Origin of the sequence: Mesorhizobium album, from assembly GCF_033977205.1 — a bacterium.
In the GTDB taxonomy this organism is placed as follows: domain Bacteria; phylum Pseudomonadota; class Alphaproteobacteria; order Rhizobiales; family Rhizobiaceae; genus Mesorhizobium; species Mesorhizobium album.
The window spans coordinates 172,820-286,605 of record NZ_JAVIIW010000003.1; the positions used below are offsets into that span (position 1 = coordinate 172,820).

Sequence of the window (113,786 nt, forward strand, 5' to 3'; positions counted from 1 at the left end):
AGCAGGGTATCCGCAAGCTCGCCATGGCCGCCGCCATGGTCAGCACTCTGTTCACCGGCAACATCAGTCAGGCCGGCCAGAGCACCATCGTCAGCCGGGCGCAGGCGCTGGTCGGCGAAGCCATCGGCGGCCTCGTCCAAGTGCGGTCCGAGACGGGCCTTGCCCAGAAGCGCGTGTCCGACGCCAGCGACCGCATGAAGACGCAGGTCGATCTCTTCGAGAAGCATATCCTCGACCTCGAAGGCGTCGACCCTGCCGAGGCCGCGACCCGCGTTGCGGACCTGACGCAGCACATCGAAACGTCCTTCGCCTTGACCGCGCGTCTGCAGCAACTCAGCCTGCTGAACTACCTCACCTGAACACTCTCACCGGAACGCCAGAGCTCCGACGATGTATCAATTCTCCTACGCCGACATCCAGACCGACTCCGTTGCCGACGCCAAGGACCGGGAGCGGCAGCTGCTCAGCCGCTCGATCGACATGCTGTCGGCGGCCGCGGCCGTCGGGCCAGATTCGATGGAAGCCGTCGAAGCGCTCCACTTCACCAACCGCATCTGGACCACCTTCGTCGAGGATCTCGGCTCCAGCGACAACGCCCTGCCGAAGGAGCTGCGCGCCAACCTGATCTCCATCGGCCTGTGGCTGCTGCGTGAAACGGAAGACATTCGCCAAGGCCGCGCCAACAATTTCGAGGGATTGATCGAAGTCTCCCAGATCATCCGAGACGGCATCCAATGACCAACACGCTGAAGATCTCGCTGAAGCCTAACGAGAAGATCTACATCAACGGCGCCGTCATCCGCGTGGACCGTAAGGTCACCATCGAGCTGATGAACGACGTCCAGTTCCTTCTGGAAGGCCATGTCATGCAGGCCGAGCAGGCCTCGACGCCGCTCCGGCAGCTCTACTTCATCGTGCAGATCATGCTGATAAACCCGTTGGGCGCGTCCGAGGCCCGCGACATGTTCCGCCGCTCGCTGCCGATGCTGATTGCAAGCTTCGACAATCCGGAAATCTGCAACGGGTTGAAGCAGATCGACCGCATGGTCGGCGAGGACCACATCTACGAGGCGCTGAAGGCGATCCGCGCGCTCTACCCGCTCGAGCGCCAGGCGCTTGGCGGCAATGACGACATTCCGGAGGCGCCGCGCGCGCTGGCTATGGGAGCATAGAGACCGATGACCGTGGACATGACGACGACCATCCCGGTAGGCGCCAACTCGAACACCACGGCGACCTCGAAGACTGCGGTCGATTATCAGTCGTTCCTGAAGCTTCTGATCGCCGAGATGAAGAACCAGGATCCGACCAAGCCGATGGACTCGACGCAGTATGTCGCGCAGCTTGCGACCTTCTCGCAGGTCGAGCAATCGGTTCAGACCAACAGCAAGCTCGACCAGATCATGCAGTCTTCGGCGCTGTCGCAGGCCGACGCGCTGATCGGCCGTTCGATCACCTCCGCCGATGGCAAGACCACGGGAACCGTGGCTTCGGTGAAGCTTGCCAGCAGCGGCCTGATCGCGGTGCTGCAGGACGGCACCGAAGTCCCCGTCGGCGCAGGCGTCTCGATCAAGCCGGCCGCCTAAAGCATGTCTCCCGAAAGTGGATCCCGGTTTCGGGACAAAGACATGCTTACAATCAAAAAACCTAAAGCAAGTCGCGTGAATCCTTTTTCACGCGACCTGCTTTAGCCGCTTTCGTAAGGGTCTGCCATGAACGAGGCCGACGCCCTCGATATCGTGCAATACGCGGTGTGGACGGTGCTTACCGCCTCCGCGCCGGTGGTGCTGGTGGCGATGGCAGTCGGCATCGGCATCGCGCTCATCCAGGCGCTGACCCAGATCCAGGAAATCACACTCACCTTCGTGCCAAAGATCGTCGCCATCATGCTCGTGGTGGCGCTGACCGGACCGTTCATCGGCAGCCAGATCTCGGCCTTCACCAACGTCATCTTCGAACGCATCGAACACGGCTTCTGACCAACGGCTGCGGGCAGCCTGCCCCCCGCGAACCAGCAAACGTTTGGTCCAGACCGGCAAGACGCTTGGCTTAAAGCTTCGCCGACGCATTTTCGCCTTTGCCTTCCTGTTGTTGGACCGCGATCCTTAGCGAGTCGCCGCCGTGCCCCCCGGCGCGCGGCGAGCGCTAGAGCAATTCCAGGAAAAGTGTGAAGCGGTTTTCCGTCCGGAATTGCGTGAAAACAAAGAGATAGAGTGGTTCGCCGTTTCCGTGAAACGGTGAACCACTCTAGACAGCACGGTAAAGGCGGGACAGCGACCATGATCGACGACGAGCCGGAAAGCGAACGCGTTTCGGCGCTGGCGCCGTTCCGGCACGGCATCTTTCGCGCCGTCTGGTCGGCCAGCCTGGTCTCCAACTTCGGCGGCCTGATCCAGGGTGTGGGCGCGGCCTGGATGATGACAACGATCGCCACCTCTTCCTACCAGGTGGCGCTGGTCCAGGCCTCGACCACCTTGCCGATCATGCTGTTTGCGCTCATTGCCGGCGCCATCGCCGACAGCTTCAACCGCCGCAAGGTCATGCTGGTGGCGCAGAGCTTCATGCTGCTCGTCTCGGCGCTGCTGACACTGTTCACCTGGTTCGGCTGGATGACGCCCTGGACGCTGCTTGCCTTCACCTTCCTGATCGACAGCGGCACGGCGCTGAACAGCCCGTCATGGCAGGCGTCGGTCGGCGACATGGTGCCGCGCGCCAAGGTGCCGGCGGCCGTCGCGCTGAACTCGATGGGCTTCAACATCACACGCAGCGTCGGCCCGGCGATCGGCGGCGTCATCGTCGCCGCCGCGGGCGCTGCCGCCGCCTTCGCCGCCAACGCAATCAGCTACATCGGCCTGATCGTGGTGCTGTTCCGCTGGAAGCCGGAAGTGCCGGCACCGACGCTGCCGCGCGAGGCGCTCGGCGCGGCGATGGGCGCCGGCCTGCGCTATGTCGCAATGTCGCCCAACATCGGCAAGGTGCTGGCGAGAGGCTCGGCCTTCGGCTTCAGCGCCGGCGCGGTGTTGGCGCTGCTGCCGCTGGTGGCGCGTGACGTGGTCAAGGGCGATGCCTTGACCTACGGCATCATGCTCGGCGCCTTCGGCATCGGCGCGGTCGGCGGCGCGCTGATCAGCGTGCGGCTGCGGCAGTTGCTCTCCAGCGAAACGATGGTGCGCGCCGCCTTCGCCGGTTTCGCGCTTTGTGCCTTCAATGCCGCCGTCAGCCACAATGCCTGGCAGACCTCCGCGGGCCTGCTCATCGGCGGCGCCTGCTGGGTGATCGCGCTTTCGCATTTCAACGTCACGGTGCAGATGTCGACGCCGCGCTGGGTTGTCGGCCGCGTGCTGTCGATCTACCAGACGGCGACCTTCGGCGGCATTGCCCTGGGCAGCTGGATCTGGGGCGTCGTCGCCGATGCGCATGGCGCGGAGACCGCATTGATGGTTGCCGCTGTCGCCATGCTCGCCGGCGGCGCCATCGGCTTAATCCTGCCGCTGCCGCAGCAGACGACTCTCAACCTCGATCCGCTCAACCGCTTCAAGGAGCCGATGCTGGCGCTCGATTTGAAGCCGCGCAGCGGCCCGATCGCCATCATGATCGAATATCTCATCCGCGAGGAGGACGTGCCGGAGTTCCTCGCCACCATGGCCGAGCGCGGCCGCATCCGCAGCCGCGACGGCGCCCGCAACTGGACGCTTGCGCGGGACCTCGAGAACCCGTCGGTGTGGATCGAGCACTACCACACGCCGACCTGGGTCGAGTACATCCGCCACAATAGGCGCGCCACCCATGCCGACGCGGTTGTCGGCGAGCGCATCCGCGCGCTGCACAGCGGCGAGAACCCGCCGCGCGTGCGCCGCATGATCGAGCGCCCGACGACTGCGGGCACAGCCCTCGTTTCACCGAGGGGGCCGATCGAGCATTGAGCTTTCAGATCAACCGGCGCTTTGGATCATGTAGAGCTTGCGCGTCGTCTCGTGGATCAGCCATTCGCCCTTCCAGCCTTGCGGCAGGACAAGAAGGTCGCCCGGACCCAGTTCGCGCATCTCCCCGTCGGCGCGGCTCACTTCGGCGCGGCCCGAAATGATATGGCAGATTTCCGATGAGCCTGAACGATCGGCGGTGAAACGGCCAGGCGTGCATTCCCAGATGCCGATGTCGACGCTCCCGTCCGGCGACTGGAAGAACGAGCGCGCAGCTTCGACCTGATTGCCTTCAATAGAGGTCGGCTTGGGCGAGAACGCACCGATGTCGGCCTTGGCGAGGTCGTGGAAAGTCGAGAGGTCGATCAAGTCAGGCTCCATAATCAGTGGCCGGTAATGCTATCCGCCAATGCGGCGAGCTTCGAGGTGCGTGCCAGCCCGGCGGCCTCGCGTTGGTCGGCGATGCGGTAGAGTTGGTACATCGAGTGGACGCCGAGCCAACGGAAGGGCTCCGGCTCCCAGCGTCTTACCTTGCGGTTGACCCAAGGCAGGCGCGTAAGCTCGGTGTCTTGGCCGAGGATCAGATCGGCAAGCGTGCGGCCCGAAAGATTGGAGCTCGAGACGCCGAGCCCGACATAGCCGCCGGCCCAGCCGATGCGGGTTTTGGGGTCGAGGCCGACCGTCGTGCACCAGTCGCGCGGCACGCCGAGCACGCCGCACCAGGCATGGTCGATGCGGCATCCCGCCGTCTGCGGCAACAGCGTCGTCAGGATCGTGTGCAGCTGGTCGATCGTCGCCTGCTGCGTCTGGCCGTTCACGTCGGTGCGCGAGCCGTAGCGATACGGTACGCCCCGCCCGCCCATGGTGATGCGGCCTTCGCGTGTGCGCTGCGCATAGCAATAGGCATGCGCCGCATTGCCGAGCAGCTCATGCCCCTCCCAGCCGATCTCGCGCCAAAGTTTTTCCGATAGCGGCTCTGTGACGATCTGTGCGCTGTTCAACGCCAGCCAGGTCCGCTCCTCTCCGGGGATGCCGGCGGTGAACCCTTCCGTGGCGCGGATGATGGTTTCGGCACGCACCGTGCCGCGATCCGTGGTCACGCCGCCCTTGGCAATCGCCGTCACCGTTGTCTTTTCGTAGATCGGCACGCCGAGCCGCTCGACCGCGGCGGCCAGTCCGCGCACCAGTTTGGCCGGCTGCACCCGCGCCTGGCCATGCACGACGAAGCCGCCCATGACATCCTTGATGTTGATGCGGGCGCGCGTCGCAGCTGCGTCCAGCAGTTCCACGCGGCCGGGTTCGGCGTCCCAGGAGCGGATGGTCTCGCATTCGTCGCGCACGCGTTCGAGCTGTGCCGGATTGGTGGCGACGGTCAGATTGTCGACGCGGCGGATATCGGCATCGATGCCTTCCGCCATCGCCACCCGGATCACCTCGTCCACGCAGCCCGCCATCGCCTTCTGCATGGCAGTCACGCCCTGCCGGGTCGAGGTCTTGAGATATTTCTCGCGCGACCAGCCGAAGCCGCCCGACAGCCAGCCGCCATTGCGGCCCGAGGCGCCGAAGCCGGCGAACTCGCGTTCGAGGAGTACGATGCGGAGCGAGGGTTTCGCCTTCTTGAGATAATAGGCGGTCCAAAGCCCCGTGTAGCCGGCGCCGACGATCGAGACATCCGCTTCGGTGTCGCCGGGCAAGGGCGGGCGCGGCGCTGGAACCGCGCCGAGATCCGCATACCAGAATGAGATGTCGCCGTTGCGCTTGACTTGCATGGGATGGCTTCCGGGAGAAGTGTCGATCAGGTCTGCGTCGCGTCTCTGCCACAAGCCTAGCGTCGTCGCCAGCGAAGCAGAATTCCACTCGCTCGTCGAACTGGCTTGAGAAAAAGTGAGACTACCCCTCGCCGGAGAGATCCCGGCGCGCCTTGTCGAGTTCTTCGGCGTAGCGCCGCATAAGATGGCTTTCGGTGAGCAGGCCGAGGACGATGCGATCGTCGAAATCCTCCACGACCGCCAGTTCTTCCGCGCCGGCGCGTTGAAAGGTCTCGGCAGCGGATTGGACGTTCATCGACGGCACCAGAACCGCGTCCTTGAACTGGGCGAGCGCCTTGACCGGCGTCTCACCATCGGAGAGATCGCTGTGGAGTTCGGCGACGAGCAGCACGCCGGTATAATGCTCGCCCTGCTCGACCGCGATGACGCGCTGAGCGGAGCCGAGCGGGATTTCCTTGCGGAATTCGGCCAGCGTCGTCGAGGCATCGATGGTGCGGACATCCTTGCGCATCATCGAGCCGACAGTGAGGCTGCGCATCCAGCCGACATCGTGGGCGCTGCGGATCGTCTCGCCGCGCAGATGGAAGCGCCAGGTCGAGAAGGAATAGCCGAAGGTCTCGCGCACCAGGATCGCCGACATGATCGAAGCCGCGAGCACCACGCCGGTGAGCGTCAGGTCGCGGGTCGATTCCAGCGCCAGGAACGTCATGGTCAGCGGTCCGCCGACGACGCCGACGGCAAGCGAGGTCATGCCGACGACGGCGGCGACCGCGGGGTCAAACCCCGTCGACGGCGCGGCCATCGCCATGACGCCGGCAAAGACCTTGCCGAGCAGCGCTCCCAGGAACAGCGAGGCAAAGAACAGGCCGCCGCGGAAACCGGAGCCGAGCGAGATGGCGGAAGCGGCGAGCTTCATCACGAAGACGCTCGCTACCACGGCGAGGCCGTAGTTCATGGCGAACTCGCGATGCAGCGCTCCATGGCCGCTGGACAGAACCTGCGGCGTGACCAGCCCCAGCAGGCCGACGAGGATGCCGCCAATGAACGGCCGCACGGAAGCGTCGATCGCCAGCCGTGCGAAGAGGCGCTCGATGATGCTCACCAGATTCATGATTGCGATCGAGGCGGCGCCGCCAAGCAGCCCGAGCAGCAGGAACGGCACATACTGGCTGGCGGTCAGCGTCGGCAGGCCGGAAAGTTCCAGTGGAAATGGCACGCCGCCGAACACTTCCGCCGTCAGCGAGGCCGAGATCGCCGCCGTCATGACCGGCGCGACATTGGCGACAGAGTAGATGCCTATGACCAGCTCGAAGCCGTAGAAGGCGCCGGTGAGCGGCGCGTCGAAGGCCGCCGCTATGGCGCCGGCGGCACCGCAGCCGACCAGGATGCGGCCATCGTTGCGGCGCAATCTGAACGCACGCGCCAGCCGCGAGGCGATGCCGGAGCCGATCTGCGTGTAGCCGGCTTCCAAGCCGACCGAGGCGCCGAAGCCGCTGGAGACCATCGTCTGGGCGACGATGATGAACGTATCGGTGAGCGACATGCGCCCGCCATAGAGCGCGTTGGCCTCGATCGGGTCGACCGGCGTCCGGAACTTCCGCTTTCTGAGCCAGATCACCGATAGGCCGAGCAGCAGCCCGCCGATCGCCGGAAACATCGCCTGCACCGGATTGGCGAGCGAAAACATCGCCGAAAGCCGGCCGCCCGGCTGCACATCGAAGAGCAGCCAATGCATGCTCTGCACCAGGTCGCTCATGCCAGTGACCAGCGCGCCTGAGATCACGCCGACCAGACCCGCAAGGATGACGATGACGATGCCGCGTGCCTCGAGCACGGGGATCGAATTGATTAGCACCGCCCGAAGCCGGCGGGCGTAAACTTGCGGTTCGTTTCTGGCAGGCAACGGAGCGGCTCGCCGGGTATGCGGAGGATGGGACGCCGCCGAGCGTGATACGCGCGGCGGCATTGCGAGGCAACCGCAATGCCGACCGCTTATGGCGCCATTTTGGCGCTGCGCCGATTAGTGATGCGCCGAAACCGTCGCCTGTCGCGGCGAGGTTGAAGGTTCCTTCACACAGCCATACGGAAGTCGGCGCGCCAGCCGAGCTCGCTGACGGCCTTCCCGGTCGTGAGGTAAGTGCCCGGTTCCGCGAGGTTGACGGCGCCCTGCGAACCGCGTTCGACGGCAAGCAGCGCCGCGTAGGCTGCGGCATCGACATGCACGGCCGGATCGGCGGCGGTCTCCGCTCCCGTACCGGGCCCGTAGAGATGCCCGTAGTGCAGCACGATGCCGGTCATCGGCGCTTCAAGAACCTGCCGTTCGAGCGCGATGACGCCGCCGACGCTGATGCCGCGGCCGCCTTCGGCGCCGCTGTCGAGCGGATCGGTTTCGGCATGCGGCTTGGGTCCGGGTGCGTAGACCCAGGCAATGCTCTGCGCGATCAGGCGCCTGGCACCGGCCGCCTTCGCCGCCTCGACCAGATTGCGGGTTCCCTCGTCGCGAACGCGCGCATTTGCCATGATCGCCTCGCCCATTAAGGCGGGGTCGAGCCCAGGCGGCAGGTCGGTGAGCTGATGGACGACGATCTCAGGCTTCGCCGCGGTGACGGCAGCGCGCAAACCGGCGGCGTCGAAAACATCGACCACCACCGCATCCGCGCCGAGTGCTCGCAGCTCCGCGGCCTTTGCGGCACGGCGCGTGGTCGCCGTCACCTGATGGCCGGCTTCCAGCAGCTGCGGAACCAGTCGGCGGCCGATCGCGCCGGAACCACCGGCAAGAAAGATTCGATAGCCCATCGTCTTCCGCTCCATCCTGCGATAATATCAGAGTTCGAACAACATATAAGAGCTCTGACATTATGCGCAAGCAGGAAGCGTCACCCGCAATCCCCGCTCCCGGCGAAGGCAAGCGCGGCAAGGAAGGCTATATCGGCTATCTGCTGCGGCAGGCGGCGGGCGCCTACAGGCTGCGGGTCGAGCGGGCGCTGGACGAATTCGCCGTGACGCAGCCGCAATTCGCGACGCTGACCATGCTGTCGGCCTATCCCGGCATCTCCAATGCCGACCTCGCCCGGCTCGCGGTGCTGACCCCGCAGACGGTGAGCGTGATCGTCGGCAACCTGGAGAAGGCAGGCTCGCTCGTGCGCAAGCCGCACGCGGTGCACGGGCGGATCCAGCACCTCGATCTCAGCGACAGCGGCCGCGCCTTGCTGAAGAAATGCCGCGAACGGGTGCAGCGGCTTGAACGCGAGCTGACGGCTGGACTATCGGCGGACGAGGAACGCGCCGTCCGGCGCTGGCTGGTCGCCGTCGCCACCGCGGACGCGGCTCAGCTGTAGCCTAACGCCAGTCTCCCACCTTCGCGCAAGCTTGGCCGATTACGGTCGCGGGCCTGCCCCTGTGCGCGCGGCTGTGGAATTGAGGACGACATGGCGATCAGCGAAACAATCCCGTCCGGCCTGGTGGCCAAGAACGGCCGCGACGTCTTCTTCGCGCTCGGCATCGTCGTCATCCTGGCGGTGCTGTTCCTGCCGATCCCCGCCTTCCTCATCGATATCGGCCTTGCCTTCTCGATCGCGCTGTCGGTGCTGATCCTGATGGTGGCGCTGTGGATCCAGCGGCCGCTGGATTTCTCCTCCTTCCCGACCGTGCTGCTGATTGCCACGATGCTCAGGCTCTCGCTCAACATCGCCACCACGCGCATGATCCTGTCGCACGGCAACGAGGGTACGCACGCCGCGGGCTATGTCATCTCAGGCTTCTCGAAGCTGGTGATGTCGAGCGACTTCGTCATCGGCCTCATCGTCTTCATGATCCTGATCGTGGTGAACTTCATCGTCATCACCAAGGGCGCCACTCGCATCGCCGAGGTCGGCGCGCGCTTCACCCTCGACGCTATTCCCGGCAAGCAGATGTCGATCGACGCCGACCTTTCCGCCGGCATGATCGACGACAAGACGGCGCAGCTCCGTCGCCGCGAGCTGGAGGAGGAATCCTCCTTCTTCGGCTCGATGGACGGCGCCTCGAAATTCGTGCGCGGCGATGCGATCGCCGGCCTCATTATCACCGCCATCAACATCGTCGGCGGCATCGCCATCGGCTATCTGCGCCATAGCATGGGCCTCGGCCAGGCGGCCGACGTCTTCATCAAGCTATCGGTCGGCGACGGCCTCGTCACCCAGATCCCGGCGCTCATCGTCTCGCTCGCCGCCGGCATGCTGGTCTCCAAGGGCGGCACGCGCGGCTCCACCAACCAGGCGGTGTTCGGCCAGCTCGGCGCCCATCCGCGCGCGCTCTATGTCGCGGCCTCGCTGCTGGTGATTCTCGGCCTGATGCCCGGCCTGCCGCTGTTTCCGTTCTTCGCGCTGGCCGGTGCCATGGCCGGCCTCGGCTACGTCATCCCGCTGCGCCACAATCGGGCGCTGGCCGCGGCCGAAGCACTGAAGAACCAGGAGAAGGCGAACAAGGCCGAAGAGGAAAAGAACTCCGTCAAGGCCTCTTTGGCCACCGCCGAGATCGAGCTGCTGATCGGCAAGCAGCTCTCGACCAGGCTGCTGGTCGCGCATCAGGAACTGGTGTTCCGCATGTCGAAGATGCGCAAGAAGTTCGCCCAGCAATATGGCTTCGTGGTGCCGGAAGTGCGCGTCGCCGACGACTTCGCCATCCCGCCGAAGAGCTACCAGATCAAGGTCCACGGCACCGTCGTCGCCGAATACCAGATGCGCGTCGGCGAGATCATGGTCCTGCTCGGCACGCGCGGCGTGCCCGACATCCCCGGCGAGGAGATCCGCGAGCCGGCTTTCGGCATGCGCGCCTATTCGGTGCTGGAAACCTTCGCCGAGGACCTGAAGCGCGAGAACTACACCTTCGCCGACAACATGTCGGTGCTGCTCACCCACCTCTCCGAGGTCATCCGCAACAACCTGCCGCAGCTTCTGTCCTACAAGGACATGAAGGCGCTGCTCGAGCGGCTGGACCCCGAATATCGCAAGCTCGCCGACGAGATCTGCACCTCGCACATCTCCTATCCCGGCCTGCAGGCGGTGCTGAAGCTTCTGCTCGCCGAGCGCGTCTCGATCCGCAACCTGCATTTGATCATCGAGGCTATCGCCGAGATCGCGCCGCATGTTCGCCGCACCGAGCAGATCGTCGAACATGTGCGCATCCGCATGGCGCAGCAGATCTGCGGCGATCTTTCGGAAGGCGGCATGCTCAAGGTGCTGCGCCTCGGCAACCGCTGGGACCTCGCCTTCCACCAGAGCCTCAAGCGCGACGCCAAGGGCGAGGTGCGCGAGTTCGACATCGACCCGCGCCAGCTTGAGGAATTCGGCCAGGACGCGACCAAGGCGATCCGCAAGCATCTCGAAGCCGGCGAGCGCTTCGTGCTGGTCACAGCACCCGACGCGCGCCCCTATGTGCGCATGATCATCGAGCGGCTCTTTACCACGCTTCCCGTTCTCTCCCATGTCGAGATCGCCAAGGGCGTCGAGATCAAGGTGCTTGGAACCATCTCGTGAACGCGCTCTCGCAAGGCGTCGTCATCGCCGCCTTCCTCGCCTTCTGCCGCATCGGCGCCTGCTTCATGCTGATGCCGGGCATCTCGAGCGCCCGGGTGCCGATCCAGGTCCGCCTGTTCGTGTCGGTGGCCGCCACCGGCGGCCTGCTCGCCTTCCTGTGGGACCGCATCTACCCTTATGTCGATCCGCGCCCGCAGGTCCTGGCGCCGATGATCGTCTCCGAGCTTCTGGTCGGCGGGCTGATCGGCGCCATGACCAGGCTCTACATGGAAGCGCTGCGTTTCATGGGCTCGGCCATCGCCATGCTGATCGGCTATGGCGGCTCGGGCGGACCGGCGATCGAGGAGCCCGAGCCGCAGGCGGCACTCGCCGCCATCATCTCGTTCTCGGCGCTGCTTCTGCTTTTCGTCTTCGACTTCGACCACGAGATCGTGCGCGCGCTCGTCGCCTCCTACACGGTCGCCCCGGTCAATATCTTCTTCAACCCGCAGGCCGCCCTCGTCGACGTCACCGACACGGTGTCGGATGCCTTCTTCCTGGTCCTACGCCTCGGCAGCCCGTTCGTCGCCTATGCCATCCTGGTCAACCTGACGATCGGCTTCGTCAACAAGCTGACGCCGCAGATCCCGGTCTATTTCATCTCGCTGCCCTTCGTCATCGCCGGCGGGATGATCATCTTTTATTTCGCCGTCGGCACCCTGCTGTCGCTGTTTGTCGACGGCTTTGTCGACCTCACGCTTGCGAGGTAGCGCAATGACCTCGCGCAAGGACCGCCTGAAGAAGCTGGTCAAGGTGCAGGAGCAGCTGAAGGCGCTGCACGAGACCCGGCATGCCGGCTTCCTCGCGGCGGCCGCCGCGGCGGTATCGGAAGCGAAGGAACTCATCGAACATTTCGACACCCGCAGCTCGCTGGCCGGCCTGTTCCCGGAGCTCTATCATCGCCGTATCGCCGATGCGTTCGGCCGGCAAAAGCAGAACCTTGAGAACGCTCGGCAGGAGGCGGCGTTGATCGCCACCGCAACCGCCCGCACCAACATGGTCGAGCGTGCCTACAAGGACGTCCGCCGCCGCGACGAACGCGAGCGCTCCGACCGCGAGCGCCTCGACCTGATCACACAGAAGCGGCGGGCCGAGTAGCGGCGAGAATTCCACCTTCGAACCGATGCTGACGTCTGCAGGCATTGCGCGCAGCGATCCGGCACGGATCACGACGGCAATCGATCTCAGGAACTTTTTGGCCCGCGCGGCGTCAATTCTGGGTCCGACACCTGGGATGGATTGTCGGCAAACGTTCAGAAGGAGAGCCACCAATGGCCACGCAGAAAAACTCTGATATGGGTCCCGACTTGGCAGCCGGAGTGCCGATTGCCGCATTTGGCGACAGGGGGCTGCTTGGGGGCCATGTCGGCGAGGAGCCGGTGCTTCTGGCGCGTGTCGGCGACGAAGTGCTGGCGGTCGCAGGCAAGTGCACGCACTATGGTGGCCCGCTGGCCGATGGGATCGTGGTCGAGGATACGGTTCGATGCCCATGGCACCACGCCTGCTTCAACCTCCGTACCGGCGAGGCACTCGCAGCGCCGGCCTTCGACCCTTTGCAGCGATGGAATGTGGAGCGCCGAGGCGATCGTATCTTCGTGACCGGCAAGGCTGACGCGGACAAGGAGGCCGCACCGTCGTCGCAGCCCGATGCGGCCGGCCAGCCGGGCCGCATCGTCATTGTGGGTGGTGGCGCTGCCGGGTTCGCGGCCGCGGAAATGCTGCGCCGCAGCCGGTTCGCCGGCGAAATCACTATGCTCAGTTCGGACAATGACGCACCTTACGATCGCCCCAACCTGTCCAAGGACTATCTTGCCGGGACGGCGCCGGAGGCGTGGATTCCGCTGCGCGGTCCCAAATTCTACGCGCGCAACAAGATCGATCTCCAGTTGCGGACGACGTGTGAGCGCATCGACATCGACGGGCGGGCGGTGATCACCGACGACGGGCGGGATTTTCCCTTCGACCGCCTTCTGCTGGCGACGGGAGCCGAGCCGGTTCGCCTGCCGCTTGCCGGCGCCGATGGCGACCACGTCTTCACATTGCGATCGCTGGCCGACAGCCGCGCCCTCATCGAGCGCGCCCAAGGTTCGAAGACGGCGGTGGTGCTCGGCGCGGGGTTCATCGGCCTGGAAGTCGCGGCCGCCCTCCGCAAGCGCGGCGTCGCGGTTCATGTTGTCGCGCCGGAGGCCTATCCGCTTGGAGCAGTCTTTGGTTCGGAACTCGGCAGCTTCATCCGCTCGCTGCACGAAGAGCACGGCGTCATCTTCCATCTGGGCACCACGGCCGAACGGATAACCGTGGACGCGGTCGCGTTGAGCGACGGCAGCGAGATCGATGCCGATCTTGTCGTCGTCGGCGCCGGCGTGAAGCCGCGCCTCTCGCTGGCCGCCGATGCCGGCATCGCCGTCGACCAGGGAGTGCTCGTGAACGAGTTCCTCGAGACAAGCGTGGCCGGCATCTTCGCCGCCGGCGACGTCGCTCAGTGGCTCGACTTGAACACGGCTGAATCGCGGCGCGTCGAGCATTGGGTGGTGGCGGAACGCCAGGGGCAGATCGCGGCGCAAAACATGCTCGGCCTTCGGCGACCCTTCTCGAGCGTTCCGTTCTTCTGGAGCGAGCACTACGACGTTTCGATCCGCTATGTCGGCTACGCCCGGACGTGGGACGCGATCGAGATCGACGGCAGCATTACCGATCGCGATTGTCTGGTCGGCTACAAGAAAGACGGCAAGATTGTCGCTGTTGCCGCCATCGGCCGTGACGTGCAGGCGCTGGCCTGCGAGGCTTCCATGGCTTGATTGCGCTCGAGCGCGCGGCATTCCGTCTACTAGAAAGCGCTTGCGTGGCCTGGCGCTCGGCGATGAACTTCGTCAATCCCTTCCCTGGCCAATCCCCTCGCAAGCCTGCCACAAGCTTGTTGAGCCATTGTGCAACTAACAAACTCCGGCAAAGAGGCGGACTTTCTTGGCGATCTCACCCCCCAGCGACATCGTGATGGATGTTGCCCGCGCGGCGGAGCCGGCCGACGTCGAGGCCGCGCGGGCAGCTCTCGCCAGAAGGGCAGGAGGTGCCCAAGGCACGTTTTCGATCGACCAGGCCGCCTCCGTCGATGCCGGCTCGGTCTTGTCGCGCGCGAGCGCGGACAAGGCCGAGGCGGCAAACCCGGCGAAGAAGTTCCAGCGCTTCGAGGCGATGGTGCTGACGACCTTCATCCAGAACATGATGCCCAAGGACACCGAGGGCGTTTACGGCAAGGGCCTGGCCGGCGACATGTGGAAGTCGCAGCTCGCCGAAAAGGTGGCCGATGTCATGGCCGCGCATGGCGGCATCGGCATCGCGAGATCGATGCTCGCCGACCACTATCTGGACGGCAAGCACAAGGTACCGGTCGGGCCTGTTGGGGGCGGACCGGAGAAAGCCGAGATCGACCAGCAGGCCAGGCTTTCGACCTCCTTGGTCGAGCAACTCGAGCGCAAGGCCGCCCGGTCGATGACCGGCGACGACACAACCATAAGAACGGATATCAAGATCTAGGGATTTACATGGCCGACCAAACGGACCTTTCCAATCTGCCCGCACGGACTACCGCCACGGAAGCGCCGATCGCGGCTGCGCGGCCCGGCAACCTCGCCGCCATCATCGGCCGTATCGAGGAGGCGGTGGACGAGGAGACGGCGGGTATCCGCAGCGGAACCGGCTATGACCTCAAGGCTTCCAATGCCCGCAAGAGCCGTTATCTCTACGAGCTGACCCGTGCCTTGAAGGGCGCCAATGAGATCGAGTTCCTCGAGCAGCATCGCGAGGGACTGGCGCGGCTGCGCCAGAAGCTGGCAAAGAACGAGGCGGCCATCCTTGCCCATCTCAACGCCGTCAACGAGGTCGCGACGCTGTTGAAGAACGCCATCCAGCGCGCCGATGCCGACGGCACCTATTCGGCCGGCGAATTCGGATACGCCCGGGCTTGAACGGGATGACGACGGCGCAAGGAAAGATCCGGTGATCAAGTTCATCGCCGCAGCGCTTTGGATCTGCGCCGTGACACTCGGCGCGGTGTTCTATTCCTTCCAGGCGGCGGGCCAGCGCGGCGTCGGCGAGCCGCCGAAGCCGATGCTGGGCGGGCTCGACTACGTCAAGACCGACATCATTTCGGTGCCACTCATCCGCGACGCCAGGATCGACGGCTATTTCCTGACGAAGCTCGTCTACACGGTGGAACCGGACCAGATAAAGAAACTGTCGGTCCCGGCGCCGGCGCTGATCACCGACCAGGTCTATTCCTACCTCTATTCCAATCCGCAGATCGATTTCACCAAGAAGGAGACGATCGATCTCGAAGCCTTCCGCAAGGCCATCCGCGACACCGTCAACGCCCGCGTCGGCGTCGAGCTGGTGCATGACGTGCTGATCGACCAGGTCAACTTCCTGTCCAAGGACGAAATCCGCGACAACGCCATCCGCCGCCGCAAGAATGCCGGCGAGACGGCCCAGGAAATGACCAAGGCCTTCAAGCAGCATTGATCGCGGGCTGGAGTTCTCTGAACGCGGTTTCCTCAGCCGACGTGATGCGACATGCCGCATGGCAACCACGTTGACGTAAACGTCAACCGGAAGCTATATGCGCTGGTGACCGTGGCCGCGCCTGGCGCGACACGGCGCCTCGCCCAGCGGCCACGGCCGGTGCGCGTCAAACGCAACCAAACGAGGAGAACCGCCATGGGCGTTCAGGAGATTGCCGACAAGATCAGGTCGCGCGTGGCAAGCGCCGGCTTCGAGCATTCGGTCAAGTTCGACACCGGCGGCGACGGCGTCATCGTCATCGACGGCGCGACCGTCTCGACCGCCGATGCCCCGACCGACTGCACGGTCAAGCTTTCGCTCGACGATCTCGACTCGCTGATTTCCGGCGACCTCAACCCGACCATGGCTTTCATGGCCGGCAAGCTGAAGGTCGAGGGCGACATGACGGTCGCCATGGCGCTCAGCCAGCTTCTCGGCTGATCGACGTCGAGAGATAGTCACCATGCGATGCGGCACCACGTTTTTTGAACGCGTGACGCCGCATCGGCGCCTCACAGCCTTCAGGCTACGAAATCCAGAGCCTTGACCTTCCGGCCGGCGGCCTTGATCGTGCCCTTGGCGCCGTCAAGCGCGCCCTCTTTCAGATCCAGCGCCAACAGCCGGTGCCGCTCATAGGGGCCAGGCATGGCGAGCGATCCCGTGCGGTCGGCCGAGAAGCCGAACCGCCCGTAATAAGGCGCATCGCCGACAAGCAGGATCGCGCCGTGGCCGAGCCGCGCCGCTTCGGCGATCGCGTGGAGCATCAGAGCCGAGCCGATGCCGGCGCTCTTCAGCGACGGCTCGACCGCCAGCGGCCCAAGCAGAAGTGCTGCCGCGCCGCCATCGCCGAGCCGCACGTCCCACAGCCGAACCGTGCCGACGATCGCGCCCGACGGATCGCGCGCGACGAAGGCCAGGCCTTCGGACGGCCGGCGGCCGCGCCGCAGCTTCTCGGACGACTTCTTCCTGCGCTTCGGGCCCATGGCACGGTCAAGCAATGCTTCGCGCGCCCGCATGTCACCGGCGCCTTCAGCATGGATGACGAAGGCCGGCGCCCGTGCGGCCCCCTCGTCCGGCGCGCCGCGCGAGCCAGCCTGTGCCCGGTGGGCAAGGGAGGGCGCCAGCGCTGCCGTCGAACTCTTCTCCGCGGCGGAGAAGAGTTCATCCGACGGTCCGGACGAGGGGGCAATTTCGGTGGCCGCAACGGCCGATTTGATCAGGTATTCCATTTCCGCGATCCTTCACGAGCGGAGATCTGTTCCACAAGCGAGCCCGGGCGGGCGATCGATATCGCCCGCGCCGGATGATCTGAAGGCTTGCGCCTTCAGATCACGTAGGATCGGAGAGGCTCGAAGCCGTTGAAGGCGACCGCCGAATAGGTGGTCGTGTAGGCGCCGGTGCCTTCGATCAGCACCTCGTCGCCGATGGTCAGCGACAGGGGCAGCGGATAAGGCGTCTTCTCGTACATCACGTCGGCCGAATCGCAGGTCGGGCCGGCGAGCACGCAGGGCGCGGTCTCCGAGCCATCACGCGGAGTGACGATCGGATAGCGGATCGACTCGTCCATGGTCTCGGCGAGGCCGCCGAACTTGCCGATGTCGAGGAACACCCAGCGCACATTGTCGTTGTCGGCCTTCTTCGAGATCAGGACGACTTCCGACTTGATGACGCCGGCATTGCCGACCATGCCGCGGCCCGGCTCGATGATCGTCTCGGGCAGCGCGTTGCCGAAATGCTTGCGCAGCGCCGAGAAGATCGCCTGGCCATAGGCCTGCGCGGCCGGCACGTCCTTCAGGTAACGGGTCGGGAAGCCGCCGCCCATATTGACCATCTTCAAGACGATGCCTTCCTCGGCGAGCGTGGCGAACACTCTCTTGGCGTCACCCAGCGCGCGGTCCCAGGCCGACAGGTCCGTCTGCTGCGAGCCGACATGGAACGATACGCCGTAGGCATCGAGGCCGAGGCTCTTGGCATGGCGCAGCACGTCGACGGCCATCGCCGGCACGCAGCCGAACTTGCGCGACAGCGGCCATTCGGCGCCCTCGCCGTCGGTGAGCACGCGGCAGAACACGCGCGAGCCAGGGGCGGCGCGGGCGATCTTCTCGACCTCCTCGACGCAGTCGACCGCGTAGAGGCGGATGCCGAGCTGGTAGGCGCGCTGGATGTCGCGCTCCTTCTTGATGGTGTTGCCGAAGGAGATGCGGTCCGCCGGCGCGCCGGCGTCCATCGCCATCTCGACCTCGGCAACGGATGCGGTGTCGAAGGACGAGCCCATCGCAGCAAGGAGGCGCAGGATCTCCGGCGCCGGGTTTGCTTTCACCGCATAGTAGATCTTGGAATCGGGCAACGCCTTCTCGAAGGCGCGGAAATTGTCGCGCACGACATCGAGGTCGACGACGAGGCAGGGGCCGTTCGGACGTCGGGTGGCGAGGAAGTCGAGGATGCGCTGGGTAGCCATCGAGGTCTCTCCATCTGCGCCTTTCGGCGCGCACAAAGCTGCGAGATGCGGGCGCTCAGCCTCGCGAACTCGCGGTGGACAAAGGCGGGACGAAAAATCCGTGGAACCAGCCGGTGGAGACCCCGGAACCACGAATCGCCGTCTCGCGGCGGTGAACCTGGCCTTGCCCGGCCTCGGTTCGCTTTGTCTGCCTTGGCTTGGATGGAGACCATCCGCACTGCCGGCAATGAAGGTGTGCCTCTTCAGTAACCCCGGTCTTTGGACGACCGGCAGACACCAGAAAGGCCCGCACCGTCGTTGCTTCAAGGTGTCCTCGGTCTGGCGGTTGGCCACTAGACCGACTGGAGGGGTTGGCTCCAGTTACCTTACCGATTGCCCTCACCATTCGAGGATCGGCGGACACCCACAGGCACGTGCGACTTTGGGCAAGCGCGATATAAGAGCGAAGGGTTTCACAATCAATAAAAATCGTAGGCGCAGGTTGTAAAAATTCCTGCATCGAACAATGTTTGTGGACCGTATCCGGAAATCGAACGATGCCAGGAACCCACGGCCCTCTCAACGCCTTCCTCGATCTGCGCCAAATGCCTGTGGCACATGCGGAAATGGGCCCGCTTGCCGGCCTGCGCCTCGCCGTCAAGGACATCTACGACGTCGCCGGCTACCGCACCGGCTGCGGCAACCCGCGCAAGTTCGAGGAAGCGCTCGCCGCTACGCAGACGGCCGAGGCCGTGCAGGCGATTCTCGACGCCGGCGCGCGATTCGTCGGCAAGACGCAGACCGACGAGCTTGCCTTCTCGCTGCTCGGCCAGAATTCGCATTTCCCGTTTCCGGTGAACCCGGCCGCCCCGGACCGCGTGACCGGCGGCTCTTCCTCGGGGTCGGCGGCCGCGGTCGCCGGCGGGCTTGCCGACATCGCCGTGGGCTCCGACACCGCCAGCTCGATCCGAGTTCCGGCAAGCTTCTGCGGCTTGATCGGGCTGCGCATCACGCATGGCCGCATCTCGCTCGACGGCGCGATGAAGCTGGCGCCGAGCTTCGACACCTTCGGCTGGTTCGCCGACAACATCGAGACCTATGAGGCGGTCGGCAAGCTTTTGCTCGGCCGCGATCCGCATCAGCATCCGCTCAACCGCCCGCTGTCGATCCGCTGGCTCGACGCTTTCGCCGCCGGCCTGGCTGAGGCTGCCGAGCTTGACCGGATGAAGAAGCTGGCCGCCACCGTCATCGGCGAGCCGACCGAGACCGAATATGCCTTCGCCTCATCCCCTGACGAGCTCTACCAGTGCTTCCGACGGCTTCAGGCCCATGAGGCCTGGCAGGTGCATGGCGGCTGGATCTCGGCCGGCGATCGCGGCCTTGGCCCCGATGTCGACGTGCGTTTCGGCTTCGGCCGAACCATCGATGCCAAGACGGCCGAGGCCGAAACGGCGCGCCGGACAGCCTTTCGTTCCGGGCTCAGCGCCCTGCTCGGCAACGACGGTTTCCTCGTTATGCCGACCGTCCCTGGCGCGGCGCCGCTTGTCGCTAGCACGCCGGAACAGTTCCAGGCCTATCGCGAAAGGGCGCTGCGTCTGTTGTGCCTGGCTGGCCTGTCGGGCTTCCCGCAGATCACGCTCCCATTGGGATGTGTCGACGGCGCGCCCTTCGGCCTGTCGCTGCTCGGCCCTTCCGGCAGCGATGTCGCCCTGATACGGCTCGGCCGCAAGATTCTCGACGCGGCACGAAAGGTCTGATCATGGATACGTTGACCCGCATGCGCGCCTTCATAGACGTGGTCGAGGCCGAAGGCTTCTCGGCCGCCGCGCGCAAAATCGGCCGCTCGAAGGCGCTGCTATCGAAATATGTGCGCGAGCTGGAGGACGAGCTCGGCGCGTTGCTTCTGAACCGCACCACGCGGCAGTTCTCGCTGACCGAAGCCGGCCACACCTACTACCAGCGCGCCTCCGAGATCGTGCGCGAGGTCGACAGCCTGGCGGATGCCGTGCGCGAATCCTCCGGCGACGTGCGCGGCCGCATCAAGCTTTCGGCGGCGCGCACCTTCGCCGACGCGCCGATCGGCCAGTCGCTGATCGACTTCGCCAAGCAGCACCCCGACATCGTGCTCGACATCCAACTCGACGACCGCTTCGTCGATCTGGTCGAGGAGGGCTTCGACCTTGCCGTACGCATCTCGCGGCTTGAGAGCTCCTCGCTGATCGCCAGGCGCCTGGCGCCGTTTTCGGTCAAGCTTTGCGCGTCGCCGGAGCTGATCACCAAGCACGGCATGCCGACGCGGCCGCAGGACCTTGCCAACATGCCGTGCATCGTCGACACCAACGGCCGCTCGCTCGGCAACTGGCGCTTCAAGGGCGACGGTGAAGATTCGGTGAGCGTCACGGTGTCGGGCCCGATCGAAGTGAACAGTCCGATGGCAGCGAGAGCAGCCGCCGCATCGGGCCTGGGCTTCGCCATGCTGCCGGATTTTATCGCCGCGCCCGACGTCGCAAGCGGCCGGCTGGTGAGCGTGCTCGACGACCGCATTCTCTCCGGCAGCGGCATCTTCGCCGTTTACCCGCACCGCCGCTACCTGCCCGCCAAGGTCCGCGTCTTCGTCGATTTCCTGGTGCACTGGTTCAGGACGCGCGACGCGGCTTGATGCATGTCGCCCGGAAGTGTCCAGCGTTCCGGACAACGACATGCATCAAAACGAATAAAGCGCGCGTCCCAATTTCGCCCGCTTTATGATAACTCTCGAAGCCACTCCCTAAGTCGATGGAATCGCAATCCGGAATGCACCTGAAACGGCAAGCAACCATGCTGGCTTCGGCCGCAGCAATGACATTTGCCGCGATCGAGCCGGCCGAGGTGCATCCGCACGTCTTTGCCGAGGCTCGTCTCGACGTGATCCTGAGCGAGGATCACCAAAGTGTGAAAGCGCTGCGGCATCTGTGGCGTTTCGACGATCTTTTTTCGAGCACGGTGATGATGGAGTTCGACAAGAACTCCGACCTGAAGCTTGACGACAACGAGCTCAAGGAAGTGGCCGACACGGTCCATTCCTCGCTGGCCGAGTTCAACTACTTCCAACTGGTCACGCAGGACGGCAAGGACGTGCCTATGGTGCCGCCGCCGCATCTGATGGCAAACTTCGACAACGACCAGTTGATCATCCTGTTCGAGTCCGAACCGAAGACGCCGATCAAGCTCGCCGGCAAGATCGACATCGGCGTCTACGATCCGACCTTCTACACCGCGATCGACTTCACCGACGACGCCAACCTCACCGTCGAGGGCCTGCCCTCGAACTGCACCAAGAAGGTGATCCGTCCCGATCCGGACGAAGCGATCAAGGAAAACCAGAAGACCCTGACGGACGCGTTCTTCAACGATCCGACCGGCACCGACATGAGCAAGATCTTCGCCACCAAGCTCGAACTGAACTGCCCGCCAGAAGGATAATCGGTGATGAAACCATCGCTGCGCTTGGCGCTCGGCCTTGCAGCTGCCACCCTGGTGATGACGCATCTGCCCGGCGCCACCCATGCCCAGAGCTCGCTCGGCATCGGCACCAATGACGGCATGGCCCCCAGCACCTCCGGCCCGTTCGCCCACATCCTGATGTGGATCAACATGCGCCAACAGGAATTCTACCATTCGCTGGCAGCCGCGATGAAGGCGATGCGTCAGGACGGCAGCAAGCTCTGGCTGTTGGTCGGCCTCTCCTTCGCCTACGGCATCTTCCACGCCGCCGGACCCGGCCACGGCAAGGCGGTGATCTCGTCCTACATGGTCGCCAACGAAGTGGCGCTGAGGCGCGGTATCATGCTCTCCTTCGTCTCGGCGCTGCTGCAGGGCCTGACCGCTATCGTCGTCATGATGCTTGCCTATTTCGTGCTGCGCGGCACCGCGGTGTCGATGACCGATGCGGCATGGTTCCTCGAAATCTCGAGCTATGTACTGGTGACCCTGTTCGGCGCCTGGCTGCTCTGGCGCAAAGCGGGCCCGGCCATCCTTCGGCTGTTCGGCGCCGGTCCAGCCTACAGCCTGTCGGCGGCGCATGCCGGCCATTCGCATGGCGGGCATTCACATGCGCACTCGCATGCGGGACATTCTCACGCCCACACACACTCCCATGCAGCGCACGTCCACGCGTCGCACGCGCAACACGACCATGATCATGCGGCGCATTCGCATGCGCACAGCCACGAGACGCATGATCACCACCATCATGATCACACGGCGCATCATCACCACGACCATGGTCCAGGCGAAGTCTGCGAGACCTGCGGCCATTCGCATGCGCCCGACCCGGCGCTGCTTTCGGGCGACCGCTTCGATTGGCGCACCGCCTGGTCGGCGGTGGCCGCTGTCGGCATCCGCCCCTGTTCGGGCGCGCTGATCGTACTGAGCTTCGCGCTGCTCAACGGGCTCTGGATGGGTGGCCTGCTGTCGGTGCTGGCGATGTCAATCGGCACCGCGATCACCGTCTCGGCGCTCGCGACGCTCGCAGTGACAGCCAAGAACTGGGCGGTTTATTTCGCCGGCGACGGGCGTCTCGGCAACCGCATCCACTCGATCGTCGAGATCGGCGGCGCGGCCTTCATCTTCCTGGTCGGGCTGCTGCTGCTCTCGGCCGGCCTGACGGCCGGCGGATGACCGACCGACAGCGCCGGTAGTGCGCTGGGCCGCAACAGGCCGGCCTCACCTGAATATCCCGCACATCTTAGGCGATCTTGCCGCCCAGCTCGTCTTCGATATGCGCGCGGATGATTTCGTCGAAACTCGTCTCGGCGGCAAAGCCGAGCTCGCGCGCCCTGCGAGATTCGAACCGCGTCGGCCAGCCTTTGACGATCGCCCAGATCGTCTCGTCGGGCTCCTCGCGGATCCGCTTCGCCACTTCGGGTCCGGCAGTGCGCTCCAGCGCCTCGATCTGCTCGCCGACCGTCACGGCGACGCCCGGCATGGTGAGGTTGCGGCGCGGCCCGACGGCATCGCCGTCGATCTCCGCCGCATGGATCAGGAAATTCACCGCCGAGCGCGGGCTGGCATGCGTGTGCAGCACCGAGCGCGGCACTGGCAGGATCGCTTCCTGCCCAACCAGCGGCTCACGGATGATGCCCGAGAAGAAGCTCGACGCCGCCTTGTTGGGCTTTCCCGGGCGCACGCAGATCGTCGGCAGCCGGATGCCGATGCCGTCGAAGAAGCCGCGCCGCGTGTAGTCGGCAAGCAGCACCTCGCTGATCAGCTTCTGCGTGCCATAGGAGGTGAGCGGCGTGGGGTGGAACTCGTCCGGGATGACATCCGGGAACGGCGCGCCAAAGACAGCGATCGATGAAGTGAAGACAAGGCGCGGCGCGAGAGCCGCCAGCCGCACGGCGTCGAACAAAGCGCGTGTGCCGTCGAGATTGACGCGGTAGCCGAGATCGAAATTGGCTTCCGCCTCGCCGGAGACGATGCCGGCCAGATGGAAGATGACATCGGGACGCGAGGCGACCAAGCTCGCCGCCGCGCCCGGCGTGGAAAGATCGCCGGTGTGGATCGAGACGTCGACGCCTGCGAGCGTCGGCGCCTGCGGCGGCACGATGTCATGCAGATCGAGCGCCGCGATTTTACGCCCGCGCAGCGCACCGTCCTTGGCCAGCCTTGCGATCAGCTTGCGGCCTACCATGCCGGCGGCGCCGGTGATCAGAATTCTCATTTCAGCGACCTTTCTTGCGCTGGCTGCGTCCGCGCAGCCAGAAGACGACGAACAGCGCCACCATGAAGATTGCGGCAACGATTGCCGCAAGCACCGTCGAAACGCTGCCGGCGGCCAGCATTATGGTGGGCAGGAAATAGGCGGCGAGCCCGAAGAGCAGCAGTATACAAGCCGCGGCGATCGCCGCGTTGCGTGTATCGCGATCCATCAGGCGCCGTCCCTCGATCCGAAGCTCTTCAAGCTCATCACCGGCTCAGTGATAGTGGCGGCGATCGCGAGGCGCATCATGCGCATGGTCATGATGATGGTCGTGCTCGTGATGGCCGTCGGCGCAGAGCCCGAATTCGGGCTCCACCGTGGCGTGATCGATGCCGTGCTTCATGGCGAGCCGCTTCTTGATGGCGCTTACCGCCACATGCGGGTCGACGCCGTCATTGAGGCAGGCATGCAGCGTCGCCATGTTGCTTGTGCCATCAAGCGACCAGACATGCATGTGATGCACCTCGCGCACGCCCTTGACCGCGGCTTCCAGATCCCTGGCGATGAGGTCGCGATCGAGGCTTGCCGGCACGCCTTCGAGCAGCACATGCGCGGCCTCGCGCATCAACGACCACGCCGTCGACAGGAGCAGCAGCGAGACCAGCACCGACAGGATCGGATCGATCGGCGTCCAGCCGGTCGCCAGGATGACGAGCGCCGCCGCGATTGCCGCGGCCGAGCCAAGCAAGTCACCCAGCACATGTAGGATGGCGCCGCGCATGTTGAGGCTCTCGCGGTCGCCGCCATGCAGCACGAAGAAGGCGGCGATGTTGACCAGCAGGCCGGCGACCGCCACCACCAGCATCGGTCCGCCCAGCACCGGCGCCGGGTGCATCAGCCGCCCCCAGGCTTCGTAGACGATCCAGAGCGCGATGACGAAAATGGCGATGCCATTGGTATAGGCGACCAGCGTCTTCACCCGGGCGAAGCCGTAGGTGAGACGCCCGGTCGCCGGGCGTCCGGTGAGATGGTAGGCGTACCAGGCGAGGCCAAGCGCGATCGCGTCCGCCAACATGTGGCCGGCATCCGCAAGCAGCGCCAGCGACCCGGTGATGAGGCCGCCCAGCACCTCCGCGACCATGAAGCCGGCTGTCAGGCAGGTGGCGATCAGCACCCGCTTCTTGTCGGTCGACCCATGCACGTGACCGGCGCCGTGGCTGTGCGCATCTGCGCCGTGCCCGTGATCATGCGCCATCGTCGAACTCCTGTTTACGCGCCGAACTCGGCGCGGAAATCCTCGAGCCGCCGCCTCTGGCGGCCTTCGCCATCGAAATTCGCCGGATCGAGCCAGGCCTCATAGGCCTTGCGCAAAGCCGGCCACTCCTTGTCGATGATCGAATACCACGCGGTATCGCGGTTTTCGCCTTTTACCACAAGATGCTGGCGGAAGATGCCTTCGAACTTGAAGCCGAAACGTTCCGCCGCGCGCTTCGACGGCTCGTTGCGGTTGTTGCATTTCCATTCGTAGCGACGATAGCCGAGCTCGTCGAAGGCATATTTGGTGAACAGGAACTGCGCTTCGGTGGCCTGCGGTTTGCGCGAGATCAGTGGCCCCCAATAGATGTTGCCGATCTCGATCACGCCGTTGGCGGCATCGATGCGCATCAGCGTCTGGCGCCCGGCGACCTTGCCGCTCGCCTTGTCGATGACGGCGAAAAACAGCGGATCCTCGCTCGCCTCGACCTTGTCCAGCCACGGCTGGAAGGCGGCGCGGGTTTCCGGCGGATAATCCGGCAGCCAGGCGAAGCGGCCGCCGGCATCGGGCACCGACGAGGCTTGATAAAGCCCGTCGCCATGCCTTGCTGCGCTCAACGGCTCGAGCCTGACGGTGCGGCCTTCAAGCACCTTTCGTTCCGGACGCGGGCGCGGCCGCCAGTCTTTGAGATTTTCCGACACCCCAATATTTTCCGACACGGAGAACTCCAATCCGTTTGACTTTTGGGAAGAGACGCTCACAAAAACGCTCGCCCACAGAAAGAACCACAGGGACGGGAAAAATGCTCCACACGATCGCGGCCTTCGACCGTCTTGGCGAGGAAAATGCCTTCGCAGTGCTCGCGCGCGCCACTGCACTTGCCCATCAGGGCCGCGACATCATCAACCTCGGCATCGGCCAGCCCGACTTCAAGACGCCGCAGCACATCGTCGAGGCGGCGATCAAGGCGCTGCGCGACGGTCATCATGGCTACACGCCTGCCAACGGCCTGCTCGCCACCCGCGAGGCGGTTGTGCGCCGCACGCTCACCACCACCGGCGTCGAGGTATCGCCCGAAAGCGTGATGATCCTGCCCGGCGGCAAGCCGACCATGTTCGCCGCGATCCTGATGTTCGGCGAACCGGGGGCGGAGATTCTTTATCCCGATCCCGGCTTTCCCATCTATCGCTCGATGATCGAGTTCACCGGCGCGGCGCCTATTCCGGTGCCGATCCGCGAGGCGAACGGTTTTGCCTTCTCGGCTGAGGAGACGCTGGCGCTGATCACGCCGAGGACGAGGCTCCTGATCCTGAACTCGCCGGCCAATCCGACCGGCGGCGTCACCCCGCGGGCCGAGATCGAGAAGCTGGTCAAGGGACTGGAGAAGCACCCTGAGGTCGCGATCCTCTCCGACGAGATCTACGACGTCATGACCTATGACGGCGAGAAGCACTGCTCGCTGCTCAATTTTCCGGAAATCCGCGACAGGCTGATCGTGCTCAACGGCTGGTCGAAGACCTGGGCGATGACCGGCTGGCGCATGGGTTGGTCGATCTGGCCGAACGGAGAAAAGGGCGCCTATCTCTACGACAAGGTGCGCAAGCTGGCCGTCAACTGCTGGTCATGCGTCAACGCGCCGAGCCAGTATGCCGGTATCGCCGCGATCGACGGCCCGCAGGACGACGTCGAAAAGATGATGCGCGCCTTCGACAACCGCAGGAAGATCGTGGTCGAAGGCCTGAACGCGCTTCCCGGCATTTCCTGCATCACGCCGAAGGGTGCCTTCTATGCCTTCCCCAACGTATCGAAGACGGGCTGGAAGGCCAAAAAGCTCGCCTCCGCGCTGCTGGAAGATGCCGGCGTGGCCTTGATCGGCGGCCCCGACTTCGGCGTGCTCGGCGAAGGCTATATCAGGCTCTCCTACGCCAATTCCGAGGAGAACATCCTGCGCGCGCTGGAACGTATCGAGGCGTTCTTGAAGAAGTAAACCTCAGCGCCTCACCCGCGGCCGACGAATGGCATCTTCGTCGCCATCACCGTCATGAACAGCACGTTGGCGTCAAGCGGCAGGCTTGCCATGTGGAGCACCGCATCCGCCACGCGCTGGACGTCCATCACCGCTTCGGCGGCGATGGAGCCGTTGGCCTGCGGCACGCCGACCGTCATCGGCTGTGCCATTTCGGTCAGTGCATTGCCGATGTCGATCTGGCCGCAGGCGATGTCATAAGGGCGGCCGTCGAGCGCCAGCGTCTTGGTGAGTCCGGTGATGGCGTGCTTGGTCGCCGTATACGGCACGGAGCCCGGGCGCGGCGCATAGGCCGATACGGAACCATTGTTGATGATGCGGCCGCCCATCGGCTTTTGCCGGCGCATGACGCCGAAGGCCGCGCGGGCGCACAGGAACGAGCCGGTGAGATTGACGCCCACGACATCGTTCCAGACCTCCACCGGGATCTCGTCGATCAGCGTCGACTTGTAGCCCATGCCGGCATTGTTGAAGAGCAGGTCGACGCGCCCGAACGCCTCGACCACGGTCTCGAACATGTCGTCGACTTCGTCGGCCTTGCTGATGTCGCAACCGACCGCGAGCGCATTGGCGCTCGTCTTCCCGGCCTCGGCGATCGCCTCCTCGAGCAGTGTCTTGCGGCGGCCGCAGAACACGGTGTTCCAGCCGGCCTGGAGCAGCGCCGTGGCGACACTCTTGCCGATGCCGGTGCCGGCGCCGGTAACGATGGCGGTTTTCTCTGTCATGGCGGTCATCGTCGTCCTCCCCAGCCCATTTCTGGAAGAAGATGTGGCATCGCAAATGATGAGGGTCGTGGCAAGCGGCTCTTGTCGACGAAAAGGGCTGGTCGACGAAAAGGGAGTGGCCGACAAAAAGGGCGGTCATTGGCGACCGCCCCGATCTGAACCGCGCTTGGGAGGAGGAAAGAAAGCCGGTCCGACTGTTAGAATCATGCGCTTGCTGGGTTAATGAAAGGTTAACGCCTTGACGCGGTCTTTTCGTCCACCCTGCCCTTATCGCCGCAATCCGGTTTAAGCTCCGGCCGGCGCCTTCGCCGCTGACACGGTCGCCTCGACATGGTCGACCAGCGCGTCCGGCAGGCCGAGGCGGCCGGCAAGCAGGTCGAGATAGCCGCGCTCGGTGCGGGTGTCGGGATCGATGGTGAGGCGCGACGCGGTGTAGAGTTCGAGCTTCTGCGCATCGGTCTTGGCGCTGGCGATCAGCGCGTCGAGGTCGAGCGGGCGCTCGAGCTCGGCCATCAGGAATTGTTCAGCTTCGGCGCCGATGCCGGCGAGCTTGAGCTTGTCGGCGATCTTCTGCCGCTCCTCGTCATCGACATGGCCGTCCGCCTTGGCCGCCGAGATCATCGCGCGCACTAGGGTAAGCGTGAACTCGGCCTCGCCTTGCGGCGCCTGGGAAGGGTGAAAGGCGGTGTCGGCCGGCGGCGGCAAAAGTTCCGGCTCGCCCGCGGCTGGCGTCTGCGCCGGCTCGGCGCCGTTCTTGTAGTTCTGGTAGGCCTTGTAGGCTAGGCCGCCGATGGCGGCCAGGCCGCCGAGCTTGATGGCGGCGCCCGTCACCTGCCGGCCGGTGCCGGTGCCGAGCAGCACCGCGGCCAGCGCGCCGGCGGCGAGCGGATTGTCCTTCGCCATCTGCACCGCCTGCCCGGCCTTGTCGCGAACGGTCGATCCCGTGCCAGGAATTTGCGATCCGAGAAGGTCGTCGAGCAGCTTCTTGGGGTCGAGCATCAATGCCTCCAGAATTGGCCCGGCCGAATGCGCCCGGGCGGGGTTTCGGATCGGCAAGACGTAGGCCCCGCGCCTTGACATTACAATGACGGGCGACCGTTTTGTGGAACCGGCGCCTCAGCTTCCGATATGGCGCCGGCCGCCGCGCGCCTGCGCCAGCTCGACCTGGCGATGCCGCTCGGCATAGCGGGCGCGGTCTTCGTCCGAGCGCGCTTCGAAACAGTGCGGGCATGAGACGCCGACCGTATATTTCGGCGACAGCCGGTCCTCGGCTGTCAGCGGATGCCGGCAGGCGCGGCAGAGTTCGGCGTCGCCTTCGGCCAGCCCATGCGACACCGACACGCGCTCGTCGAAGACGAAGCACTCGCCCTGCCACAGGCTCTCTTCGGCCGGCACCTCTTCGAGATATTTCAGGATGCCGCCCTTGAGATGGAAGACGTCCCTGAAGCCCAGCGACTTCACATAAGCCGTCGCCTTCTCGCAGCGTATGCCGCCGGTGCAGAACATCGCTACCTTGCGGCCTTCGAGCTCTTTGCGGTGCTCCTCGACCCAGGCCGGGAACTCGCGGAAGCTGGTGGTCTTGGGATCGATGGCGCCCTTGAAGGTGCCGATCGACACCTCGTAGGCGTTGCGCGTGTCAACCACCACCGTGTCGGCATCCGAGATCAGCGCATTCCAGTCGGCCGGCGCGACATAGGTGCCTGCGCTGGTCGCCGGGTCGATGTTCTCGACGCCCATGGTGACGATCTCGCGCTTCAGCCGCACTTTCATGCGGTGGAACGGCATGTCGGCGGCGTTGCAGTATTTGACTTCCAGGCCGGCAAGGCCTTGGATGGCCTGGAGGTGATCGATAAGCGCGGCGATTGCCTCCTCGCTGCCGGCGACCGTGCCGTTGATGCCTTCATGCGCCAGCAGCAGCGTGCCCTTGATGCCGCGTCCGCAGCAGAAGGCGGCGAGCGGCGCGCGCAGGGCTTCGTACCGGTCGAGCCGCGCAAACTTGTAGAGCGCGGCGACGCGGACCGGCTGAATTTCCCTGGCTGTTGTCATGGCTATGCCACTAGACCGTGCTGAAAGCCGTTTCAAGCCAGAGTGCACGAGTGGTTTGCGGCGTGACATCGCGACACGCCCGCCTTCGTGGACTTGGAATACCCCTTCTGCTAATCGGTTGAAATCGATCAAACGGAGAGACAAGCCAATGACCAGCAAGACCGAAAAGCTCCTGTCGCTCCTCAACGGCCAGCCGGTCATCCCGGTGCTCAAGATCGCCAATGTGGCCGACGCCGTGCCGCTCGCCCGCGCTTTGTCGCGCGGCGGCCTGAGGGCAATCGAGATCACGCTGCGGACTGCCGACGCGCTGGAGGCGATCCGCCACGTCGCGGCCGAGGTCGAGGATGCGGTTGTCGGAGCCGGCACAATTCTCGATGCCAAGCAGTTCGACGAGGCGGCACGCGCCGGCTCGAAATTCATCGTCAGCCCCGGCATCACCAGCCAGCTTCTCGATGCTGCGAAGGACAGCCCCGTGCCGCTGCTGCCCGGCGCCATCACGCCCGGCGAGATCATGGCCGCGCGCGAAGCCGGCTTGCGCTTCTTGAAATTCTTCCCTGCCGAGCAGTCGGGTGGCATCGCTTCTTTAAAGGCCTTCGCCTCGCCGCTCGCCGACGTGAAGTTCTGCCCGACCGGCGGCATAACGGCCAAGAATGCCGCCGACTATCTCAGCCTGCCCAATGTCATCTGCGTCGGCGGCTCGTGGGTCGCGCCCGACGACCTCATCAAGGCCGGCAAGTGGGATGAGATCGAAGCCCTCGCGCGCGAGGCGAGCAAGCTCGCCAAATAAAGCTCTCTGCGCTTACCAGGGCAGCGACCCGTTGTCGTCGAAATAGGCGCCGGTCGGGGCGTCGGCATCCGGCGTAGCAAGCCGCACGACGATCTCGGCTGCCTGCTGCACCGTGCCGTGACCTTTGTGTCCCGTTGAGGGTATCCGTTGAGATCCGTCGCAGTGTGGCCGGGAGCGGCGGTGTTGCCGATGACCCCTTCCGCACTACGACAGGTTTAGGCTTGTGTCATTGCGCGCTGTCGCCAACAGGAAGCGCGGCCGCCGACTGGTTCCCGCTCATGGATTCGAACCACGATTCACGCCTTCAAAGGGCGCTGTCCTACCATTAGACGAAGCGGGAGACCGGGCGGTCAAGGCAAGCACGCATGAAAAAACAAAAGCCGCGCCGTTGTCCAACGCGGCTTGCGGTACCTGCGGGCTCGCTATTTCGTCTGGAAGCGGGCGACCGAAAGGAACTTCACGGCGTTACCGGTGAAGCGGCTGGCATCGGGCGTCTGGGCATCCGTCTGGAAGCCCGCCGTGTAGACCTCGCTCGGCGGCGTGTGCACGATGTTATAGGCATAGCGCGGCGCGGTCGTCGGGTCGGAAACGGTGGCGATGTTCACTCCGCTGCCCAGCGCCCAGCGCGCTGCCTGCGGCGGCGTCGCCACCACCATCGCCTTCGGCCCGGGCTTCAGATCGTTGGCCGAAGCCCTCGCCTCTTTGCGGGTCGTCTTCACACCGGCGCCGATCGCCTGCGCAGGGTCCGTGCCGGCCGGGCGGGCGGCTATGGCTTGGCGCGGCGAGGCCGCGTCGAGCCCCGACGGATCGTTGAATGCCGAGCGAGGCTGCGGCTCCGACAGCGAGGCGACCTCATATTCGGCTCCGCTCGCACCGGCGGTTGCGTTGGCCTGTTCAAGCACAGCCTTGATCTCGTCCGGCTTGTTCGCGTCGGGACGCGCGGTCGGCAGCACCGAGAAGGCATCGGTCGCGCTCTTGTCCTGCGAGGCCGTCTCGGCCAGCGCCAAAAGTACGTTCTTGTCCTTGGGCGCGAGTTCCGTCGGTAAATCGGGCCGCCAGGTCGGCAACGGAACATTGTTGACCGCGAGTTGCGCAGGATCGGCCCCAACCTTTGCCGCGCCAGCATCAGCCATGCCGAATGGTACATTGACCGGCGGCTGCGCGGTCGCCACCGCCTGCTCGGTCGTGGCCGAGGCGTCCGCCGTGGCGAACGGCACGTTCTCAGGCGTCTGCTGGCCGACATCCGCCTTCGGCCTCGGCGCGAAGGCAGGCAGCGGAATCTCCTTCGGCGGCAGCGCGGCGATAATGGTCTCGGGCGTATCCTGCTGCGGCTGCGAATCGTCGGCGCTGTCATTCGCGATCTGCGGGATGTTGGCGCGCTTGGCGTCCTGCGGCGCGACAACCGCGATGCTCGGAAGGTTGCTGCTCTTGGCCGGCGCAACCTGCTTCACAGCCTTCGGCTGGGGCGCGGGTTCGGCGCTCGCGACATCGGCGCTGTCGTCGGCCTCGTCCTCGCCGCCGCCGCCAAAGAGAGCAGCAAGCAGACCGCCGGACCGCTTGGTCGAGCCGCCGGCGCTAGCCAGTTCGATGTTGGGGGTGCCGGCGCCCTTGCGCGCCTTGTAGGAGGCCAAAGCCTGTTCATAGCCCGGCAGCGGCCGGCCATCGCTCGGCACGTGCAGCGTCTTGCCGTTGGGGAACAGGCTGACCAGCTCCTGACGGCTGATGCCCGGCCAGTGGCGGACATTGCCGACGTCCATATGGACGAAAGGCGAGCCAGAAGTCGGATAGTAGCCGACGCCGCCGCCCTGCATCTTGAGCCCGATGTTGCGCAGTTTTTTCAGCGGCACGCCGGGAATGTAGAAGTCCATCGCCTTGCCGAGCATGTGCTGGCTTTTCTCGGCGACGCCGCGGCTGCGGCTGCGCAGCATAGCGTTGGTGGACGGCGAGCGATAGCCGCAGACGACTTGGATATAGTCCGTCGCGCCGCTCTCGCGGTAGGCTTCCCACACCAGATCGAGGAGCCGCGGATCCATCTTGGTCGGCTCGTTGCGGCGCCAGTCGCGCAGGATGATGTTGATCTTGCGCAAACCTTCCGGATCGTAGCGGCCATTGCGCTTGTACACGATCTCGGCCTTCTCGTGCGTATGCAGGTGATAGAGCTTCAGCGTGCGGACTTCGGCCTTCGCGCCGGAAGCGGCTACCGAAAGGAACCCGACAGTCAAAATCACAAACGTCAGCCACCTCGGCCAGACGCTCATGTGAAAATGCCGCCCGTTTGTCTGTCGTTCGACTTGGTTCAAATCAAAAGGCCTTGCAGGCTGACCGTTTGTCCCCGGATTTGCCCAAACGGATGCGTGGTTCTCACATCCGAATATCGATCCTAATGGTTAATCATCGCTTATTGAAGCCGAAATGAGGTAACACAGTGGCGATATCCCGTCAAAAATGATGCACCGTGTTTCGTGGTAAATCACTGGTTTAGATCAATAATTCGGCTCACACTGGAACACGATCTGTTACCGTTTGCCTTAAATGCGTGATCAACGGCGCGCAAGATGCTGAAAAACAGCGGCTTGCGCGCCGGTAAGCGACAATTTGACTCGGATTTTAGGATGCCAAGCTGGACTCAGGCTTGCGTCTCAGGAGGCGAGCCGGTCGAGACGACCCGCTTCGGGATCAATGCCATATTCCTTCAACTTGCGGTAGAGCGTTGAGCGGCCGATGCCGAGGCGACGCGCCACTTCGCTCATCTGGCCGTTATAGTGGTCGATCGCAAGCTTGATCATCTCGAGTTCCACGTCGGCCAGCGCCCGCACGTTGCCGCGCTCGTCCAGGGCCCTGAGCGTGCCGAAGCGGGGCTGCAGCCGTGCCGGGGTCTCGCTCTCGGGCAAGGCGGCTCCAGCCCCGTTGGAGGCGGCTTGATCGATTGGCGGCGGCCCGGCTATGGCCGATGCCGGTTCGCCGCCGAGGTCGACCGTGCCTTCGACCTGCGCGCGGATTTGCGGAAATTCCTCTTCGGTCAGCAACTCGCCTTCGGCGAGCACGGACGCCCTGAACACCGCATTTTCGAGCTGGCGGATGTTGCCCGGCCAATCATAGGCCTGCAGCATTGCCAGCGCCTTGGGCGATATGCCGCTGAGACGGCGGCGCGGGTCGGCCGACGCGACCTTCTCCATGAAATGGCGGACAAGATAGGGGATATCGTCGCGCCGGTCGCGCAGCGGCGGCACGAAGATCGGATAGACGTTCAGCCGGTAGAACAGGTCCTCGCGGAATTTGCCGTCCTTGACCTGCTGCAAAAGGTTGCGGTGCGTCGCCGAGATCAGCCTGATATCGACCTTGACGGTCGAACGGCCGCCGACTGGATCGACCTCGCCCTCTTGGACGGCGCGCAGGAGCTTGACTTGGACGTCGAGCGGCAGGTCGCCGATCTCGTCCAGGAACAGCGTGCCCGAATGCGCCTCGACGAACTTGCCGGTGTGCTTGTCGGTCGCGCCGGTGAAGGAACCCTTCTCATGACCGAACAGGATCGATTCGACGAGATTGTCGGGAATGGCGCCGCAATTGACGGTGACGAAGGGTTTTGAGCGGCGGTCGCCGCTGCCCTGGATGGCGCGCGCCACCAGCTCCTTGCCGACGCCGGATTCGCCTTCGATGAGGATCGGGATGTTGGAGGCCGCCGCCTTCTGCCCGAGGCGGATCACCCGGTCCATCGCCGGGCTGCGCGTGATCAGGTCCTTGAAGGTGAGATGGCCGCCGCGACGCCGCGACGTGCGCTTCATCTCGTCCTCGACAGCCTCGACCTTCAACGCATTGGAAATCGACGTCTGCAGCCGATCGGGCGAGGCAGGCTTGACGACGAAATCGAAAGCGCCGTGGCGCATGGCCGACACTACGGTCTCGATACCGCCCTGCGCGGTCTGCACGATGACCGGAAGGCTGATCGCGCGCTCGCGCATCGCCTTCAGCACGCCGATGCCGTCGAGGCCGGGCATGACGAGGTCGAGGATGACGACCGACACCTCGCGCGCGTTCGGTCCGTCAAGCACATCCAGGCCCGCCTCGCCGCCGTCCGTGACGATGGCGCTGTGGCCGAATTTCGTCACTGCGGCCTCGAGCAGCCTGCGCTGCACGGGATCGTCATCGACTATGAGTACGGAACCTGTCATGACTGCACTGGCTGCCCGGCCCTAAGAAATCCCCATGGATCATCTTGGCACAGGGTTCTAAATAAGGTTTCAAAAAACCCGGTGAACGAATTCCTTAGGATTTGACCGGCTTCTCCTTTCCCTTTGATTTTGGAAGGTATTGTTGATGCGCATGATGTTTGGTCGGCGGCTTGCGGCGACAGCGTCCGGTCACGGCGCGATGGAGCTTGGCGATCTGCCGGAATGGAACCTCGCCGATCTCTATTCCGGCATGGAGGCGCCGGAGCTGAAGCGCGACATCGCCCGGGCGGCAGGCGATGCCATCGCCTTCGAGGCCCGCTGGAAGGGCACTTTGGCCGCCGAGGCCGGGCGCGGCGCCGCCGGCAGGCTCGGCGAGGCGCTGAAGACCTATGAGGCGCTGGAGGAACTGATCGGCCGCATCGTCTCCTATGCCGGGCTGGTCTATGCCGGCAATACCGCCGATCCGCAGCGCGCCAAGCTCTATGGCGACATCCAGGAGAAGATGACCGATGCCAGCGCGCATCTCTTGTTCTTCGCGCTGGAGCTCAACCTGATCGACGACGCTGCGATCGAAAGCGCGCTTGCGGCCGACGCGGCCTTCGCCCACTACCGGCCCTGGGTGCTCGACCTCAGGAAGGACAAGCCATACCAGCTCGAGGACCGCGTCGAGCAGTTGTTCCATGAAAAGTCCGTCACCGGACGCGGCGCCTGGAACCGCCTGTTCGACGAGACGATGACCGACCTGCGCTTTGATGTCGACGGCGAGGAACTGACGCTGGAGCCGGCGCTGAACCGGCTGCAGGACTCCGATGGCGAAGTGCGCCGCCGCGCCTCCGAGGCGCTCGCAGCGACCTTTCGCAAGAACCTGCGCACCTTCACGCTGATCACCAACACGCTGGCCAAGGACAAGGAGATCTCCGACCGCTGGCGCGGCTTCGAGGACATCGCCGATTCACGCCACCTCGCCAACCGTGTCGAGCGCGGCGTGGTCGACGCGCTGGCGGCGGCCGTGCGCGAGGCCTATCCGCGCCTCTCTCACCGCTACTACGCGATGAAGGCGCGCTGGCTCGGCATGGATGTGATGAACCATTGGGACCGCAACGCGCCGCTGCCCGAGACCCCGCAGGCGGTGATCCGCTGGGACGATGCAAGGGATACGGTGCTTTCGGCCTACCGGCGCTTCTCGCCGGAGATGGCGGAAATCGCGCGGACCTTCTTCGATCGCAAATGGATCGATGCGCCTGTGCGGCCAGGCAAGTCGCCTGGCGCCTTTGCCCATCCGACGGTGCCTTCGGCGCATCCTTACGTGCTGCTCAACTACATGGGCAAACCGCGCGATGTGATGACGCTGGCGCATGAGCTCGGCCACGGCGTGCACCAAGTGCTCGCCGCCGGCCAGGGCGCGCTGATGGCGTCCACCCCGCTGACGCTGGCCGAGACGGCCTCCGTCTTCGGCGAGATGCTGACCTTCCGTTCGCTGCTCGACCAGACCGCCGACCGCCGCGAGCGCAAGGCGATGCTGGCCCAGAAGGTCGAGGACATGATCAACACGGTCGTACGCCAGATCGCCTTCTACGAGTTCGAGCGCAAGGTGCATGCCGAGCGTCGCAACGGCGAGCTCACCTCGGACAGGCTCGGCGAGTTCTGGCTGGAAGTGCAGGCCGAGAGCCTCGGGCCGGCGATCAAGCTGCGCGACGGCTACGAGGTCTTCTGGACCTACATCCCGCACTTCATCCATTCGCCGTTCTATGTCTATGCCTATGCCTTCGGCGATTGCCTGGTGAACTCGCTCTATGCCGTCTACCAGAATGCCGAGCGCGGCTTTCAGGAGAAGTATTTTGAGATGCTGCGCGCCGGCGGCACCAAGCATCACTCGGAGCTTCTGGCGCCCTTCGGCCTAGACGCCACCGACCCTGCCTTCTGGCAGATCGGCCTTGGCGTGATCAGCACGCTGATCGACGAGCTGGAAGCGCTCGACAAATGACGGGCGTTCGCCCGGCGGCGTAGACCGGAGTAATTTAGCCGGAACGCATATTTATGGCGCTCTATTCTTGGCCTAAATACCTGTTCTTCAATAACTCTCGACCGCATTTTTCAATTAGCTTTCCGCAAGCCGTATGCTAGCGTCCGGCCCCAAGCTCAGCCGGACGCAACGCCAGGGCCAGAGACGGCCTTAGCTGCGCTTCGGCGAATGCGACGATCGCCGTCGGCCGTAGCCGGAGGAGAGCCAAGCGCCGACAGCTCGATTTGAAGCGGCTGTTCCGCCGACCGCGGAACGATTGACGATCCCCGCGGCGAGCCCGCCATTCCGGGCCGCGTCCGCCCGATCGGACTGGAGAGGGAAATGAGCACTTTCTTCTACATGCTCCTGGCGTTCGTTGTGGGTGTCCTGGTTGGCTGGTTCCTCTGGGGCCGCCTGCGCGGCGAGCTCGATAGCCTGCACGGCGATCTCGATCGCACGAAGAGCGAACGCGACAGGTTGCGCGCCGATGCCGACCGGCTGACCGGCGAACTCGACGCAGGTGGACGCGCCCGCGCCGATCTCGAGCGCAAGCTGCGCGAGGCGCCTTCCGCGCCCGCCAAGGCTGGCGCCAGCAAGGCCGCCGCGCCCGCGCCGGCGGCGCTGACGTCGGCCCCGGCAGCGGCTAAATCATCGCCGGCAAAATCGTCCGGAGCAAAATCGGCTGCGACCAAACCCGCTACGGCGAAGCCGGCAGCGGCCAAGACGGCGCCCGCGCCGAAGCCTGCGGCCAAAGCCGTTGCACCGAAGGCAAGCGCGACGCAGAAGAAGGCTGCCGCGCCGAAGGCAGCCGCCGGTAAGGCCGACAATCTGCGCCGGCTGATCGGCATCGGTCCGGTCAATGAAAAACTGCTCAAAGGCCAGGGCGTCACGACCTACGCCCAGATCGCCGCCTGGACCGAGGCCGACGTCAAGCGCATCGAGGAGGTGCTCAATTTCGACGGCCGCATCGCGCGCGAGAAATGGATCGAGCAGGCGAAATTGCTGGCCGCGGGCGACGAGGCGGAATTCGCCCGCCGCTTCCCAACGGCGGGCACCGCCAGCAACACCTAATCGCGGCAATCGGCCCAAAGAGGCGGCGTCCATGGCGGGCGCCGCCTTTGTTTGGGACCGATGTTGTACCAAGGGACGACTTTGCGCCGCCCGACGCCGTTCCCTCGATTGCGCCTGAACAAACCCCCATATAGAGCGGTCGACGGCGCCATTGACCTCCGAAGCCTATGTCCCTGCCCTCCGCAATCTTCCGCAATGACGAGACGGCCCGCCAGCTCGTCTTCGACAAGCCGCGCGAAATCATTGTCGCGCGCAACGCGGACGAATTCACGCCGGCATTGGAAGCCGCGCAGGCGGCGTCCGACGCCGGCAAATGGCTGGCCGGCTATTTCTCCTACGAGGCCGGCTACCTGCTCGAGCCGAAGCTGGTGCCGTTGTTGCCTGAGGGCCGCCGCGCGCCGCTGATCTGTCTCGGCGTCTTCGACGCGCCGCTCGAACAGGCCGTTCCGCAGAGTTCAAGCCCCGCCAGCAATGGGCCGATCTTCGACGCCAGGGCAGCCTGGTCTGCCAAGGACTACGCCGCCCGCTTCGCTCGCCTGCACAACCACATCCGCAAAGGCGACTGCTACCAGGGCAATTTGACCTTTCCTGTCCATGCGCAATGGTCGGGCGATCCGCTTTCCGCCTTCGACGCGCTGACCGGGCGCCAGCCGGTGAAATACGGCGCCCTGATTTCGCTCGGCGATCCGATCGTTCTGTCGCGCTCGCCGGAACTGTTCTTCGAGATCTGTGCGGACGGCATGATCGAGACGCATCCGATGAAGGGCACGGCGCCGCGCGGGGCAACCAAGGCCGAGGACGCGCGGCTGAAGGCGTTCCTGCGCAACGACGAGAAGAACCAGGCCGAGAATCGCATGATCGTAGACCTCCTGCGCAACGACATCTCGCTGATCAGCGAGGTCGGCACGCTGGAAGTGCCGGAGCTGTTCCGCATCGAAACCTATCCGACCGTGCATCAGATGGTGAGCCGGGTGCGGGCGAAGCTTCTGCCGGATGTCGGCATCCGCCAGGTGTTCGCCGCGCTCTTTCCCTGCGGCTCGATCACCGGCGCGCCGAAGATTCGCGCCATGGAGATCCTGCACGATCTCGAGGGCGTGCCGCGCGATGTCTATTGCGGCGCCATCGGCTGGGTCGCGCCCGGCGGCACGATGCGGTTCTCGGTGGCGATCCGCACCATCTCGCTCTTTGCCGATGGCGAGGCCGTCTACAATGTCGGCGGCGGCGTCGTCTTCGATTCGACGGCCGATGAGGAGTATCGGGAGTGTCTTCTGAAAGCGCGCTTCGCGGCGGGGACCGTGCCGATTTCGAGCTGATCGAGACCATGCGCTGGGAGCCGGGCTCCGGCTTCCTGCGCTTCGAGCGCCACCTTGCCAGGCTTTACGCTTCGGCGGCGGAGCTCGGCTTTGCCTGCGATCCGCAGCGGATCGGCGAAGTCCTTTCGAGCACCGTCGGCGGACAACAGATCGCTCTTCGTATACGCCTCGCTCTGCAGCGCAATGGCGAGGCGACGGCATCGGCGCAGCCTTACGAACCGCTCGCTGCGGACAAGGTCTGGCGGCTGCAGCTGGCGCGCGTCCGCCTCGATTCCGGCAACATGCTGCTGCGCCACAAGACCAGCCGCCGCGAAACCTACCAGCGAGCGCGCGCCGAATATCTGGTCACGCGGGCCGACGAGGTGCTTCTGGAGAACGAGCGCGGCGAACTCTGCGAAGGCACGATCACCAATGTCTTCGCCGACTTCGGCGACGGCGTGCTGGTGACGCCACGGCTTGATTGCGGCCTACTGCCTGGCGTATTGCGCGGCGAGCTTCTGGACGAAGGCCGCGCGGCGGAAGCGATCTACACTTTTGATGATCTGAAGTCGGCCAAGGCCATTTTCGTCGGCAACTCACTGCGCGGATTGATCCCTGCGCGACTTGGCTGACACTGAAGCCGCCCAGGATTTTCTGTTTGAAGCAAGAATGACCATTCGCCAGCCGACCCATACGCCCTATGACGGGTCCTCGAAACTCTTCACCATCGGCCTGAAGCCGCTCGATCTCGACCGCTGGATCGAGGTCGATCAATTCCTCTTGCCCCATCTCGCCGAGAAGCGTCGGCTTTACGCGGAGATCCCGGAAAAGATCTTTGTCGAGGAAGGCGATAGTCGCGACGCGCAGCAAGAAGTGCTGGACCTTCTCGCCGCCCACCTTCCAGCAAAATATCCGGAGACCCACCGCGGCGCAGGCTCGGGCGTCGAGGTCGTCGGCCTCCAAGGAGCGATCGATGCGCTGCCTCCCGAATTGAGCGGAGCGCCACTCGCCCAAGCGTCCCTGCTCGTCCAGGAGGATCTGATCCTGATGCGCCGCGACGAGCGCGGCTGGCGGCTCGCGGCCGGATCGCTCTGCTTTCCCTCGTCCTGGTCGCTCCTGGAAAAATTCGGCAAGCCGCTGCAGCAGATCCATGCACCGGTGCCGGGCTTCGGCCCCGGCTCGCGGCCCGCGGAGATCATCAACCGCATGTTCGACGGACTGCAGGGCCAGGCGGTCGAGCGCTTCAACTGGTCGATCCAGGCGGGCGATGCGCTCTATCACCCGCTCTCCAACATCCAGCGCATCGACCGCGCCACCAACCGCCCGACGCGCTTTCCCGATGGCGATATCAACGCCCACGCCTTCATGCGCGTCGAGCGCCAGACGCTGCGCAAGCTGCCGGTGTCGCGCGACATCCTCTTCACCATCCGCATCCATCTCGACCCACTCGCGGTGCTTGTCCGCCACCCCGACAGGGCCGCGCTCGCGGCCTCCTTCGCCGACCAGCTCAATGCCCTCGACCAGGCCCAACTCGACTACAAGGGCCTGACCGCCGACCGCGACCGGCTTGCCGCATACCTCGCCGGCATGGCCAGGGCGGCTTAACCAAACCGCCACGCCGGCTTAGCCGGCGGTTGGCGCTTTTTTACTGGTTTGTGACAATGATCTGTGGTGTAGGGCTACCGGCGAAATGCCGGGCTTTCCCAGAGTTTTGAAGGAGTGTGCGAAAAAATGGCGAATGAAAACTGGCCCGTTTACGGTGAAATCACCGGCCCTGTCGTGATGATCGGCTTCGGCTCGATCGGACGGGGAACGCTGCCGCTGATCGAACGCCATTTCAAGTTCGACAAGTCGCGCATGGTGGTCATCGACCCGGTCGACACTGACCGCAAGCTGCTCGACGAGCGCGGCATCACCTTCATGCAGGATGCGATCACCAAGAAGAACTACAAGAAGCTGCTGACCCCGCTTCTCACCCATGGCGGCGGCCAGGGGATGTGCGTCAACCTGTCGGTCGACACCTCCTCGCTCGAACTGATGAAGCTCTGCCGCAAGCTTGGCGTGCTCTACATCGACACCGTGGTCGAGCCCTGGCTCGGCTTCTATTTCGACGAAACGGCCGACAATGCCTCGCGCACCAACTATGCGCTGCGCGAGAGCGTGCGCCAGGAGAAAGAGAAGAACCCCGGCGGCACCACGGCGATCTCCTGCTGCGGCGCCAATCCCGGCATGGTCTCGTGGTTCGTCAAGCAGGCGCTGGTCAACCTCGCCACCGATCTCGGGCTCGAATTTGCCGTCCCGGCGGAGCACGACCGCGAGGGTTGGGCGAAGCTGATGCGGAAGGCCGGCGTCAAGGGCATCCACATCGCCGAGCGCGACACCCAGCGCACCAAGAAACCGAAACCGATGGACGTGTTCTGGAACACCTGGTCGGTCGAAGGCTTCATCTCCGAAGGCATGCAGCCGGCCGAGCTCGGCTGGGGCACGCATGAGAACTGGATGCCGAAGAACGGCAGGAAGCACAAGAACGGCTCGCAGGCGGCGATCTTTCTGGAGCAGCCCGGCGCCAACACGCGCGTGCACAGCTGGTGCCCGACGCCCGGCTCGCAATACGGCTTCCTGGTGACGCACAACGAGTCGATTTCGATCGCCGATTTCTTCACCGTGCGCGGCAAGAAGGGCAAGGTGCAGTATCGCCCGACCTGTCACTATGCCTACCATCCCTGCAATGACGCCGTACTGTCGCTGCACGAGATGTTCGGCGCCGCCGGCAAGGCGCAGCCCGTCCACCACGTGCTCGATGAGAACGAGCTGGTCGACGGCGTCGACGAGCTCGGCGTGCTGCTCTACGGCCACGACAAGAACGCCTACTGGTACGGCTCGCAGCTGTCGCTCGCCGAGGCGCGCAAGCTGGCTCCCTACCAGAACGCCACCGGCCTGCAGGTCACCTCAGCGGTGCTCGCCGGCATGGTCTGGGCGCTGGAAAATCCGGCTGCCGGCATCGTCGAGGCCGACGAGATGGATTTCAAGCGCTGCCTGGAAGTGCAACTGCCCTATCTTGGACCGGTCAGGGGCTATTACACCGACTGGACGCCGCTCGATAACCGCCCGGGCCTTTTCCCGGACGACCTCGACAGGGACGATCCGTGGCAGTTCCGCAACATCCTGGTGCGATAGCAGCTTGGGCAACAGCTCCCGCCGCCTTGCAATCGCCCGGAAATCGGGCGATTGAAGACGGGCGGCCTAGAGCGACGTGCGTCCCTTCGGACGCACAAAGTGCGCTCTAGCACTTTGAACGGACGCATCGTGCTTTCCGAAAATCGCAAAGCGATTTTCGGGCCGATGCGAGAGGAGAGGATTTTCAAATGACCATTGCGCGCAAATTGCTTTCGGCAGGCGCTGCGGCAAGCCTTTTGGCGGCTGCGGCCTGCACCACCGGCCCTTCGGAACCGCCGATGTCGGCGGCGCCCAAGGGCGTCGAGGGCAACTGGATCGATGCCAAGGGCACCGGCCTGTCGACCTTCTCGGCCGGCAACTTCACCACCGTCGCCACCGATACCGGGCAGAAACTGTCCGAAGGCAGCTACACCATGACCGGCCCGACCTCGGTCGAGATCCACGGCACCTCGCTGATCCGCCAGACGCCGGTCAGCTTCAACTGCCTGATGATCTCGACCAGTCAGCTCAACTGCACCAGCGCCAGCGGCCAGAATTTCGTGCTGACGCGCCGGGCCTGAGCCGGTAAAGATCGACCTCCTCAAGGACGACGGTGCAAGCCGCCGTCCTTTTTTGTGCCGGCAAACCTGTTCCCGATTTCCGCTTGCATCGGCCAAAACGCGATGTGAACATGACCCGAAGCTGACTGTTATCTTCCAGTCAAGCGAGGGCTTTAAGCACTTCAGGTCAGCTCATCCGGGAGACGAGAATGAAGAAATTTGCCGCCATTGCCGCCCTTTCCGCATCAGCACTTGGCCTGTCGGCGGGAACATCCTTTGCCGACTACACTCTGAACATCCTGCATTTCAACGATTGGCACAGCCGCATCGAAGGCAATAACAAATACGAGTCGACCTGTTCGGCCGAGGAGGAGACCAAGGGCGAATGCATCGGCGGCGCCGGCCGGCTGGTCACCGCGATTGCGCAGGAGCGAAAGAAGCTCGAGGGTCAGAACGTGCTCTTGCTCAATGCGGGCGACAGCTTCCAGGGATCGCTGTTCTACATCACCTACAAGGGTGCTGTGGAGGAGGAATTTCTCAATCAGATGAAGCCCAACGCGGTGACGCTCGGCAACCATGAATTCGACGACGGCGAGAGCGCGCTGGTGCCTTACCTCGACAAGGCGATGTTCCCGGTCGTCAGCGCCAATGTCGTGCCCAACGACAAGTCCGGCGCCAAGGGCAAGGTCAAGTCGTCGATCGTGGTTGAGGTCGGCGGCCAGAAGATCGGCATTGTCGGCGCCGTCACCAACGACACGCCGGAGCTCGCCTCGCCCGGCCCGAACATTGCCATTGCGGACGACGTCAAGTCGATCACCGCCGAGGTCGAGAAGCTGAAGGGAGAAGGCATCAACAAGATCATCGCGGTCACCCATATCGGCTACAACCGCGAGCGCGACGTGATCGCCAAGATCCCGGGCATCGACGTGGTGGTCGGCGGCCACAGCCACACGCTCCTGTCCAACACCGACCCGAAGGCGGCGGGCCCCTATCCGACGATGGTCGACAACCCCGACGGCTACAAGGTGCCGGTGGTGCAGGCGGCGTCCTATTCGAAATATCTCGGCGAGTTCAAGGTCGTCTTCGACGACAACGGCGTCGTCAAGCAAGCGAGCGGCGACCCGATCTTTCTCGACAAGTCGATCACGCCCGATCCTGCCGTGCTCGCCCGCATCAAGGAGCTCGGCGCGCCGATCGAGGCGCTGAAGAACAAGGAGGTCGCCGAGACCACCAAGCCGATCGACGGCAGCCGCGAGAATTGCCGCGCGCGCGAATGCGAAATGGGCAATCTGGTCTCGGATGCCATCCTCGATCGCGTGAAGAGCCAGGGCGTCGAAATCGTCATCTCGAATGGCGGCGGCCTGCGCGCCTCGATCGACCAGGGCACCGTCACCATGGGCGAGGTGCTGACGGTGCTGCCGTTCCAGAACACGCTCGCGACGTTCAAGATCTCCGGCAAGGATCTGGTCGCGGGCCTGGAAAACGGCCTCAGCCAGATCGAGGACGGCGCCGGCCGTTTCCCGCAGGTGGCAGGGCTCAAATATTCCTTCGACAAGTCGGTGGCGCCCAATGCCGGTCGCGTCAAATCGGTCGAGGTGATGGAGAACGGCGCCTGGGCGCCGATCAATCCGGACAAGCAGTATATCGTGGCCACCAACAACTACGTCCGCCAAGGCGGCGACGGCTACAAGGTCTTCGCCGAGAAGGCCACGGATGCCTATGACTACGGTCCGGGCCTGGAACAGGTGGTGGCCGACTATCTCGGCGCGCACCGGCCTTATACGCCGAAGCTCGACGGCCGCATCACCGAGATCGGCGCGACGGTCGCTGCTGCGGAGCCGGCAAAGCCTGCCGAGGCTGCCCCGGCCACGGCGGCACCAGCCAAACAGGCCGAGACGGCGACCGCGACCGCCGAGCCCGCAATGCCGGCTTTGCCATCCAATTCCGGCGACATCGCCGGCACGCCGCCGACCGTTCAGGCCGAGACGACACCGGCAACGTCGGAGGCGGCAAAACCCGCAGAGACCGCTCCGGCGACAGCTGCCCCTACGACCGAACCGGCCAAGCCGGCCGAGACAGCGCCGGCAGAAACCAGCCACGTCATCGCCGCCGGCGACACCTACTGGGACCTGGCCAAGAAAAACTATGGCGACGGCGCCAAATGGAAGCTGATCTCCGAGGCCAACAAGGATTACAGGCCGCGCCGTCTGCCGCTCGGCGCAACGCTCACCATTCCGCCGGCCGCGAAGTAAGCTCCCCGAAAATTCAGGGCACCCGTCCGGGCAACCGGGCGGGTGTTCCGTTTTCAGGTGGGAGCGGGATAAGGTGCGGCCAGACGCGGCATTGAAAAGCAATAGGGCGTCGCTAGTTTTACGGCGCCTGCCCGGAGACCGTTGATGACGCTTGCCAGCCCTGCCGATGCCAAAGCCGCCAAGACCGCAGGTCCGGCGGACGCCGCGCTGGTGAAGCAGGGCAAGATCGGTATCATGCTGATCAATCTCGGCACGCCGGACGGCACCGGCTTCACGCCGATGTGGCGTTATCTCAGGGAATTCCTCTCCGATCCGCGCGTCATCGAGCTCAACAAGGCGATCTGGTACCCGATCCTCTACGGGCTGGTTCTCACCACGCGGCCGAAAAGATCCGGCGCCAACTACGCCAGGATCTGGAACACCGAGAGGAACGAGTCGCCGCTGCGCACCTTCACCCGCTCGCAGGCCGAGAAGCTGGCCGGCGCGCTGGCCGACCTGCCGGACGTCGTGGTCGACTGGGCGATGCGCTACGGCAACCCCTCGACGGCAAGCGTCGCCCGCCGGCTGGTCGAGCAGGGCTGCGAGCGCATCCTTACCTTCCCGGTCTACCCGCAATATTCGGCGACGACTACGGCAACCGCCAACGACCAGTTGTTCCGCGCGCTGATGAAGCTCAGGCATGCGCCGGCGATCCGCAGCGTGCCGCCCTATTACGACGAGCCGGTCTATATCGAGGCGCTCGCCCGTTCGATCGAGAAACATCTGGCGACGCTCGACTTCGAGCCGGAGGTGGTGATCACCTCCTACCACGGCATCCCTAAACCCTATTCCGACAAGGGCGACCCTTATCGCGCGCATTGCCTCGAGACGACGCGGCTGCTGCGGGCAAGGCTGGGATGGGACGAGAAGAAGCTCATCACCGCCTTCCAGTCGCGCTTCGGCGCGCAGGAATGGCTGCAGCCCTACACCGATGTCACCGTCGAGAAGTTGGCGAAGGACGGCGTGAAGTCGATCGCCGTCGTCAATCCGGGCTTTTCCGTCGACTGCATCGAGACGCTGGACGAGATCGGCCGCGAGGCGGCAGAGACCTTCCACCACGCCGGCGGCAGGAACTTCGCCCACATCCCTTGCCTCAACGACAGCGCCGAGGGCATGGCGGTGATCGAGGCAATGGTGCGGCGCGAGCTTTCCGGCTGGGTGTGACCGGTTTCACCGACGCGGTTGAACCCGGTACGCAAAAGCCTTCGCTAACCGATATTCGTGATCACCTGATTGTAACGCTGCGGAAACACACTTAAGTGATTTCGCGAGGTCGCCGCCTTTTGAGGGAGAAACGAAATGGGCTTCAGCGGTTTCGACATTGCCATCATTGTTCTTGTCTTTCTCGTCATCATCCTTCTTTTCAAAGGCATCAAGACGGTGCCGCAAGGCTACAACTACACGGTGGAGCGCTTCGGACGGTACACCAAGACGCTGACGCCTGGCCTCAACATCATCAACCCGATCTTCGAGCGCGTCGGCGCCAAGATGAACATGATGGAGCAGGTGCTCGACGTCCCGACGCAGGAGATCATCACCCGCGACAACGCCATCGTCGGCGTCGACGGCGTCGCCTTCTACCAGGTGCTGAACGCCGCGCAGGCCGCCTACCAGGTGGCCGGGCTGCAGAACGCCATCCTCAACCTCACCATGACCAACATCCGCACCGTCATGGGCTCGATGGACCTCGACGAGTTGCTGTCCAACCGCGACGCGATCAATGAGCGCCTGCTGCGCGTCGTCGACGAGGCGGCGCATCCGTGGGGCATCAAGATCACCCGCGTCGAGATCAAGGACATCAACCCGCCGGCCAATCTGGTGGAATCGATGGGCCGCCAGATGATGGCCGAGCGCGACAAGCGCGCCCAGATCCTTGCCGCCGAAGGCCTGAAGCAGTCGCAGATCCTCGAGGCCGAGGGCCGCCGGGAAGCCGCCTTCAGGGACGCCGAGGCGCGCGAGCGCTCGGCCGAAGCGGAGGCCAAGGCGACGCAGGTGGTGTCGGAAGCCATCGCCAAGGGCGACGTGCAGGCGATCAACTACTTCATCGCTCAGAAATACACCGAGGCGCTGGCCAAGATAGGCTCGTCCAGCAACAACAAGATCGTGCTGATGCCGCTGGAGGCATCGTCGCTGATCGGCACGCTGGGCGGCATCGGCGAGATCGCCAGGGAAGTCTTCAAGAATGACGGCCCTTCGGGCGCGCAGCGTCAGGTTTCACGCCCGCCGCTGGTGCGGCCGAGCGATAACTGATGTGACCCTGTATCGAGCAATTCCAGGAGAAGTGTGAAACGGTTTTCCGTCCGGAATTGCGTCAAAACAAGGAGATAGAGCGGTTCTGCCTTTCCGTGAAACGGTGAACCGCTCTAGCTGGAGAACGTCAATGATCGAGCGCATCGTATCGGAACTCGGTCCCTGGAACTGGATGGTCCTCGGCTTCGTGCTGCTGGTGATGGAGGTCGTGGCGCCCGGCGTGTTCATGCTCTGGATCGGCATCGCGGCCCTCATCATCGGCGCGGTGTCGCTGCTCATCAGCTATGCCGCCATCTGGCCGTGGCAGGCCGAGTTGAATAGCGCCATCTGGACCTGGCAGGTTCAGGTCATCGCCTTCCTCGTCCTGTCCGTCATCTCGGCCTTCGTCGGCAAGAGGCTGACGGCCGCGCGCGCCGGGGAGGTCGACCAGCCACTGCTCAACCGCCGAGGCGCACAGATGGTCGGCCGCACGGCGACGCTCACCGAGCCGATCAAGGACGGCCGCGGCCGCATTAGGTTGGGCGACACGCTGTGGCGGGTTTCCGGCCCCGACCTTCCGGCCGGAACGCAAGTGCGTGTGACGGGGGCCGCCGACACCGATCTTGAGCTGACGGTGGAGGCTGTTTGATTGACCTGTGGCAGCCGGCCTCTGTTGAGATTCAGGTCAGGCCGGAATCACAGATCCTAAGCGGCGCCGATGCGCAGCAGATCATGCAGATGCACGAGCCCCACGGGGCGGCCGCCTTCCACCACCATCAGGCTGGTGATAGCGGAGGCGTTGATCGTTTGCAGCGCCGTCGCCACCAGCGTGTCGGGGGCAGCCGTTTTCGGCTTTCTCGTCATCACCTGATCGACGCTCATCGACAGGAGATCGCTGGCGATGTGGCGCCGGATATCGCCGTCGGTGATGATGCCAATCAGCGTGCCGTCGGCGCCTGTGATCGCCACGCAGCCAAAACCTTTTTGCGACAGCTCGACGATCGCTTCGCGCATGCTGGTGCCCGATGGCACCAGCGGCAGCCGCTCGCCGACATGCATGATCTCGCGCAGTTGCGTGAGATTGGCGCCGAGCTGGCCACCGGGATGGAAGGTGCGGAAGTGATCCGGCGTGAAGCCGCGCGCCTCGAGCAGCGCGATCGCCAGCGCATCGCCCATGACCAGTTGCAGCAGCGCTGACGTCGTCGGCGCCAGGCCATGCGGGCAGGCCTCCGGCGCCGGCGGCAGGAGCAGCACCACGTCGGCCGCCCGCGCCAGCGCCGAGCTCTCGCCGGAGGTGATGGCGATCAGCGGGATGGAGAAGCGCCTGGAATAGGCGACGATGCCCATCAGTTCCTTGCTCTCGCCCGACCACGACATGGCGATGATTGCGTCGTCCCTGGCGATCATGCCGAGATCGCCGTGATTGGCCTCGGCCGGATGGACGAAGAAGGCAGGCGTGCCGGTCGAGGCGAGCGTAGCGGCGATCTTGGAACCGATATGGCCGCTCTTGCCGACGCCGGTGACGATGACGCGGCCTTCGATCCGCGCAATGAGATCGATGGCGGCCGCGAACGGCCCGGCCAGGCCGTTGTCGAGCGCCGCGGCAAGCGCGGCTACGCCGGCCTGTTCCGTGGCCACCGTTCTCAGCGCCGATTCGATCGCAGCCTGACTGTCCGGCCGCTTTCTTTCTGGGGACCCCGCATGCATGGCAGATGCCATTAGCGCTATGTCGCCCGCCTGTCCAACGGAATTCCCGTTTGGCGTGCGTCGCAGGCAGTGGGAACGGCCCGTTTCAACCCTCCGTTAACCATCCCCATTTACGGTCCGGTAAGTATGGCGCGCCTGCGCCGCGCAAGCAGTGGTGACTATGTCGGGGCCCCAGCCTGAAACGAAAAGAGGTCGAAAGGGCATGGCCGTCGGCGCGCTGCTGATGGCGGCGAGCGTTCTTGCCTTGCTGCGCCCCGGGCCGGTCTTCGCGCAGGAAACCGAGCTGCGTGGCGAGGTCTCCGAATCGGCAATCCTGACCGACCAGCAGCGCAAGGCGAGACAATTGCGCGTGCAGGGATCGCAGGATCAGGGAACTCCGGCCACCCAGACGGCTGGAGACCAGACCCTCGCAAACCCCTACCAGCCGGAGAGCCCGGGCGCCGTTCCGGACGACGACCAGACAGCGGACGCGGCGGCGAGCATCTTCGACCAGCCGCAGGCAACCGACGACCCCTTTGCCGACAATCAGACCCCGGCCCGACCGCGCCGGCCCTCGACCGCCAGGCAGCGAACGGCCGATGCCAACACGAAAAGCGACACCAAGGTCGCGGACAAGAAAAAAGCCAAGAAGAAGCCCGGCCAGACGGCCGACAGCACAGTCAGCACGGCGAGCACGGCCGCTCCCACCGGCGACAAGGCCGATCCCGCGGCCACCGGCGACGACGGCACCAACCGCCGCGCCGTCACCATCGACAGCGTCGACCGGCAGAAGCTCGATCCCGGCGCCGAGCGCACCGGGTCGATCGAGGGCCAAAAAGCCAAGCCGGAAGACGATCCTTTCGCCGCCCCCGGCATCAAGGTCGGCACCTTTGTCTTCCGGCCGACGCTGGAGCAGGGCTTCACCGCCACATCCAACGCCGACGCCAGCAGCGGCGGCAGGCCGGCGGTTCTGTCCGAAACGGCGCTGCGTTTTTCCGCCACCTCGGACTGGCGCGAGAATTCGGCCGTCATCGACGGCTACGGTCTCTTCCGCAACACCCTTTCAGGCCAGAAGATCAACGACGCGCGGGGCCGGATCGAGGGCCAGCTCAATGTCGACCTCGATCATGAGCTGCGCGCCATCGCCAAGCTCGGCTATGAAGCGGTGCCGGAATCGGCCTCCTCGCCGGATGCGATCGCCGGCGTCACCTCGCAGCCTTTGCGGCAGACCGTGGACGGCAGCCTCGGCATCGAGAAGGATGTCGGCAAGATGCGCTATACGCTGACCGGCGCGGTGACGCACGATTTCTACGGCGACGCCAAGCTCTCGGACGGCACCGTGCTGTCGCAGAAGGATCGCGACGCCACGCTCTATTCCGCCACCCTGCGCACCGGCTACCAGGTCTCGCCGGCCATCACGCCTTTCGCCGAGGTGGAGGCCGGCCGGCGGGTCTATGACCTGCGTGTCGACAGCAATGGTTTCGCGCGCTCCTCGACGCGGCTCGGCGCGCGCGCCGGCCTCGAGCTCGACATGGACGAAAAGCTCTCCGGCGAGTTCTCCGTCGGCTGGCTGCGCGAAGCGATCGACGATGACCGCTTGCCGGCCAACGCGGGACCATACGTCAATGCCGATCTCAAATGGTCGCCGGAGCGCGGCACCATCATCGGGCTCACCGGAAGGACCACGATCGAAAGCACGACCACTGCCGGCCTGAGCGGCGACGTCCTCTACTCGGGCCGGCTCACCGGCGAGCGGCAGGTGCGCGCCAATCTGACGGCGAATTCGTCGCTTGGGCTCGATTGGCGGGACTACACCGGCTCCGACGGTCACGATCTGATCCTAAGTGCCGAAGCCGGGCTGACATGGTGGCTGAACCGCTATGCCGGCCTCACCACGCGGGTCAGGACGGAGAAGCTCACCAGCAATCTGGCGGGCCGCGACTATGTCGCCAACAGCGTCTATCTTGGCCTGAAGGTGCAGAGGTAGCACTTCGTCATCCTCGGGCGCAGCGGCAGCGAAGCGGACGCGCAGACCCGAGGATGACGAAGCACGGTTGGCCTTAGCCAACACCTAAGAGGCAGTGCCGCGCCGCTCCACCGGCCGCACTTCATCCAGCAGCGTGCGAATAACTCCGGCCATGCTCTCGTTCATGTCGTTGCGCCAGAGCGCGAAAGCGACATTGGCCTCGACGAATCCTTCCGGCGAGCCGCAGTCGAAGGTGCGTCCCTTGTAATGGTAGCCATAGAAGGGCTGCTGCTTTTCCAGCTTCAGCATCGCATCCGTCAGTTGGATCTCGTTGCCGGCGCCCCGCTCCTGGCTTTCGAGGATGCCGAAAATCTCCGGCTGCAGGATGTAGCGCCCGTTGATAAAGAGGTTGGACGGCGCCGTGCCCGGTTTCGGCTTCTCCACCATCCCGGTGATGCGGAAGCCGTGATGGGTGTCCTCGCCACGGCCGACAATGCCGTATTTATGCGCCTCGGCCGGGTCGCATTCCTGCACGGCGATGATGTTGTTGCCGGTCTCCGCGTAAAGGTCGACCATGTCCTTCATGCAGCTCTGTTCCGACTGCATGATCATGTCGGGCAGAAGCAGCGCGAACGGCTCGTCGCCGACCAGCTCGCGTGCGCACCAGACGGCGTGGCCAAGGCCGAGCGGCACCTGCTGGCGCGTGAAGCTGGTCTGCCCAGGCGCCGGCTGCAGCCGCTGCAGGCGGGCGAGCTGGTCATCCTTGCCGCGCTGGGCGAGCGTGTCGTAGAGCTCGAACTGGACGTCGAAGTGATCCTCGATGACCGCCTTGTTGCGTCCGGTCACGAAGATGAAATGCTCGATGCCGGCATCGCGCGCTTCATCGACCACATATTGGATGACCGGCCGGTCGACGACGGTCAGCATCTCCTTCGGTATGGCCTTGGTGGCCGGAAGAAACCGCGTGCCGAGGCCGGCGACCGGGAAAACTGCCTTGCGAACTCGTTTCATGCTGCGTCACCCACCTTTTTGGGGGCCAATTATCCGCTCGGCCACCGGCTCCGCAATCCCCCCGGTCATTTTCGCGCCGGAATGTTGAACTACCGAACGGCCGGGTTGAACATGCAGGCCAAAGCCGCGACCTTTCTTTTCGTTCCGCGCGGCGCCTATGGTAAACCAAATGCTAACCGGGTTCGGCGTTGAATGATCCTTCCTGATTTGACGACGGAGGAAAAGATGTCGGTTCGCAACAGCGCAAGGCGCCTGACGGCGCTGGCGACGGCCGCCGGCTTGACGCTTGCCTTGCTGATGCCGGCCGGACCAGCTTTCGCCGATGCCGGGTTCCGCCAGTGGGTTGCTGGCTTCCGCGCCACGGCCGTCGAAGGCGGCGTCTCGGGCGCTGTCTACGACCAGGCCTTGAGGGGCATCGAGCCCGACCCAGTGGTGCTGGAAAAGGCCCGCACCCAGCCGGAATTCACCGCTCCCGCTTGGGACTATTTTGACAACCGCGTGCATGACCAGGCGGTGGCCAACGGTCAGGCGATGGCCCGCAAATGGAAGCCGTGGCTCGATCGTATCGAGTCGAGGTTCGGTGTCGACCGCAACATCCTTCTCGCCATCTGGTCGATGGAATCGAATTATGGCGAGACCCTCAAGCGCGACGACATCATGCGCAACGTCATCCGCTCGCTGGCCACACTCGCCTATGGCGATCCGAAGCGGTCGCAATATGCCCGTACCCAGCTGATCGCCGCGTTGAAGATCCTGCAGACCGGCGACATCGACGAAAGCCACCTCATGGGCTCCTGGGCCGGCGCGATGGGTCAGACGCAATTCATCCCGACCAGCTATCAGCGCTACGCGGTCGACATGGACGGCAACGGCCGCCGCGACATCTGGAATTCGATTCCCGATGCGCTGGCGACTGCCGCCAACCTTCTGAAGAAGAATGGCTGGCAGGCCGCCAAGACCTGGGGCTACGAAGTGACCCTGCCGGCCGGCAAGCTGCCTGCCGGATCGAAGACGCTGGCGCAATGGCGGGCACTCGGTGTCGTTAGGGCCAATGGCAAGCCGTTCAGGAACCTCACCGACAAGGCGACACTGAAGGTGCCGGACGGCAGGGGCGGCCCGGCCTTCCTGATGATCAGGAATTTCTCGGTCATCAAGGCCTACAACAATGCCGACAAGTATGCTTTGGCCGTCGGCCTGCTCGCCGACGAGATCGGCGGCGGCACCGGCCTTGTGCAGGACTGGCAGCGGCCTTTCACCAAGCTCACCTTCGAGGAGCGGCAGGAATTGCAGAAGCGGCTTTCCGAGCACGGCTATTACGACGGCAAGTTCGACGGCAAGATCGGCGACGGATCGAAGGCCGCCATCATGGCTTATCAGGCAAAGGTCGGCCTGACGCAGGATGGCTATCCGAGCATGGAAGTGCTGAAATGGCTCCGCAAGCAGTAGAGCCGTCCATGGCGTGAAGCATCCTTTCAAATACGGAAAGGATGCTGTAGCGCTTCGGCTTGCGCATGATTTCCCGTGTTCGCAAGGTCATGCGCCAAGGGATGGAGACCTGATTGGTTACGGTTGCGCGTATCCGGCTGATCGTTCGCCGCCTGCCGCTCCTCGTTCTCGCCGCCGCCGTGCTTGCCGTCGCCGGCGCCGGTGCCCTCCACACGCCTGCTTTCGCGCAGGAGGAGGGCAGCGGCTGGTCGCTGCGTGAACTGCTTTTCCCGCGCCGCAGCGAGCGCATCGAGCCGCCGGCCGATATCCAGCCGGCAAGGCCGAAACCCAAGAAGAAACCGAAGCCGCGTCCCCCGGCCGAACCTGAGACGCCGATCGTCGAAAAGGCACCCGACGCTCGTGTCGTGCTTGTGGTCGGCGATTTCCTGGCGGGCGGACTTGCCGAGGGCCTCGACGCTGCCTTTGCCGACAATCCCGCCGTCAGGATTGTCGCGCGCAGCAACGGCTCTTCCGGCTTCGTGCGTGATGATTTCTACAACTGGCCTGTCGAGATCAAGTCGCTGATCGAGACGGAGAAGCCCTCCGTCGTGATCGTCATGCTCGGCTCCAACGACCGCCAGCAAATGCGGGTCGGCGACGTGCGCGAGCAGCCGCGTTCAGAGATCTGGACCAAGGAATATGAGCGTCGCACAGATGCGTTGGGCAAGGCCATTCAGGACGCCAAGGTGCCTTTCCTGTGGGTCGGCATGCCGGCGTTCCGGGTGGCCAAGATGAACTCGGACATGCTGGCCTTCAACGACATCTATCATTCGGCCGCCCAGAGCCACGGCGGCGAGTTCGTCGATGTCTGGGACGGCTTCGTCGACGAGAACGGCGCCTTCGTCACCTCCGGCCCCGACATCAACGGCCAGCCGGTGCGCCTGCGCTCCGACGACGGCATCAACGTGACCAAGGCAGGCAAGCGCAAGCTGGCCTTCTATACCGAAAAGCCGCTGGCGAAGATCCTTGGACTGGCGGCGCCCGGAAGCGTCACCACGGTCTCCGCGCCGGCCGGCGCGCCGGTCGAGGCGCCGAAGCCTGCCGCGGCGCCGGTCGTCGTCGACCGAACTCCGCCGATGCTGCTCAGCGACCCGGCGCTCGATGGCGGCACGGAACTGCTGGGTGCTGCCCAGCCCGCCAAGGCGGATCCGAACCTGCCCGGCGAAAAGCTGACCGTCGAGGGCAAGGCGCCAGCCGCCTCGCCCGGCCGCGCCGACGATTTTTCCTGGCCGCCGAAGACGCCAACTGCTTCCTCGGACGCGACGACGCCGATAAGTCGGTAGCCCGGCGGCGGCATGGAAACGCCTGCAATCGGCTGCAGGCGTGGACGTTTCGACGGTCTCAGCGGGGAAGTACCGTCGATCCCATCAGCGCCTCGTCGATCGAACGCGCCGCCTGGCGGCCCTCGCGGATCGCCCACACCACCAGCGACTGGCCGCGGCGCACGTCGCCCGCCGCATAGAGCTTGTCGATGCTGGTCTTGTAGTCGCGGTCGTTGGCCTCGACATTCTTCGAGCGCCGGCTGTCGGTGACGACCTTTACCTGGCCGTCCAGTTCCTTCATCACGCTGTCGCTCGCAGGTCCGGCAAAGCCGATGGCGATGAAGGCGAGATCGGCGCGAATGACGAATTCGGTACCGGAGATCGGCTTGCGCTTCTCATCGACCTCGCAGCAGCGCACGCCGGTCAGCTGGCCGTCCTCGCCGATGAACTCGAGCGTCGCGACCTGGAATTCGCGTTCCGCGCCTTCGGCCTGGGAAGAGGACGTGCGCATTTTCGTCGCCCAGTAGGGCCAGACGGCGAGCTTGTCCTCCTTCTCCGGCGGCTGCGGACGGATGTCGAGCTGCGTCACGCGCACCGCACCCTGCCGGAAGGCGGTGCCGATGCAGTCGGAAGCGGTGTCGCCGCCGCCGACCACGACGACATGCTGGCCGCCGGCGATGATCGGGTGCGAGGGCCAGGCCACCGACTGGATCGGCTCGCCGCCGACGCGTCGGTTCTGCTGCACCAGATAGGGCATGGCGTCATAGACGCCGCTGAGCTCGTCGCCCGGAATGTTGGCCGGGCGCGGTGTTTCGGAGCCGCCGCAGTAAAGCACCGCGTCATACTCGGCGAGCAGTTCCGAAACCTTCTTGTCGACGCCGACATTGACGCCGCAATGGAAGGTAACGCCCTCACTCTGCATCTGCTCGATGCGGCGATCGATGTAATGCTTCTCGATCTTGAAGTCGGGAATGCCGTAGCGCATCAGCCCGCCCGGCCGGCTCTCGCGCTCATAGACATGCACGTCATGGCCGGCGCGGCCGAGTTGCTGCGCCGCCGACATGCCGGCCGGCCCGGAGCCGATGATGGCGACGCGCTTGCCGGTCTTCTTCTCCGGCGGATAGGGCCGGATGTGGCCAGTCTCGTAGGCCTTGTCGGCGATCGCCTGCTCGACTGTCTTGATGGCGACCGGGATGTCCTCGAGGTTCAGCGTGCAGGCCTCCTCGCAAGGCGCCGGGCAGATGCGGCCGGTGAATTCCGGAAAATTGTTGGTCGAGTGCAGGTTGCGGATCGCGCTCTCCCAGTCGCCATTGTAGACGAGGTCGTTCCAGTCCGGGATCTGGTTGTGGATCGGACAGCCGGTCGGCCCATGGCAATAGGGAATGCCGCAATCCATGCAGCGCGCGGCCTGTTTCTCGACCTCCTTGTCCGACATCGGCAGCGTGAATTCGCGGAAATGCCGGATGCGGTCCGAGGCAGGTTGGTACTTGTGCACCTGCCGGTCGATCTCGAGAAACCCTGTTACCTTGCCCATAGTCCAGTCCCTGCTGTCCGAAGGCGCGCCTTTGCCGCGCACCCGTTAACCCCATAAGGCTGCCATGGCAACCTTCGTTCCGAGGTCAGGATTGTTGGTGAGGATGCCGGCCGGGGCATCGTCTCCCCGGCCATGCCCGAAGCCTATTCCGCCGCCACGCTCATGCGCATGCGTTCCATCTCGATCAGCGCGCGGCGATACTCGACCGGCATGATTTTCCGGAATTTCGGCCGGAAGCTCTGCCAGTTCTCGAGGATCTCGCGGCCGCGCACCGAGCCCGTGTAATGGACGTGGTTCGAGATCAGCTGATAGAGCCGCTCCTCATCGTGGCTGGTCATGTCGCCGGAGACGTCGACCCGCCCCTTGTGGTCGAGGTCGCCGCCGTGATGGAGCAGCTTCTCCATCAGGTCGTCCTCTTCCGGCACGGGCTCCAGTTCCACCATCGCCATGTTGCAGCGCTCGGCGAAATCGCCCTTCTCGTCGAGCACATAGGCGACGCCGCCAGACATGCCGGCGGCGAAGTTGCGCCCCGTTTTGCCGATGACGACGACAATGCCGCCGGTCATGTATTCGCAGCCGTGGTCGCCGACGCCTTCGACGACGGCGACGACGCCGGAATTGCGCACCGCGAAGCGCTCGCCGGCGACGCCGGCGAAATAGGCCTCGCCCTCGGTGGCCCCATAAAGCACCGTATTGCCGACGATGATCGATTCAGCAGCTATGATCTTGGCCTCTTCCGGTGGCCGGATGACGATGCGGCCGCCCGAGAGGCCCTTGCCGACATAGTCGTTGCCGGCACCGACCAGATCGAAAGAGACTCCGCGCGCGAGAAACGCACCGAAGGACTGGCCGGCGGTGCCGGTGAGCTTGACGGTGATCGTGTCCTCGCGCAGGCCCTTGTGCTTGAAGCGCCTGGCGACCTCGCCCGACAGCATCGCGCCCGTCGAACGGTCGACGTTGCGGATCGGCAGCTCGATGGTGACGGGCTGCTTGGCCTCCAGCGCCGGCTTCGCCAGCTCGATCAGCTTGCGGTCGAGCACGTCGTCGATCGGATGCTTCTGCCGCTCGGTCCAGTGCAGCGCCTCGTGCGGCGCGTCGGGCTTGAAGAACATCTTCGAGAAGTCGAGCCCGCGCGCCTTCCAGTGCTGGATCACGTCGCGCTTCTCCAAGAGGTCGGTGTCGCCGATGATCTGGTCGAGATGGGTGAAGCCCATTTCGGCGAGCAGCGCGCGCACCTCCTCCGCCACGTAGAAGAAGAAGTTGATGACGTGCTCGGGCGTGCCCTTGAAGCGCTTGCGCAGCACCGGGTCCTGCGTCGCGACGCCGACTGGGCAGGTGTTCAGGTGGCATTTGCGCATCATGATGCAGCCGGCCGCGATCAGCGGCGCGGTCGAGAAGCCGAACTCGTCGGCGCCGAGCAGCGCGCCGATGACGACGTCGCGGCCGGTGCGCAGGCCGCCGTCGACCTGCAGCGCCACGCGTGAGCGCAGGCCGTTGAGCACCAGCGTCTGATGCGTTTCGGCGAGGCCCATTTCCCACGGGCTGCCGGCATGCTTGAGCGAGGTCAGCGGCGAAGCGCCGGTGCCGCCGTCATAGCCGGAGATGGTGATGTGATCGGCGCGCGCCTTGGCGACGCCCGCGGCAACCGTGCCGACGCCGACCTCCGACACCAGCTTGACCGAGACGTCGGCGGCAGGATTGACGTTCTTCAGGTCGTAGATCAGCTGCGCCAGATCCTCGATCGAATAGATGTCGTGATGCGGCGGCGGCGAGATCAGGCCGACGCCGGGCGTCGAGTGCCTGACTTTGGCAATGGTTGCATCCACCTTGTGACCTGGCAGCTGGCCACCCTCGCCGGGCTTGGCGCCCTGCGCGACCTTGATCTGCATGACATCGGAATTGACCAGATACTCCGCCGTCACGCCGAACCGCCCAGAGGCGACTTGCTTGATCGACGAGCGTTCCGGGTTCCTGCCGCCGCCGGGCAGCGGCAGGTAGCGGTCGGCCTCTTCGCCGCCCTCGCCGGTGTTCGACTTGCCGCCGATGGCGTTCATGGCCCGCGCCAGTGTAGTGTGCGCTTCCCTTGAGATCGAACCGAAGGACATCGCCCCTGTCGAGAAGCGCTTGACGATCTCGGCCGCCGGCATGACGTCCTCGAGCGCAACCTTCTTGCGACCGGTTTCCTCGGCGAGCTTGATCTTGAACAGGCCGCGGATGGTCTGCGCCCGCGCGGTCGCGCTGTCGATCTGCGCCGAATATTCCTTGAAAGTATCCCAGGAACCTTGGCGTACGGCATGCTGCAAGGTGGCGACCGCATCAGGCGACCACATATGCGCCTCGCCGCGCATGCGGAACATGTATTCGCCGCCGACCTCAAGGCTGTTGCGCAGCACAGGGTCGTTGCCGAAGGCGTCCGTGTGGCGGCTGAGCGTCTCGGTCGCGATCTCGTCGAGCCCCACGCCTTCGATCAGCGTCGCGGTGCCGGTGAAATACTTCTCAACGAAATCCGACTTCAGGCCGATGGCGTCGAAGATCTGCGCGCCGCAATAGGACTGGTAGGTCGAAATGCCCATCTTGGACATCACCTTGAGGATGCCCTTGCCAATCGACTTGATGTAGCGGGAAACGACCTCGTATGCGTCGACTTCTTCCGGTAGCTCACCGCGCTTGTGCATGTCGAGCAGCGTGTCGAAGGCAAGATAGGGGTTGATCGCCTCGGCGCCGTAGCCGGCGAGGCAGCAGAAATGATGCACCTCGCGCGGCTCGCCGGATTCCACGACCAGCCCAACCGCCGTGCGCAGCCCCTTGCGGATCAGATGGTGGTGCACCGCCGCGGTGGCGAGAAGCACGGGAATGGCGATGCGGTCCGGCCCGACCTGGCGGTCGGACAGGATGATGATGTTGTAGCCACCGGCAACCGCCGCCTCGGCCCGCTCGCAAAGCCGGTCGATGGCGCCCTGCATGCCCGCCGCGCCCTCGTTCGAGGCATAGGTGATGTCGATCGTCTTGGTGTCGAAGCGGTCTTCGGTGTGGCCGATGGAGCGGATCTTCTCGAGATCGCCATTGGTCAGGATCGGCTGGCGCACCTCGAGCCGCTTGCGGCGCGACGTGCCGACGAGGTCGAAGATGTTCGGCCGCGGGCCGATGAAGGACACCAGGCTCATCACCAGCTCTTCGCGGATCGGGTCGATCGGCGGGTTGGTGACCTGGGCGAAGTTCTGCTTGAAATAGGTGTAGAGCAGCTTCGACTTGTCCGACATCGCCGAGATCGGGGTGTCGGTGCCCATCGAGCCGACCGCTTCCTGGCCGGTGGTGGCCATCGGCGCCATCAGAAGCTTGGTGTCTTCCTGGGTGTAGCCGAAGGCCTGCTGGCGATCGAGCAGGCTGACATCCTTGCGCAGCGCGCGCGGCTCGACCGGCTTCAGATCCTCGAGGATGAGCTGCGTGTTGGCGAGCCAGGTCCTGTAGGGGTGCCTGGTCGCGATCTCCGACTTGATCTCTTCGTCGGAAACGATGCGGCCCTTGGCAAGGTCGATCAGGAGCATGCGGCCGGGCTGCAGCCGCCACTTCTGCACGATCTTGTCCTCCGGCACCGGCAGCACGCCGGCTTCCGAAGCCATGATGACGCGGTCGTCATCGGTGACGATGTAGCGCGCCGGACGCAGGCCGTTGCGGTCGAGCGTCGCGCCGATCTGGCGTCCGTCGGTGAAGGCGACCGCCGCCGGCCCGTCCCACGGCTCCATCAGCGCCGCATGGTATTCGTAGAAAGCCTTGCGGTCGGCATCCATGAGCTTGTTGCCGGCCCAGGCTTCCGGGATCAGCATCATCATGGCGTGGCTGAGCGTATAGCCACCCTGGAACAGGAATTCGAGCGCGTTGTCGAAGCATGCGGTGTCGGACTGGCCTTCATAGGAGATCGGCCAGAGCTTCGAGATGTTGTTGCCGAACAGCTCCGAATCGACCGAGGCCTGGCGTGCCGCCATCCAGTTGTTGTTGCCGCGCACCGTGTTGATCTCGCCGTTATGCGCGACCATGCGGTAGGGATGCGCCAGCTTCCAAGACGGGAAGGTGTTGGTCGAGAAGCGCTGGTGGACGAGGATCAGCGCCGTTTCGAAGCGCGGGTCCTTGAGGTCCTTGTAATAGGCGCCGACCTGGTAGGCGAGGAACATGCCCTTGTAGACGATGGTGCGCGCCGACAGCGACACGCAATAGGCGCCGATGTCCTTGTTGTCGTTCTCGGCATAGATGCGGCCCGAGATCACCTTGCGCAGCAGATAGAGCCTGGCCTCATACTCCTCGTCGTCCGGAATGTCGGCCGTGCGGCCGATGAACACCTGGCGATGGAACGGCTCGGACGCGACGATCTCCGGCGCCTTCGACAGCGACGAATTGTCGACCGGCACATCGCGGAAGCCGATGAGCGGCAGTCCTTCGGACTGCGCCGATTCGGCGATGATGTCCTCGATATGGGCGCGCAGCGCTGCGTCCTGCGGCATGAACCAGTGCCCGACGCCGTATTGGCCGGCCGGGGGAAGCTCGATGCCCTGGGCCGCCATCTCCTCGCGGAAGAACTGGTCCGGGATCTGTACCAGCACGCCTGCGCCGTCGCCGACCAGCGGATCGGCGCCGACAGCGCCGCGATGGGTGAGGTTCTCCAGCATCGCCAGGCCGTCCTTGACGATCTGGTGCGACTTCACGGCCTTCATGTTGACGATGAAGCCGACGCCGCAGGCGTCATGCTCGTTGCGCGGATCGTAGAGGCCTCGCGCCGTCAAGCCTCCGGTCTGGCCATTGGTCGGGCGAATCGGATTTTTGACGGCTGCCGCTTTCGTCTGCGCGGCCTGGCCGTTGATCGCAGATGGCGTCAGTTCCGTCATCGTCCTATCCTCCGTTTCCGCCCGCTTGGCGTTGCTTTGCCTGGGGGCGCTGGTTTGCCTTGGGAAGCGCAATGCTTCCCCTTCATCCTTGCTGCACGTCTCGCGAAATTCTTGCCGAACCATACGGCTATACGCCCGGTTCGCATCCGGTATCGTACAGGCCAGAGCGGAGCCGTCTACCCGCCGCTCGCGACAATGGCCGGAATGGCAGCGATGATATGCCAATCCAGCCTGTTTTGCGCGACAAAATAAGACAGCACTACTGTCCTAAATTTTTTATGGCAGAATTCAGGCCCTCACACAAGACCGATTCACAAAAATCTTGGCCGCGGCGCGACACAAAATTTCGTGACACGCCCGCAAAACGTAAGCTTCGGTCTCCGCCCTTTTCGACTGTCCGCTGGCTTTACCGCTTTGGCGACATTTGGCCCTTGCGCTTGGAAGATCAAAGCGTTCAAGTCGCGCCCGCTTCCATAAACCAGCTGCGAGCCTTTCGATGTTTTTTGCATCCGACAACTGGGCGGGCGTCCATCCCGACATTTCGGCCAACCTGTCCCGGCACGCAGCCGGCATCGCCACCGCCTATGGCGATGGCGACCTCGACCGCGCCGTCTACCGGCGCTTCAGCGAGATCTTCGAGCGGGACGTTGAGGTGTTCTTCGTCGCGACCGGCACGGCAGCCAATGCGCTTTCGATGGCGTCGATGAACCGCATCGGCGGCATCGCGCTTTGCCATTCCGAAGCGCATATGAATGTCGATGAATTCGGCGCGATGGGTTTCTATAGCGGCGGCGCACGCATGGCGCCGGTTCCAGGTCCCTTGGGGCGCATGAGCCCGCAGGCCCTCGACAAGGCCATCAAGCGCTATTCGCAAGACCTTGCGCCTGCCGGCCAGCCGATGGCGGTGACCATCACCCAGGCGACGGAGGTCGGCACGGTCTATACCGTCGACGACATCAACGCGATCGCCGAGGTTAGCCGCAGGCATAAACTGCCGCTGCATATGGACGGCGCGCGCTTTGCCAACGCGATTGCTGCGACCGAAGTCACGCCGGCGGAAATGACCTGGAAAAGCGGCGTCGACCTCATCTCCTTCGGCGGCACCAAGAATGGCTGCTGGATGGCCGACGCGGTCGTGATCTTCAACCCGGAAGTCGGCCGCGATCTACGCCTGCTTCGCCAGCGCGCCGGACAGACTTTTTCCAAGGCTCGCTTCATCTCGGCCCAGTTCGAGGCCTATTTCACCGACGATCTGTGGCTGAGGATGGCGCGCCATGCCAATGCGACGGCGGCGCACCTGGCCGAGACGATCGAGGATGCGCCGGCGGGCAGGCTTGCCTGGCTACCGCAAGCCAACGAAGTGTTCGCGATCCTCGACCGCGCCGTTGCCGAGAAGCTGCAGGCCGCCGGCGCCAAATTCTATGAATGGGGCGTGCCGCTCGGTTTTGACGGCCATCTCGGCGACAATGAAGCGATCTATCGCTTCGTCGCCAGCTTCGCGACCACGACTGGGGAGGTCGACCGCCTCGGCGCCTTGCTCGCCGGATAGCTGGAGCTGAACCGCTTCTCGCAAAAAAGCGGCGCCTCTCGGCGCCGCTTTCGTCTCGGGAGGGAGACGTGTCTGTAATGGAGCGCGCGAGTTACGCGGCCGCCTTGGCCTCGATCTGCTTGGCCTTGTCCGAAGACGAGGTGATCGCGATCTTGCGCGGCTTGAGCTCCTCGGGGATGTTGCGCTTGAGGTCGACGAAGAGCAGGCCGTTCTTCAGCGTAGCGCCCTCGACCTCGACATGGTCGGCGAGCTGGAAACGGCGCTCAAAGGCGCGCGAGGCAATGCCGCGATAGAGCAGCTCGGAACCTTCGCCGTCGTTCTCTTGCTTGCGCTCACCCTTCACGGTCAGCACGTTGCGGTGCGCCTCGATCGCGATCTCGTCTTCCGAGAAGCCGGCAACCGCCATCGAGATGCGATAGGCGTTCTCGCCGGTGCGCTCGATGTTGTAGGGCGGATAGGTCTGCGCGCTCTCGGGCTGGCCGAGCGAGTCGAGCATGGTGAACAGCCGGTCGAAACCGACGGTTGAGCGATAAAGCGGGGAAAAATCAACGTGACGCATGATGTGTTCTCCTGTTGAGCAACATGGTTTGCGTGTGGCCGGTGCGAAACCCTCGAAAGGCGTCCCGGATGGGCCAGCGGCCCCGACAATCGGCGGCCACAACCCTCATTTGGGAAGCGGAAAAAGTCATTTCAAGGCTTTCGGCCGATGCATGTCGCCCAAAACCGCAGAACGGTTCCGGGAAAACGACATGCATCAAAACAAGGACTTATGGCGCACCACCGGATCCGGTCGCCGCGCGACGCTTTCGCAAAGCCGCCGCAAAAGCCGCGCCTTGATGAACGGCAGATGAACCGCGGCTTCGGCATCCGTTCAGCCACGGGTCGCTAAGCTGCAGCCAAGATGACAGACAAGCGGCGCCGCCATCCCGCGCCGCGACGAGGCCGAACCGGGTGCAACGTCCCTTCCTCCCGGATCGACAGAGGCCGGAAGCGCGCCGCAGGCACTTCCGGCCTCCCGTTCTCACGAAAGCGCGCAAATCCCCGGAACGCCTTTGCTTTTGGCGCATGGCCGTCTATCACCATGGCGACGCCTGGCCCGTTCGGGCAAAGAGCAATCAACGAAGCGCCGAATGACGGATCTTTTCTACCTGACTGAGGGCAATCCGCCGCCGCAGAACGCCGCCGGCGGCTTCTTTACCACCCGCGACGGCAAGAAGATCCGCTATGGCGTGTTCGCCGCGGCCGCGCGCCCGCTGCAGGGCACGGTGGTGCTGCTGACCGGCCGCAACGAGTGCATCGAGAAATATTTCGAGACCATCCGCAATCTTGCCGACCGCGGCTTCGGCGTCGCCATCCTCGACTGGCGCGGCCAGGGTGATTCCAGCCGCCTGCTGCGCGACCGGCAGCGCGGCTATGTCCGCAGCTTCCGCGACTATACCCGCGACCTCGAGCAGTTCTTCGAGGAGATCGTGCTGCCGGATTGCCGCGGCCCCTATTACATCCTTGCCCATTCCACCGGGGCGGTGATCGCGCTGCTTGCCTCGCCGTCGATGGTCAACCGGGTGCGGCGCATGGTGCTGATCGCGCCCTTCCTGGCCGTTCCCGACCTGTCGGTTTCGATAACCACGGTCCGGCGCGTCTGCGCGGTGTTCTGCGCGCTGGGCCTCGGCCGTCTCTATGCCGCCTGGGGACCGCGGCCGAAATTGCCGCCGCCCTTCGATGCCAACAAGGTGACCTCGGATCCGGAGCGCTACCGACGCAACACCGGCATCTATGAAGCCTGGCCGCAGTTGGGTCTCGGTGGTCCGACCATCCGCTGGCTGAAGGCCGCCGCCGAGGCCTCCGAGGCGGTCAGCGATCCCGACTTCATGGCCAGGATCCAGGTGCCGACGCTGATCGTCGCCGCCGGCGGCGATCAGGTCGTCTCGACCAAGGCGGTCGAATCCTACGCCCGGCGGCTGCGCGTCGGCTCGCTGTTGATGATCGATGGCGCGCATCACGAGATCCTGCAGGAAAAGGATCTATTCCGCGAGCAGCTGCTCGCGGCCTTCGACGCTTTCATTCCCGGAACCGGCGACTCTGTTTGACCGCTTCGCCAGCATACCGGTGATGCGGGCCGGGCCAGCCCCCGACTGGCGCGAACGTCACAACCCGGCCTGGCTCGGCTCCCTCGCCATGTCCGGGCGCGTTCGACCCCTTATTCCCGTTCAGGCGCCGAGCGCTAGGTTGCTGCCCAAAGAGGTCGGACGCCAGTCGACAAGAATCGGGAGACATGGATCGGGAGAAACGGCCATGAACGCATTGAACACGCTGTCGCGTCAGGGGCATCGCCTGCTGCAGATCGGCGTCGCCCTGCTGCTGTTTTCGTCATTCGAAGGCTTCGCGATACCGTATCTCGCCGCACCGCGGCTCGGACTGTCCGCGCACACGCTCAGTGCCCTGCAGGGCATTCTCCTGCTGGCGCTGGGTCTCACGTGGCCAAGGCTCAATCTCGGCGCGGCGATGTCGCGGGCTGCGTTCTGGCTCCTGATCTATTCGGCCTTGGCGATCCTCGCGGCCTACGTGATCGCCAGCGCTTCGGGGGCCGGCAACGAGACAATGCCGTTGGCGGCCGGAGCCTTCCACGGGAGCGCCCTTCAGGAAGCCGTGATCAAGGTCGTGGCGTATTCGTCCGCGCCGACCGGCCTCATTTCTTTCGCGCTCGTTTTGTGGGGCCTGCGTCTCACAGGCGCCCAGGCCGCCGACGGCTGAGAACAGCTATGTGCGCTGCGGTTTCCGCCGCGCACAGACATTGAGGCGTAGCGGATGCTTAGCCGCGCAGCGCCGCCATCGCCGCGGCGTGCAGTTCGGGCGTTGCCGCCGCCAGTATGTCACCACCCTTTTCCGCCGGCCCGCCCTCGAAGGTGGTGACGACACCGCCCGCCTTCTCGATGATCGGGATCAGCGCCACGATGTCGTAGGGCTTCAAGCCTGGATCAGCGACGATGTCGACGCTTCCCGCCGCGATCATGGCGAAGGCGTAGCAGTCCGTACCGTAGCGGGCGAGTTGCACCTGCTTCTCGAACTCATCGTAGCGGCTGCGCGCTTCGCCCTTGAACAGCGCCGGCGTGGTGGTGAACAGCGTCGCCTTGGCGAGCTCCGTCGTCTTGCGGGTCGCGAGCTTGCGCGGACCGCCCGGCCCTTCATAGTGCGCGCCGGAAGCGTTGGCATAGAACAGCTCGCCGGTGAAAGGCTGCGACATCAGGCCGGCGACGGCGTCGCCGTCGACCGTCAGCCCGACCAGCGTTCCCCAGACCGGCAGGCCGGAAATGAAGGCGCGTGTGCCGTCGATCGGGTCGATGACCCAGACATGCCGGCGCGAAATGTTTTCGCTGCCATGCTCCTCGCCGAGAATGCCATGATCGGGATACTCCGCCGCGATCAGCGCCCGGATCGCCCGCTCCGCCTCGCGATCGGCCTCCGTTACCGGATCGAAGCTCTCCGCCTCCTTGTTGGCGACCGCGCCCTGGCTGCGGAAGCGCGGCAAGGTCTCGGCGGCGGCGGCACGCGCGATGCGCCGAATGAAGTCGATGCTGATATCCAACTCATTCTCCCATTGCGGCAGCCGCTGTTCCTGCCGGATGAGAGGCGCGAAGCGGACCTAGCGCCCCTCTTCTGTTGCCCCGATGTCACACTTCAGCCGCCGAAACGGAATTTGCACATCATATTGAATTAAAAAAGCCCGAAGTCGATTGACATTTGTGCATCGCACAATAGTTTTGTCATCGGACAGCTTATCCTGTCCATGCCCTCCTTGGGCGTTTCCTCCCTAGACTTCGACCGTGTCGTGAAAACGATGCGGTCTTTTTTTCAGCCGCGAACCGCAACGCGGGCGTCATTCCGCGGCGAGCGGCAGATCGACGAAATGATGGTCGGGCATCGACATCAGGTCGGCCGAAAAACGCGTCAGGTCGTCGGCAAGCGCGTCGAAGCCGGCCGATTTCTGGAACGTCCGCTCGTTCATGTAAAGGCCGCGATTGACCTCGATCTGCAGCGCGTGCAGATGGCGCGCCGGCCGGCCGTAATGCTCGGTGATGAAGCCGCCGGCATAGGGCTTGTTGTGCGCGACCGCGTAGCCCATGCCGGCGAGCAGGCCGATCGCCCTCTCGGTCAGAGCCGCGCTGGCGGAAATGCCGAAGCGATCGCCGATGATGAAATCCGGCCGCACGCCGTTGTCGCCGACCCGAATGCTGGCCGGCATTGAATGGCAGTCGATGAGCACCGCATAGCCGAACCTAGCATGGGTCCTGGTCAATAGCCGCTTCAGCGTCTCGTGATACGGCTTGTAGACGGCTTCGATGCGTCCAACGGCCTCGGCCAGGGGCAGGCGCCCGGGATAGATGTCCAGCCCCTCCCCCACCAGCTTGGGCACCGTGCCCAGCCCGCCCGCGACGCGGGCCGAGCGGATGTTGCAGAAGGACGGCACGGGCTCCGCGAACATGCGCGGATCGAGTTCCCAGGGCTCGCGGTTGACGTCGAGATAGGCGCGCGGAAAATTCGCCGCCAGCATCGGCGCGCCGAGCGCGACGGCGCCGCCAAAGAGCTCCTCCACATAGCAATCCTCCGACCGGCGTATGGCGGTGCGGTCGAGCCGCGCCATGGCGAGGAAGCGCTCGGGATAATGGCGGCCGCTATGCGGCGAACTGAAGAGGAAAGGGACGCGTTGCTCGGCGCCCGATCGGATTTCGAAGGGTGGTACGACCGAAAAATCCTCGGCTGCCGTCTTCAATTTGAACGAACCAGGAAGAAGCACTGCATCATGACGCAAAACTGCCATCTTGCGCCCGGCATGTCCAGCATTTCAGCCGCACGAAACGGCTGGCTGAAGTGGCGCAGACGGGCCATTGTTCACTTGATGTTTACCGTCTCGTCCTCATATACAGGATGGTTAACGGCCTGCCGGGCGGCAGGCCTGGAGCGGGTGATTCGGACGGGACAAGATGGCACGCATACTGCTGGCGGAAGACGACGACGACATGCGCCGCTTCCTCGTCAAGGCGCTGGAACGAGCAGGTTACCAGGTAAGCGATTTCGACAACGGCGCCAGCGCCTATGAGCGGCTGCGCGAGGAGCCTTTCTCGCTGCTTCTGACCGATATCGTCATGCCCGAGATGGACGGGATCGAGCTCGCCCGCCGCGCCACTGAGATCGATCCGGACTTGAAGGTGATGTTCATCACCGGCTTCGCCGCCGTCGCGCTCAATCCGGATTCCAAGGCGCCCAAGGACGCCAAGGTGCTGTCGAAACCCTTCCATCTGCGTGACCTCGTTAACGAGGTCGAGAAGATGTTGCAGGCGGCCTGAGATATTTTCCGGCAACACATCGGCGGCCTTCCGCCGGTGCGGCAAAGCGAAGCCTTATTTTCGCATTTCTATTGACGCGCCGGACCAAAAATGGTGTATGCGCGGCTTCGGATGGGCGTGTAGCTCAGCGGGAGAGCACTGCATTGACATTGCAGGGGTCACAAGTTCAATCCTTGTCACGCCCACCATCCAGCCAAATCTAGGATCACGGCAATAGGCAATAGGGCTTGCCGCTGCGTAGCCGGGTTCCCCAACTGCCCTACTACTCCCTCATCGAATCATTGTGGCGTCAGATCGGGCGAATGACCGGTATTGCCGCCACCGCCGCCCCCTGCCTTCATGGCACGGCGCATCGCCAATGCCGCAATATTTGACGCTGTCGGTGAGGTGCGCTTGAGATTGCGGGAAGCGAAAAGGCGTATCAGACGCCCGCGACGGCGCAGAGGGCTTTCATCCTGGCGACGGCGCGCTCGGGATCGGCCAGCAAGCCGGCCTGATCGGCAAGGCGAAACACATCCGCGTAGTGGCAGATGCCGCGTGCCGACTGCATGCCGCCGACCATGGTGAAATGATCCTGGTGGCCGTTCAGCCAGGCCATGAAGACGATGCCCGCCTTGTAATATTCGGTCGGCGCCTCGAAGATCTTGCGCGACAACGGCACGGTCGGCGCCATCAGCGCCTCGTAGCCGGCCCGGTCGCCCGCGCCGAGCCTGGCCAGCGCGGCGTTCGCCACCGGGGCAATGGCATCGAAGATGCCGAGCAGCGCATGCGAATGCCGCTTGCCGTCACCCGCGATCAACTCGGGGTAGTTGAAATCGTCGCCGGTGAACATCACCACGCCCTCGGGCAGCCGGTTGCGCAGCAGCACCTCCTTGCCGGCGTCGAGCAGCGATATCTTTATGCCCTCGACCTTGCCGGCATGCCGCTCGATGATGGCAACGACCGTCTCCAGCGCGGACTCGAAATCCCGGCTGCCCCAATAGCCCTCGAGCGCCGGATCGAACATGTCGCCCAGCCAGTGCAGGATGACCTTGCCGGAGGCTTGGCTGAGGATGCGGTCGTAGACGCGGGCGTAGTCATCGGGGCCCTTGGCCACAGCGGCCAGCGCGCGGCTTGCCATCATGATCGCCTTGCCGCCCTCGCCTTCGATAAAGGCGAACTGCTCCTCATAGGCGCGGATCACGTCGTCCAGCGTCCCTGCCGCCGTTGGCGCCAGATGGTCGGTGCCGGCACCGGAAGCAAGATCGGCGCCCGTCACCGTGCGCGCCTCGGCGATCGAGCGGCGGATCAGTTCCTTCGCACTCGCCCAGTCGAAGCCCATTCCGCGCTGCGAGGTGTCCATCGCCTCGGCGATGCGGAAACCGAGCCGCCACAGATGATGGCGGAAGGCCATCGTCTTGTCCCAGTCGACCGCCGGCTGCGCCCAGGGATCGGTCATGGCGAAGGGGTTGGCGACGACATGGGCCGCCGCATAAGCGATGCGTGGGAAATCCGCGCCGATGACGGGCTCCACCGGTTGGCCGACCAGCCGGTAGCCGACACGGTCGCCATTCTCCGCAGGCAGGATGATGTCCATGGAAAGCTCCCTTTGCGGCAGCCTATAGATGGAACGTTCCAATAAATCAAGAACCTTTTATGATTCTGGAACTGAAGCGATCCAATGCTGCATCGCACCACCAAAGCCTTAAGTTTGTTCGCTATCGGTCACATTTTCAATTTCGGCGAGATTCCCAATTGACTCCCGCTTGATGTGAGGTTTAGAACGTTCCAATAAATTTTGCACCAGAACGCGGAGGAAAGCAGGGAGATGGCCAGCCGGGCCAAGGCGACGATCCTGGACATTGCCCGCGAAGCCGGCGTGTCCAAATCGACGGTATCGCTCGTGCTGCAAGGCAGCGGGCTCATCCGGCCTGAGACCGCGGTCAAGGTCCGCAAGGCGATCGAGGATGTCGGCTATGTCTACAACCGCGGCGCCGCCAATCTGCGCAAGGCCCACTCCAACGTCATCGGCATGGTGATCAACGATCTCACCAATCCCTTCTTCGCGGAGCTTGCGGTCGGCATGGAGCGCGTCTTCCAGGCGGCCGGCATCGTGCCCTTCATCGCCAACACCGCCGAAAATCCCGTTCGCCAGGAAGAGGTGCTGAAATCGTTGATGGAGCAAGGCGTCGCCGGCCTGATCGTCTCACCGGCGCGCGGCACCACGCCTGGCGCCTTCCGCCGCATCGAGACCGCCGGCGTGCCGATCGTCTTCACCATGCGCCGGTTGCCCGAGAGCCGCATTCCGGTAATCGCGCCGGACAACCATCGCGGCGCCTTCATCGCCACCGAGCATCTGATCGGCAAGGGCCACCGCCGACTGGCTTTCTTCGGCGGTTCGTCCGACCTCGTGGTTTATCAACAGAGGCTGGGCGGCTTTCTGGAGGCTTGCGAAACGCTGGCGATCCCCGTCGCCGACAGAACGATCGTCGAGGGCGAGACCAGCCGCAAGGGTGGCATGACCTGCCTGGAGACCGCGCTTGCAGCGGCTGAGCCGCCAACAGCTGCCCTTTGCTTCAACGACGCCGTCGCTTTCGGCGTGATGCTGGCGCTGCGCAAGCGCGGCCTCGAGGCCGGGACGGACTTCGCCGTGGTCGGCTTCGATGACGTGGCCGAGGCCGAGCATTATATGCCGGCGCTGACCAGCGTGGCCGTCGATACCGCCGGCCTCGGCGAGCGCGCCGCCCATGTTATGCTGAAAATGATCCAGTCGCGCACAACGCGCGCCGAGGACCATATTGGCGCCGTCAGCCTCGTCGTCAGGGAAAGCTGCGGCCCGAGCCGCAACGCGCGCGGCGCTGGAGCGGGAGACGCGGCATGGGCGTGAGATGGGGCTTGATTGGCGCGAGCACGATCGCCAGGCAGTTCATGATCAATGCCATTCGCGCGCAGGCCGACGGCGAGGTTGCCGCCGTGATGAGCTCCAGCTCAGAGCGGGCTCAGGCCTACGCCAGGGAAAACGGCATACCGGCGGCCGTCTCGACCCTCGATGCGCTGCTTGGCTCGGACGTCGACGCCGTCTACATCTCGACCACCAACGAACTGCACCGCGAACAGGGGCTTGCCGCGATCAAGGCGGGCAAGCATGTGCTTTGCGAGAAGCCGCTGGCGCTGACCAGTGCCGATGCGCGCAGCATGGTCGCCGCCGCCAAGAAAGCCGGCATCGTGTTCGGCACCAACCACCATCTGCGCAATGCCGGCGCCCACCGCGCGATGCGCGAGGCAATCGCGGCCGGCCGCATCGGCAGGCCGATTGCGGCGCGCGTCTTTCATTCCGTCTACCTGCCCGAGAACCTGCAGGGCTGGCGCATCGCCAGGCCCGAAGCCGGCGGCGGCGTGGTGCTCGATATCACCGTGCATGATGCAGACACGCTGCGCTTCGTGCTCGGCGACGACCCGGTCGAGATTTCGGCCTTCACGCAGTCGGCCGGCATGGCCGGTGGTGGCCTGGAGGACGGCGCCATGTGCATCTGGCGTTTCAAGTCCGGCGTCATCGCGCAATCGCACGAGGGCTTCACGACGAAGTTCGCCGGCACCGGCTTCGAGGTGCATGGATCGGAAGGCTCGCTGATCGCCACCAATGTGATGACGCAGAAGCCGGTCGGCTCGGTTCTGCTGCGCACGGCGAGCGGCGAGGAAGAGCTGACCTTCGACCGCGAGGACCTTTACACCCGTTCGCTGCGCCAGTTCCATGCCGCGATCCGCGGCGAGGGCCAGCCTTCGGCCACCGGCGAGGACGGCATATGGTCGCTCGCATCGGCTGAAGCAGCGCTGCAATCGTCGAAGGCCGGCAAGGCGGTGACCATCGACCCACAACTCGGGAGCCTCGCGTGAGCAAGCTCGTCTCGGCGGCCCATGCCGCCAGCCTGATCAAGGACGGCATGGTCGTCTCGGTGTCGTCGTCGAGCGGACTCGGCTGCCCGGACGCCGTGCTTGCCGCGATCGGCGAGCGCTTTGATACGGAAGGCCATCCGACGGCTATCACCACGCTGCACCCGATCGCCGCCGGCGACATGTACGGCATCAAGGGCATCGACCATCTCGCCAAGCCGGGCCTGTTAAAGCGCACGCTTTGCGGCTCGTACCCCTCCGGCCCTTCCTCCGCCGAGCCGCCGCAGATCTGGAAGATGATCGGCGACAATTCGGTCGCCGCCTACAACGTGCCGTCCGGCATCCTGTTCGACATGCATCGTGAGGCGGCCGCAAAACGGCCGGGCGTGCTGACCAAGGTCGGCCTCGACACATTTGCCGACCCGCGCCACCAGGGCTGCGCCATGAATGCGGCCGCCAGCGAGCCGATCGTTTCGGTTCAGCAGTTCGACGGCGAGGAATGGCTCTATTTCCGCGCCATCATCCCCAACATCTCGATCATTCGCGCTACTTCCGCCGACGAGCGCGGCAACCTCACCTATGAGCATGAAGGCGCCTATCTCGGCGGGCTGGAACAGGCGTTAGCTGCCCGCAACAATGGCGGCATTGTCATTGCGCAGGTGAAGCGAGTCGTCGAGAACGGCACGCTGAAGCCGCATGATGTGCGCGTGCCGGGCGTCCTGGTCGACCATATCGTCGTCGTCCCCGATCAGTTGCAGACGACGCAGACGCCTTACGACCCGGCGATCTCGGGCGAGATCTTCCGGCCGCTCTCTACCTTTCGCACTCCGGAGATGAACGTCCAGAAAGTCATCGCGCGCCGCGTCGCCATGGAGTTGCGCGACGGCATGGCCGTCAACATCGGCTTCGGCATCTCCGCCAACGTGCCACGCATCCTCTTGGAGGAAGGCCAGCACGGCAAGGTCACCTGGGTGATCGAGCAGGGCGCGGTCGGCGGCGTGCCGCTGCTCGACTTCAAGTTCGGCTGCGCCTCCAACGCCGAGGCGATCATGCCTTCGCCGCACCAGTTCATCTACTTCCAGGCCGGCGGCTTCGATGCTACGCTGCTCTCCTTCCTGCAGATCGACCGCCACGGCTCGGTCAATGTGTCGAAGCTCTCGGCAAGGCCGCATGTCACGGCCGGCGCCGGCGGCTTCGTCGACATAACCGCGCGGGCGAAGAAGATCGTCTTCTCCGGTTTCTTCAACGCCGGCGCGAAACTCTCGCTGGCCGATGGCGCCATCCGCATCGACCAGGAAGGCAAGGTCAAGAAAATCGTCGAGGAGGTCGAGCACATCTCCTTCTCCGGCAAACGCGCGGTCGCGCAAGGCCAGGACATCACCTATGTCACCGAGCGCTGCGTGATGAAGCTGACGCCGGTCGGGTTGATGGTGACCGAGCTGGCGCCCGGCATCGATCTCGAACGCGACGTGCTGGCGCAGGCCGACATTCCGCTCGCGGTCGCCAACGACCTCAAGGTCACGCCTGCCGCACTCTATCAGGATCGGCCGATCGGCCTTTCGCTCAATGGCGGCGCCTCGCTTGGAGGCGCGCATGACTGAGCGACTCGTCACCTTCGAGCAGGACGGCGCCATCGGCATCGTTACGCTGCGCCGGCCGGAAAAGTTCAACGCGCTCGACATTCCGATGCTGCGCGCGCTCGAAGCAGCACTGGATGAGGCAGATCTGGCCGAGGGCGTCCGCGTCGTGCTGATCCGTGGCGAAGGCAAGGGCTTCTGCGCCGGCGGCGACGTCGAGGCCTGGGGCGCGATGAGCGCCGCCGATTTCCAGGTACAATGGGTCCGCTATGGCCACCGCGTCTTCGACCGGCTGGCGCGGCTCAGGCAACCGACCATCGCCGTGCTCTCCGGCCATGCGCTGGGCGGCGGGCTGGAATTGGCCGCGGCCTGCGATTTCCGCGTCGCCGAAACTCAGGTAAAGCTCGGCTTCCCTGAAACCTCGATCGGCGTCGTGCCCGGCTGGTCCGGCACGCAGCGTGCGGTGCGCCGCTTCGGCGCGCAGGCGGTGCGGCGCATGGCGATTGGCGGTGAGATTTTCCCGGCGGCCGACGCGCTTGCGCTCGGCATCGTCGATCGCGTCGTCGAGACCGGCCAGGCACTGGAGAATGCGAAGGTCTGGGGAGAAAAGATCGCCGAGCGCGGTCCGCTGGCGACCGAGGCCGCCAAGCTGATGATCGGCATAGCCGAAGGCGAGGAAAGCGCGGCAGCAACCGAGGCACTCGCCAGCGGATTCATCGCGCTGACGGGCGACCTCAAGGCCGGCGTAAGCGCCTTTAAGGGCAAGCGGAAGCCGGCCTTTTCGAGATCCTAGAGGAATTCCGATGAACGCACCTCTCAACATTGCCATGCCGGCTGAGGCGTCCCAGGCGCCGAAGACCTACAAGCTTTTGATCGACGGCAAGCATTTGGACGCCCGCGACGGCCGCACGATCGAACGCAGCAGCCCCGGCCACGGCTTTGCCGTTTCGCGTTATGCCCAGGCGGGCGCCGCGGAAGTGGAAGCCGCGGTGCAGGCCGCGCACAAGGCTTTCGAGTCCGGCCCATGGCCGCGCATGAAAGCCTCCGAACGCGCCGCTGCGCTGCTCAAGGCGGCCGACCTGATCGAAACCCGGCTGGAAGAGATCGCCCGGCTTGACGCGCTGGAATCCGGCAAGCCAATCGCCCAGGCGCGCGACGAGATCGGCGGAGCCGTCGACATCTGGCGCTATGCCGCCTCGCTCGCGCGCACGCTGCATGGCGAGAGCTACGCCAATCTCGGCGACTCCATGCTGGGCGTGGTGCTGCGCGAGCCGATCGGCGTCGTCTCGATCATCACGCCGTGGAACTTCCCCTTCCTGATCGTCAGCCAGAAACTGCCCTTCGCGCTTGCCGCCGGCTGCACAGCGGTGGTGAAGCCGAGCGAGATGACATCCGCCTCGACCTTCGTGCTCGGCGACATTCTGCTTGAGGCCGGCCTGCCGGCCGGCGTCGTCAACATCCTGGCGGGCTTCGGCGCCGATGTCGGCGCGCCGATGGTCAGCCATCCGCTGGTCGAGATGGTGTCCTTCACCGGCTCGACCCGCGTCGGCAAAATGACCATGGCGGCGGCCTCGAATTCGCTGAAGAAGGTCTCGATGGAACTCGGCGGCAAGAACGGCCAGATCGTCTTTCCCGACGCCGACCTCGAAGCGGCGGCGGACGCCGCCGTGTTCGGCGGCTTCTTCAACGCCGGCGAATGCTGCAACGCCGGCAGCCGGCTGATCGTGCATGAAGCCATCGCCGACGAGTTCCTGAGGAGAGTCAAGGCGCTGGCCGACAAGGTTAGGGTTGGCGATCCGCTTGACGACCGCACCAAGGTCGGGGCCATGATCTCGGCCGATCACATGGCAAAGGTAGCCGGCTATGTGACGGCCGCGAAAACCGATGGCGGCAGCATCTATAGCGGTGGCGGGCAGCTCGCCTCCAACGCCGGCCAATATCTCGACCCCACCATCGTGCGGGGCGTCACCGAGGACATGGCCATCGCCCGCGAGGAAGTGTTCGGGCCGGTGCTGTCCGTGCTCACTTTTGAAACGATTGAAAGGGCATTGCACATCGCCAACAACACGCCCTATGGTCTGTCTGCGGGTGTGTGGAGCGCCAACATCGACACATGCATGTCGGTGGCGCGCGGAGTGCGTTCGGGGACGGTTTGGGTGAACACGTTCATGGAAGGTTATCCCGAACTGCCCTTCGGCGGCTACAAGCAGTCCGGTCTCGGACGCGAACTCGGCAAACGTGCCGTTGAGGATTATACCGAGGAAAAGACCATTCAGTTTCATCGCGGCCAGCGCACCGGGTGGTGGGTCGGCTGAGTTGGGAGACCCCGGCGGACATCCGCCGGTTATGTGAATGCAACAAGGGAGGAAGTGTAATGTTGCGCAAACTGCTTATCGGAACGGCTCTTGCGACGAGCTTTGCGTTCTCGGCGCATGCCGCGGACGTCAAGGAAGTGCAGATGCTGCATTGGTGGACGTCGGGCGGCGAAGCGGCCGCTCTGAACGTGCTGAAGCAGGACCTCGCCAAGGAAGGCTATGCCTGGAAGGACGTGCCGGTGGCCGGCGGCGGCGGCGATGCCGCCATGACCGCCCTGAAGGCGATGGTGGCAGCCGGCAACTATCCGACCGCCTCGCAGATGCTCGGCTACACGGTGCTCGACTATGCCGCAGCCGGCGTCATGGGCGACCTGACCGAGACCGCCAAGAAGGAAGGCTGGGACAAGTCGGTTCCGACCGCCCTGCAGAAATTCTCCGTCTATGACGGCAAGTGGGTCGCAGCTCCGGTCAACGTCCACTCCGTCAACTGGCTGTGGATCAACAAGGCGGTGATGGACAAGATCGGCGGCACCGAGCCGAAGACCTTCGACGACTTCATCGCCCTGCTCGACAAGGCGAAGGCGGCGGGCGTCATCCCGCTCGCGCTCGGCGGCCAGAACTGGCAGGAAGCCACCATGTTCGACTCCGTTGTGATGTCGACCGGCGGGCCGGAATTCTACAAGAAGGCGATGAACGACCTCGATGACACGTCGCTCAAGTCCGACACGATGAAGAAGTCGTTCGACAACCTCGCCAAGCTCATCAAATATGTCGACCCGAACTTCTCGGGCCGCGACTGGAACCTTGCCACCGCCATGGTCATCAAGGGCGATGCGCTGGTTCAGGTCATGGGCGACTGGGCCAAGGGCGAGTTCCACGCCGCCAAGAAGACCCCGGGCACCGACTTCCTGTGCTATCGCTTCCCGGGCACTGACGGCACCGTGATCTACAACTCCGACATGTTTGGCATGTTCAATGTCCCGGACGACCGCAAGGCCGCCCAGGTGGCGCTTGCCACCGCCACATTGTCGAAAAGCTTCCAGTCGGCCTTCAACGTCGTGAAGGGCTCGGTTCCGGCCCGCACCGACGTGCCTGACACCGATTTCGACGCATGCGGCAAGAAGGGCATCGCCGACCTGAAGAAAGCCAATGAGGGCGGCACGCTGTTCGGCTCGCTGGCCCAGGGCTATGGCGCGCCTCCGGCCGTTGCCAATGCTTACAAGGACGTCATCTCGAAGTTCGTCCACGGCCAGATCAAGTCTTCGGACGAGGCCGTGACCGAGCTAGTCAAGGCCATCGACGACGCCAAGTAAGGCGTTTTGCCGTGAACTCAAATCTCCCCCGCTCCGGCGGGGGAGGTCTACCGTCGAGACGATATCCGGGATTGCCGCCATGGCGTGCGCTGCGCGCCGGGCGATCTCCGCTAACCGGGTACTGGATGAGCCGATGAGCACAGTTGCCGAAACCACCATCAAGCTGACACGGGGGCCCGACACCCGCCCTAGCGCGACCGTCCGCTCGCGGTTGCAGGACCTGCTGCCGAAGATCGTTCTGGCGCCGAGCTTCGCGGCGACGATCGTCTTCGTCTATGGCTTCATCCTGTGGACGATCTATCTGTCGTTCACCAACTCCAAGACGTTCCCGTCCTACGCCATCACCGGCCCCCGCGCCTATCAGCGGCTGTGGCGCTGGACCTTCGAGAGCGACCCGCCGTCGAGCTGGTACACCTCGATCACCAACATGGGCATTTTCGGCTTCCTCTACATCCTGATCTGCCTGGCGCTCGGCCTGTTCCTGGCCATCCTGCTTGACCAGAAGATCCGCGGCGAAGGCGTGTTGCGGCCGATCTATCTCTATCCGATGGCGCTCTCCTTCATCGTCACCGGCGTCGCCTGGAAATGGTTCCTCGACCCCGGCCTCGGCCTCGAGCAGACGCTGCATCAATGGGGCTGGACGAGCTTCCATTTCGACTGGATCAAGAACAAGGATTTCGTCATCTACACAGTGGTGATCGCCGGCGTCTGGCAGGCTTCCGGATTCATCATGGCGATGTTCCTGGCCGGGCTTCGCGGGATCGACGGCGAGATCATGAAAGCCGCGCAGATCGACGGCGCCTCCACCTTCCAGCTCTATCGCCGCATCGTCATCCCGCTCTTGAGGCCGGTGTTCCTCTCGGCCTTCATCGTGCTCGCGCATCTGGCCATCAAGTCCTACGACCTCGTCGTGGCGCTGACCAGCGGTGGCCCCGGCGGCTCGGCCTGGCTGCCGTCCAACTTCATGTACGAGTTCACCTTCAAGCGCAACGAAATGGCTGTCGGCTCCGCAAGCGCGGTGATCATGCTGATGACGCTGACCGCCATCATCGTGCCTTACCTCTATTCCGAGCTTAGGGAGAGGCCGCGATGAGCGCCGTCACCTCACCTGCCCGCCAGGTATCGAGCGGCATCAGCGCAAGAACGGTGAACCGCATCGTCATCTACGGGCTGCTCGCGCTGTTCGCGCTGTTCTACCTGGTGCCGCTTTTCGTCATGCTGGTCACCTCGTTCAAGACCATGGACGAGATCCAGAACGGCAACATGCTGGCCTTGCCGCAGTCGCCGACCTTCGAGCCCTGGGGCAAGGCCTGGGGCGAGGCCTGCGTCGGCCTCACCTGCGCCGGCATCAAGGGCTACTTCTGGAACTCCATCAAGATGGTGGTTCCGGCGGTGCTGATCTCGACGCTGCTCGGCGCGCTCAACGGCTATGTGCTGACCAAATGGCGCTTCCGCGGCCACACGCTGGTCTTCGCCATGATGTTGTTCGCCTGCTTCATCCCGTTCCAGTCGGTGCTTTTGCCGATGGCAACGATCCTCGGCAGCATCGGCCGCTTCGGCGCCAACCTGCGGAACACGACCGGCTTCTCGTTCGGCCTCGGCAACTCGACGGTCAACCTCGTCTTCGTCCATGTGGTCTATGGCCTGGGCTTCACCACGCTGTTCTTCCGCAACTACTACGAGGCCTTCCCCACCGAGCTGATCAAGGCCGCGCAGGTCGACGGCGCCTCCTTCTTCCAGATCTTCCGCCGCATCATGCTGCCGAACTCGATGCCGATCTTCGTCGTCACCGTCATCTACCAGTTCACCAACATCTGGAACGACTTCCTGTTCGCCTCTGCCTATGCCGGCACCGGCGACGTGATGCCGATGACGGTGGCGCTGAACAACGTCGTCAACACCTCGACCGGCGTCGTCGAATACAACGTCAACATGGCGGCGGCGATGATCGCAGCACTCCCCACCCTGATCGTCTACGTCGTCGCCGGACGCTATTTCGTGCGCGGGCTGATGGCTGGCGCGGTCAAGGGCTGACCCTCTTTTCGCTAAGGAACGACCATGGCTTTTCTGGAAATTGATGGGCTGAAGAAGCGCTTCGGGAATGTCGAGATCCTGAAGGGCATCAATGTCGAGCTCGAAAAGGGCGGCTTCCTCGTCCTGGTTGGCCCGTCCGGCTGCGGCAAGTCCACCCTGCTCAATACCATTGCCGGGTTGGAGAACATCACCGAGGGCGAGATCCGCGTCGACGGCCGGGCGATCAACGATCTGCATCCCTCGAAGCGCGACATCGCCATGGTTTTCCAGAGCTATGCGCTCTATCCCAACATGACGGTGGCCGGGAACATCGCCTTCGGCATGGAGATGCGCGGCGTGCCGGCGGCGGAGCGGCAGGCGGCGATCGACAAGGTGGCCAAGATACTGCAGATCGGCCACCTGTTGCAGCGCAAGCCCAGTCAGCTTTCCGGCGGCCAGCGGCAGCGCGTCGCCATGGGCCGCGCACTGGTGCGCGACCCGAAACTCTTCCTGTTCGACGAGCCGCTCTCCAACCTCGACGCCAAGCTGCGCGTCGACATGCGCATCGAAATCAAGCGCCTGCATGCTACCACCGGCACGACGATCGTCTATGTCACGCACGACCAGATCGAGGCGATGACGCTGGCGACCAAGATCGCCGTGATGCGCGACGGCGAGGTGCAGCAGTTCGGCACACCGGCGGAAGTCTACAACAACCCGTCCAACGTCTTCGTCGCCGACTTCATGGGCTCGCCGGCGATGAACCTGATTCCGGCGAAAATCGACGCCAATGGCAGCGGGTTGTCCGTGGTGCTCGATCGCGAAGCGCGCCAGCCGATCACGCTGGCGCTGCCCGGTGCGCCGGCGGGCCTTGCGGCCTTCAAGGACAAGCAGGTCATCTTCGGCGTCCGCCCGGAGGCGTTGACCGATCCCGAAGGCGCCGAGCGCAACGGCGCTACTATCGCCACCGCCGACTGCCATATCGAGGTGGTTGAACCGGCCGGCTCCGACACCTTCGCCGTCACCAATCTCGGCGGCAAGGCCGTCGTGGCGCGGCTGCGTGCCGATGCCAGGATTCAGCCGGGAACCAGCACGCCACTCGCCTTCAACCTGACCAAGGCGGTGTTCTTCGACCCGGCGACTGAGAAGCGCATTCTCTGACGGCCATGACAAACCCGGATATCGTCATCATCGGCTCCGGCATCGGCGGCGCCACGATCGCCTCCGGCTTGGCCGGCAGCGGCGCCTCGATCGTAATCCTGGAGCGCGGCGAGCACCTGCCCGCGACGCCGCATGCGCGCTCGACGCGCTCGATCTTCGTCGACGGGCATTACCGGCCGAAGGAGATGTGGCGCGAAGCCGGCGGCCCGGCCTTCAACCCCGGCAACTACTATTATGTCGGCGGCAACTCGAAATTCTTCGGCGCGGTGCTGATCCGCTACCGCAAGGAGGATTTTTCCGAGCTCGAGCATTTCGGCGGCATCTCGCCGGCCTGGCCGTTTTCCTATGACGAGTTCGAGCCCTGGTATTCGGAGGCCGAGCGGCTTTTTCGCGTGCGCGGCTGTCTCGGCGAGGACCCGACCGAGCCGTTCCACTCGCTCCCCTATCCCTTCAAGCCGGTGCCGGACGAGCCTTCGATCGCGCGCGCCCGCGCCGAACTCAAGGGCCTCGGCCTGCATCCCGCCTCGCTGCCGCTCGGCGTCGATATCGAAGCCTGGTTGAAGGAGGGCAAGACCGGCTGGGACGCATTCCCGAACACCGGCCAGGGTAAGGTCGATGCCCAGACCGGACCGCTCGCGGCGGCGCTGGCGGACGGCAATATCCGGCTCGAGACTGGCGCCCATGTCGACTGGCTCGAAGCGTCGCCGGACGGCAAGTCGATCGCCGCCATCCACTACACGCAGAACGGCTCGCAAAAGACGCTGTCGCCGAAATTGGTGATCCTGTCGGCCGGCGCGATCAACTCCGCCGTTATCCTGCTCCGCTCGCCCTCGGCCAATACCGGCAAGAAAGGGGGCAAGGGCCTTGCCAACAGCTCCGACCAGGTCGGGCGCAATTTCATGAACCACAATTCGAGCGCGATGCTGGCGATCGACCCGCGCCGCCGCAACGACGCCGTCTACCAGAAAACGCTGATGCTCAATGACTATTATCTGTCGGACGGCAAGGGCGGCAAGCCGCTAGGCAATGTCCAACTGCTCGGCAAGATCGACGGCAACATCCTCAAGGCCAATGTGAAGCTGGCGCCGAAATTCGCGCTCGACTTCATGGCCGGCCACGCCGTCGACTGGTACCTGATGTGCGAGGATCTGCCCGATCCCGAAAGCCGCATCATGGTCGACGGCAAGGAGATCGTCATGCAGTGGCGGCGCTCCAACATGCAGTCGCTCGAAGGACTGACCAAGGTGATGCGCGAGAATTTTCGCGCCTGCGGCTATCCCATTGTGCTGTCGCGCCCCTTCGACAAACGCACGCCCTCGCACCAATGCGGCACGGTGAGGATGGGCAACGACCCGGCAGCGGCACCCCTCGATACGTTCTGCCGCGCCTACGACCACCGGAATCTGTTCGTCGTCGACGCCGGCTTCCTGCCGACTTCCGCTGCGGTCAATCCGGCGCTGTCGATCGCCGCCCAGGCGCTGCGCGTCGCCGATCACATCCGCAAGACGGAGCTTTCGACATGACCCGCCCGGCGGCCATCGTCACCGGCGGCGCGCGCGGCATCGGCCTCGCCTGCGCCGAAGCGCTGGCCGATGCCGGCTTCGACATCCTTGTCGCCGACCTTGCCGAGAAGCCGGCCAAGGGACTTGCCGAGAACATCGCTGCACGCGGTGCGAGATTCGCCTATGCCCGCTGCGACATCGCCGATCTTGGCGGCCATGCCGCCCTCGTCGAGGGCACGATTGACGCCTTCGGCCGCATCGACTGCCTGGTCAACAATGCCGGCATAGGCGCCGTGCTGCGTGGCGATCTTTTGGAGCTGAAGCCGGAAAATTTCGACCGCGCGCTTGCCATCAATCTGCGCGGCACGGTGTTCCTCAGCCAGGCCGTCGCCAAGGCCATGCTGGCGACGCCTGCCGGCCCGGCCAGATCGATCATCACCATCACTTCGGTCAGCGCGACGATGGCCTCGCCGGAGCGTGCCGACTACTGCATTTCCAAGGCTGGCCTTTCCATGTGGATCAAGAACCTGGCGCTCAGGCTCGCCGCCGAAGGCATCGGCGTGTTCGAGGTGCGGCCGGGCATCATCCGCACCGACATGACGGCAGGCGTCTCCGCCAAATATGACGCGCTGATCGATGGCGGCCTGGTGCCGGCCAAACGCTGGGGCGAAGCGGCCGATATCGGCGCGGTGGTGGCCACGCTTGCCAGCGGAAAATTTGGCTTTGCGACCGGATCGGTCATCGATGTCGACGGCGCGCTCTCCGTGCCTCGCTTGTAGGTGAGTGGAACCATGGCAGACTACATCATTGTTGGCGCCGGCCCGGCCGGCTGCGTGCTGGCCAACCGGCTGAGCGAGGATCCTTCCCATTCGGTCCTGCTGCTGGAGGCCGGCGGCAAGGACTGGCATCCGCTGATCCATATGCCGGCGGGTTTCGCCAAGATGACCAAGGGCATCGCCTCCTGGGGCTGGTCGACCGTGCCGCAAAGGCACATGAAGGACCGCATCTTCTGGTACACCCAGGCCAAGGTGGTGGGCGGCGGCTCCTCGATCAACGCCCAGATCTACACGCGCGGCAACGCCCGCGATTACGACGCCTGGGAGAAGGAAGAGGGCCTGGCCGGCTGGGGCTATCGCGACGTGCTGCCCTATTTCAAGCGCGCCGAAAACAACCAGCGCTTCGCCAACGACTATCACGGCGACCAGGGGCCGCTCGGCGTCTCCAACCCGATCTCGCCGCTGCCGATCTGTGAGGCCTATTTCCGAGCCGGGCAGGAGATGGGCATCCCCTTCAATCCGGATTTCAATGGCGCCAGCCAGGAGGGCGTCGGCTACTACCAGCTCACCCAGAAGGACGCGCGCCGCTCGTCTGCCTCCGTCGCCTATCTGAAGCCGATCCGCGCCCGCAAGAACCTGACCGTCAGGACCGACGTGCTCGTCACCCGCGTCGTCGTCGAGAAGGGCCGCGCCATCGGCGTCGAAATCGTCGACAAGCCAGGCGGCGAGAAGACCATCCTGCACGCCGAGCGCGAGGTGATCGTCTCCTCGGGATCCATCGGCTCGCCGAAACTCTTGATGCAGTCGGGCATCGGGCCCGCTGACCATCTGAAATCGGTCGGAGTCACGCCGCTCCACGACCTGCCGGGCGTCGGCTCCAACATGCAGGACCATCTCGACCTGTTCGTGATTGCCGAATGCACGGGCGACCACACCTACGACAACTACGCCAAGCTGCACCGCACGCTGTGGGCCGGCCTGCAATATCTCCTGCTGAAGAAGGGGCCGGTGGCTTCAAGCCTGTTCGAAACGGGAGGCTTCTGGTACGCCGACCCGACGGCCGCCTCGCCCGACATCCAGTTCCATCTCGGCCTCGGCTCCGGCATCGAGGCCGGCGTCGAGAAGCTGAAGAACCCCGGTGTGACGCTGAATTCCGCTTTCCTGCGCCCGCGCTCGCGCGGCACCGTGCGGCTGAAGAGCGCCGATCCGGCCGACCATCCGCTGATCGATCCGAACTACTGGTCCGACCCTTATGACCGCGACATGTCGATCAAGGGGATCAGGCTGGCGCGCGAGATCATGCGCCAGAAGGCGCTTCAGCCCTATGTGCTGCGCGAGGTGCTGCCCGGCCCTGCCCTGCAGAGCGACGCCGACCTTTTCGACTATGCCTGCCGCACGTCGAAGACCGACCACCATCCGGTCGGAACCTGCCGCATGGGCCATGACGAGATGAGCGTGGTGACGCCGGACCTCAGGCTGCGTGGCATAGAAGGCCTGCGCGTCTGCGACGCCTCCGTCATGCCGCGCGTCCCCTCCTCCAACACCAATGCGCCGACGGTCATGGTCGGCGAAAAGGGCGCCGACCTGATCCTCGGCCGCGAGCCGCTGCCGCCGGCCGTGTTCAAGGGCAACCAGGCGGCTTGAGGAAGGGGCGATGATCAGGCACTGCGTCTTTGTCCGCTTCCGCAACGATGTTCCCGCCGCCGAACGCATCGCGATCTACGCCGATCTTGAAGCGCTGCGCTCGGTCATCGGCGGTATGGGCAAAGTGCATTTCGGCGCCAACATCAGCCCCGAACCGTTCGCGCGCGGCTTCACGCATGGCTTCACCATCGACTTCCGCGATGCCGCCGCCCGCGACGCCTATTTGGTGCACGAAGCGCATCAGCGCGCCGGCGCCCGGCTGGTCGAGGCGCTCGAAGGCGGCACCGCCGGGTTGATGGTGTTCGATCTGGAAGTTTCCGGCTGACTGACTGAGAAACTACCCGAGCCTCAACGCGACGACTCCTGCGACGATGCCGAGCGCAGCGGCGGCACGCCATGCCGTCATCTTCTCGCCCAGCGCCAGTACCGAGATCAGCATCGCGAACAGGATCGAGGTCTCACGCAACGACGCGACCGAGGCGATCGGCGCCTTGGTCATCGCCCATATCGCGATCCAGTAAGCCGCGCCGCTGAGCACGCCGGTGAAGAGCCCTGCCTTCCAGTCGCGCGCGAGCACGGGCAGCGACTGCGGCCCGCGAAAGGCGACGCACAGCACCAAAGCGGAGAGCGCGTCGCAGACGAACACCCAGGCCGAATAGCTTTGTGCGGTTGCCGCAAGCCGCGCGCCGCTGCCGTCGGAGAGCGTATAGCTGGCGATGAAGATCGAGGTGCCGAGCGCAAAGCCGACGGCGCGCAGATTGAGCCTTTCCAGATGCGCGCCGCCGCGGAACGACATGACCAGCGTGCCCGCCGACAGAAGTACGATGCCGAAGATGGCGAGCGGCGCCGGAACCTCTCCGACCAGGACGATGCCGCCGAGCGCCGAGAGCAGCGGCGCCGTGCCGCGTGCCAGCGGGTAGGTCTGGGCGAAATCGCCGGCCCTGTAGGCACCGATCAGGAATGTCCGATACCCCATGTGGAAGAACACCGACGCCAGAATGAAGGGCCAGACCTCGGCATTCGGCACTTCGACGAAAGGCAGCGCCAGCAGCGCTGCGAATCCCGTGCCGAGTGTCATCAGCGTGATCGACAGGAAGCGGTCGAGATGCACCTTGACCAGTGCGTTCCAGATCGCATGCATGGCGGCCGCCGACAGCACCGCGAGGACGACGAAAAGCGTCATGGCCGCCTCACACGCCCGCCAGCCCTGAGGCGATGCCTGGCGTTTCCAGATCGATATCGACCCTCAGCGGGAAATGGTCGGAAGCCGCCTCGCCGATATCGGCCATCACCGAACGCACCCGCCCGGCAAGCATGCCGCCGACGAAGCAATGATCGAGCCGGCGTTTCGCCAGCCTGCCGTCGATGATCTTTTCATGCGTATGGAAGTCCGCTGCCGGCTCGGCGGCGACGGCGGCGGCATCGACGAAGCCGTCGATATAGGCGGCGCCGCGATGATAGGGCGTGCTGCCGACGATGCGCCGGTATTCCGTACTTCCCGGCTCCATGTTGAAATCGCCGAGCCAGATCGCCGCCAGCGGGTTTTCCGGCTCCGGCTCGCCATTGCTCCAGTTGCGCTGCGGCTCGTCATCGGCGCCGCTCCACGGGCCGCCCTCGGATGGCGCCCGGCGATGCTCGGCAAGCAGGTAGTCGATCTGGCCCAGCCTCTCCTCGGCCGCGATATGCGCAAGATGCAGCGACAGCACCCGTACCGGCCCCGCAGGCGTGCGGATCATGCACTCCAGCGCCGCGCTCCGGGTGTTGAGCGGCCTCAGCGTGCGGCGCAGCGGCAGCGCCTGCAGGCGCGACCAGACGATCGGCAGCTTCGACAGCACCATGGTGCCGAACTGCCGCCGGCGGTTCACAATGCGGCCGTTGCGCTTTTCGCTGGCATCCATGTCAAAGGCCGGGCCGTAGACCCAGTAATAGCCCGGCAGCAGCTGCGAAAGTATCTCCGGCTGGTCGTCGCCATTGCTGCGCTGCCAGTGCCGCTCGACCTCCTGCAGGGCGATGATGTCCGCGCCGTCGACAAGGCGCGCTGCGCGCGCCAGATCGTAGCGCCCGTCGCTGCCGTAGCCGTACTGGATGTTGTAGCTGACCAGCTTCATCGATTAACCGGCTGAATATCCTGCCACGGCAGTAGCGCCTCGGCCATAGCGTTGCAATGGACCGGTGCGGCGCGCGGAATAGTCCACCTGAATTGACGGCCACCGGACCGTCCCTAGTAGGTGGTGAGCGGCTGGTAACTTCCCGCCGGCGACGCCGCCAGCTCCGCCCAGTCGATCTCTTCCTCCAGTCGGTGATAGGCCTCGTCGCCGATCGCCCCGCTGCGGCGCAGTTCCTCCAGCGTGTCGCGCTGCCGCTTGATGGCATAGAGGCGCAGCCGGTCGTACTCCGTCGCGGCCTGGGCATCCTCCGGGTTTTCGGCGATCAGGCGCTGGGCCTCGTATTGCTCGCGCACGACCGCCGCCGCGGCCGAGGTCTTGCGGCTCAACACGTCGAGTGCGGCCTGCATGATGGCGACGCGCGCCTCAGCCACCTCGATCTCGACCGTCGTGTCCCGTTCGAAATTGAGCAGGCGCAGCAGCGGCTTCAGGCTCATGCCCTGCAGCACCAGCGTTCCAAGCACCACCGCGAAGGCGGCAAGCACGATCGGATCGCGGCCCGGAAAGCCGGCCGGCAAGGCGAAGGCCGCCACCAGCGTCACCAGCCCGCGCATGCCGCACCAGCCGATCAGCACGCCGCCGCGGAACGACGGCGCTTCCCGCTTCGGGGCCTCGCTGCCGAAGCGGGCCACCCATCTGAGGATCGCGCCGCATCCCAGGACCCAGGCGAGGCGCGCGACGATGACAACGGCGAGCACGGTTGCGGCAAAGCCGAATGCCTCGGCCTGCCCTTGCCCCTCGAGCCGGCTGACGATCAGCCGCGCCTGGAGACCCATGAGGACGAAGGCCAGCACGTTGAGCACGAAAACTGCTGACTCCCAGACCGAATAGGCGCTCACGCGGCGTCTCGCCGACATGCGGCGCGGTGCGGTGCGCGCGATGGTGATGGCATAGACGACGATGGTGATGATGGCCGAAAGGCCGATCCTGTCGGCGATGATCCAGACGGCGAAAGTTCCGGCGAACTGCACCACCGTGCTGCTCGCCGCGTCCTCGATGCGCGACAGCGTCAACAGCGAGCAGCGGCCGAACAGATAGCCGGCGGCGACGCTGCCGATCGTGGACAACAGGACGATGGGAACCGCATCCTTCAGCATGACGGCCCCGATCGTCGCCGAGACCGATATCCGGTAGATCAAAAGCGCGGTGGCGTCGTTGAGCAGGCTTTCGCCCTGCAGGATCGCGGTGACGCGATGCGGCACCTTGAACTGCCCGAGCACTGCGCTTGCTGCCACCGCGTCCGGCGGCGCGACGATGGCGCCGAGCGCGATCGCCGCCGCGACCGGCAGGCCGGCCATCTTCCAGCCGACGAAGGCAACTACCACGGTGGTGAAGACGACGGCGCCAAGCGCCAGAAGCGCCAATGGCAGCCGGTAGCGGTTGAGATCGCGCAGCGACGTATCATAGGCGGCATCGAGGAGAACAGGCGCTATGAACAGCGCCAGCGCCAATTCGGGATCGATCTCGATCGTCGGCGCGCCGGGCAGGAAGGCGAGCCCCGCCCCGGCCAGGGCCAGGAGCGATGGATAAGGCACCTCCAGCCAGCGCGACAGCGCCGTCAGCGCGACGGCAATCAGCAGCAGGATCAAGGTGATTTCGAACAGCGCCATGGCTCATCGTAACGGCGAAGCGGGCGAGTTGGCAGTGCCTTCCGATAGGATGCTGTTGATTGTCCAACGCGTCGATATCGCCTGGCCATATGCACATTGCGCCGGCTTGAAGAGCCTCAGTCCAGTTGGCGCGAGTCAGGCCGCGCCGAAACCGGAGCGGAGCGTACTTGAAGTACGTGAGCACCGGCCTACGCCGGCCGTAGCCTTAACTGTCCCGCCCCTTTCACGAATGCTTCGGCCGGCGAAGGCCGGAAGCGCAGGAAGCCGGCATTTGCAGGCCGGCCTCACCTGAATATCGACACAGCCTAATGCAGGACCAGCATGTCGCCTGACGAGAAGGAGATATCCGCCTTCTGCCCGACGACGGGCGGCGGCGTCGCGGAGTTGTTGAAGGTGTCGAGCGACACCGTGTTGCCGCCGATGCCGACGCGCACCCGGATCACCGAGCCGAGGAAATGCACCTCGGCGATCTCGCCCGAAAGGCTGGTGTCGTGGCCGGGTTGGCGCCCGAGCGAGATCGCTTCGGGCCGCAGCGCCAGGGACAACGTGTCGCCGGACTTCGAGCCGTTGAGCTTGCCCTTGAGCGATACTTCCTGCGTGTTGACCTGCACCTTGCCCGAGGCGGCGTCAGTGACCTTGCCCTCCAGCACGTTAAGCGTGCCAACGAAATTGGCGACGAACTTGGTCGCCGGCCGGTTGTAGATCTCGAACGGCGTGCCAACCTGCTCGGCCTTGCCGCCATACATGACGGCGATGCGATCCGAAATCGACAGCGCCTCTTCCTGATCGTGCGTGACAAAGATGGTCGTGATATCGAGCTTCTTTTGGATCGAACGGATTTCCTCGCGCAGCGACACGCGAACCTTGGCGTCGAGCGCCGAGAGCGGCTCGTCGAGAAGCAGCAGCTTCGGCTTCGGCGCAATCGCCCGTGCCAACGCGATGCGCTGCTGCTGACCGCCGGAAAGCTGGTAAGGATAGCGGTCGCCCATCTGCGGCAGCTTGATGATGTCGAGCATCTCGGCGACCCGCCTGTCGGCGTCCGCCTTCGGCATGCCCGCCACCTTAAGCCCGAAGGCGATGTTCTGCGCCACCGTCAGGTTCGGGAACAGCGCATAGGCCTGGAACACCATGCCGACATTGCGCTGGTTGGGCTTCAGCCGGGTGATGTCCTTGCCCGCCACCACGATCTTGCCGGCCGACGGCTCTTCGAAGCCGGCCACCATGCGCAGCACCGTCGTCTTGCCGCAGCCTGACGGACCGAGGAAGGAGACGAACTCGCCGGGTTCGACGTCGAGATTGAAGTCCTGGACCACGGTGGTGGCGCCGAAGGACTTTTGCACATGCTGTATGGAGAGGAACGGCTCGGCCATGGCGTCTTCCTTCGGTCAGTTCGGTCTATTCGCCGATTTCGGCGCGAAGCGAGATAGGATCTGGATCAGCGACATGCAGCCCCAGGTGATGGCGAAGGCGATGATGGCAAGGGCGGCCGGCTCGTAGGCGCGGTTGGCGCCTATATTCTGCAGATACGGGCCGAAGGCCGGACGATTGAGCAGGCTGGCCATGGTGAACTCGCCGATGACGATGGCGAAGGTCAGGAATGCACCCGACAACACCGCGATCAGCACATTGGGCAGGATGACGCGGCTGATGATCGTGCCCCAGCCGGCGCCCAGGATCTGGGCCGCCTCCGTCAGCGTGCGCACGTCGATGGTGCGAAGCCCGGTGTCGACGGCGCGGTACATGTAGGGCAGCGACAGCGTCGCATAACCGATGACCAGGAGTGCGTTGGTGGCCGTGTTGTTGGCCAGGAACGGCAGCGGCGAGTTCGAGCCATACATCCTGATATAGCCGAATACGATGACGATGGCCGGGATGACCAGCGGCAGCAGTGTGATGAACTCCACCAGCGGCCTGATCTGCGGCAGGCGCAGCCTGATCCAGTAAGCGGCCGGCACCACCACCAGCACGCCGAGAATGATGGTGAAGATGGCGGCGATCACCGAATACATGAAGGTTGCCTGGAAGCGCGCATCGCCCAGCACAATCTGGTAGGCGTCGAAGGAATAAGCTCCGCGCCGCATGCGCATGGAGAACTCCACCGTCGCGATCAGCGGGATGAAGAAATAGGCCGCGCCGAGAATGAAGACCACCCAAGCCCAGAAGCGTCCGGTCTTCATTTCAGCCACCTCTCCGAGCGTGTCCGGAACCAGATGTAGAAGACATTGGCCAGCCCGGTGATGACGATCATGCCGAAGGCGATCGCATAGCCGAGATGCGCGTTGTGCAGCACGTCGCCGCGGATCTGCGCATAAAGCAGGATCGGCACGATGTTGAGCGACGAGCCGGTCAACGCATAGGCGGTGGCGATGGCGCCGAAGGCGTTGGCGAAGAGCAGGATGACGGTGCCGAGAAAGCTCGGCCAGATCACCGGAATGACCACCATGCGCCAATATTGCGCCGTGGTGGCGCCGAGCGTCGCGGCCGCCTCCCCCCATTCCCTCTTCAGCCCGTCGATCGCCGGCACGATGATCACCACCATCAGCGGAATCTGGAAATAGACATAGGTCAGCGTCAGGCCCCAGAAGGACAGGATGTTGAAGCCGTGCGCATAGATGTTGAGACCGAAAAGCGTGTTCAGCAGCACGGTCGCAAGGCCGAGCCGGCCAAGGGTGGCAAGGAAGGCGAAGGCCAGCGGAACACCGGCGAAATTGGAAGCGACGCCGGAAAAGGTGAGCGTCGCCGAGCGTATCCAGTCCGGCAGGCCGCCGCGCACGATGGCGATGGCTATTGCCAAGCCGGCAAAGGCTCCGATCAGCGCCGAAGCCAGGCTGACCTTGATCGATATCCAATAGGCGGCAACGATGTTTGGCTCTGACAGAGCGGCGATGTTTTCCAGCGTGAACTCGCCCGCCTCGTTCTGGAACGCGCCCAGCATCAGGTAGAGCGTGGGCAGGATCAGGAACATGACAGCGAAAATGAAGAAAGGCGCAACGCCGAGCCATTGCGTCGGCAGTCGCAAGGCCCGGGCCTCGCTGGGCGGCGCGGTCTTGCCTGCAATGGCCTTGTTTGAAAGCGAGAGATCGGTCATGCGCCGGTACCGTCTTCGGTGAGGGTCCGGGCGACCAAGTGGCCGCCCGGACGATTTTCAAGCTTACTTCACGTTGGCGCCGACGACGGCGTCCCAGTTCTTGGTGATCGCTTCCTTCGCCTTGCCCTGCTCGTCGAGCGTTGGGAAGACGGCCGATGCGTAGGCTTCAGCCGGCGGCAGCTTGGCCATCACGTCGGCCGGCAGCTTGCCGTTCTTGGAGAGATCGTTGAAGCGGATCGGGTGGCAATAGCCCTTCAGCCAGGCGATCTGGCCCTCGTCGGAGTACAGGTACTCGAGCCAGAGCTTGGCGGCATTCGGATGCGGCGCGAAGGCGCTGATCGCCTGCACGTAGACGCCGGCGACGACGCCCGTCTTCGGCACCACGACGTCGACCGGCGGATTGCCCTTCAGCGTGTCGCGGCCGGCGAGCGCGTTGTAGTCCCAAGTAACCAGGATCGGGGTCTGGCCCTGAGCGAGCGTCGCCGGCTTGCCGATGACCGGCACGAAATTGCCGGCGGCATTGAGCTTCTTGAAGAAGTCGAGGCCGGCGGTGCCGGCGGCTTCGCCAGCGGCAGCGCCGCCGGAAAGGCCGGCGGCGTAGACCGCCTGGATCGCCTGGTTCGAGGCGCGCGGATCACCGGCGAGCGCGACGGTGTTGGCATAGTCCGACTTCAAAAGGTCGGCCCAGTCGGCCGGCGCTTCCTTCACGAGATCCTTGTTCACCAGGAAGGACAGCACACCGTAATAGTCGCCGGTCCAATAGCCTTCGGCATCCTTGGCGCTGTCCGGGATCGAATCCCAGGTCGACACCTTGTAAGCCTGGATCAGGCCGTCCTTCTTGGCGGACGGGCCGAACGACAGGCCGACGTCGATCACGTCGGGCGCCTGCGGGCCTTTGTTGTCCTTGTTGGCCTTGATCGCCTCGACCTCGTCGCCCGAGCCGGCGTCAGGGTTGAGTTCGTTGATCTTGATGTCCGGATACTTGGCCTTGAAGCCGTCGATGACGGCGCCATAGCCGCACCAGTCATGCGGCAGCGCGATGACCGTGAGTTCGCCTTCCGCCTTCGCCGCCTTGGCGAGATCGTCCAGCGAAGCCGCGGACGAAATCACCGTCGACGCAAACAGCGCCGCGGCTGAAAGGGAAAGCACCTTCCCCGTGAATTTGAACATGTGTTCTCTCCGTTGAACTGACGCCATTGGACGCCTGCGATGCGGTATCGTTTTCGTGTGACAGCCAGATGAAAGCTTTGTGAAACCGGCACCCCGCAGTACGAAAAAGTAAACTCTTTTTAACCGGCTGTAGCAATCGTCCCGCGATTCTTTTTCCGGCTAATTATATTTGGCTTTGCCTTCCGCCCTTTGCCCTTCCTTTCCCTTCGATTTCGACATCAAATTCCGGCACCGAAATCCGCCCTCAGACAGCACCGGCAATGGCATTTTCGAGCAGCGTCAGCGCCGCTTTCTTGGTCAGCTTGACCGGGTTGCCGCCGGCGGTCGGGTCGACCACCGCCATGTCGGCGATCAGCGCCTTGCGCTTCTTGTCCATGTCCAGGCCCTTGATCAGGCCGGGCAGCGCATGCGGCACCTTGAGTTCCTTGCGCAGCTTGATGACCGCCTTGGCGAAACCGTCGAAGCCGCCCTTGATGCCGCAATAGGCGGCGAGCCGCGCAATGCGGTCCTCGATCGCCTCGCGGTTGAAGGCGAGCACATAGGGCATGAACACCGCATTGGTCATGCCGTGATGGGTGTCGTAGAGCGCGCCGATCGGATGCGACAGCGAGTGGATGGCGCCCAGCCCCTTCTGGAAGGCCGCGGCGCCCATCGCGGCGGCGCTCATCATATTCGCGCGGGCGACCAGATCCTTGCCGTTGGCGAAGGCCTTGGGCAGGTTCTCGAACACCAGCCGGATGCCTTCCACGGCGATGCCGTCGGCCATCGGGTGATAGCCTGGGGCGCAATAAGCCTCGAGGCAGTGGGCAAGCGCGTCCATGCCGGTGCCGGCCGTGATGAAGGGCGGCATGCCGACCGACAGCTCCGGATCGGCAATGACGATCGCCGGCAGAAGCTTCGGATGGAAGATGACCTTCTTGGTGTGGGTCTCCTCGTTGGTGATGACGCCGGCGCGGCCGACTTCTGAGCCGGTGCCGGCCGTGGTCGGCACCGCGATGATCGGGGCGATCGCGTCCGAATTGGCTCTGGTCCACCAGTCGCCGATATCCTCGAAATCCCACACCGGACGCGTCTGCCCGGCCTGGAAGGCGATCAGCTTGCCGAGATCGAGCGCCGAGCCGCCGCCGAAGGCGATGACGCCGTCATGCTTGCCCTTCTTGAACACGGCGATGCCGGCGGTGAGGTTGGACTCGACCGGGTTCGGCTTCACCTCGGAAAACACGCCATAGGGCACCTTGGCATCGTCGAGGATCTTCAGCGTCGAAGCGACGACGGGCAGCTTGGCCAGCCCCGGATCGGTGACGAAGAGCGGCCGCTTGATGCCGGCCGCGGCCAGCGCATCCGGCAGTTCCTTGATGCGCCCGGCACCGAAGCGGACAGTGGTGGGGTAGTTCCATTTGGAGATGAGCTTGGACATGGCCTGTCTTTCGAAATCAGATCGCTTCACGCAGGTGGTAGGATTTCGGCCGGGTCAAATTGTCGTAGCCGATGGCCGAGAGTGCGGCGCCCTTGCCGGTGTCCTTGACGCCGGTCCAGACCAGCGCCGGATCGAGATAGTCGCAGCGGTTCATGAACACCGTGCCGGTCTCGACGCGGTCGCCGATCGCCACCGCGCGCTCGGTGTCGCGCGTCCAGATCGAGGCCGTCAGCCCGTACGGGCTGTCGTTCATCAACGCGATCGCCTCCTCGTCGTCGCGCACCTTCATGATGCCGACGATCGGCCCAAAACTTTCCTCGCGCATGACGCTCATCTGGTGGTCGACATTGGTCAGCACTTCCGGCGCCAGATAGGGCGAGCCCGGCCTGTCGTTCTCGACCTTCATGTTGATGTGCGCCTTGGCGCCCTTGCGCAGCGCCTCGGCCTTCTGCTCGCGGATCAGGTCGGCAAAGCGCGCCTGCGCCATCGGCCCCATGGTCGTCGCCTGCTCAAGCGGATTGCCGACGACATAGTTCTTCGTCTCGGCGACAAAACCTTCGACGAATTCGTCATAGACCTTCTCGTGCACATAAACGCGCTCGATGCCGCAACAGCACTGGCCGGAATTGTAGAAGGCGCCGTCGACCAGGTTGGCGACCGCATGGTCCATCTTGGCGTCGGGCAGCACATAGGCCGGGTCCTTGCCGCCGAGCTCGAGGCCGAGCGTCATGAAGGTGCCTGCCGCCGCCTTCTCGATGGCACGGCCGCCGGCGACCGAACCGGTGAAGTTGACATGGTCGATCTTGCCGGATCCCAGCAGCCTCTCGGTCTGGCCGTGGTTCATGACCAGGTTCTGGAACAGCCCCTTGGGCAGGCCGGCCTTGTCGAAGGCCTGCTGGAAGCGCTCGCCGACCAGCAGCGTCTGCGCCGCATGCTTGAGGATGACCGCACTTCCAGCCATCAGCGCCGGCACGATGGTGTTGACGGCCGTCAGATAGGGATAGTTCCACGGCGCGATCACCAGGACGACGCCCAGCGGCACCTTCTTCACATAACGGCGGAACCCGTCCTTGGGATTCGAAGCCATCACAGGTTTGAGCGCCTGCTCGGCGATCTCGACCATGTAGTTGGTGCGTTCCTTGACGCCGCCGAACTCGCCGCCATAGCGCACCGGCCGACCCATCTGCCAGGCGATCTCCGGCACGATCTCGTCGGTCATCGCAACCAGTGCCTCAAGCATTGCCAGCATGTATTTGCCGCGCTCGACGACCGGCGTTTCGGCCCACTTCTCCTGCGCTGCCTTGGCGCGCTCGACCGCCGCGTTGATCGCCTGGTCGCTCGCGACCGGTCGCTCGGCATAGATCGAGCCGTCGATGGGGGATTTTAGTTTGACCGTTTCGGTCATTTCTTCCTCGCAGTTTTTACAACAATCGAAATCATGTGGCGCGGCGCTGCCCCTCATCCCGCCTGCCGGCACCTTCTCCCCGTATAGTGACGGGGAGAAGGAGAAGCTCCCTGCGCTGGCGCCTCCCTCTCCCCGTTCTTCACGAGGAGAGGGTAAGGGGCAGCGCCGACGCTAAACCGGCCCCTTAGTACCGCTCGAACCCCCTGTGCAGTTCCCAATCCGTGATGCGGCGGTCGTATTCGAGCTGCTCCCAGCGGGCGGTGTGCACGTAGTGCTCGATCACATCCTCGCCGAAGGCCTGCTTCAGCATGGCGGAGTTCGCCAGTGTCTCGGTGGCGTCGCGCAGCGTCTTCGGGATTTCGGGCAGTTGCGAGGCCTGATAGGCATCGCCGACGAACGGCTTCTGCAACTCCAGCTTCTCGTCGATGCCGGCGAGGCCCGACGCGATCAGCGCCGCGAAGGCGAGGTAGGGATTGAGGTCGGCGCCGCCGATGCGACACTCCATGCGGATGCCCTTGGTGCCCTCGCCGCAGAGCCGGAAGCCGGCGGTGCGGTTGTCCTCGCTCCACATGATCTTGGTCGGCGCGAAGGTGCCGGCCTGGAAGCGCTTGTAGGAGTTGATGTAGGGCGCCAGGAACCAGGTGAACTCCTTGGCGTATTTGAGCTGGCCGGCCGCCCATTGCTGGCCGAGGCTCGACATTGTCCACTCCGCGTTTTTGTCGAAGAACAGCGGCGTCTTGCCGTCGGCGCTCCACAGCGAATTGTGGATGTGGCTGGAATTGCCGGCGAGCCCGTAATTGTATTTGGCCATGAACGAGATCGCCTTGCCTTCGGACTCGGCGATCTCCTTGGCGCCGTTCTTCAGGATGACATGGCGGTCGGCCATTTCGAGCGCCTCGGCATAGCGCACATTGATTTCTTCCTGGCCAGGCCCCCACTCGCCCTTCGAATTCTCGATCGGGATGCCGGCCGCCTCCATCTCGTTGCGAAGCCGGCGCATGACGCCCTCTTCCTTGGTGGTGATGCCGATCTGGTAGTCGCCGATATAGGGCGAAGCCGTGTCGAGGCCCTGCCAGTGCTTCTTGCGGGCGGAATCGTAGGTCTCGCTGAACAGGTAGAATTCAAGCTCGGAGGCGAAATAGCCGATATAGCCGCGCCCCTTGAGCCGCTGGACCTGACTCTTCAAGATGGCGCGCGGCGAATGCGAGAGGTCCTCATGGTCGTGATGATCGAGCACGTCGCAGATCACCAGCGCCGTCTTCTCGAGCCAGGGAATGCGCCTGAGCGTCGAAAGATCGGGCTTCATGACGAAGTCGCCATAGCCCTTCGACCAGCTCGCCACCTTGTAACCGGGCACCGGCTCCATATCGATGTCGGCGGCCAGCAGATAGTTGCAGCCATGCGTCTCGCCATGGGCTGAATCGACGAAGTACTGGGCCAGGAAGCGCTTTCCCGCGAGCCGGCCCTGCATGTCGACGATGCAGGCAAGCACCGTGTCGATCTCGCCGTTCGAGACCGCTTGCTTCAACTGATCGAAGGAGAAATTCCCGGCCATTCCTTTGGCACTCCAGTGCTTGTCGATTGAAAGGGAAACCATGGCCGGCGAAATGCCGGCCATGGTCATGAGGCAAAGTATCAGTTGCCGGTTTCGCCGACTGCCTGTTCGGCCATCTTGATGGCGGCCTGGCGCCTGGCGATTTCCTCGCCGATCGGCGGGCCCCGGAAGCGTCGGTTCTCGAAGCCGAACCACAGCACCGCAGTCAGCAGGATGAAGCCGATGGTGATATAAAGCACCTTATCGTTCGGCGGCTGGACGGCGATGTAGAAGATGATCGCCATGCCCACGACCGACAGGATGCAAACCAGCTTGAACAGGCCAGCGCCGAGGTTCCATGGGCCGGCGTTTGGCCATTTCGCAGTCCCGAATGTGATCATGCCGAGCACGATCGGGATCGTGAAGGACAGGAACAGGAAGACCAGCGTCGAGTTGACGACGATGGTGTAGATGTTGGTGCCGCCGATCGAGATGAACTGGGCAAGGAACACATAGATGATCTCGAGAACAGCAGCCGTCCAGATCGCGTGGACGGGCGTGCGCCAGGTCGGGCTGACCTTGGCAAGCGAGGCCGAGCCAACCGGCATGCCGCCGTCGCGCGAGAAGGCGAAAAGCATGCGCGACGCCGAGGTTACGGTGGCGAGACCGCAGAGGAACTGCGAGATCAGGATGGCCAGATAGAGCAGTTCCTTGAGCCAAACCGGCAGGATCGCGTCCATGGTCGAGAAGAAGACGCTCCAGCCCTGCTTGGCGCCGGCCGCCAGGTCGGGGATTGCCAGAGTGATCGCGCTGACCATCGCCCAGCCGATAAGCGACGACCAGAGCACCGACGAAATGATCGCTCGCGGAACGGAATGCGCCGCCTTCAGCGTTTCTTCCGAAGTATGCGCCGACGCGTCATATCCGGTGATGGTATAGACCGGCAGCAGCAGGCTGAGCAGGAACAGATAGGTCAAGGAATCCGACTGCGGGAAAACCCCGCCGCCGGCGTCGCCCGAATAATTGGTGAATGTCCAAAGCCTGGTAACGTCGATTGCCGGGGCAAATGCCAGGCAGGCGACGATCAGCACCGCCGTTGCGCCAAGGATCAGGAAGCCGGAAGCGTCGGTCAGCATGGCGGTCAGCCTGATGCCGAAGTGGTTGCAAAGCGCCTGGATCACAGTGATGACGGCAACAAATCCGACGATCTCGCCCGGGGTGCCGGTCATGCCGAACCAGCTGCCGAACGTTCCGACGAAGAAGAAGGCGGTGCCGATGTTGATAGCGCCCAGCACGGTGATCAGGCCAAGCAGGTTGAGCCAGGCGGTGAGCCAGCCGGTGAACCGGTTGCCGAGGATCGAGGCCCAATGATAAAGGCCGCCCGCCGTAGGGAACGCCGAGGCGATCTGCGCCATGGCGAGGGCAAAGAACCCGGAAACAGCGCAGCCGACAATCCAACCTATGCCGGCACCGGCGCCGCCGATCGAGGACGTGGCCTGGGCAAAGGAATTGATGCCGCCTGAAAGGATGCAGATGATCGAGAAAGAGATCGCGAAGTTGGAGAAGCGGCTCATGCTTCGCGACAATTCCTGGGCATAGCCCATTCCGTGGAGGACCTTTAAGTCCTCGTGCTTGTCGTGTTCCGTATAGTCTTGCGCTGACATTTTAGTCCCCTGTTGGTTCTTAGCTGGCCGACTGTACTGACTTTCCCATTGCGCGTTGTCGGGAGCCCCTGGCCTCCTCGGGCTCCAGATTCGAAAATATGCCTGTGAGCAGATCCGCCCATTTCCGCTGCCCGGTCTCGCCGGATATCTCGTCGTTGCGGATTTCGATCATCGCGCAGGCAAGGCCGCGCGGGCGCGCATGCCGTTCCAGCGTGAAATAGACGCGGTCGGCCGGCGAATAGGGTTCGTTGATTCCCACGGTGACGCCGGCAAGACGCTGCAACGCCGATATCAGCGGCGCCGCCAGCCTGCGGTCGTCATCATGGATGATGCCGATATGCCAGGGCCGGCTTCTGCCCTTGTAGACCGGCGTGAAGGAATGCACCGACACCAGCCGCGTCTCCTGGCCGCGCGCCAGCCGACGCTCGATGATCTCGGCGATCGTGTCGTGGAACGGGCGCCACGCCAGGTCTACCCGCGCGGTGCGCTGCTTCTCCGAAAGTCCGGCGTTGCCCGGGATGGCCGTCGTCTCGCTGACCGGCGGCACGAGATCCGGCGCGTCGAGCGGCCGGTTGCAGTCGATGACGAGGCGCGAGACGCAGGTCTCGACCAGCGTGGCGTCGAGCGCCTCGGCCATGCGGCTGGCGACGGGAAGCGCGCCCGGATCCCAGGCGATGTGGCGGGAAAGGTCCTCGACGGGCAGGCCGAGCGTTCCGAATTCGGCCGGCAGGAAGTTCGAGGCGTGATCGCAGGTGAAGACGAAGGGGCTCGAGCCGCCGGGGTTGGTCACCCTTACGGTTTCCGACGCTGCAAGGCTGGCGGGCCGTGCTTTCTCCATACTGTCGTCCCCTGGGGAGCACTGTATCGTATGTTACGTATTTTGCCTCATTGCGTCCCTGTGGATGATTTCATACACTTTGTCCGGCTTTGTCAAACGCGGAATTCCGAAAACGGCGCCGACCAGGCCAAAGGGTGGGGAAAACGATGATCTCCAGCATTGCCGAACTGATCTCGGACCGAATCGGCGCCATGCCCGCGGGCGAACGCCGCGCCGCGCAGACGCTGATTTCCAACTACCCGCTGACCGGGCTGAAGACGGTCGCCGAGTTCTCGGCCGCGGCGGGTGTCTCCTCGCCGACGATCCTGCGTTTCGTCGCGAGACTGGGCTTCCAGAACTATCCCGAATTCCAGTCGGCGCTGCAGGATGAGTTGGCGGCGCAGCTGCAGTCCCCGGCATCGCGCACGCTCAACCCCGCGTCGCCCGGCAGCGGCGGTGCAGTTTCGCCGATGCTGGAGGCGACGCTCGACAACATGCGCGAGACCTTCCGGCATCTGTCCGAAAAGCAGCTGGCGGACATCGCCACGACACTTGCCGAGCGGCGCGGCAAGACCTTCCTGATCGGCGGCCGCTTCACCGACCCGCTGGCGCGCTACATGGCTGCTCACCTCGCCATCATCCAGCCGGATGTCTATCACCTTGCCGGCCAGGAGAGCATCTGGCGCGACCGGCTGATCGATATGGGCAAGCGCGACGTGCTGGTCATCTTCGATATCCGTCGCTACCAGGAGAGCCTGATCCGCTTTGCCGAGAAGGCGCATCAGCGCGGCGTGCAGATCGTGCTCTTCACCGATCAGTGGCTGTCGCCGATCGCCCGCTTCGCCCGCCATGTGATCGCCGGACGCACGGCGGTGCCTTCGGCATGGGATTCGTCCGCCGCCCTCTTCGTCGTCGCCGAAACGCTGATCGGCGCGGTCACCAGGCAGCTCGAAGCGGCCGGCGCCAAGCGCATCCGCGATCTGGAAAGCCTGCGCTGAAGCAATTCCAGGAAAGGTGCGTAACCGGTATCCGACGGTCGTTCTGCGGCCGCGACCCTGGCAAAAGAGCGAGGCTCCTTTGCCAGCCCTCACCACAACAAGGAGAGGGTAAGAGCTACGGCTTAACGAACACCTTGCCGTTCGGCTTGGCCAGCTCGGCCGGCAGTCTTGTCATCGCTTCATCCAGCGGCACCACCGCTGTCACGTCCGTGGACCAGCGTCCGTCGGAAAAGCGCTTTTGCGCCTCCAGCACCGCTGGGCCGAGCCGGTCGCGAAACGCACGCATCCATTCGGCCAGCCAAAAACCTTCGATGCGTTTGTGCTGGAAGATCAACTGGCCGGGCTCGCGGATCACCGTCGGCTCGGCATCGAGCCGGCCGTAGACGATCCAGCGCGAGCGCTTCGGCATGGCGCAGAAGATTGCCGAAGCCTGTGGCCCGGTCACGGCGTCGAGGAAGATGCGCGGTTGCTCGGCCTTGATCGCTTCGCGCAGCGTCGTCTCGAAATCCGCCGCCTGCTCGTTGAGTACATGCGCAGCGCCGAGACCTTTCAGCAGCGGGATCTGCTCGTCGCGGCGCACGGTGACGATCGGTCGAAAACCTTCCTCTTTCGCCAGCCCAATGATCAGCTTGCAGAGCTGGCTGGCGCCGGCAGTCATGATGAAGGCCTTCTCGCCCTCCTGCCTGACGATGTCGAACATGGCGAGCGCGGTGAGCGGATTGACGATCATCGCCGCGGCATCCTCGTCGCGCACCGTATCGAGCAGCGGAATGCAGGACGCAGCCTCCGCCACCGCATACTCGGCCCACGAGCCCCAGTTCGACACACCGGTGGCGAAGGCGACCCGTTTGCCTTCGAGGCTTCGCGCATAAGGATCCTCGCCCGTCGCCACGACGATGCCGACGCCTTCGAAACCGGCCGGCTGCCCCTTCACGCGCGGCTGGCCATATTGCCCCTTGATGAAGGCGATGTCGGACGGGTTGATCGAGGCGAGGCTGACCTTGATCAGCGCCTGCGCCGGCCCGGGCGTCGGCACGGCGATGCTTCCAGGCCGAAGATAAGGCTCCATCGCTTCCAGCGCGCCGGCCGAAGGCGTCTTGGTGTAGCCGTCGCCGACAAGCAGCAAGGCCTTCATTTCCGACGGAAGCGCCATGGCTGTCAGACCTTCTCCTGAGTGTATTTCCTGAGCTCGGCGCGCGCCACCTGCCGCCGGTGCACGGCGTCCGGTCCGTCGGCAAGCCGCAGGGTTCTCAGATGCGTCCACGAGCGCGCGAGCGGCGTATCCTGGCTGATGCCTTGCGCGCCGAACATCTGCACCGCCTCGTCAGTGACTTTGAGCGCGACGCGGGGTGCTACCACTTTGATCTGGCTAATCCAGGGCGCAGCGGCGCGCGCATCGCCCTGGTCGATCATCCACGCCGCCTTGAGGCAGAGCAGCCGAGCCATCTCGATCTCCATGCGGCATTCGGCGATGATGTCGAAATTGGCGCCGAGCCTGGCGAGCGACTGGCCGAAGGCCTCGCGCCGCACCGAACGCTGGCACAGCATCTCCAGCGCCATCTCGGCCTGGCCGATCGCCCGCATGCAGTGATGGATGCGGCCTGGCCCCAGCCTGCCTTGCGCGATTTCGAACCCCCTGCCCTCGCCGAGGATCAAGTTCGCGGCCGGCACCCGCACATTGTCGAATCTCAGATGCATATGGCCGTGCGGCGCGTCGTCGTCGCCATAGACCTGCATGGGCCGCAGCTTGGTGACGCCCTTGCTGTCCGCCGGCACCAGGATCATCGAATGCCGGCGATGCTGCGGCTCGTCGTCCGAGCCGGTCCTGACCATGACGATATAGACGGCGCAGCGCGGATCGCCGGCGCCCGACGCCCACCATTTCTCGCCGTTGAGCACATAATCGCCGCCGCGCCGCTCGCAGCGCATCGCAATGTTGGTCGCATCCGAGGAGGCTACGTCCGGCTCGGTCATCAGATAGGCCGAGCGGATCTTGCCCTCGAGCAGCGGCTCCAGCCATTGCTGCTTATGCGCCTCCGAACCGTAGCGCTCCAACACCTCCATATTGCCGGTGTCGGGCGCCGAGCAGTTGAAGGTCTCGGCGCCGAGATGCGCCTTGCCCATCTCCTCCGCCAGATAGGCGTATTCGACCGTCGACAGGCCGTAGCCGCGCTTGGAATCGGTGAGCCAGAAATTCCACAGGCCGCGCTCCCGCGCGGTCTTCTTCAAGCCTTCCAGTATCTCGGTCTGCCTGGTCGTATAGGCCCAGCGGTCGCCGTTCTTGCCGACCTCGGCCAGAAACTCCTCACCGAGCGGCGCGATCTCGTCGCGCACCATCGCCGCCACGCGCTGGTGGATCGGCTTCAGCCGCTCGGTCATGCCGAGATTCATGTCCGCCATCGGTTCCGGCCCTTTCGAAGTCTTTACCCCCATGGCAAGGATGACCGCACTTCGGCTAGCCTTGTCAACGCGCGTCCTTCGGCTCCGGTTGGGACGAGGCATGTGGGAGGAATTTAGGATGAGCTATTTGGACAAGCTGTTCTCGGTCGCCGGCAAGACAGCACTTGTGACCGGTGCCGCGACCGGGATCGGCCGCATGGCCGCAACCGCATTGGTCCGGGCCGGCGCCACCGTGATGATTGCCTCGCGCAAGGGCGAGGACTGCATCCGGGTAGCCGGCGAGCTCAACGCGCTCGGCGGCGCGGGCCGGGCCGAGGGGTTTGCCGGGGACGTATCCAGCGAAGCGGGCATTGCCGCGCTGGTCGCCGAGGTAAAGGCTCGCACGGAGCGGCTCAACATCCTGGTCAACAATGCCGGCATTTCCTGGGGCGCGCCGCTGGAGGAATTTCCCTATCACGCCTGGGCCAAGGTGTTCGGCGTCAACGTCACCGCCGTCTTTCATCTGACGCGGGAGCTTTTGCCGCTGCTCGACGCCGCCGCGAGCGACGAGGATCCGGCCCGCGTCATCAATCTCGGCTCGGTCATGGGCACCCAGCCGCTTGCCGACGACGCCTATTCCTACACCGCCTCCAAAGCCGCGGTGCATCATTTGACGCGCACGCTGGCGATCGAGTTCGCCGCCCGCCGCATCACCGTCAACGCCTTTGCGCCCGGCCCCTTTCAGAGCCGCATGACGGCATTTGCCACCGCCACCGAGGAGCAGGCCAAACATGTCGGCAGCCACGTTCCGCTCGGCCGCATCGGGGTAGCGGATGACATTGCGGGCGCAACGCTCTATTTGTGCAGCCGTGCCGGAAGCTATGTCACCGGCGCCATCCTGCCGATCGACGGCGGCCAGTCGGTGCAGCACGGGATGACGTTGTTCAAGGAATAAGGCGCCCGTTATCCGGGCGGGGGTGCGGAGGATATCGCGTGGAACCGATCAGTCTCGATACGCTGCTGGCCAGCGTCGGCAAGGAAGTCGGCGTGTCGCCCTGGCGCACGGTGACGCAGCGCATGATCGACCAGTTCGCCGACGCCACCGACGACCACCAGTTCATCCATTGCGATCCGGAGCGCGCCGCGCGCGAGACGCCGTTCGGCGGCACCATCGCGCACGGCTTCCTGTCGCTGTCGCTTCTCTCGGCCATGACCTTCGAGACCATGCCGCCGATCGAAAACACCAAGATGGGCGTCAACCATGGCTTCGACACGCTGCGCTTCCTGGCGCCGGTGAAGACCGGCTCGCGCATCCGCACGCGCTTCGTGCTGGCGGATGTCAAGGTGAGGCCCTCCGGCTGGGTGCAGACGGCGCATGACGTGACCATCGAGATCGAGGGTTCGAAGAAGCCGGCGCTGACGGCGCGCTGGCTGACGCTCACGCTGATCGAGCGTCAGCCCGAGACCGCATGAACGGCGATGCCAACGCGCTGGACAAGTCGGCGCTTGCGCTCGACAAGTCTGCGCTTGCGCTCGACAAAGCGACGCTTGCGCCCTACCTCGAAGCGCATATCCCGGGCTTTGCCGGGCTTTCCGCAATCGAAAAATTCAAGGCCGGGCAGTCGAACCCGACCTATCTGCTTACCGCCGCCAGCGGCCGCTACGTTCTGCGCGCCAAGCCGCCGGGACAGCTCTTGAAATCGGCGCACCAGGTCGACCGCGAGTTCCGCGTCATGCGGGCGCTTGCCGGCGCTGCCGTGCCGGTGCCGCGTATGCTGCATCTCGCGAGCGAGGATTCGCCGATCGGCCGCATGTTCTATGTCATGGAGTATCTCGACGGCCGCATCTTCTGGGATCCGTCCGTGCCGGACGCATCCGGCAACGACGAGCGCGCCGCGATCTACGACGCCATGAATGCGACGCTTGCCGCCTTGCACGATGTCGATATCGGGGCCGTGGGCTTAAGCGATTTCGGCAAGCCCGGCAGCTATTTCGAGCGCCAGTTCGCCCGCTGGACCAGCCAGTACCACGCCTCCGAGACGGAAAAGATCGCCGACATGGATCGGCTGATTGCCTGGCTGGAAACGCATATGCCGGCCGATGACGGCCGGGTCTCGCTGGTGCATGGCGACTACCGGCTGGACAACATGATCTTCGCCAAGGACGAGCCGAGTGTCGTCGCCGTGCTCGATTGGGAGTTGTCGACGCTCGGCCATCCCTTTGCCGACCTCGCCTATCAATGCATGCAGTGGCGGCTGCCGCATGCGTCCGGCTTTCGCGGCCTCGGCGGCGTCGATCGCGCGGCGGCCGGCCTGCCGTCCGAGGAAGCCTATGTCGCCGCCTATTGCCGTCGGCGTGGGCTCGAGGGGATCGGCAACTGGACCTTCTTCCTCGCCTTCTCCTTCTTCCGACTCGCGGCGATCTGCCAGGGTGTCTACCGCCGCGCGCTGGACGGCAACGCCTCCAATCCGGAAAAGGCCAAGACCTATGGCGAGGCGGTGAAGCTGCTTGCCGCGCTCGCCGTGCAGCTGATCGACGAGAAGGTTTGAAAACGGCTGAATGGGCCGCTTCGATGGAGCGACGGTGCTGATCACGGGGCGGCCTCAGCAGCGGCGCGGCCAAGGCCTTAACAGCGCGTTGGAGCGGACGCCAGGGAACCAGCCTGCTCTCTTGTCCGTTGCCGTACAGCGTATATAATTTCGTAAGGCAACCAACCACAAAGGCAGGCGGACATTGGCGCTGAGCGTTCAGAAACGCCGCGAAAAACAGAAAGCTGAACTTCGCTCGGAACTGGTCGACGCGGCCCACAAGCTCGTCCAGGAAGAGGGCTACGAAGGGCTTACCATCCGCAAGCTGGCCAAGCGTGTCGGCTACGCGCCGATGTCGGTCTATTCCTACTTCGCCGACAAGCAGGACATCCTGTTCGCGCTCGCCGAGGACGCGTTCGAAACGCTGGCCAGGCGCATCGAGGAGCATCCTGCCGACGATCCCGTTGAGGCGCTGCGGGCGGTGATGACCGAATATGCCGCCTTCGGGCTCGGTAACCCCAATGAATACCGCACCGTCTTCATGACCGAGAAGACGCGGCTGCCGGAAGGCCGCAGCTACGAGGACATGGAAGAGGGCAACCCGGCGATGAAGGTGCTGATCAAAAGGGTCGAGGCCTGTGTCGCCGCCGGCAAGCTCAAAGGTGACCCGCGCGCCATCGCCACCATGCTGTGGACCGTCGGCCACGGCACAATCTCGCTGCTGATCACCTTTCCCTTCTATCCGTTCGGCGACCCGCAGGCCTATGTGAAGCGCATGTGCGACTTCATGCTGGCCTCCCTGTCGGCGCAGGACATCCCCCCGCTCACCGACACACCCATCAACTGCTGACGGGCTGTCCCTGCCGGTTTTCCTCCCCGATCGCTTGATTCGGGGCGGCGAATTCCTACGTTCGAGAAAACTTTTCGTACGCGTACAAAATTCTCCTTGAATTCAGCTTTCGTTAACCGTATATGTACGACGCATTGTACATGTACGGAATTACTGGAGACGGAAGATGAAAAAGACGATCCTCGCTCTCGCTGCCGTGCTGGCTTTCTCTGGCGCCGCTTTCGCCGGCTCGAATCAACCGGCCAAGCACGCCCCTGCTGCCTGCGCTCAGACCAAGGCAAATGTAACGCTTGACTGCAGCGCGACCGGTTCGATCGAAAAGGCGGACGCCGCCAAGACCCAGACGACCAAGGGCCCGCGGCTCGGCATGGACGTGAACCCCTGGTTCGTGCCCGGCCTCTAAGCGCCGCAAACTTGAGATGAAAAACGGGCGGCACTTGGCCGCCCTTTTTCGTCCTGCCTAAAGCATGTCTCCCGAAAGTGGGAGCCGGTTTCGGGATAAAGACATGCGTAAAATCAAAACCTAAAGCGCATGGAGCGAATCTGAAAGATCGCGACGCGCTTTAGGCGCATTAGGCGATCTGCCGGCCGCCTATTTCTTTGCCGGCGCGTCTCCAGCCTTGCTGCGCTTCGCGGGAGAGCCGGAAATGGAGGTGCCGGTGACGGACACCGGGTCGCTGGCCGGGAACGTATCCTCTAGGCCTTCCTCGAGCTCTTCTTCCTCGATAACGCGATGCCGCTCCTGCTCGAGCGAACGGACCGCCGCCGTCTTTCCGGGCGACTTCGGTGCTGATTTGGACGGCATCGGCTTTTCCTCCGCTAAAGCATGTCTCCCGAAAGTGGGAACCGGTTTCGGGATAGAGACATGCGTAAAATCAAAAACCTAAAGCGCATGGAGCGAATCTGAAAGATCGCGACGCGCTTTAGAGCAATTCCAGGAAAAGTACGCAGCGGTTTTCCGTCCGGAATTGCATCAAAACAGGCGTTTAAGGGGTTCGGCGATCCTACGGAACGCTGAACCATTCTCGTCGCAGACAACGGAATGGGCCGGCGATGGTTCCTGCAGCATCGGCTGCCGGAAAGATCAGTTCGCCGCGTCGCCCGCCGCTTCCGACAGTAAAGTAAAGACATAGTCCGAGAAGGAACGCCAGCACTCCACCCGGAAGGCATCGGCCGCAGTGCGCAGCAGCACGATCTCGGCCTTGCCCAAGATGGTGCGCGACGCCGCACCGACCGGGAACGCGTCAAGCGACAGGTCCTGCGGGCAGCCTGAGTTGACCGTCACCGCGGCCGCCGGCCCGGCGACCGAGATCGCAACGTTGCGATGCGAGATGCCGACCGCCGAATGCAGCGCCGAAACTTTGGCGCAGTCGGCCAGTGGATCGTTGCCCGCCTCGTCGATGATCAGCCATTCGTCCGGTCCGAGCCACAAGGCAGTGCGACCGTCCTTCGCCGCCGAAGTCTTCGGCTTGGTCGGCAAAGTCACGCCGAGCGCCTCGGAGAGCGGGGCGAAAGAAGTCTCCAGCGCCCGCAGCGAAATGCGTTCGGCCGGCGGCAGGATCTCGACCTTGACGCCTGGTGCCGACACCGCACGGCCGGCAAGTGCTGGCCGCCGCTCGACCGAGGCTTCATCGGCTTTTGTCTTGACGGCAGCCTTAGCCATTGAGGCGTTCTCCCTTCTCGTCGACGAACACCATGCCGGTGACCTCCACCTCGATCGTGCCGTTCGGCATCGGCACATAGAGCGTCTTGCCCATGCGGTCGCGGCCGCCGGCGATCAGCGCGAGCGCGATCGAGCGCCCGCAATTCTCCGACCAGTAGCTGGAGGTGACGTGGCCGATCATCTTCATCGGGATCGCCTGTTTCGGATCCGCGACGATCTGCGCGCCCTCTTCCAGCACCACCTTCGGATCCTTGGTCCTCAGGCCGACCAATTGCTTGCGGCCCTTGGCGACAAGATCCGTTCGCATCATGCCGCGGATGCCGACGAAGTCGCTCTTCTTCTTGCCGACCGCCCAGTCGAGACCGGCATCGTTCGGCGTCACCGTGCCGTCGGTGTCCTGGCCGACGATGATGTAGCCCTTCTCGGCGCGCAGCACGTGCATCGTTTCGGTGCCGTAGGCGGTCGCGCCATGCTTCTGGCCCTCGGCCCACAGCGCTTCCCACACCGCTTCGCCATAGTCGGCCGGCACGTTGACCTCGAAGCCGCGCTCGCCGGTGAAGGACATGCGGAACAGCCTCGTCGGCACGCCGCAGATCTTGCCCTCGCGCACCGACATATGCGGCATCGCCTCGTCCGACATGTCGATGCCTTCGACCAGCGGCGCGATGATCTCACGCGACTTCGGCCCCTGCACCGCGATCACCGCCCACTGCTCGGTGATCGAGGTCAGCCAGACGTTGAGATGCGGGAATTCGGTCTGGAGGTAATCCTCCATGTGGTGCATGACACGCGGCGCGCCGCCGGTGGTCGTCGTCACATGGAAGCGGTCCGGCGCCAGCCTGCCGACAACGCCGTCGTCATAGATGAAGCCGTCCTCGCGCAGCATGATGCCGTAGCGGCAGCGGCCGGGCTCAAGCTTCTCCCAGGGGTTGGTGTAGAGCAGCTCCATGAACTTGGCCGCATCCGGCCCGACCACCTCGATCTTGCCGAGCGTCGAGGCGTCGAACAGGCCCGCCGTCTTGCGCACCGTCACGCATTCGCGGTTGACGGCGGCATGCATGTCCTCGCCGGCCTTGGGGAAATACCAGGCGCGCTTCCACTGCCCGACATCCTCGAACACCGCGCCATGCGCCGCCGCCCAGCCATGGGTCGCTGTCCGACGCGTCGGGTCGAACAAGGCCCCACGCGCATGGCCGACGATCGAGCCGAAGGTCACCGGCGTGTAGGGGGGTCGGAAGGTGGTGAGGCCGACCTGTGGGATCGGCTTGCCCAGCACCTCGGCGGCGATCGCCAGGCCGTGCATGTTGGAGGTCTTGCCCTGGTCGGTTGCCATGCCGTTCGTAGTGAAGCGCTTGACGTGCTCGATCGAATGCATGCCTTCATGCACCGCTTGGCGGATGTCCTTGGCGGTGACGTCGTTCTGGAAATCGATGAAGGCCTTGACGGTAGTGCCCGGCCCGGCGCCGGGGGCGGCGCCCAGCATGCCGCGCGACCAGCTCTCGCCGGCATCGACCTTCGGCTTGGCGCCCTTGCCTGCCTTGCCACCGGCCTCCTTCGCAGCCTTGGCACCCGCCGCATAGGCCTCGTCGACCGTAGCGTCCAGACCGTCCGTGCCGTTGCAGGCGCCGACCGACACGCAGTCCTGCGCGTAGGTTCCAGGCACGAAGCGCCGCGTCTCCTCATTGAAGTCGACCTTGCCGCGCGACTGCGAGAAGAGATGCACCGACGGCGTCCAGCCGGACGACATCAGGATGGCGTCGACCGCAATTTTGCGCTCGCCGCCGCCATTCTTCGGCTGCACGGTCATCGACGAGACGCGCAGCTTGCCGCCGGCGCTGACCACCGCGCGGCCGAAATTGATCTCGATGCCGAGGCCCCTCGCCTCGTCGATCACCGCCCCCGACGGGTTGTCGCGCAGGTCGACGATCGCGGCGATATTGACGCCGGCCTTCTTCAGGTCGATCGCGGCCGCGTAAGCCGAGTCGTTGGCCGTGTAGACGCCGACATTCCTGCCGACCGCGACGCCATAGTGGTTGAGGTAGGTGCGCGCCGCCGACGCCAGCATGACGCCCGGCCGATCGTTGTTGGCGAACACCATGTGCCGCTCGATGGCGCCGGTCGCCAGCACGACGCGCTTGGCGCGAACCTGCCACAGGCGCTCGCGCGCCAGCTCGCGGCCAGGGGTCTTGAGGTGGTCGCTCACCCGCTCGACCAGGCCGACGAAGTTCTGCGCGTAATATCCAAAAGCAGTCGTGCGCGAGAGCACCCGGACATTGTCCATGGCCTTGAGCTTCGCGACCGCGGCTTGCGCCCAGGCAAATCCGTTCTCGCCGTCGATCTTGGCGCCGCTCTCGAAGCGCAGGCTGCCGCCGAATTCGGCCTGCTCGTCGGCGAGGATCACCCTGACGCCGGTTTCTGCAGCGGCGAGCGCCGCGGCGATGCCGGCGGCACCGCCGCCCAGCACCAGCACGTCGCAATGCGCATAGCGCGCCGCATAATGGTCGGGATCCGGCCGGTCCGGAGAAACGCCAAGGCCGGCGGCCGCGCGGATCTGCGGCTCGTAGAGGCTCTTCCAGGCCGACTTCGGCCACATGAAGGTCTTGTAGTAGAAGCCCGCCGAGAACATCGGCGAGGCAAGATCGTTGACCGCGCCGACGTCGAAGGCGAGCGAAGGCCAGCGATTCTGCGAATGGGCAGTGAGGCCGTCATAGAGCTCCTGCACGGTCGCCCGCACGTTCGGCGTCTTGCGCGCGTCGTCGCGCACGATCTGCACCAGCGCGTTGGGCTCTTCCGCGCCGGCCGACAGGAAGCCGCGCGGCCGGTGGTACTTGAAGGAACGGCCGACCAGATGCACGCCGTTGGCGAGCAGCGCGGAGGCGAGCGTATCGCCTTCGATGCCGGTATAGGGCTTATCGTCGAAGCTGAAGGAAGCGGTCTTGGCCTGGCTGAGACGCCCGGCACCGGAAATGCGGAACGCGGCGTTCATTTCGAGGCTCCAGGCAGCTTGGCGGGCTTCGGCTCGCCGGCCTTGTAGGTCATGACGAACTTGTCGGTGACGGTGTCGCGCACGGCGTTGAAGAAGCGCGCGCAGCCATGGATATGCCGCCAGCGCTCATAGATGACGCCTTTCGGGTTCGCGCGGATGAAGAAGTATTTCTCGAAATCGTCCTCGCTCTCGCCGGCGATGTTGGTCGAGCGCACGACATGCGCCTCGCCGGCATTGCGGAACTCGAGTTCGGGGCGCTCTTCCTCGCAATAGGGACAGCGGATGAGAAGCATTTTCGGTCGATCCTACAGTTCGCCATGGCCGACGCGGGCGCCGGCCGGTTGATCGCAAAGCCTCAGGAAAAATGTTGGCATCAGTGCGCCACCGCCGCCGCAGCCGCTTCGTCGATGAGACGGCCGGTGCGGAAGCGCTCGAGGGTGAAGGGCGCATTGATCGGGTGCGGGTCGTCTTTGGCGATCGTGTGGGCAAAGACATTGCCCGAACCCGGTGTCGCCTTGAAGCCGCCCGTGCCCCAGCCGCAATTGACGTAGAGGCCCTTGACCGGCGTCTTCGCCAGGATCGGCGAGCGGTCCGGCGTCACGTCGACGATGCCGCCCCAGGAGCGCAGCATCTTCATGCGCGTGAAGATCGGGAACATCTCGCAGATGGCGTCGAGCGTGTGCTGCAATATGTGCAGGCCGCCGGTCTGCGAATAGGAGACATACTGGTCGGTGCCGGCGCCGATCACCAGCTCGCCCTTGTCGGACTGCGAGATATAGGCGTGCACCGTGTTCGACATCACCACGCAGGGCACCACCGGCTTGACCGGCTCCGACACCAGCGCCTGTAGCGGATAGCTCTCCAACGGCATGCGCACGCCGGCCATGTCCATGATGACCGACGAATGGCCGGCGGCGACGACACCGACCTTCTTGGCGCCGATGAAGCCGCGCGTCGTCTCGACGCCGGTGACGGCGCCATTGGCCGCGCGCTTGATGCCGGTGACCTCGCAGTTCTGGATGATGTGGACGCCGCGCGCCGAGGCGCCGCGAGCATAGCCCCAGGCGACCGCATCGTGGCGCGCCGTGCCGCCGCGGCGCTGCAGTGCCGCGCCCATCACCGGATAGCGCGCCTCCTTGGAAATATTGAGCGGCGGGCAGAATTCCTTCGCCTGCTCCGGCGTCAGCCATTCATTGTCGATGCCGTTGAGGCGGTTGGCATGGATGTGGCGCTTGAACACCTGGACGTCATGCACATTGTGCGCGAGCATCATGACGCCGCGCGCCGAATACATGACGTTGTAGTTGAGCTCCTGGGAGAGCCCGTCCCACAGCTTCAGCGCGTGATCGTAGATGCCGGCGCTCTCGTCATAGAGATAGTTGGAGCGGATGATGGTGGTGTTGCGGCCGGTGTTGCCGCCGCCGAGCCAGCCCTTTTCCAGCACCGCGACATTGGTGATGCCATGCTCGCTCGCCAGGTAATAGGCCGTCGCCAGGCCGTGGCCGCCGGCGCCGACGATGATGACATCATATTCCTTCTTCGGCTCGGGCGAGGTCCACTGCTCTTCCCAGCCCTTGTGGCCGCGCATCGCCTCGCGGGCAATGGCGAATACCGAATATTTCTTCACGTTGTAGCCTCGCGCCAAAAATCGCGGATGTCGTCCGCCCGTCACGCGAGGAGTATCACTAGCGAAACCGCGCTGCCACCCTTGCGCTGTTTGCGACGGCCCTTGCCGTTTTGCGCCACAGCTGCGCGGCGCCTGCCCGACAACGCGCAATCCGATCGGCAAGGCAGCTTTCGGGTGGCTGCCGGAATGCCGATTTGCGACCAAGCGTCCGACCGCCGGCAAGGCCGGCACAGAGGAAGGACGAGGAAAAATGTTCGCACTGACAGACAAGGTCGCCATAATCACCGGTGCCAGTTCCGGCATCGGCCGCGCCACCGCCAGACTCTTCGCCGAGCAGGGCGCCAGCCTCGTGGTCGCGGCGCGGCGCCAGGCTGAGCTCGACGCACTCGTCGACGAGATCGAAGCGGCAGGCGGCACCGCTGTAGTACTTGCCGGCGACGTCAGGGACGAAGCCTATGCGAAGGCCCTCGTCGATCTGGCGGTGGGCAGGTTCGGCGGCCTCGACATCGCCTTCAACAATGTCGGAGCCGTCGGTCAGATGGGGTCGATTTCCGACCTGTCGCTGGAGGGCTGGCGCGAGACGCTCGATACCAATCTCACCAGCGCGTTTCTTGGCGCGAAATACCAGGTGCCAGCAATGATCGAACAGGGCGGAGGTTCGCTGATCTTCACCTCCACCTTTGTCGGCCACACCGTCGGCATGCCCGGCATGGCCGGCTACGCGGCGAGCAAGGCCGGCCTGAACGGATTGACGCAGGTGCTTGCCGCCGAATACGGTCCGAAAGCCATTCGCGTCAACGCGCTGCTGCCGGGCGGCACCGATACGCCCGCCGCGACGTTCAAGACGCCGGAATCGCGGACATTCGTCGAAAACCTGCATGCCTTGAAGCGTGTGGCCCAGCCGGAGGAGATCGCCCGTTCGGCGCTCTACCTTGCCTCCGACGCCTCGAGCTTCACCACCGGCACGGCGCTGTTTGCCGATGGCGGCGTGTCGATCAACCGGACGTGATCGGTTGGGCAAGACAGCAAACATGCTCATCCGCTGAAATCTCGCACCACGGCCTTGCAATCCGGTCCGTTTTGACGATTTGGTTTCCCGTCGAAAACGGGCCGGAACGATGCTGCTGATCAGAACCTATGTCGCCCAGAGCGCCATCGAAGGCGTCGGCGTTTTCGCCGCCGAGCCGATCAGGAAGGGCGCCTCGATCTGGCGGCTCGATCCCGATTTCGACCGGCTGATTCCGATGGAGAAGTACGAGGCGGCGCCGCCGCATCTGAGGGAACTGCTCGACCGCTACGCCTATCCGAGCCCGGACAAGCCTGGCTTCATGGTCTATGAGGTCGACAACGGCCGCTTCATGAACCATTCCGAGCGGCCGAACACCGATTTCTCGCAATATGGCGGCGCCACCGCCATCCGGGACATCGCCACCGGCGAGGAAATCACCTGCGACTATGGCGAGTTTTTCGAGGAT

Annotated in this window: 102 protein-coding genes and 2 tRNA genes (2 of these 104 running past the window's edge); 61 read left to right on the forward strand and 43 right to left on the reverse strand. The window is 64.5% G+C overall.

Translation table 11 applies throughout. The features are described from left to right. The 6 genes from RFN28_RS03945 to RFN28_RS03970 form a co-directional block, all read left to right on the forward strand. Positions 1-359, forward strand: partial view of a flagellar hook-associated family protein gene (locus RFN28_RS03945; RefSeq protein ID WP_320286064.1) — the 3' end only. The gene continues 691 nt to the left of window position 1, outside the view; 359 of the gene's 1,050 nt are visible here — the last part of the coding sequence; the start codon falls outside the window, past its left edge; it ends in the stop codon at positions 357-359. A 31-nt stretch (positions 360-390) separates the two neighbouring features. Further along, the gene (gene flaF / locus RFN28_RS03950; RefSeq protein WP_320286065.1) at positions 391-738 is read left to right on the forward strand and encodes a flagellar biosynthesis regulator FlaF; all 348 of its coding nucleotides are present in this window, start codon (positions 391-393) and stop codon (positions 736-738) included. After that, positions 735-1,172 (forward strand): flagellar biosynthesis repressor FlbT, encoded by a 438-nt coding sequence (gene flbT / locus RFN28_RS03955; protein ID WP_320286066.1) that lies wholly within the window; start codon positions 735-737, stop codon positions 1,170-1,172. The genes flaF and flbT overlap by 4 nt, the downstream gene beginning before the upstream one ends. A gap of 6 nt (positions 1,173-1,178) precedes the next feature. Next, positions 1,179-1,586 carry a flagellar hook assembly protein FlgD gene (gene flgD, locus RFN28_RS03960; RefSeq protein ID WP_320286067.1) on the forward strand — a complete coding sequence of 136 codons (408 nt, stop codon included), beginning with the start codon at positions 1,179-1,181 and terminating at the stop codon, positions 1,584-1,586. Positions 1,587-1,712: 126 nt separating this feature from the next. Beyond that, a complete protein-coding gene (fliQ, locus tag RFN28_RS03965) occupies positions 1,713-1,979 on the forward strand; it encodes a flagellar biosynthesis protein FliQ (protein ID WP_027165133.1) in 267 nt (88 codons plus the stop codon). A 300-nt stretch (positions 1,980-2,279) separates the two neighbouring features. Continuing rightward, on the forward strand, positions 2,280-3,923 hold the full coding sequence (locus tag RFN28_RS03970) for an MFS transporter (protein WP_320286068.1): 1,644 nt from the start codon (positions 2,280-2,282) through the stop codon (positions 3,921-3,923). A gap of 9 nt (positions 3,924-3,932) precedes the next feature. On the opposite strand, the gene RFN28_RS03975 is transcribed toward RFN28_RS03970, so the two are convergent. From RFN28_RS03975 to RFN28_RS03990, 4 genes are all read right to left on the reverse strand, one after another. After that, positions 3,933-4,301: a cupin domain-containing protein gene (locus RFN28_RS03975; protein ID WP_320286069.1), complete on the reverse strand. Its 369-nt coding sequence runs from the start codon at positions 4,299-4,301 to the stop codon at positions 3,933-3,935. Between the two features lie 2 nt (positions 4,302-4,303). After that, positions 4,304-5,689 (reverse strand): NAD(P)/FAD-dependent oxidoreductase, encoded by a 1,386-nt coding sequence (locus RFN28_RS03980; protein ID WP_320286070.1) that lies wholly within the window; start codon positions 5,687-5,689, stop codon positions 4,304-4,306. A 121-nt stretch (positions 5,690-5,810) separates the two neighbouring features. Further along, a complete protein-coding gene (locus RFN28_RS03985; protein ID WP_320286071.1) occupies positions 5,811-7,592 on the reverse strand; it encodes a chloride channel protein in 1,782 nt (593 codons plus the stop codon). Between the two features lie 167 nt (positions 7,593-7,759). Further along, positions 7,760-8,485 (reverse strand): NAD-dependent epimerase/dehydratase family protein, encoded by a 726-nt coding sequence (locus RFN28_RS03990; protein WP_320286072.1) that lies wholly within the window; start codon positions 8,483-8,485, stop codon positions 7,760-7,762. Between the two features lie 62 nt (positions 8,486-8,547). Here RFN28_RS03990 and RFN28_RS03995 point away from each other — a divergent pair, with 62 nt between their 5' ends. From RFN28_RS03995 to RFN28_RS04035, 9 genes are all read left to right on the forward strand, one after another. Then, positions 8,548-9,027, forward strand: coding sequence for a MarR family winged helix-turn-helix transcriptional regulator (locus tag RFN28_RS03995; protein ID WP_320286073.1), 480 nt, complete (start codon positions 8,548-8,550; stop codon positions 9,025-9,027). A 90-nt stretch (positions 9,028-9,117) separates the two neighbouring features. Further along, the gene (gene flhA, locus RFN28_RS04000) at positions 9,118-11,205 is read left to right on the forward strand and encodes a flagellar biosynthesis protein FlhA (RefSeq protein ID WP_320286074.1); all 2,088 of its coding nucleotides are present in this window, start codon (positions 9,118-9,120) and stop codon (positions 11,203-11,205) included. Then, entirely contained in the window at positions 11,202-11,954 is a 753-nt protein-coding gene (gene fliR, locus RFN28_RS04005; RefSeq protein WP_320286075.1) for a flagellar biosynthetic protein FliR, read from the forward strand. The genes flhA and fliR overlap by 4 nt, the downstream gene beginning before the upstream one ends. Positions 11,955-11,958: 4 nt before the next feature. Further along, positions 11,959-12,342 carry a hypothetical protein gene (locus RFN28_RS04010; RefSeq protein ID WP_320286076.1) on the forward strand — a complete coding sequence of 128 codons (384 nt, stop codon included), beginning with the start codon at positions 11,959-11,961 and terminating at the stop codon, positions 12,340-12,342. Between the two features lie 173 nt (positions 12,343-12,515). Next, complete coding sequence (locus RFN28_RS04015; RefSeq protein WP_320286077.1) at positions 12,516-14,042, forward strand: FAD-dependent oxidoreductase; 1,527 nt, start codon at positions 12,516-12,518, stop codon at positions 14,040-14,042. 166 nt (positions 14,043-14,208) lie between these two features. Further along, positions 14,209-14,778 (forward strand): rod-binding protein, encoded by a 570-nt coding sequence (locus RFN28_RS04020; protein ID WP_320286078.1) that lies wholly within the window; start codon positions 14,209-14,211, stop codon positions 14,776-14,778. An 8-nt stretch (positions 14,779-14,786) separates the two neighbouring features. After that, a complete protein-coding gene (locus RFN28_RS04025) occupies positions 14,787-15,209 on the forward strand; it encodes a hypothetical protein (protein ID WP_320286079.1) in 423 nt (140 codons plus the stop codon). A 31-nt stretch (positions 15,210-15,240) separates the two neighbouring features. After that, the gene (locus RFN28_RS04030; protein ID WP_320286080.1) at positions 15,241-15,762 is read left to right on the forward strand and encodes a hypothetical protein; all 522 of its coding nucleotides are present in this window, start codon (positions 15,241-15,243) and stop codon (positions 15,760-15,762) included. Between the two features lie 195 nt (positions 15,763-15,957). After that, positions 15,958-16,242 carry an SCP2 sterol-binding domain-containing protein gene (locus tag RFN28_RS04035; RefSeq protein WP_320286081.1) on the forward strand — a complete coding sequence of 95 codons (285 nt, stop codon included), beginning with the start codon at positions 15,958-15,960 and terminating at the stop codon, positions 16,240-16,242. 80 nt (positions 16,243-16,322) lie between these two features. Here the strand turns inward: RFN28_RS04035 and RFN28_RS04040 are convergent, their stop codons facing one another. Both RFN28_RS04040 and odc2 read right to left on the reverse strand, forming a co-directional pair. Beyond that, the gene (locus RFN28_RS04040; RefSeq protein WP_320286082.1) at positions 16,323-17,030 is read right to left on the reverse strand and encodes a GNAT family N-acetyltransferase; all 708 of its coding nucleotides are present in this window, start codon (positions 17,028-17,030) and stop codon (positions 16,323-16,325) included. A gap of 95 nt (positions 17,031-17,125) precedes the next feature. Then, positions 17,126-18,259, reverse strand: a complete 1,134-nt coding sequence (odc2, locus tag RFN28_RS04045) for an ornithine/lysine decarboxylase (RefSeq protein WP_320286083.1) — start codon at positions 18,257-18,259, stop codon at positions 17,126-17,128. Positions 18,260-18,795: 536 nt separating this feature from the next. Here odc2 and RFN28_RS04050 point away from each other — a divergent pair. From RFN28_RS04050 to RFN28_RS04065, 4 genes are all read left to right on the forward strand, one after another. After that, on the forward strand, positions 18,796-19,995 hold the full coding sequence (locus RFN28_RS04050; protein ID WP_320286084.1) for an amidase: 1,200 nt from the start codon (positions 18,796-18,798) through the stop codon (positions 19,993-19,995). A gap of 2 nt (positions 19,996-19,997) precedes the next feature. Continuing rightward, the gene (locus RFN28_RS04055; protein WP_320286085.1) at positions 19,998-20,897 is read left to right on the forward strand and encodes a LysR family transcriptional regulator; all 900 of its coding nucleotides are present in this window, start codon (positions 19,998-20,000) and stop codon (positions 20,895-20,897) included. Positions 20,898-21,031: 134 nt separating this feature from the next. Further along, positions 21,032-21,700, forward strand: a complete 669-nt coding sequence (locus RFN28_RS04060) for a DUF1007 family protein (RefSeq protein ID WP_320286086.1) — start codon at positions 21,032-21,034, stop codon at positions 21,698-21,700. Between the two features lie 6 nt (positions 21,701-21,706). Continuing rightward, complete coding sequence (locus RFN28_RS04065; RefSeq protein ID WP_320286087.1) at positions 21,707-22,897, forward strand: nickel/cobalt transporter; 1,191 nt, start codon at positions 21,707-21,709, stop codon at positions 22,895-22,897. Between the two features lie 67 nt (positions 22,898-22,964). On the opposite strand, the gene denD is transcribed toward RFN28_RS04065, so the two are convergent. The 4 genes from denD to RFN28_RS04085 are packed head-to-tail and all read right to left on the reverse strand — an operon-like array spanning position 22,965 to position 25,874. Then, the gene (denD, locus tag RFN28_RS04070) at positions 22,965-23,939 is read right to left on the reverse strand and encodes a D-erythronate dehydrogenase (RefSeq protein WP_320286088.1); all 975 of its coding nucleotides are present in this window, start codon (positions 23,937-23,939) and stop codon (positions 22,965-22,967) included. Position 23,940: 1 nt separating this feature from the next. After that, the gene (locus RFN28_RS04075; protein WP_320286089.1) at positions 23,941-24,147 is read right to left on the reverse strand and encodes a hypothetical protein; all 207 of its coding nucleotides are present in this window, start codon (positions 24,145-24,147) and stop codon (positions 23,941-23,943) included. A gap of 45 nt (positions 24,148-24,192) precedes the next feature. Further along, on the reverse strand, positions 24,193-25,173 hold the full coding sequence (locus RFN28_RS04080) for a cation diffusion facilitator family transporter (protein WP_320286090.1): 981 nt from the start codon (positions 25,171-25,173) through the stop codon (positions 24,193-24,195). Between the two features lie 14 nt (positions 25,174-25,187). Beyond that, the gene (locus RFN28_RS04085; protein ID WP_320286172.1) at positions 25,188-25,874 is read right to left on the reverse strand and encodes a GNAT family N-acetyltransferase; all 687 of its coding nucleotides are present in this window, start codon (positions 25,872-25,874) and stop codon (positions 25,188-25,190) included. A gap of 101 nt (positions 25,875-25,975) precedes the next feature. Here RFN28_RS04085 and RFN28_RS04090 point away from each other — a divergent pair, with 101 nt between their 5' ends. Continuing rightward, positions 25,976-27,160: a pyridoxal phosphate-dependent aminotransferase gene (locus RFN28_RS04090; protein ID WP_320286091.1), complete on the forward strand. Its 1,185-nt coding sequence runs from the start codon at positions 25,976-25,978 to the stop codon at positions 27,158-27,160. A gap of 11 nt (positions 27,161-27,171) precedes the next feature. Here the strand turns inward: RFN28_RS04090 and RFN28_RS04095 are convergent, their stop codons facing one another. The 3 genes from RFN28_RS04095 to trhO form a co-directional block, all read right to left on the reverse strand. Then, positions 27,172-27,924, reverse strand: coding sequence for an SDR family oxidoreductase (locus tag RFN28_RS04095; protein ID WP_320286173.1), 753 nt, complete (start codon positions 27,922-27,924; stop codon positions 27,172-27,174). Between the two features lie 285 nt (positions 27,925-28,209). Further along, positions 28,210-28,923, reverse strand: a complete 714-nt coding sequence (locus RFN28_RS04100) for a tellurite resistance TerB family protein (protein WP_320286092.1) — start codon at positions 28,921-28,923, stop codon at positions 28,210-28,212. A 117-nt stretch (positions 28,924-29,040) separates the two neighbouring features. Then, positions 29,041-29,970, reverse strand: a complete 930-nt coding sequence (gene trhO, locus RFN28_RS04105) for an oxygen-dependent tRNA uridine(34) hydroxylase TrhO (RefSeq protein WP_320286093.1) — start codon at positions 29,968-29,970, stop codon at positions 29,041-29,043. Positions 29,971-30,118: 148 nt separating this feature from the next. Here trhO and RFN28_RS04110 point away from each other — a divergent pair, with 148 nt between their 5' ends. Beyond that, the gene (locus tag RFN28_RS04110; protein WP_320286094.1) at positions 30,119-30,757 is read left to right on the forward strand and encodes a 2-dehydro-3-deoxy-phosphogluconate aldolase; all 639 of its coding nucleotides are present in this window, start codon (positions 30,119-30,121) and stop codon (positions 30,755-30,757) included. Between the two features lie 266 nt (positions 30,758-31,023). Here RFN28_RS04110 and RFN28_RS04115 read toward each other — a convergent pair. The 3 genes from RFN28_RS04115 to RFN28_RS04125 form a co-directional block, all read right to left on the reverse strand. Next, positions 31,024-31,097 (reverse strand) — tRNA-Gln (locus RFN28_RS04115). An 82-nt stretch (positions 31,098-31,179) separates the two neighbouring features. After that, the gene (locus tag RFN28_RS04120) at positions 31,180-33,015 is read right to left on the reverse strand and encodes a peptidoglycan L,D-endopeptidase MepK (RefSeq protein WP_320286095.1); all 1,836 of its coding nucleotides are present in this window, start codon (positions 33,013-33,015) and stop codon (positions 31,180-31,182) included. A gap of 381 nt (positions 33,016-33,396) precedes the next feature. Continuing rightward, positions 33,397-34,926, reverse strand: a complete 1,530-nt coding sequence (locus tag RFN28_RS04125; RefSeq protein ID WP_320286096.1) for a sigma-54-dependent transcriptional regulator — start codon at positions 34,924-34,926, stop codon at positions 33,397-33,399. A 145-nt stretch (positions 34,927-35,071) separates the two neighbouring features. Here RFN28_RS04125 and RFN28_RS04130 point away from each other — a divergent pair, with 145 nt between their 5' ends. From RFN28_RS04130 to RFN28_RS04180, 11 genes are all read left to right on the forward strand, one after another. After that, entirely contained in the window at positions 35,072-36,910 is a 1,839-nt protein-coding gene (locus tag RFN28_RS04130) for a M3 family oligoendopeptidase (RefSeq protein ID WP_320286097.1), read from the forward strand. A gap of 360 nt (positions 36,911-37,270) precedes the next feature. Beyond that, the gene (locus RFN28_RS04135) at positions 37,271-37,999 is read left to right on the forward strand and encodes a helix-hairpin-helix domain-containing protein (RefSeq protein WP_320286098.1); all 729 of its coding nucleotides are present in this window, start codon (positions 37,271-37,273) and stop codon (positions 37,997-37,999) included. 167 nt (positions 38,000-38,166) lie between these two features. Then, complete coding sequence (locus RFN28_RS04140; protein WP_320286099.1) at positions 38,167-39,312, forward strand: aminodeoxychorismate synthase component I; 1,146 nt, start codon at positions 38,167-38,169, stop codon at positions 39,310-39,312. Next, positions 39,261-39,923, forward strand: coding sequence for an aminotransferase class IV family protein (locus RFN28_RS04145; RefSeq protein WP_320286100.1), 663 nt, complete (start codon positions 39,261-39,263; stop codon positions 39,921-39,923). The genes RFN28_RS04140 and RFN28_RS04145 overlap by 52 nt, the downstream gene beginning before the upstream one ends. Before the next feature lie 37 nt (positions 39,924-39,960). Beyond that, positions 39,961-40,896: a heme-dependent oxidative N-demethylase family protein gene (locus RFN28_RS04150; RefSeq protein ID WP_320286101.1), complete on the forward strand. Its 936-nt coding sequence runs from the start codon at positions 39,961-39,963 to the stop codon at positions 40,894-40,896. A gap of 126 nt (positions 40,897-41,022) precedes the next feature. After that, the gene (locus RFN28_RS04155) at positions 41,023-42,468 is read left to right on the forward strand and encodes a homospermidine synthase (protein ID WP_320286102.1); all 1,446 of its coding nucleotides are present in this window, start codon (positions 41,023-41,025) and stop codon (positions 42,466-42,468) included. A gap of 188 nt (positions 42,469-42,656) precedes the next feature. After that, positions 42,657-43,028, forward strand: coding sequence for an outer membrane lipoprotein Omp10 (gene omp10 / locus RFN28_RS04160; protein WP_320286103.1), 372 nt, complete (start codon positions 42,657-42,659; stop codon positions 43,026-43,028). A 188-nt stretch (positions 43,029-43,216) separates the two neighbouring features. Beyond that, positions 43,217-45,259, forward strand: coding sequence for a 5'-nucleotidase C-terminal domain-containing protein (locus tag RFN28_RS04165; RefSeq protein WP_320286104.1), 2,043 nt, complete (start codon positions 43,217-43,219; stop codon positions 45,257-45,259). A 144-nt stretch (positions 45,260-45,403) separates the two neighbouring features. Then, positions 45,404-46,462, forward strand: coding sequence for a ferrochelatase (gene hemH / locus RFN28_RS04170; RefSeq protein ID WP_320286105.1), 1,059 nt, complete (start codon positions 45,404-45,406; stop codon positions 46,460-46,462). A gap of 135 nt (positions 46,463-46,597) precedes the next feature. Further along, positions 46,598-47,548 (forward strand): SPFH domain-containing protein, encoded by a 951-nt coding sequence (locus RFN28_RS04175; protein ID WP_320286106.1) that lies wholly within the window; start codon positions 46,598-46,600, stop codon positions 47,546-47,548. A gap of 130 nt (positions 47,549-47,678) precedes the next feature. After that, a complete protein-coding gene (locus RFN28_RS04180) occupies positions 47,679-48,176 on the forward strand; it encodes an NfeD family protein (RefSeq protein WP_320286107.1) in 498 nt (165 codons plus the stop codon). Positions 48,177-48,232: 56 nt separating this feature from the next. Here the strand turns inward: RFN28_RS04180 and RFN28_RS04185 are convergent, their stop codons facing one another. Continuing rightward, positions 48,233-49,234: a KpsF/GutQ family sugar-phosphate isomerase gene (locus tag RFN28_RS04185; protein WP_320286108.1), complete on the reverse strand. Its 1,002-nt coding sequence runs from the start codon at positions 49,232-49,234 to the stop codon at positions 48,233-48,235. Positions 49,235-49,394: 160 nt separating this feature from the next. On the opposite strand from RFN28_RS04185, the gene RFN28_RS04190 reads away from it, so the two are divergent. Then, entirely contained in the window at positions 49,395-51,200 is a 1,806-nt protein-coding gene (locus RFN28_RS04190) for an outer membrane beta-barrel protein (protein WP_320286109.1), read from the forward strand. An 84-nt stretch (positions 51,201-51,284) separates the two neighbouring features. On the opposite strand, the gene galU is transcribed toward RFN28_RS04190, so the two are convergent. Beyond that, complete coding sequence (gene galU / locus RFN28_RS04195) at positions 51,285-52,190, reverse strand: UTP--glucose-1-phosphate uridylyltransferase GalU (protein WP_320286110.1); 906 nt, start codon at positions 52,188-52,190, stop codon at positions 51,285-51,287. Positions 52,191-52,415: 225 nt separating this feature from the next. Between galU and RFN28_RS04200 the strand changes: the two genes are divergently transcribed. Both RFN28_RS04200 and RFN28_RS04205 read left to right on the forward strand, forming a co-directional pair. Continuing rightward, the gene (locus RFN28_RS04200; RefSeq protein WP_320286111.1) at positions 52,416-53,636 is read left to right on the forward strand and encodes a lytic murein transglycosylase; all 1,221 of its coding nucleotides are present in this window, start codon (positions 52,416-52,418) and stop codon (positions 53,634-53,636) included. Between the two features lie 113 nt (positions 53,637-53,749). After that, complete coding sequence (locus RFN28_RS04205; protein ID WP_320286112.1) at positions 53,750-54,958, forward strand: DUF459 domain-containing protein; 1,209 nt, start codon at positions 53,750-53,752, stop codon at positions 54,956-54,958. 58 nt (positions 54,959-55,016) lie between these two features. Here RFN28_RS04205 and RFN28_RS04210 read toward each other — a convergent pair whose 3' ends face one another. Together RFN28_RS04210 and gltB are read right to left on the reverse strand one after the other, a co-directional pair. Next, positions 55,017-56,471 carry a glutamate synthase subunit beta gene (locus RFN28_RS04210; RefSeq protein ID WP_320286113.1) on the reverse strand — a complete coding sequence of 485 codons (1,455 nt, stop codon included), beginning with the start codon at positions 56,469-56,471 and terminating at the stop codon, positions 55,017-55,019. A gap of 143 nt (positions 56,472-56,614) precedes the next feature. Then, complete coding sequence (gltB, locus tag RFN28_RS04215; protein ID WP_320286114.1) at positions 56,615-61,348, reverse strand: glutamate synthase large subunit; 4,734 nt, start codon at positions 61,346-61,348, stop codon at positions 56,615-56,617. 496 nt (positions 61,349-61,844) lie between these two features. Here gltB and RFN28_RS04220 point away from each other — a divergent pair, with 496 nt between their 5' ends. Continuing rightward, positions 61,845-62,897 carry a threonine aldolase family protein gene (locus RFN28_RS04220; protein WP_320286115.1) on the forward strand — a complete coding sequence of 351 codons (1,053 nt, stop codon included), beginning with the start codon at positions 61,845-61,847 and terminating at the stop codon, positions 62,895-62,897. A gap of 91 nt (positions 62,898-62,988) precedes the next feature. Here RFN28_RS04220 and RFN28_RS04225 read toward each other — a convergent pair whose 3' ends face one another. After that, positions 62,989-63,456 carry an Hsp20 family protein gene (locus RFN28_RS04225; RefSeq protein WP_320286116.1) on the reverse strand — a complete coding sequence of 156 codons (468 nt, stop codon included), beginning with the start codon at positions 63,454-63,456 and terminating at the stop codon, positions 62,989-62,991. 571 nt (positions 63,457-64,027) lie between these two features. Between RFN28_RS04225 and RFN28_RS04230 the strand changes: the two genes are divergently transcribed. Next, the gene (locus tag RFN28_RS04230) at positions 64,028-64,984 is read left to right on the forward strand and encodes an alpha/beta fold hydrolase (RefSeq protein ID WP_320286117.1); all 957 of its coding nucleotides are present in this window, start codon (positions 64,028-64,030) and stop codon (positions 64,982-64,984) included. A 205-nt stretch (positions 64,985-65,189) separates the two neighbouring features. After that, positions 65,190-65,648 (forward strand): styrene oxide isomerase, encoded by a 459-nt coding sequence (locus RFN28_RS04235; protein ID WP_320286118.1) that lies wholly within the window; start codon positions 65,190-65,192, stop codon positions 65,646-65,648. Positions 65,649-65,706: 58 nt separating this feature from the next. On the opposite strand, the gene hisN is transcribed toward RFN28_RS04235, so the two are convergent. Together hisN and RFN28_RS04245 are read right to left on the reverse strand one after the other, a co-directional pair. Further along, positions 65,707-66,480, reverse strand: a complete 774-nt coding sequence (gene hisN, locus RFN28_RS04240) for a histidinol-phosphatase (RefSeq protein ID WP_320286119.1) — start codon at positions 66,478-66,480, stop codon at positions 65,707-65,709. A gap of 291 nt (positions 66,481-66,771) precedes the next feature. Beyond that, a complete protein-coding gene (locus RFN28_RS04245; RefSeq protein WP_320286120.1) occupies positions 66,772-67,713 on the reverse strand; it encodes an N-formylglutamate amidohydrolase in 942 nt (313 codons plus the stop codon). 163 nt (positions 67,714-67,876) lie between these two features. On the opposite strand from RFN28_RS04245, the gene cpdR reads away from it, so the two are divergent. Together cpdR and RFN28_RS04255 are read left to right on the forward strand one after the other, a co-directional pair. After that, positions 67,877-68,239 (forward strand): cell cycle two-component system response regulator CpdR, encoded by a 363-nt coding sequence (gene cpdR / locus RFN28_RS04250; protein ID WP_006199474.1) that lies wholly within the window; start codon positions 67,877-67,879, stop codon positions 68,237-68,239. A gap of 113 nt (positions 68,240-68,352) precedes the next feature. Then, positions 68,353-68,427 (forward strand) — tRNA-Val (locus RFN28_RS04255). Positions 68,428-68,660: 233 nt separating this feature from the next. Here RFN28_RS04255 and RFN28_RS04260 read toward each other — a convergent pair. Beyond that, positions 68,661-69,815: a dihydrodipicolinate synthase family protein gene (locus tag RFN28_RS04260; protein WP_320286121.1), complete on the reverse strand. Its 1,155-nt coding sequence runs from the start codon at positions 69,813-69,815 to the stop codon at positions 68,661-68,663. Between the two features lie 231 nt (positions 69,816-70,046). Between RFN28_RS04260 and RFN28_RS04265 the strand changes: the two genes are divergently transcribed. From RFN28_RS04265 to RFN28_RS04325, 13 genes are all read left to right on the forward strand, one after another. Further along, on the forward strand, positions 70,047-71,105 hold the full coding sequence (locus RFN28_RS04265) for a LacI family DNA-binding transcriptional regulator (RefSeq protein WP_320286122.1): 1,059 nt from the start codon (positions 70,047-70,049) through the stop codon (positions 71,103-71,105). Then, on the forward strand, positions 71,096-72,112 hold the full coding sequence (locus RFN28_RS04270) for a Gfo/Idh/MocA family protein (RefSeq protein ID WP_320286123.1): 1,017 nt from the start codon (positions 71,096-71,098) through the stop codon (positions 72,110-72,112). Before RFN28_RS04265 ends, RFN28_RS04270 begins: the two co-directional genes overlap by 10 nt. Next, on the forward strand, positions 72,109-73,710 hold the full coding sequence (locus tag RFN28_RS04275; RefSeq protein WP_320286124.1) for an acyl CoA:acetate/3-ketoacid CoA transferase: 1,602 nt from the start codon (positions 72,109-72,111) through the stop codon (positions 73,708-73,710). The genes RFN28_RS04270 and RFN28_RS04275 overlap by 4 nt, the downstream gene beginning before the upstream one ends. Next, entirely contained in the window at positions 73,703-74,479 is a 777-nt protein-coding gene (locus RFN28_RS04280; protein ID WP_320286125.1) for an enoyl-CoA hydratase/isomerase family protein, read from the forward strand. The genes RFN28_RS04275 and RFN28_RS04280 overlap by 8 nt, the downstream gene beginning before the upstream one ends. 10 nt (positions 74,480-74,489) lie before the next feature. Further along, complete coding sequence (locus tag RFN28_RS04285; RefSeq protein WP_320286126.1) at positions 74,490-76,001, forward strand: aldehyde dehydrogenase family protein; 1,512 nt, start codon at positions 74,490-74,492, stop codon at positions 75,999-76,001. Positions 76,002-76,060: 59 nt separating this feature from the next. Continuing rightward, a complete protein-coding gene (locus tag RFN28_RS04290; RefSeq protein WP_320286127.1) occupies positions 76,061-77,314 on the forward strand; it encodes an ABC transporter substrate-binding protein in 1,254 nt (417 codons plus the stop codon). A gap of 133 nt (positions 77,315-77,447) precedes the next feature. Then, complete coding sequence (locus tag RFN28_RS04295; protein ID WP_320286128.1) at positions 77,448-78,407, forward strand: carbohydrate ABC transporter permease; 960 nt, start codon at positions 77,448-77,450, stop codon at positions 78,405-78,407. Continuing rightward, positions 78,404-79,348 carry a carbohydrate ABC transporter permease gene (locus tag RFN28_RS04300; protein ID WP_320286129.1) on the forward strand — a complete coding sequence of 315 codons (945 nt, stop codon included), beginning with the start codon at positions 78,404-78,406 and terminating at the stop codon, positions 79,346-79,348. Before RFN28_RS04295 ends, RFN28_RS04300 begins: the two co-directional genes overlap by 4 nt. 24 nt (positions 79,349-79,372) lie before the next feature. Beyond that, positions 79,373-80,488, forward strand: a complete 1,116-nt coding sequence (locus RFN28_RS04305) for an ABC transporter ATP-binding protein (protein WP_320286130.1) — start codon at positions 79,373-79,375, stop codon at positions 80,486-80,488. Between the two features lie 5 nt (positions 80,489-80,493). After that, complete coding sequence (locus RFN28_RS04310) at positions 80,494-82,011, forward strand: GMC oxidoreductase (protein WP_320286131.1); 1,518 nt, start codon at positions 80,494-80,496, stop codon at positions 82,009-82,011. Beyond that, positions 82,008-82,769, forward strand: coding sequence for a 3-ketoacyl-ACP reductase (locus tag RFN28_RS04315; protein WP_320286132.1), 762 nt, complete (start codon positions 82,008-82,010; stop codon positions 82,767-82,769). The genes RFN28_RS04310 and RFN28_RS04315 overlap by 4 nt, the downstream gene beginning before the upstream one ends. A gap of 12 nt (positions 82,770-82,781) precedes the next feature. Continuing rightward, on the forward strand, positions 82,782-84,410 hold the full coding sequence (locus RFN28_RS04320; RefSeq protein ID WP_320286133.1) for a GMC family oxidoreductase: 1,629 nt from the start codon (positions 82,782-82,784) through the stop codon (positions 84,408-84,410). Between the two features lie 10 nt (positions 84,411-84,420). Further along, complete coding sequence (locus RFN28_RS04325; RefSeq protein ID WP_320286134.1) at positions 84,421-84,735, forward strand: Dabb family protein; 315 nt, start codon at positions 84,421-84,423, stop codon at positions 84,733-84,735. Between the two features lie 12 nt (positions 84,736-84,747). On the opposite strand, the gene RFN28_RS04330 is transcribed toward RFN28_RS04325, so the two are convergent. From RFN28_RS04330 to RFN28_RS04385, 12 genes are all read right to left on the reverse strand, one after another. Next, on the reverse strand, positions 84,748-85,593 hold the full coding sequence (locus RFN28_RS04330) for an EamA family transporter (protein WP_320286135.1): 846 nt from the start codon (positions 85,591-85,593) through the stop codon (positions 84,748-84,750). A gap of 7 nt (positions 85,594-85,600) precedes the next feature. Beyond that, positions 85,601-86,518, reverse strand: a complete 918-nt coding sequence (locus RFN28_RS04335) for an endonuclease/exonuclease/phosphatase family protein (protein WP_320286136.1) — start codon at positions 86,516-86,518, stop codon at positions 85,601-85,603. 113 nt (positions 86,519-86,631) lie between these two features. After that, complete coding sequence (locus RFN28_RS04340; RefSeq protein ID WP_320286137.1) at positions 86,632-88,185, reverse strand: cation:proton antiporter; 1,554 nt, start codon at positions 88,183-88,185, stop codon at positions 86,632-86,634. A gap of 305 nt (positions 88,186-88,490) precedes the next feature. Next, on the reverse strand, positions 88,491-89,555 hold the full coding sequence (locus RFN28_RS04345) for an ABC transporter ATP-binding protein (protein WP_320286138.1): 1,065 nt from the start codon (positions 89,553-89,555) through the stop codon (positions 88,491-88,493). 15 nt (positions 89,556-89,570) lie between these two features. Continuing rightward, positions 89,571-90,362 carry an ABC transporter permease gene (locus RFN28_RS04350; protein ID WP_320286139.1) on the reverse strand — a complete coding sequence of 264 codons (792 nt, stop codon included), beginning with the start codon at positions 90,360-90,362 and terminating at the stop codon, positions 89,571-89,573. Then, positions 90,359-91,273 carry an ABC transporter permease gene (locus tag RFN28_RS04355; RefSeq protein WP_320286140.1) on the reverse strand — a complete coding sequence of 305 codons (915 nt, stop codon included), beginning with the start codon at positions 91,271-91,273 and terminating at the stop codon, positions 90,359-90,361. The genes RFN28_RS04350 and RFN28_RS04355 overlap by 4 nt, the downstream gene beginning before the upstream one ends. Positions 91,274-91,336: 63 nt before the next feature. After that, complete coding sequence (locus RFN28_RS04360; protein ID WP_127859259.1) at positions 91,337-92,443, reverse strand: ABC transporter substrate-binding protein; 1,107 nt, start codon at positions 92,441-92,443, stop codon at positions 91,337-91,339. Positions 92,444-92,687: 244 nt separating this feature from the next. Further along, positions 92,688-93,860, reverse strand: coding sequence for an iron-containing alcohol dehydrogenase (locus RFN28_RS04365; RefSeq protein ID WP_320286141.1), 1,173 nt, complete (start codon positions 93,858-93,860; stop codon positions 92,688-92,690). Positions 93,861-93,876: 16 nt separating this feature from the next. Beyond that, positions 93,877-95,265, reverse strand: coding sequence for an aldehyde dehydrogenase family protein (locus RFN28_RS04370; RefSeq protein ID WP_320286142.1), 1,389 nt, complete (start codon positions 95,263-95,265; stop codon positions 93,877-93,879). Between the two features lie 184 nt (positions 95,266-95,449). Next, on the reverse strand, positions 95,450-96,820 hold the full coding sequence (locus RFN28_RS04375) for a glutamine synthetase family protein (protein WP_320286143.1): 1,371 nt from the start codon (positions 96,818-96,820) through the stop codon (positions 95,450-95,452). A gap of 80 nt (positions 96,821-96,900) precedes the next feature. Beyond that, positions 96,901-98,463 (reverse strand): amino acid permease, encoded by a 1,563-nt coding sequence (locus RFN28_RS04380; RefSeq protein ID WP_320286144.1) that lies wholly within the window; start codon positions 98,461-98,463, stop codon positions 96,901-96,903. A gap of 19 nt (positions 98,464-98,482) precedes the next feature. Next, the gene (locus tag RFN28_RS04385; RefSeq protein ID WP_320286145.1) at positions 98,483-99,301 is read right to left on the reverse strand and encodes an N-formylglutamate amidohydrolase; all 819 of its coding nucleotides are present in this window, start codon (positions 99,299-99,301) and stop codon (positions 98,483-98,485) included. A gap of 146 nt (positions 99,302-99,447) precedes the next feature. On the opposite strand from RFN28_RS04385, the gene RFN28_RS04390 reads away from it, so the two are divergent. Then, a complete protein-coding gene (locus tag RFN28_RS04390; protein WP_320286146.1) occupies positions 99,448-100,278 on the forward strand; it encodes a MurR/RpiR family transcriptional regulator in 831 nt (276 codons plus the stop codon). A gap of 115 nt (positions 100,279-100,393) precedes the next feature. Here RFN28_RS04390 and RFN28_RS04395 read toward each other — a convergent pair whose 3' ends face one another. Both RFN28_RS04395 and RFN28_RS04400 read right to left on the reverse strand, forming a co-directional pair. Further along, positions 100,394-101,431 (reverse strand): zinc-binding dehydrogenase, encoded by a 1,038-nt coding sequence (locus RFN28_RS04395; protein WP_320286147.1) that lies wholly within the window; start codon positions 101,429-101,431, stop codon positions 100,394-100,396. Positions 101,432-101,436: 5 nt separating this feature from the next. After that, complete coding sequence (locus RFN28_RS04400) at positions 101,437-102,678, reverse strand: acyl-CoA dehydrogenase family protein (RefSeq protein WP_320286148.1); 1,242 nt, start codon at positions 102,676-102,678, stop codon at positions 101,437-101,439. 118 nt (positions 102,679-102,796) lie between these two features. Here RFN28_RS04400 and RFN28_RS04405 point away from each other — a divergent pair, with 118 nt between their 5' ends. From RFN28_RS04405 to RFN28_RS04425, 5 genes are all read left to right on the forward strand, one after another. Next, positions 102,797-103,612 carry an SDR family oxidoreductase gene (locus tag RFN28_RS04405; RefSeq protein WP_320286149.1) on the forward strand — a complete coding sequence of 272 codons (816 nt, stop codon included), beginning with the start codon at positions 102,797-102,799 and terminating at the stop codon, positions 103,610-103,612. A gap of 38 nt (positions 103,613-103,650) precedes the next feature. Further along, positions 103,651-104,130, forward strand: a complete 480-nt coding sequence (locus tag RFN28_RS04410) for a MaoC family dehydratase (RefSeq protein WP_040969021.1) — start codon at positions 103,651-103,653, stop codon at positions 104,128-104,130. Beyond that, complete coding sequence (locus tag RFN28_RS04415) at positions 104,127-105,206, forward strand: phosphotransferase family protein (RefSeq protein WP_320286150.1); 1,080 nt, start codon at positions 104,127-104,129, stop codon at positions 105,204-105,206. Before RFN28_RS04410 ends, RFN28_RS04415 begins: the two co-directional genes overlap by 4 nt. A 184-nt stretch (positions 105,207-105,390) precedes the next feature. Continuing rightward, positions 105,391-106,035 (forward strand): TetR/AcrR family transcriptional regulator, encoded by a 645-nt coding sequence (locus tag RFN28_RS04420; protein WP_320286151.1) that lies wholly within the window; start codon positions 105,391-105,393, stop codon positions 106,033-106,035. A gap of 166 nt (positions 106,036-106,201) precedes the next feature. Continuing rightward, positions 106,202-106,438 (forward strand): DUF680 domain-containing protein, encoded by a 237-nt coding sequence (locus RFN28_RS04425; RefSeq protein WP_320286152.1) that lies wholly within the window; start codon positions 106,202-106,204, stop codon positions 106,436-106,438. A 189-nt stretch (positions 106,439-106,627) separates the two neighbouring features. Here the strand turns inward: RFN28_RS04425 and RFN28_RS04430 are convergent, their stop codons facing one another. The 5 genes from RFN28_RS04430 to RFN28_RS04450 form a co-directional block, all read right to left on the reverse strand. Continuing rightward, entirely contained in the window at positions 106,628-106,840 is a 213-nt protein-coding gene (locus tag RFN28_RS04430) for a hypothetical protein (RefSeq protein ID WP_320286153.1), read from the reverse strand. A gap of 279 nt (positions 106,841-107,119) precedes the next feature. Next, positions 107,120-107,698: a sarcosine oxidase subunit gamma gene (locus RFN28_RS04435; protein WP_320286154.1), complete on the reverse strand. Its 579-nt coding sequence runs from the start codon at positions 107,696-107,698 to the stop codon at positions 107,120-107,122. Next, positions 107,691-110,684 carry a sarcosine oxidase subunit alpha gene (locus RFN28_RS04440; RefSeq protein ID WP_320286155.1) on the reverse strand — a complete coding sequence of 998 codons (2,994 nt, stop codon included), beginning with the start codon at positions 110,682-110,684 and terminating at the stop codon, positions 107,691-107,693. Before RFN28_RS04440 ends, RFN28_RS04435 begins: the two co-directional genes overlap by 8 nt. Next, positions 110,681-110,977, reverse strand: a complete 297-nt coding sequence (locus RFN28_RS04445) for a sarcosine oxidase subunit delta (RefSeq protein ID WP_320286156.1) — start codon at positions 110,975-110,977, stop codon at positions 110,681-110,683. The genes RFN28_RS04440 and RFN28_RS04445 overlap by 4 nt, the downstream gene beginning before the upstream one ends. A gap of 80 nt (positions 110,978-111,057) precedes the next feature. Continuing rightward, entirely contained in the window at positions 111,058-112,311 is a 1,254-nt protein-coding gene (locus RFN28_RS04450) for a sarcosine oxidase subunit beta (RefSeq protein ID WP_320286157.1), read from the reverse strand. Positions 112,312-112,561: 250 nt separating this feature from the next. Here RFN28_RS04450 and RFN28_RS04455 point away from each other — a divergent pair, with 250 nt between their 5' ends. Both RFN28_RS04455 and RFN28_RS04460 read left to right on the forward strand, forming a co-directional pair. Beyond that, complete coding sequence (locus tag RFN28_RS04455) at positions 112,562-113,320, forward strand: SDR family oxidoreductase (protein ID WP_320286158.1); 759 nt, start codon at positions 112,562-112,564, stop codon at positions 113,318-113,320. A gap of 109 nt (positions 113,321-113,429) precedes the next feature. Continuing rightward, positions 113,430-113,786: the 5' portion of an SET domain-containing protein gene (locus tag RFN28_RS04460; protein WP_320286159.1), read on the forward strand. 30 nt of this gene lie beyond the right edge of the window; 357 of the gene's 387 nt are visible here — the first part of the coding sequence; the start codon lies at positions 113,430-113,432; its stop codon lies beyond the right edge, outside the window.

Excerpts from the sequence above, each read along its gene's own strand:
- RFN28_RS03970 (WP_320286068.1), top strand. The coding sequence starts at position 2,280 with ATGATCGACGACGAGCCGGAAAGCGAACGCGTTTCGGCGCTGGCGCCG.
- RFN28_RS04335 (WP_320286136.1), bottom strand. The coding sequence starts at position 86,518 with ATGAAGCTGGTCAGCTACAACATCCAGTACGGCTACGGCAGCGACGGG.
- RFN28_RS04220 (WP_320286115.1), top strand. The coding sequence starts at position 61,845 with ATGTTTTTTGCATCCGACAACTGGGCGGGCGTCCATCCCGACATTTCG.
- RFN28_RS04260 (WP_320286121.1), bottom strand. The coding sequence starts at position 69,815 with ATGGACATCATCCTGCCTGCGGAGAATGGCGACCGTGTCGGCTACCGG.
- RFN28_RS04455 (WP_320286158.1), top strand. The coding sequence starts at position 112,562 with ATGTTCGCACTGACAGACAAGGTCGCCATAATCACCGGTGCCAGTTCC.
- RFN28_RS04325 (WP_320286134.1), top strand. The coding sequence starts at position 84,421 with ATGATCAGGCACTGCGTCTTTGTCCGCTTCCGCAACGATGTTCCCGCC.
- RFN28_RS04185 (WP_320286108.1), bottom strand. The coding sequence starts at position 49,234 with ATGCATGCGGGGTCCCCAGAAAGAAAGCGGCCGGACAGTCAGGCTGCG.
- RFN28_RS04305 (WP_320286130.1), top strand. The coding sequence starts at position 79,373 with ATGGCTTTTCTGGAAATTGATGGGCTGAAGAAGCGCTTCGGGAATGTC.
- RFN28_RS04095 (WP_320286173.1), bottom strand. The coding sequence starts at position 27,924 with ATGACAGAGAAAACCGCCATCGTTACCGGCGCCGGCACCGGCATCGGC.
- RFN28_RS04010 (WP_320286076.1), top strand. The coding sequence starts at position 11,959 with ATGACCTCGCGCAAGGACCGCCTGAAGAAGCTGGTCAAGGTGCAGGAG.
- RFN28_RS04395 (WP_320286147.1), bottom strand. The coding sequence starts at position 101,431 with ATGGCGCTTCCGTCGGAAATGAAGGCCTTGCTGCTTGTCGGCGACGGC.
- fliQ (WP_027165133.1), top strand. The coding sequence starts at position 1,713 with ATGAACGAGGCCGACGCCCTCGATATCGTGCAATACGCGGTGTGGACG.
- RFN28_RS04285 (WP_320286126.1), top strand. The coding sequence starts at position 74,490 with ATGAACGCACCTCTCAACATTGCCATGCCGGCTGAGGCGTCCCAGGCG.
- RFN28_RS04050 (WP_320286084.1), top strand. The coding sequence starts at position 18,796 with ATGCCAGGAACCCACGGCCCTCTCAACGCCTTCCTCGATCTGCGCCAA.
- cpdR (WP_006199474.1), top strand. The coding sequence starts at position 67,877 with ATGGCACGCATACTGCTGGCGGAAGACGACGACGACATGCGCCGCTTC.
- trhO (WP_320286093.1), bottom strand. The coding sequence starts at position 29,970 with ATGACAACAGCCAGGGAAATTCAGCCGGTCCGCGTCGCCGCGCTCTAC.
- RFN28_RS04150 (WP_320286101.1), top strand. The coding sequence starts at position 39,961 with ATGACCATTCGCCAGCCGACCCATACGCCCTATGACGGGTCCTCGAAA.
- RFN28_RS04385 (WP_320286145.1), bottom strand. The coding sequence starts at position 99,301 with ATGGAGAAAGCACGGCCCGCCAGCCTTGCAGCGTCGGAAACCGTAAGG.
- RFN28_RS04200 (WP_320286111.1), top strand. The coding sequence starts at position 52,416 with ATGTCGGTTCGCAACAGCGCAAGGCGCCTGACGGCGCTGGCGACGGCC.
- RFN28_RS04235 (WP_320286118.1), top strand. The coding sequence starts at position 65,190 with ATGAACGCATTGAACACGCTGTCGCGTCAGGGGCATCGCCTGCTGCAG.
- flaF (WP_320286065.1), top strand. The coding sequence starts at position 391 with ATGTATCAATTCTCCTACGCCGACATCCAGACCGACTCCGTTGCCGAC.
- RFN28_RS04130 (WP_320286097.1), top strand. The coding sequence starts at position 35,072 with ATGCGCATGATGTTTGGTCGGCGGCTTGCGGCGACAGCGTCCGGTCAC.
- RFN28_RS04340 (WP_320286137.1), bottom strand. The coding sequence starts at position 88,185 with ATGGCGCTGTTCGAAATCACCTTGATCCTGCTGCTGATTGCCGTCGCG.
- RFN28_RS04445 (WP_320286156.1), bottom strand. The coding sequence starts at position 110,977 with ATGCTTCTCATCCGCTGTCCCTATTGCGAGGAAGAGCGCCCCGAACTC.
- RFN28_RS04435 (WP_320286154.1), bottom strand. The coding sequence starts at position 107,698 with ATGGCTAAGGCTGCCGTCAAGACAAAAGCCGATGAAGCCTCGGTCGAG.
- RFN28_RS04055 (WP_320286085.1), top strand. The coding sequence starts at position 19,998 with ATGGATACGTTGACCCGCATGCGCGCCTTCATAGACGTGGTCGAGGCC.
- RFN28_RS04210 (WP_320286113.1), bottom strand. The coding sequence starts at position 56,471 with ATGGGCAAGGTAACAGGGTTTCTCGAGATCGACCGGCAGGTGCACAAG.
- RFN28_RS04405 (WP_320286149.1), top strand. The coding sequence starts at position 102,797 with ATGAGCTATTTGGACAAGCTGTTCTCGGTCGCCGGCAAGACAGCACTT.
- RFN28_RS04135 (WP_320286098.1), top strand. The coding sequence starts at position 37,271 with ATGAGCACTTTCTTCTACATGCTCCTGGCGTTCGTTGTGGGTGTCCTG.
- RFN28_RS04360 (WP_127859259.1), bottom strand. The coding sequence starts at position 92,443 with ATGTTCAAATTCACGGGGAAGGTGCTTTCCCTTTCAGCCGCGGCGCTG.
- denD (WP_320286088.1), bottom strand. The coding sequence starts at position 23,939 with ATGAGAATTCTGATCACCGGCGCCGCCGGCATGGTAGGCCGCAAGCTG.
- RFN28_RS04090 (WP_320286091.1), top strand. The coding sequence starts at position 25,976 with ATGCTCCACACGATCGCGGCCTTCGACCGTCTTGGCGAGGAAAATGCC.
- RFN28_RS04180 (WP_320286107.1), top strand. The coding sequence starts at position 47,679 with ATGATCGAGCGCATCGTATCGGAACTCGGTCCCTGGAACTGGATGGTC.
- RFN28_RS04425 (WP_320286152.1), top strand. The coding sequence starts at position 106,202 with ATGAAAAAGACGATCCTCGCTCTCGCTGCCGTGCTGGCTTTCTCTGGC.
- RFN28_RS04165 (WP_320286104.1), top strand. The coding sequence starts at position 43,217 with ATGAAGAAATTTGCCGCCATTGCCGCCCTTTCCGCATCAGCACTTGGC.
- RFN28_RS04440 (WP_320286155.1), bottom strand. The coding sequence starts at position 110,684 with ATGAACGCCGCGTTCCGCATTTCCGGTGCCGGGCGTCTCAGCCAGGCC.
- RFN28_RS04310 (WP_320286131.1), top strand. The coding sequence starts at position 80,494 with ATGACAAACCCGGATATCGTCATCATCGGCTCCGGCATCGGCGGCGCC.
- odc2 (WP_320286083.1), bottom strand. The coding sequence starts at position 18,259 with ATGGCTACCCAGCGCATCCTCGACTTCCTCGCCACCCGACGTCCGAAC.
- RFN28_RS04365 (WP_320286141.1), bottom strand. The coding sequence starts at position 93,860 with ATGTCCAAGCTCATCTCCAAATGGAACTACCCCACCACTGTCCGCTTC.
- RFN28_RS04225 (WP_320286116.1), bottom strand. The coding sequence starts at position 63,456 with ATGCGTCACGTTGATTTTTCCCCGCTTTATCGCTCAACCGTCGGTTTC.
- galU (WP_320286110.1), bottom strand. The coding sequence starts at position 52,190 with ATGAAACGAGTTCGCAAGGCAGTTTTCCCGGTCGCCGGCCTCGGCACG.
- RFN28_RS04350 (WP_320286139.1), bottom strand. The coding sequence starts at position 90,362 with ATGAAGACCGGACGCTTCTGGGCTTGGGTGGTCTTCATTCTCGGCGCG.
- RFN28_RS04075 (WP_320286089.1), bottom strand. The coding sequence starts at position 24,147 with ATGGATCGCGATACACGCAACGCGGCGATCGCCGCGGCTTGTATACTG.
- RFN28_RS04375 (WP_320286143.1), bottom strand. The coding sequence starts at position 96,820 with ATGGCCGGGAATTTCTCCTTCGATCAGTTGAAGCAAGCGGTCTCGAAC.
- RFN28_RS04400 (WP_320286148.1), bottom strand. The coding sequence starts at position 102,678 with ATGGCGGACATGAATCTCGGCATGACCGAGCGGCTGAAGCCGATCCAC.
- RFN28_RS04025 (WP_320286079.1), top strand. The coding sequence starts at position 14,787 with ATGGCCGACCAAACGGACCTTTCCAATCTGCCCGCACGGACTACCGCC.
- flbT (WP_320286066.1), top strand. The coding sequence starts at position 735 with ATGACCAACACGCTGAAGATCTCGCTGAAGCCTAACGAGAAGATCTAC.
- RFN28_RS04190 (WP_320286109.1), top strand. The coding sequence starts at position 49,395 with ATGTCGGGGCCCCAGCCTGAAACGAAAAGAGGTCGAAAGGGCATGGCC.
- RFN28_RS04430 (WP_320286153.1), bottom strand. The coding sequence starts at position 106,840 with ATGCCGTCCAAATCAGCACCGAAGTCGCCCGGAAAGACGGCGGCGGTC.
- RFN28_RS04415 (WP_320286150.1), top strand. The coding sequence starts at position 104,127 with ATGAACGGCGATGCCAACGCGCTGGACAAGTCGGCGCTTGCGCTCGAC.
- omp10 (WP_320286103.1), top strand. The coding sequence starts at position 42,657 with ATGACCATTGCGCGCAAATTGCTTTCGGCAGGCGCTGCGGCAAGCCTT.
- RFN28_RS04355 (WP_320286140.1), bottom strand. The coding sequence starts at position 91,273 with ATGACCGATCTCTCGCTTTCAAACAAGGCCATTGCAGGCAAGACCGCG.
- RFN28_RS04230 (WP_320286117.1), top strand. The coding sequence starts at position 64,028 with ATGACGGATCTTTTCTACCTGACTGAGGGCAATCCGCCGCCGCAGAAC.
- RFN28_RS04330 (WP_320286135.1), bottom strand. The coding sequence starts at position 85,593 with ATGACGCTTTTCGTCGTCCTCGCGGTGCTGTCGGCGGCCGCCATGCAT.
- RFN28_RS04390 (WP_320286146.1), top strand. The coding sequence starts at position 99,448 with ATGATCTCCAGCATTGCCGAACTGATCTCGGACCGAATCGGCGCCATG.
- RFN28_RS04080 (WP_320286090.1), bottom strand. The coding sequence starts at position 25,173 with ATGGCGCATGATCACGGGCACGGCGCAGATGCGCACAGCCACGGCGCC.
- RFN28_RS04370 (WP_320286142.1), bottom strand. The coding sequence starts at position 95,265 with ATGACCGAAACGGTCAAACTAAAATCCCCCATCGACGGCTCGATCTAT.
- RFN28_RS03990 (WP_320286072.1), bottom strand. The coding sequence starts at position 8,485 with ATGGGCTATCGAATCTTTCTTGCCGGTGGTTCCGGCGCGATCGGCCGC.
- RFN28_RS04245 (WP_320286120.1), bottom strand. The coding sequence starts at position 67,713 with ATGGCAGTTTTGCGTCATGATGCAGTGCTTCTTCCTGGTTCGTTCAAA.
- RFN28_RS04315 (WP_320286132.1), top strand. The coding sequence starts at position 82,008 with ATGACCCGCCCGGCGGCCATCGTCACCGGCGGCGCGCGCGGCATCGGC.
- RFN28_RS04065 (WP_320286087.1), top strand. The coding sequence starts at position 21,707 with ATGAAACCATCGCTGCGCTTGGCGCTCGGCCTTGCAGCTGCCACCCTG.
- RFN28_RS04270 (WP_320286123.1), top strand. The coding sequence starts at position 71,096 with ATGGGCGTGAGATGGGGCTTGATTGGCGCGAGCACGATCGCCAGGCAG.
- RFN28_RS04345 (WP_320286138.1), bottom strand. The coding sequence starts at position 89,555 with ATGGCCGAGCCGTTCCTCTCCATACAGCATGTGCAAAAGTCCTTCGGC.
- RFN28_RS04140 (WP_320286099.1), top strand. The coding sequence starts at position 38,167 with ATGTCCCTGCCCTCCGCAATCTTCCGCAATGACGAGACGGCCCGCCAG.
- RFN28_RS04100 (WP_320286092.1), bottom strand. The coding sequence starts at position 28,923 with ATGCTCGACCCCAAGAAGCTGCTCGACGACCTTCTCGGATCGCAAATT.
- RFN28_RS03995 (WP_320286073.1), top strand. The coding sequence starts at position 8,548 with ATGCGCAAGCAGGAAGCGTCACCCGCAATCCCCGCTCCCGGCGAAGGC.
- RFN28_RS04265 (WP_320286122.1), top strand. The coding sequence starts at position 70,047 with ATGGCCAGCCGGGCCAAGGCGACGATCCTGGACATTGCCCGCGAAGCC.
- RFN28_RS04295 (WP_320286128.1), top strand. The coding sequence starts at position 77,448 with ATGAGCACAGTTGCCGAAACCACCATCAAGCTGACACGGGGGCCCGAC.
- RFN28_RS04110 (WP_320286094.1), top strand. The coding sequence starts at position 30,119 with ATGACCAGCAAGACCGAAAAGCTCCTGTCGCTCCTCAACGGCCAGCCG.
- RFN28_RS04125 (WP_320286096.1), bottom strand. The coding sequence starts at position 34,926 with ATGACAGGTTCCGTACTCATAGTCGATGACGATCCCGTGCAGCGCAGG.
- RFN28_RS04175 (WP_320286106.1), top strand. The coding sequence starts at position 46,598 with ATGGGCTTCAGCGGTTTCGACATTGCCATCATTGTTCTTGTCTTTCTC.
- flgD (WP_320286067.1), top strand. The coding sequence starts at position 1,179 with ATGACCGTGGACATGACGACGACCATCCCGGTAGGCGCCAACTCGAAC.
- RFN28_RS04320 (WP_320286133.1), top strand. The coding sequence starts at position 82,782 with ATGGCAGACTACATCATTGTTGGCGCCGGCCCGGCCGGCTGCGTGCTG.
- RFN28_RS04300 (WP_320286129.1), top strand. The coding sequence starts at position 78,404 with ATGAGCGCCGTCACCTCACCTGCCCGCCAGGTATCGAGCGGCATCAGC.
- RFN28_RS04155 (WP_320286102.1), top strand. The coding sequence starts at position 41,023 with ATGGCGAATGAAAACTGGCCCGTTTACGGTGAAATCACCGGCCCTGTC.
- RFN28_RS04060 (WP_320286086.1), top strand. The coding sequence starts at position 21,032 with ATGCACCTGAAACGGCAAGCAACCATGCTGGCTTCGGCCGCAGCAATG.
- RFN28_RS03980 (WP_320286070.1), bottom strand. The coding sequence starts at position 5,689 with ATGCAAGTCAAGCGCAACGGCGACATCTCATTCTGGTATGCGGATCTC.
- RFN28_RS04040 (WP_320286082.1), bottom strand. The coding sequence starts at position 17,030 with ATGGAATACCTGATCAAATCGGCCGTTGCGGCCACCGAAATTGCCCCC.
- gltB (WP_320286114.1), bottom strand. The coding sequence starts at position 61,348 with ATGACGGAACTGACGCCATCTGCGATCAACGGCCAGGCCGCGCAGACG.
- RFN28_RS04290 (WP_320286127.1), top strand. The coding sequence starts at position 76,061 with ATGTTGCGCAAACTGCTTATCGGAACGGCTCTTGCGACGAGCTTTGCG.
- RFN28_RS03975 (WP_320286069.1), bottom strand. The coding sequence starts at position 4,301 with ATGGAGCCTGACTTGATCGACCTCTCGACTTTCCACGACCTCGCCAAG.
- RFN28_RS04015 (WP_320286077.1), top strand. The coding sequence starts at position 12,516 with ATGGCCACGCAGAAAAACTCTGATATGGGTCCCGACTTGGCAGCCGGA.
- flhA (WP_320286074.1), top strand. The coding sequence starts at position 9,118 with ATGGCGATCAGCGAAACAATCCCGTCCGGCCTGGTGGCCAAGAACGGC.
- hemH (WP_320286105.1), top strand. The coding sequence starts at position 45,404 with ATGACGCTTGCCAGCCCTGCCGATGCCAAAGCCGCCAAGACCGCAGGT.
- RFN28_RS04035 (WP_320286081.1), top strand. The coding sequence starts at position 15,958 with ATGGGCGTTCAGGAGATTGCCGACAAGATCAGGTCGCGCGTGGCAAGC.
- RFN28_RS04120 (WP_320286095.1), bottom strand. The coding sequence starts at position 33,015 with ATGAGCGTCTGGCCGAGGTGGCTGACGTTTGTGATTTTGACTGTCGGG.
- RFN28_RS04380 (WP_320286144.1), bottom strand. The coding sequence starts at position 98,463 with ATGTCAGCGCAAGACTATACGGAACACGACAAGCACGAGGACTTAAAG.
- RFN28_RS04280 (WP_320286125.1), top strand. The coding sequence starts at position 73,703 with ATGACTGAGCGACTCGTCACCTTCGAGCAGGACGGCGCCATCGGCATC.